The sequence below is a fragment of the Citrobacter sp. KH_055_1 genome, assembly GCF_057838705.1.
In genome coordinates, this window is sequence record NZ_CM174473.1 from 3099436 (window position 1) to 3214778 (window position 115343).

Genomic DNA, 115343 nt, shown 5'->3' on the forward strand with positions numbered 1-115343 from the left:
GCATTGGCCGGCGGTGACCTGGAGCAGGCACTGATTTGGACCGAATGGACAATGGAGTTTAACGCATCGGTCTTTAGCGCCGAACGCGCCAACTACTACCGTTGCCTGCAAACGCTGCTGCTGTTGTCGCAGGAAGACGATCGCCAGCCGCTGCAGTATCTGAACGCTTTTGTCCGTATGTACGGTGCCGATGCGGTTGAAGCGGCGAGTGCGGCATTAAGCGGAGAAGCGCCGTTTTATGGCCTCCAGTCCGTCGATAGCGATCTGCAGGCTTTCCCGGCGCATCAGTCTCTGCTGAAAGCCTATGAAAAACTGCAGCGTGCAAAAGCAGCATACTGGTCAAAATAATGGCAATTAGCCTGCTCTGAGTAGGCTTCAACAATTGACTACGCTATATTACGGGGCGCATTTTGTGCCCCGTTTTTTTTATTTTTGCTTAATCAAAAATAAATGTAAAAACAAGGTTAAAAATTAGTAGTTGATATTAAAAAAAATAGCTTGATAGTGTTGCATTTTATCTCAATTACTCCATTTTAATTAACCGCTCAACGGGAGGCGAAAGGAAAAAATTCAACTCACTTTATAATTTTTAAAATTTATTTTTACTATAATAATCAAAAAGTTACTCCGTAATCGCATAAAAACCATGCGTCTTGCGGGCCTATAAGCCAGGCGAGATATGATCTATATCAAATTCTCATCTATAATGCTTTGTTAGTATCTCGTCGCCGACTTAATAAAGAGAGAGTTAGTGTGAAAGCTGACAACCCTTTTGATCTTATACTTCCTGCTGCTATGGCCAAAGTTGCCGAAGAAGCAGGCGTCTATAAAGCAACGAAACATCCGCTTAAGACGTTCTATCTGGCAATTACTGCCGGTGTGTTCATTTCAATTGCCTTTGTTTTCTATATCACCGCCACGACCGGTACTGGAACAATGCCTTTCGGTATGGCCAAGTTGATCGGTGGTATCTGCTTTTCCCTGGGACTGATTCTTTGTGTTGTCTGCGGCGCTGACCTCTTTACTTCAACCGTACTGATTGTTGTCGCTAAGGCCAGTGGACGTATTACCTGGGGCCAACTGGCAAAAAACTGGCTCAACGTTTATGTTGGCAACCTGGTAGGTTGCTTGCTCTTTGTGCTACTGATGTGGCTTTCCGGCGAATATATGACCGCTAACGGCGCATGGGGGCTAAATGTCCTGCAAACCGCCGATCACAAAGTGCATCACACCTTTGTTGAAGCCGTCAGCCTCGGTATTCTGGCAAACCTGATGGTGTGCCTGGCCGTATGGATGAGCTACTCAGGCCGTAGCCTGATGGACAAAGCGTTTATCATGGTATTGCCGGTCGCAATGTTTGTTGCCAGCGGTTTTGAGCACAGTATCGCAAACATGTTTATGATCCCTATGGGTATCGTAATACGCGATTTCGCCACACCGGAATTCTGGACCGCTGTCGGTTCTTCTCCGGAGAATTTTTCACACCTGACCGTGATGAATTTCATCACCGATAACCTGATTCCGGTTACGATCGGTAACATTATCGGCGGCGGTTTGTTAGTCGGGTTGACATACTGGGTCATTTACCTACGTGGTAACGATCATCACTAATTTGTTGATGCCCATTACACGTAGTAAATAAAAAATCCACTTAAGAAGGTAGGTGTTACATGTCCGAGCTTAATGAAAAGTTAGCCACAGCCTGGGAAGGTTTTACCAAAGGTGATTGGCAGAATGAAGTAAACGTCCGTGACTTCATTCAGAAAAACTACACTCCGTATGAGGGTGACGAGTCCTTCCTGGCTGGCGCAACTGACGCGACCACCAAGCTGTGGGACAGCGTGATGGAAGGCGTTAAACAGGAAAACCGTACTCACGCGCCTGTTGACTTTGACACCTCCGTTGCTTCTACCATCACTTCTCACGATGCTGGCTACATCAACAAGCAGCTTGAGAAAATCGTTGGTCTGCAGACTGAAGCTCCACTGAAACGTGCGATCATTCCGTTTGGCGGCATCAAAATGGTTGAAGGTTCCTGCAAAGCGTACAATCGCGAACTGGACCCGATGCTGAAAAAAATCTTCACCGAATACCGCAAAACCCACAACCAGGGCGTATTCGATGTTTATACCAAAGACATTCTGAACTGCCGTAAATCCGGTATTCTGACTGGTCTGCCAGATGCGTATGGCCGTGGCCGTATCATCGGTGACTACCGTCGCATTGCGCTGTACGGTATCGACTACCTGATGAAAGACAAGTACGCTCAGTTCGTCTCTCTGCAGTCCGATCTGGAAAATGGCGTAAACCTGGAAGCAACTATCCGTCTGCGTGAAGAAATTGCTGAACAGCACCGCGCACTGGGTCAGATCAAAGAAATGGCGGCTAAATATGGCTGCGATATCTCTGGTCCGGCTACCAACGCTCAGGAAGCTATCCAGTGGACCTACTTCGGCTACCTGGCCGCTGTTAAGTCTCAGAACGGTGCAGCAATGTCCTTCGGTCGTGTATCCACCTTCCTGGATGCATACATCGAACGTGATATCAAAGCAGGCAAAATCACCGAACAAGACGCTCAGGAAATGATTGACCACCTGGTCATGAAACTGCGTATGGTTCGTTTCCTGCGTACGCCTGAATATGATGAACTGTTCTCCGGTGACCCGATTTGGGCAACTGAATCAATCGGCGGTATGGGCGTTGACGGCCGTACTCTGGTTACCAAAAACAGCTTCCGCTTCCTGAACACCCTGTACACCATGGGTCCTTCTCCGGAGCCGAACATCACCGTTCTGTGGTCTGAAAAACTGCCTCTGAACTTCAAGAAATTCGCCGCTAAAGTGTCTATCGATACCTCTTCTCTGCAGTATGAGAACGATGACCTGATGCGTCCGGACTTCAACAACGACGATTACGCTATCGCTTGCTGCGTAAGCCCGATGGTTGTTGGTAAACAAATGCAGTTCTTCGGTGCGCGTGCAAACCTGGCGAAAACCATGCTGTACGCAATCAACGGCGGCGTTGATGAAAAACTGAAAATCCAGGTTGGTCCGAAATCTGAACCAATCAAAAGTGACGTTCTGAACTTCGACGAAGTGATGGAACGTATGGATCACTTTATGGATTGGCTGGCTAAACAGTACGTCACCGCACTGAACGTCATCCACTACATGCACGACAAGTACAGCTACGAAGCCGCTCTGATGGCGCTGCACGACCGTGACGTTGTTCGCACCATGGCGTGTGGTATCGCAGGTCTGTCCGTTGCTGCTGACTCCCTGTCTGCAATCAAATATGCGAAAGTTAAACCGATTCGTGACGAAGACGGTCTGGCTATCGACTTCGAAATCGAAGGCGAATACCCGCAGTTTGGTAACAACGACTCTCGCGTTGATGACATGGCGGTTGACCTGGTAGAACGTTTCATGAAGAAAATTCAGAAACTGACTACTTACCGTAACGCTATCCCGACTCAGTCTGTTCTGACCATCACCTCTAACGTTGTGTATGGTAAGAAAACCGGTAACACCCCAGATGGTCGTCGTGCTGGCGCACCGTTCGGACCGGGTGCTAACCCAATGCACGGCCGTGACCAGAAAGGTGCTGTTGCCTCTCTGACCTCCGTTGCTAAACTGCCGTTTGCTTACGCTAAAGATGGTATCTCTTATACCTTCTCTATCGTTCCGAACGCACTGGGTAAAGACGACGAAGTTCGTAAGACCAACCTGGCAGGCCTGATGGACGGTTATTTCCATCACGAAGCGTCCATCGAAGGTGGTCAGCACCTGAACGTGAACGTCATGAACCGTGAAATGCTGCTGGACGCGATGGAACATCCTGAGAAATATCCTCAGCTGACCATCCGTGTATCGGGTTATGCAGTACGTTTTAACTCCCTGACTAAAGAACAGCAGCAGGATGTTATTACTCGTACTTTCACTCAGACCATGTAATTGGTTTTGACTGAAATCACGCGTTAAATGTCGTACAATAAAGGCTCCACGTAAGTGGGGCCTTTTTAGCAACTAAGTCTCTTTCGTCAGCTATCTATACTTATGGATGACTGCCAAAACAGACTCGACACAGTTAATAACTGTGCACTCACTCTGGCCCCGGATGGGCCACATCTGGAGATACACCGCAATGTCAGTTATTGGTCGCATTCACTCCTTTGAATCCTGTGGCACCGTAGACGGCCCGGGCATCCGCTTTATTACCTTCTTCCAGGGCTGCCTGATGCGCTGCCTGTATTGCCATAACCGTGATACGTGGGACACGCACGGTGGTAAAGAAGTCACCGTCGAAGAATTGATGAAAGAAGTGGTGACCTATCGCCACTTTATGAACGCCTCCGGTGGCGGCGTAACGGCATCCGGTGGTGAGGCTATTCTGCAGGCCGAATTCGTTCGTGACTGGTTCCGCGCCTGTAGAAAAGAAGGTATTCATACCTGTCTCGACACCAACGGTTTTGTCCGCCGCTACGATCCGGTGATTGATGAACTGCTGGAAGTCACCGATCTGGTGATGCTCGACCTCAAACAGATGAACGACGAAATTCACCAGAACCTGGTCGGTGTGTCTAACCATCGTACACTGGAGTTCGCACGCTATCTGTCTAACAAAGACATCAAGGTGTGGATCCGCTACGTCGTCGTACCAGGCTGGTCTGACGATGACGACTCAGCACACCGTCTGGGCGAGTTTACACGTGATATGGGCAACGTCGAAAAAATCGAATTACTGCCTTACCATGAGTTGGGTAAACACAAATGGGTGGCGATGGGCGAAGAATATAAGCTGGATGGCGTTAAGCCACCGAAGAAAGAAACCATGGATCGCGTGAAAGGTATCCTGGAACAGTATGGTCATAAAGTGATGTATTGAGTTTACATCCTTGTAAAACGGCTGCCTAACATGGTGGCCGTTTTGTTATCTGCACTTACCTCTTCGGCAAACGGGTCACAACACAGGAAAGGACGTCATGCGGTTATTCATCTCAGGAGTGTTACTGTTGTCTGCCCAGGCCGCGAATGCCGCCAGCAACTGCGATATTAATGCCATCATCCAGCACGCCTGGCCGGATGCCAGGACAACGTCGCAAGGCACCATCACTCAAGATAACCGGGTCATTACCACCCACAGTGATTCACCCAAAAGCGCGATTTGCCGCATCTGGCCAGCGCACCCTGAGCTGACGCTGGCCGCTGTACCATTAATGACACAGCAGTATAGCGATTACGATAACGTCGGCGATATGGAGCTTCTGGTGCTCGATTCCACCACACTCGACGTAAAACAACGATTACGCCTGCCAGAGAGAATGAGCGACGATGCCATTCGCATCACCGGCCTGGCACTTGATACCGCTCGCTGGAAGGTTACGCCTGAACAGACCGCATTCGGCTTGCGTATCTCCCGCACCGGCAGTTCTCGGGTCAATCCATTTAGTGAAACGGCACTTTCGCTGTATGTCATCGACAATAATCAGCTCCGGCCAATACTAAACGGTATCGTGCTGGAAAATAGCAGCGGAGAATGGGATGGCAACTGCGAGGGAACCTTCAGCGACAGTAAACGCAGCCTGGCGCTGGATACCGGTTCGCAGAATGGGTATGTTGATATTCGGGTAACCGAGAAAAGCGTGGCATCCACGAGCTATGTTGATGCCAATGAGCAATGCGCAGCGAAAGATAAACCGGGTAAAGCCAACTGGTTACTGCGCTATGACGGTCACCAATATACCATTCCCGACGAACTTGCCCCGCTGTCCTGAGCCGCCAGAAGGAGATAGCCTGGCTATCTCCTTCTTATTATCGCTCGTTTAACTCTTCCTTCTCGCCAGCAGCGGGAAAATTAAGCCCAATCCGACCAGTACAAACGGTGTCACAATGTTCAGCGTCAGCTGGAAAGTCCACTCCGGGGTAAAGGCTTCCATTTTTGGAAAAATCCCGGTAACGCAAGCAAATGCCGTGAAGGCAAAACACCATCCTCCGACGGTTAATGCCAGCGTTTTGTTGCGAATAAAGACATATTCTGACTTATATTTCTGCGCCAGCCGAATAACGGCAATAAATGCCACGAACACCCATAAATAACGCAATGGCATAACAACTGAGTTGAGATTCAGCAACCATTTATACAAATTATTCATGTCACCAATACCCAGCGTCGGCAACATAATCAGAATCGCGACTAATACTAACGTTAATATATAACCGTTCACCGGTGTGCCGGACGCATTCGTACGGCACAAACGCGCAGGAATATATCGACTGTCCGCATCACCCAGCAGGACTTTAAGCGGCGCATCGATAGAAAACACCAACGCAGCAATCTGCCCCAGCGTGTTGGCAACCGCATAAATGACCATCAGCGTGTTACCCATCCCGTAATACTCGCCCAGTTTCTGGAAAGCATAATATTGACCATTGGTCATTAAATCATCGGGAATATGCCGGGAGTCAAACATCATCCCCATTGCCAGCGAGCCGAGAATTGCACATACCGCCACCATAATCGCCAGAATCAACATCCCTTTCGGGAATTCTTTGCCTGGATTGCGAGTCTGGTTAACGTAAGGTGAAATTTTTTCCGCGCCACCCACCGCGAAGACCAGCATCGAAATCGTCGTGATATAGGTAAAATCAATATGCGGAATGAACGATTCCCAGGTGATGTTGGTGGTAGCAATCTCAACATCCGTAATTGCCGGCGCGGTTACCGCCATCACGACATACAGAATCGACATCACAAACATCGCAATTCCCGCCACGGAACCCACAATTTTCAGTGACTTCATCCCACGGGATGCAACCCACATGAAGAAGACAAACAGCGCCAGCGTCAGCCCCTGTAACGCCACGACGGTGTATTCTTTAATGAGTGACCCATCCCCCTTCAGCGCCCAGCCCAGGGCAATCAGGATAGCTTGCGGTTTCTGCGCCAGGTAAGGAATATGCACTACCCAGTAAGTCCATGCGGCAAGGTAAGCCAGCCCCGGCCCCATGGTGTGTTTAATCCAGGTACTGACGCCACCTTTCCCCTCTTTAAACGTGGAGCCAAGCTGCCCGACGATCAGTGCGTAAGGGATAAAATAGAGCGCAAAAATAAAAATCCAGGAGGAGACAACGACTAATCCCTGATTAGCATAGTTGTTTACAACGTTGCCAAACCCCCAAACGGTAATAAACGACATCAAGGCGATGTTGTACCATCGCAACTGTTTTTCCTGTGCACCGGCCATACGCGATCCTTCGTGGGGTTATTTTAAATATCAATAAATGAGGCGAGGGATTATGCGCGGTAAAATGAACGGGCGGAAATGGCAGAATGTAAAACTATAACCTTCTGCACAGTTTATTTTTCAGCAAAGATGAGGGGGAATTAAATACGGTGGATTCTCACCAAACATACATAATTTGTATGAATGGAAACCCACCGTAATCGTTAAATAGCTTCAGATATGTGCCACGGAATTGGGCTTGTGTCCTGTTTTACGCAGCAGCATCAGTAAATAAATAAACGACACGCTGGCGATCATGATAAACAACAGGCTATCTGAGAAGTTCTGCATCAGCATCGCGGTAAATGACGGCCCCAGCAGGCTCCCCACGGTATAGCTTAATAACAATGCCTGGTTCATGGCAACCAGTTGATGATGTTCCACTTTTTCGCAGGCCCAGGCCATTGCCACTGGATAGAGCGTAAAACCGGCCGCACCTAACATGAACAACGCAGGGGCCATTGCCGCCTGATTCAGCATCGCAATGCTACCGAGGATCACCACAAAGACCTGAACGCGTAAAACCAGCAGGCGACCTAATTTATCCGCCAGACGACCAATCGGCCATTGTCCCAGAATACCAGCGCTGACCATCACCGCCATCCAGAAACCAATGCTGGCGTTACTGGCCCCCTGATGATTAAGGTACAGCGGCATCAAGCCATACAACGAGCCCAGCACAATACCGGAGATAATGCAGCCATTCACGCCCAGTCGCGCCTGACGAAGTCTCAACATCGATGCTATCGGCGTCGAATGTTGTTCCTCGCTTTGCTGATTCATAATGCGGGTAAAGAGCAGTGGTAATACGCCTGCCAGAATCGTGCCAGTGACCCACGGCAAAACGCTCATGAGATCTGTCGAGACTTTACTGACTAACAGCTGCCCTAAAAACGTTCCCACGTAATAGACCATCATATAGGCAGCCAGTAAGCGTCCGCGGTTGCGAGAGGTCCCGCTGCACATCAGCGCGCTTTCCACCACCACCCAAATCATGGCACAGCCGACACCGGCGATAAAACGCCAGGTCATCCAGCTCCAGAATCCCACCATCACACCCAGCCCAATACACCCCACGGCGAAGATAAACGAGGCAATGTAATAGCTGCGGTTGAAGCCAAGATGTCTGATTAAATACCCGGTCAGCAACGTCCCCACCAGATTACCGGTGAAATAAGACGAACTGACCACACCCACCTGCCAGGTCGGGAGATTTTCATGGGCGAGCCAAAGCGGGACGAGCGTGTTTAACACGGCGATCGCCAGGGTCAGCAGCAGTAGCCCGCACAGCAATAGCATAACGGGTCGGGTATAGGTAGACATGAATAAAAACCGTGAGGAAGTTCAAATTTCATGCGCATCATGCCACTGCCAAAAACATTGTCAATCGGCGCAATCAGGGGCCTGAGGCGCTTTCATGACGATCGATTCGTATTACTGATTCTTAATATGAATGGATAAAAAAGAGGAAAACACATCTGTTTGTTTTAATTGATCTAAAACAAAATTATCGCGTTTCGTTCAGTCGAAATATTTCATGGATGTATCGCATTTTTTATTTGCCGAATGGCGCCGTTAGTTGCGCCATTCGGCATTCTTTAGATCAGCTGGCAACCGCCATGCCCACGGTCATATGCAGACCGTAGAACACACCGCGCCCGATCAGCTCACCGACAAGCAGCAAAATAAACGCCACTGACAGTAACGGTACGGCCGGTTGGTAGCCTTTAACCTGCGGCACAACCCAGCAGCACAGCGCCAAAGCCAGTGCCGCAATACGCCACGCCATCAGCGAGCCGTAGTCCGGTACCAATGCAGATGCCTGCTGAACAGAACTGTGAATAGTCGCCAGTTCAGCGCCCTGCATCACCGCCATGATAGCACTCACCACCAGCGCAAATATGGAAATCGCCGGCAGCAGGCGCATTGCCCAGCCGTCTACTCCAGCCACGCGCAGCAGCAGATAACCTAACAGCGGCCCACCCAAAAACAGCGTCAGGAAGAAGCCCAGCGGCGTCCAGAGGCTGTACCAGGTTGGGATCGTATCAATGGTGTTATACACCCGCACCATCATCCAAACGAAAACCACGCCCAGTACCATAGTGACGATTAGCCACAGAGTACGTAACGCAGACGACATTTTTTTCAATGTCGCCATCAGCCAGCCGATACCGCCCACCGCGAAGAACAGCGAACCGCTGGCAATTTCGTTACTCAGTGCAGAGGCTCCGATACGGTTAAGGGAGTTAAAAGCACGCATCGGCGATCCCAGGTGCAGCATGGAGGCAATAAAGCCGATGCCCATTAACACCCACAGGCCCAACATACAGGCAACGACGCGCTGCTGTGCGTCGGGACGTAATCCCCCTTTCATCAATGCCAGCGCCAGAACAATAAAACCGCCAACCACGCACTGCCCGAAGACCGTGAAGATCATCAGCGGCCACTCATGCCATCCACTTCCCATCTTACACCTCCTTCGGATTAGCCAGATAACCCGTGGTATCCCCGGTCGGGCGGCTATTGGCATTAGGTTTGATTACAATGCTAGGTTTGGTGAAATGTGCGCCCGGTAGTGGCGCAACCGCCGCCAGCTCACCGTGTTTTTTGCGCAGTTCATCAATCGGACCAAAATCCAGCGCGCGCAATGGACAAGATTCGACGCAAATCGGCTTTTTGCCCTCGGCCACACGGTCGTGGCAGCCATCACACTTGGTCATATGCCCTTTGGCCGCATTGTACTGTGGCGCGCCGTAAGGACAGGCCATATGGCAATAACGACAGCCAATGCACACATCCTCATCGACGACCACAAAACCGTCTTCACGCTTGTGCATCGCGCCACTCGGACATACCTTGGTACACGCCGGGTCTTCACAATGGTTACACGCAATAGACAGGTAATAGGCAAAGACGTTCTGGTGCCAAACGCCGTTGTCTTCTTGCCAGTCGCCACCGGCATATTCGTAAATACGGCGGAAGCTGACATCCGGGGTTAAATCTTTGTAGTCTTTGCAGGCCAGTTCGCAGGTTTTGCAACCGGTGCAACGGCTGGAATCAATAAAAAATCCATACTGGGTTGTCATCGGTTACTCCTTACACCTTTTCAACCTGAACAAGGTTCGTATGTGACGGGTTCCCCTTCGCGAGCGGAGAAGGACGCTGGGTCGTCAGCACGTTGATGCAGCCGCCCTGATCCACACGTTTCATATCCGGGTCATACCAGGCTCCCTCACCTAGCGCTACCACGCCCGGCATCATACGCGGCGTCACTTTCGCCTCGATATGCACCTCGCCACGCTCGTTAAAGATGCGTACCTTGTCGCCGTTGCTAATACCGCGTCGTTGCGCATCCAACGGGTTGATCCACATTTCCTGGCGGCAGGACGCTTTCAGTACATCCACGTTGCCATAGGTCGAGTGAACGCGAGATTTGTAGTGGAAGCCCGTCAACTGCAGCGGGAATTTATCCGCCAGCGGATCGCTTAAACTTTCAAAGCCCGGGGCGTAAACTGGCAATGGATCGATCACATCGTCTTCAGGCAATTCCCAGGTGGCCGCAATGTCTGCCAGCGCCTGAGAATAAATTTCAATTTTGCCCGATGGCGTTGTGAGCGGGTTGGCTTGAGGATCCTCACGGAACGCTTTGTACGCCACATGATGTCCTTCTGGATCGCGCTGTTTAAAGATTCCCTGCTTGCGGAACTCTTCAAACGTAGGCAGTTCAGGTATCGCTTTGCGCGACTGTTCATACAAATGACGCATCCACTCTTCCTGAGTACGGCCTTCCGTAAACTGCTGCTCAACGCCAAGGCGCTTCGCCAGTTCGCTGGTCATTTGGTAGATGGTCTTGCATTCAAAGCGAGGTTTGATGGCCTGATCGGTGAAAATCACATACGACATATTCCCGCAGGAGGCATCCAGCGCGAAGTCCATTTGTTCAGACGCTGTGCAGTCTGGCAGCAAAATATCCGCGTATTTCGCCGAGGACGTCATGTGGCAATCAATGACGACAATCATCTCGCACTTCTTATCATCCTGCAGGATTTCATGCGTGCGGTTGATATCAGAGTGCTGGTTAATCAGACAGTTACCAGCATAGTTCCAGATCATCTTAATGGGCACATCAAGCTTATCTTTACCGCGAACACCGTCACGCAGTGCCGTCATTTCCGGGCCGCGCTCAATGGCGTCCGTCCACATAAACATCGAGATACTGGTTTCAACCGGGTTTTCCAGCGTCGGCATACGTTCAAACGGCAGATCATAAGAGCCTTCACGCGCACCGCTGTTGCCACCATTAATACCGACGTTACCGGTCAGGATAGCCAGCATAGAAATAGCACGGGTGGCAATTTCACCATTGGCGTGACGCTGTGGTCCCCAACCCTGACTGATGTAGGCAGGTTTGGCGCTGCCAATTTCACGTGCCAGCTTAACGATGCGTTCCGCAGGAATACCGGTTATCTGCGCGGCCCATTCCGGGGTCTTCGCGATACCGTCTTTACCCTGACCTAAAATGTAAGCCTTATAGTGGCCATTCTTTGGTGCGCTCGCCGGGAGAGTTTTCTCGTCATACCCCACGCAGTATTTATCGAGGAACGGTTGATCAACCATATTTTCGGTAATCAACACGTACGCCAGGCCATTGACCAGTGCCGCATCGGTGCCCGGACGAATCGGGATCCATTCATCTTCACGACCCGCACCGGTGTCCGTGTAGCGCGGATCGATAATAATCATTCGCGCATTGGATTTCTGCCGTGCCTGTTCAAGGTAATACGTCACCCCGCCACCGCTCATGCGGGTTTCACCAGGGTTATTACCAAACAGAACAACCAGTTTACTGTTTTCGATATCAGACGGACTGTTACCGTCCGCCCAGCCGCCGTAGGTATAGTTCAAACCAGCCGCGATTTGTGCAGAAGAGTAATCCCCGTAGTGGTTCAGATAACCACCACAGCAGTTCATCAGACGAGCGACCAGCGTTTTACCCGGTGGCCATGAGCGTGTCATGGTTCCGCCCAGCGTACCGGTGCCGTAGTTCAGGTAGATAGACTCGTTGCCGTAGTCTTTGATCAGGCGCTGCATGTTGGTGGCGATGATGTCATAGGCCTCATCCCAACTGATGCGCTCAAACTTACCTTCACCGCGCTTACCCACGCGCTTCATTGGGTATTTCAGCCGATCCGGATTATAGACACGACGGCGCATAGAGCGGCCGCGCAGGCAGGCTCTAACCTGGTGCAGGCCGTCATAATTGTCATCGCCGGTGTTGTCGGTTTCAACATATTTGATTTCACCGTCCACCACGTGCATACGCAGCGGACAGCGGCTACCGCAGTTCACCGTACAGGCGCTCCAGATCACTTTCTCATTGATCTGCGCCGGATTAATGGCTTCTGCAGCATTGGCAATACGGGTAAATGGCAGGGTAAACGCGCTGCTGGCCATCGCCAGCCCGCCTATCGCCGTCGTTTTGACCAAACCGCGACGACTCACCTCAGCTGCCAGCACGGCATCGGGGATCTTAGTTTTCATAGTGGCTCACTCTGCTGCTCACAATAAATAAACAAACGCTGTATAGATACTTATATATCGATATTATCGTTATACAGACTGATAAATAGTGAATTTGCGTAAAGACAGAGATAAATACTGACTTTCATTCGAAGGTAGTATTACCACTAATGGGGTAAGGGTTATTGTTCGACGTCAAGCAGGCATAAAAAAAGCGCCCGCAGGCGCTTTTTTAGCAGGGAAAGCTAACTTATCCGATGTATTCCAGGCCATTCATATACGGACGAAGTACTTCCGGAACCTGAATGCGGCCATCGGCCTGCTGGTAGTTTTCCATTACGGCAACCAGCGTACGACCAACCGCCAGACCAGAGCCGTTCAGCGTATGCACCAAACGGGTCTTCTTGTCGGACTTGCTGCGGCAACGTGCCTGCATGCGACGCGCCTGGAAATCCCACACGTTGGAGCAGGAAGAGATTTCACGGTAGGTATTTTGCGCCGGGATCCACACTTCCAGATCGTAGGTCTTGCATGCGCCGAAGCCCATGTCACCAGTACACAGAATGATCTTACGGTACGGCAGACCCAGCAACTGAAGGACTTTCTCGGCATGACCGGTCATTTCTTCCAGCGCGTCCATCGAATCTTCAGGACGAACGATCTGCACCATCTCAACTTTATCGAACTGGTGCATACGGATCAGACCACGGGTGTCACGACCATAAGAGCCCGCTTCTGAACGGAAGCATGGGGTATGCGCAGTCATTTTGATTGGCAGCGCATCTTCGTCAATGATCTCATCGCGCACCAGGTTGGTCAGCGGAACTTCTGCCGTTGGGATCAGCGCATAGTTGCTGCTGTCGGCTTCTTCGTCCAGCGGACGGGTATGGAACAGATCGCCGGCAAATTTCGGCAACTGACCCGTACCGTACAGCGTGTCATGGTTAACCAGATACGGAACGTAGTTTTCACTGTAGCCATGCTGTTCAGTATGCAGATCCAGCATGAACTGGGACAGCGCACGGTGCATACGCGCAATCTGCCCTTTCATGACCACGAAACGCGAGCCGGTCAGCTTAACAGCGGCGGCAAAATCGAGCCCCGCGTGCATTTCGCCCAGCGTAACGTGATCGCGAACGTCAAAATCAAACTCACGCGGCGTGCCCCAGCGGCTGACTTCGATGTTGTCATTTTCATCTTTACCGACCGGGACTTCGTCCGCTGGCAGGTTAGGAATGGTCAGCGCAATATCGCGAATCTCAGCCTGCAAGGTATCAAGTTCAGCTTTCGCGGCATCCAGCTCTTCGCCCAGTTTGTTCACTTCCAGACGTAAAGACTCGATATCTTCCCCGCGCGCTTTTGCCTGGCCAATGGATTTCGATCGAGAGTTACGCTCTGCCTGCAGATTTTCAGTTTGTACCTGCAGAACTTTACGACGCTCTTCAAGAGCGCGCAGCTTATCTACGTCCAGCTTAAAGCCCCGGCTTGCCAGTTTTTCAGCGACTGCGTCTGGCTCATTACGCAGCAGATTGGGATCGAGCATGCTTATCCTGTGCTTATCGAATTAAAATGGGAGAAAGTGACCACAGCCTGCAGTCACAGGGATACATTGCCAACATTACCGCAACGATCGCGCTAACGGTAGCGTTTTATAGGGCTATTTTGATCCTGTCCGGCAAGCCAGGCGAGCTTTTCGCCAATCTTACCCTCAAGACCTCTGTTTGTCGGGCGATAATAGCGTGTTTGTGCCAGTTCCTGCGGGAAGTACTCTTCGCCGGCAGCATACGCATTCGGCTCGTCGTGCGCGTAGCGATATTCCTGGCCGTAGCCCATTTCTTTCATTAACTTCGTCGGCGCATTACGCAGATGCACGGGTACGTCGTAATCCGGACGATCGCGTGCATCTGCCAACGCCGCTTTATAGGCGGTATACACCGCGTTACTCTTCGGCGCGCAGGCCAAATAAACAATCGCCTGGGCAATCGCCCGCTCACCTTCCGCAGGTCCAACGCGAGTGAAACAATCCCATGCCGAAATCGCCACCTGCATGGCTCGGGGATCGGCATTACCCACGTCTTCAGAAGCGATCGCCAGACAGCGGCGTGCAACATACAGCGGATCGCCCCCTGCAGTAATGATGCGTGCGTACCAGTAGAGGGCCGCATCCGGCGCGCTTCCGCGTACTGATTTATGTAATGCCGAGATAAGATCGTAAAAACGATCGCCTTTATTATCAAAGCGTGCGCTACGCTCTCCGGCAATCTCTGTCAGCAATGTGGGTTGTAAAACGCGTTTTCCGCTGGCGTCGACTACCGCCATATCGGCCATCATTTCCAGCGTATTTAGTGCCCGACGCGCATCGCCATTCACCAGCTCGGCAATGGCCCGACGGGTTTCATTCGGCAGAACAATATCCTGGCCGCCGTAGCCTCGCGCTTTGTCCGCCATCGCCTGATCCAGTACCTGCTCGATATCGTCGGTAGTGAGCGATTTAAGCAGATAGACGCGCGCACGCGACAGTAATGCCGAGTTCAGTTCAAACGAGGGGTTTTCAGTCGTGGCGCCTATAAACGTAATGGTGCCATCTTCAATATGCGGGAGAAAGGCGTCCTGCTGACTTTTATTAAAGCGGTGGACTTCATCCACAAACAATATAGTGCGCCGACCGGCGTTACGATTCTGACGCGCACGTTCAATCGCTTCACGAATTTCTTTCACACCCGAGGTGACGGCCGAAATGCGTTCAACGTCTGCGTTCGCGTAGCGGGCGATCACTTCAGCAAGAGTCGTTTTACCTGTGCCAGGAGGGCCCCATAAGATCATGGAGTGCAGGTGCCCGGCCTCGATGGCGCGTGGCAAGGGCTTACCTGCAGCCAGCAAATGCTGCTGGCCGATATACTGCGCTAAATTTTCTGGCCGCATACGCGCGGCCAGCGGCTGAAAGGTATTATCAGAAAAATCGAGCGACAGATTACCCACTCACACGCCTCTACTTACGTTGATCGTCTACCGTGACACCCTGCGGAGGGGTAAAGGTGAATTTGGATGGTTCGATTGCGCCATTCTGCTGAGATTTCAGCTGATAGCTACTGCGCTGATCGTCCTGCTCGACGGCGCTAAACTGATGGATAGTGCCGTCGCGTCCCACATTGATGGTGAACTGCTTCAGATTGCCGCTGCTGGTTTTCGGAGTCAACACGAAGTCATCACCGTTTTGCTTGATGTTGTACTGCTGCCAGTCGCTGGACTGGTTGCGCGCAATCAGCATAAACGGCGTATTACCCGTGGCATCTTTCAGCCAGGTTGCCGTGGCCTGTTCGACAAACGGATTAAAGAACCACAGCGTTTTACCGTCGGAGACCAGAATGCTTTCATCAGGCTGTGTCATATGCCAGTTAAACAGGTTCGGACGTTTAACCCACAGGTCGCCCTGACCTTCCTGTACCGCTGCGCCGCTACCATCGGTCACCTTCTGAGTAAAGCTGGCATGGAAGCTACTGACTTTATCCAGACGACTTTTCAGGTCACTGGCGGCGTCAGCCCAGACGCTGCTCACCACAAAGCTCGACAGTAATGCACAGGTGATTGCGATCTTTTTCATCGTTATTCCTCAAAATTCGTCACTCCCGACGGGGAGATCCCTCTGCTATCCATTCCAGGCCAAAAATCAGCATGAGGAAAGTAGAAAATACTGAATTACTTAACTTTGCAATCAATCGAAGGGCGGCGGCGCCAGCACTTCACGATTACCATTATGCCCTTGCTCACTGACAATCCCCTGCGCTTCCATCTGCTCGATGATACGTGCCGCGCGGTTGTAACCGATGCGGAACTGACGCTGGACGCCGGAGATGGAGGCTTTGCGTTTTTGGGTAACAAAATTCACCGCCTGATCAAACAGCGGATCCAGTTCTTCCCCATTGTCAAAACCACCGCCGCCGCCTTCGCTTTCGCTATCAGAAGTGATGCCCTCAACGTATTGCGGACGGCCGCGCGCTTTCCAGTCTTGAACAACGGCATGAACTTCTTCATCACGCACAAAAGCACCGTGAACACGCACCGGAATTGTCGAGTTTGGTGCGGAATAAAGCATATCCCCCATCCCTAACAGTGATTCAGCACCTGACTGATCAAGGATGGTACGCGAATCAATTTTACTCGACACGGTAAAGGCAATACGGGTCGGGATGTTGGCTTTGATAAGCCCGGTAATCACATCAACCGACGGACGCTGGGTCGCCAGCACCAGGTGGATCCCCGCCGCACGCGCTTTTTGCGCCAAACGAGCGATCAGTTCTTCCACTTTTTTACCGACGGTCATCATCAGGTCAGCAAATTCATCGACCAGGACAACGATATAAGGCTCTTTTTTCAGCACCGGATGGGTAACATCCATGCTATCGCCCGGTTTCCAGTACGGGTCCGGGATCGGGCGCCCCATACGATCCGCTTCTGCGATCTTCTCGTTGTAACCCGCCAGATTACGCACGCCCAGCGCTGACATCAGTTTGTAGCGGCGTTCCATTTCATTGACGCTCCAGCGCAACGCGTTGGCAGCATCCTTCATATCTGTAACCACTTCCGTCAACAGATGCGGAATGCCCTCATAAACCGACAACTCGAGCATTTTTGGGTCGATCATAATGAATCGCACATCTTCCGGCTGCGCCTTATACAGCATGCTGAGGATCATAGCATTGACCCCAACAGACTTACCGGAACCCGTGGTACCCGCCACCAGCAGATGCGGCATCTTCGCCAAATCAGCCGTAACCGGTTCGCCGGCAATATCTTTACCGAGCACTACGGTCAGCGGAGAAGGATTATCACGGAATTTCGCGTTATCCAGCACTTCGCGCAGGTAGACGGTCTGACGTTTTTTGTTCGGTAATTCCAACCCAACATACGGTTTACCTGGAATAACCTCCACCACACGAACCGCAGCGGTCGACAGTGAACGCGCCAGGTCTCGGGAGAGGTTAGAAATCCGTGCAGCCTTAACACCCGGAGCCAAATTCAGTTCAAAACGGGTTATCACCGGGCCCGGTGAATAGTTCACCACATCAGCCTTAATACGGAAATCTGCTAAGCGCGCTTCCACCAGTCGCGCCATTTGCTCCAGCGCGAAGGTGTCCACCGGTTCAACTTCACTCGGTGGCGGGGTGAGCAGATCCAGCGATGGCAGCAGCGTGGTTGGACGCTGAACAGGACGACTGTCGCCATTGCGCATCAATAATGGATGGATCAGGCTATCCTGCGGCTGCGGTGTAACAGGCTGTGACGGTTGCTGATAATGCTGCTGCGGTGCAACAGGCTGTGGCGGCTGCTGATAATGCTGCTGCGGCGCAACAGGCTGTGGCGCCTGCTGATAATGCTGCTGCGGTGCAACAGGTTGTGGCGGCTGCTGATAATGCTGCTGCGGCACAGGCTCCGGTTCAGGCATAACGCTTGGGGTAAACAGCGGCTCATGCGGGCCATCATCCACCAGTGCTTTCATCGGCGAGAAAGCAAAGTCATCTAACGAGAACGGATTAGCGCCCGCAGGCTGTTCGCCGGAATAGCGCTGCTGCTGGGAAGAGGCAAACTGACGGGCCAACTCCGCTTCTGCTGCAGACTCTTCGTCCTCAATCTGATGCGTATTGTCCTGATACTCTTCACCATAACGATGCTGCTGCGACTGGGCGAACTGACGCGCCAGCTCATCCTGTTGCATCGCTTCAATTTCATCGTCGGTATAATCCGTATCAAGCTGCTCTTCTCGCGCTTTCTCTTCGGCCATTCGTTGCGACGGTAGTTTGATACCATATGAAGCCAGCTCACGACGCGTTGGCACACGGACGCGATTTGGACGCGGCAACTGCGGACCAATGCCTTCTTTCACCTGTGGACGCGGCGCACCGCTACCCGCCAGACTAAACACAGGTGCAGCAACAGCAGCGGCCCCAGCGCCCATTGCGGCGTTTTTCACTCCGGCAGCCAGCGGCGCGACGGCCGCGACGGATTCAACCGGCGGTATAGATGCGGCAGTTGGCATTGATGGCATTGACGGTTTAATTCGCTCAGGTTCCTGCAGTGGTTCAGGAATGGGCTGATACCAGGCCGCGAGCTGTTCACGCTCACGCGCGCGCTTTTCTTCCACCTCTTCAAAGTAATAGAGTGGCGGACGCGCCGGTTTCGTCTCTTCCACAACCGGTTCAGGCTCGACAACCGGCGGTTGCTCAACAACAGGCTCCTGCACGAAAGCAGGCGGCTGTTGATACGCAGGCTGCTGGAATGTGGATTCCTGCTGGTAAGCCGGCTGCGGGTGATAAACAGGATCCGGTGAAGGAACCGGCTGCTGTACCGGCTGTTGCTGCCAGCTTTGTTCTGGAACAGGCGGCTGCCACTGCGGCTGCATTTGCGGCTGCGGAGCTACCGGCTGTTGGTATTGAGGTTCGACAACGGGCGGCACAGCATATTGCGGCTGAGGCTCAACCGGTGCGGGCTGCTGCCACGGCTCATAAGGCTGTGCCGTCGGTTGAGTATATTGTGCAGGCTGCGGATAACCTTCGTAGGCAGGAGTCACAACCGGCTCAGCCACCTGTGGCGCTGGCGCAGGTTGCCATGCAGCAGTCGGTGCAGGCTGAACAGGAACGCCACCGGAAACCAGCGGAGCTTGCATTAAAGGATCGGCTGGCGCACTCCAGGCCTGCGCGGTCGCCGTGGCTGCTGCGGCGGCTGTCACAGGCTCAGTCACCGAGTGACCACTTAGCAGCGGGTCGAACTCATCATATTCAGGCAGCGTCGCGCGATTACCCGAGAACAGAACATCATTCGGATCGGCGGCAACACCACGGGCGCTGTATTCAATTTCATCTTCGTCGTCCATCCGTTTACCGGAGAACAGCGCAGCATCGGTATGACGACCAAGCGGATTGGTAAACTTCTCGGCCAGCCGCTTACGACGTGCTAATGCCCCACGAAGAATACGCGCCCGGCGTGATTCATGCGGTTTTCCTTCGGCGATGTCGACGGACTCTTCATCGTCTTCATATTCTTCGTCATCGACCCAGGTATCGTCACGACGAGTGCGGTTACTGGCAAAGGTCAGGATATTGAGTAACCAGCCGCCCAGTTTTTCCGCAATGCTCACCCATGACCAACCGGTAAACAACGTCAGACCTGCCGCCCAGATGCACAATAGTGTGAGTGTTCCCCCGCTGCTATGCAGCAGAGGTTGTAGCGTGGTACTGAGCAGACTGCCAATCACGCCGCCAGACGCGAAATACCAGATATCATCGGCATTGATTGCCGCCAGTCCGCAAGAGGTGAGAATGAGCGCCAGAACGCCAATGATGCGCAGCGATACGGCGAAATAGTCAACGTACTCGTCACTGGCCTGATGTCGCCAGGTAAACCAACAGCCCCCAACAATGATCACAGGTAGGGTGTAGGCCATGATGCCAAAAATAAAGAACAGCGTGTCCGCCAACCATGCTCCGGGTATTCCCCCAAGATTGTGGATAGGCTCGTGCCACGCGGTTTGCGACCAGCTGGGATCCGAAGGGTTAAAGCTGAGTAAGGCAGCCATCAACCAGACGGCAAAAAGGGCAATAAGGATCAGTAGCGCTTCCAGAAGTCGGCGCCCGCTGCTTAACTTCGTCAATGTGACGTCTTTGTCTTCAGTGTATTCCTGGCTCAAAAACGGCTCTCCAGGTTTCAGGCTTTTCCTGCCCGATGCTAAAACGGACAACAGCACCGGGTTGCCCCGGCACTGTTGCTGTATGGATTAACAGGAGTGTAATCAAACTACGTCGATTTTGCACCTGTTCCGTGTTAGCGCGTCTTAATTACCAGACGATTGCTCTGTTTAACTTCTTCCATTACCACGTAAGTACGTGTGTCATTCACGCCAGGCAGACGCAGCAGGGTTTCCCCCAATAGCTTGCGGTATGCTGACATATCCGGTACGCGTGTTTTCAGCAGGTAGTCGAAATCACCGGAAACCAAATGACACTCTTGAATTTCTTCAAGTTTTTGCACTGCAGTGTTGAACTGCTCAAAGACATCCGGTGCGCCACGATTCAGAGTAATCTCAACAAAAACCAGAAGTGATGCATCCAGATAATGCGGGTTTAACAGCGCCGTATAGCCCTGAATAAATCCCTGTCTTTCTAACCGACGCACACGCTCAAGGCAGGGCGTTGGTGAAAGTCCCACTCGTTTAGAAAGCTCGACGTTAGAAATACGCCCATCCTTTTGCAGCTCATTAAGAATGTTACGATCGATACGGTCGAGATCTTTGCCAGGGCGCTTCTTACTATCTACCATTATTATTGTCTCTCTGTATTCCTTCCCTACTCCTGCCTGACCCTTCTAACATCACTGTTCAGAGTCGCTACCCATCACAATACCCGAAACCCAGAGGGATTTACGGTGTGAAATGTCTGGGTTTATGGTGAGAAGACCGTTGCCTGTCGGCGGCTATCGACATCACGAATGGCATCTGTCCACACCATGCGTAGATTTCGCTAACTCGGTAAACATGGTATCTGGATGCATGATTATGCAGCACACACACGACACAGTTTTTTTCTTCCTTGAATGTTTTCGCAAAACAGCAGGGGATTGTCAAAGCAAAACATCGATTTTTAGTACAACATGCCAGTTATTCATTGGGAGTGATGGAAAATCGTCATTTTATCGCCTTATAACTGGCCGATTTTAAGTAGAAATCGTTATGTCCCGTCATACTTCATGTTACCTGTGCGTTGGTTGACGTCCTTGCCGCCTGTCTGGCCGATCATCGGCTCCCGCTATTGCACAAATTGTTAACAAAATTGCCATGCTCTTTTTTTACGCCTGCAAATTCCCTACAATCCAGTTCATTGCCTGCCAACAACTATGGGGATCTCATGGGCACGACCAAACACAGTAAACTTCTTATTCTGGGTTCAGGCCCTGCCGGGTATACCGCTGCGGTCTATGCTGCACGCGCAAACCTGCAACCGGTACTGATTACCGGTATGGAAAAAGGGGGTCAGTTGACCACGACGACGGAAGTCGAAAACTGGCCTGGCGACCCGCACGATCTTACGGGCCCACTGCTGATGGAACGTATGCATGAGCATGCGACAAAATTTGAGACGGAAATCATTTTTGATCACATCAGCAAGGTTGATCTGCAGAACCGTCCGTTTCGTCTGACCGGCGACAGCGGCGAGTACACCTGCGATGCGTTGATTATCGCCACCGGCGCTTCCGCTCGCTACCTTGGCTTACCGTCTGAAGAAGCGTTTAAAGGTCGCGGTGTTTCTGCCTGTGCGACCTGTGACGGATTCTTCTATCGCAACCAGAAGGTGGCGGTTATCGGCGGTGGCAACACGGCTGTAGAAGAAGCGTTGTATCTGGCGAATATTGCCTCTGAAGTGCATTTGATTCACCGTCGCGACAGCTTCCGTGCAGAAAAAATCCTTATCAAGCGCCTGATGGATAAAGTCGAAAACGGCAACATCGTGCTGCACACGCACCGCACGCTGGAAGAAGTGACCGGCGATCAAATGGGCGTCACCGGACTGCGTCTGCGTGATACCCAAAACACCGATAACGTCGAGTCTCTGGACGTTGCAGGACTGTTTGTCGCCATTGGTCACAGCCCGAACACCGCGATTTTTGAAGGCCAGCTTGAGCTGGAAAACGGCTACATCAAGGTTCAGTCCGGCATTCACGGTAATGCGACGCAAACCAGCATTCCAGGCGTGTTCGCGGCCGGTGACGTGATGGACCATATTTATCGCCAGGCGATTACCTCTGCAGGTACGGGTTGTATGGCAGCCCTTGATGCAGAGCGTTATCTCGACGGTCTGGCTGACGCCTGCAAATAAGTTTTACAAATCAGTAACAAAAGTAAAAAAGGCGACTATCAGTCGCCTTTATTTTTGCCCCGTTGTAACATTGTCCTGCCTAAAAATTCCTATAACTCACCTGCTAAGCGAGCAATGAATAAAACCCGTCAAAAAGAGCTAACACGCTGGTTAAAACAGCAAAGTGTCATTTCCCAGCGTTGGCTGAATATTTCACGCCTGTTAGGCTTCGTCAGCGGCCTGTTAATTGTCGCTCAGGCCTGGCTCCTGGCACGCATTCTTGATCACATGATCATGGATAATATTCCCCGCGAAGCCCTTCTGCTCCCTTTCATCGTATTAGTGCTGATTTTCATCCTGCGTGCATGGGTGGTCTGGCTACGTGAGCGGGTCGGTTTTCACGCGGGACAGCACATTCGTTTTGAAATTCGCCGTCAGGTTCTGGACCGTCTGCAACAGGCAGGCCCCGCGTGGATCCAGGGTAAACCAGCCGGAAGTTGGGCCACGCTGGTGCTTGAGCAGATTGACGATATGCATGATTACTACGCGCGTTATCTGCCGCAAATGGCGCTTGCCGTCTGCGTCCCCATTTTGATTGTCGCGGCCATTTTCCCGTCTAACTGGATAGCCGCCCTTATTCTGCTTGGCACTGCACCGCTAATCCCCATGTTTATGGCAATGGTCGGTATGGGCGCTGCTGATGCTAACCGACGTAACTTTCAGGCGCTAGCCCGACTCAGCGGTCATTTCCTCGACCGCTTGCGTGGTATGGAAACGTTAAGAATATTTGGTCGCGGCGAAGCGGAAACAGAAAGCATTCGTGCGGCATCACAAGATTTTCGCCAGCGCACCATGGAAGTTCTGCGCCTCGCGTTCCTCTCCTCCGGCGTACTGGAATTTTTCACCTCGCTGTCCATCGCGCTGGTGGCGGTTTACTTTGGCTTCTCGTACCTCGGTGAACTCAACTTCGGCCACTATGGCGTTGGTGTTACCTTAGCCTCTGGATTCCTGGCACTGATTCTTGCGCCTGAGTTTTTCCAGCCCTTACGCGATCTGGGCACGTTTTATCATGCCAAAGCCCAGGCCGTCGGTGCCGCAGACAGCCTGAAAACGTTCATGGAAACGCCGCTGGCGCATCCTGAACGTGGCGACATTGAGCTGGCCGTAAAAGAGCCGGTTTCGATTACCGCAGAAGATCTGGTTATCACCTCCCCGGAAGGTAAAGTGCTTGCTGGTCCACTTAACTTCTCGCTGCCAGCCGGTCAGCGCGCGGTACTGGTGGGACGTAGCGGCTCCGGTAAGAGCTCGCTGCTGAATGCCCTTTCTGGTTTTCTCTCGTATCAGGGTTCGCTGAGAATTAATGGTTTTGAGCTTCGCTCCCTGGCCCCTGACTCCTGGCGAAAACAGCTGTCGTGGGTAGGACAGAACCCACAGCTTCCTGCCCCAACGTTGCGCGATAATGTGCTGCTGGCACGTCCAGATGCCAGTGAGCAACAGCTTCAGGCCGCGCTCGACAGCGCCTGGGTAAGTGAGTTTTTACCCCTGCTGCCTCAGGGCGTGGATACCCCGGTCGGCGATCAGGCCGCCCGGCTTTCCGTCGGGCAAGCGCAGCGCGTTGCCGTCGCCCGAGCCTTGCTCAATCCGTGTCAGCTAATGCTACTGGACGAACCCGCCGCTAGCCTCGATGCGCACAGCGAGCAGCGCGTCATGCAGGCGCTGAATGCAGCATCACGCCGCCAGACCACGCTGATGGTCACGCACCAGCTTGAAGACCTTGCCGAGTGGGATGCCATTTGGGTCATGCAGGACGGACAGATCGTCGAGCAAGGCACTTATGCTCAACTGAGCGCAGCCAACGGGGCTTTTGCAACACTGCTGGCTCACCGTCAGGAGGACATCTAAATGCGCGCTTTGCTACCTTATCTGACGCTGTATAAACGTCATAAATGGATGTTAACGCTGGGAATTATTCTGGCGATCATCACGCTATTAGCCAGTATCGGCTTGCTGACACTTTCCGGTTGGTTCCTCTCCGCTTCCGCGGTGGTTGGCGTCACCGGGATTTACAGTTTTAACTATATGCTCCCCGCTGCCGGCGTGCGCGGTGCGGCGATCACCCGTACCGCAGGTCGTTATTTCGAGCGACTGGTCAGTCACGACGCGACATTCCGCGTGTTGCAGCACCTGCGTATTTATACATTTAGTAAGCTGCTGCCACTCTCTCCGGCGGGTCTGGCCCGTTATGGCCAGGGTGAACTGCTTAACCGCATCGTTGCGGATGTCGATACGCTTGATCACCTTTATCTGCGCGTCATCTCTCCGCTGGTTGGGGCATTTGTCGTGATTATGGTGGTGACGCTGGGTCTGAGCGTTCTCGATCTCACGCTGGCCATCACCCTCGGTGGCATCATGCTGCTGACCTTGTTTATTTTGCCTCCGCTGTTTTATCAGGCCGGAAAACGCACCGGGCAAAACCTGACGCACCTGCGCGGGCAATATCGCCAACAGCTGACATCCTGGCTGCAGGGCCAGGCCGAGCTGACCATTTTTGGCGCAAGTGTTCGCTATCGAGCACAAATGGAAGCCACAGAGTTACAATGGCACGAAGCTCAGCGTCGCCAGTCCGAATTAACGGCGCTGTCTCAGGCCCTAATGCTGCTGATTGGCGCGCTGGCCGTCATCGTGATGCTCTGGATGGCCTCGGGCGGCGTGGGAGGCAATACCCAGCCAGGTGCGCTGATTGCGCTGTTTGTGTTCTGCGCACTGGCCGCATTTGAAGCCCTGACCCCGGTAACGGGTGCATTTCAGCACCTCGGTCAAGTGATCGCCTCTGCCCTGCGCATCACAGAACTGACGGAACAAAAACCGGAAGTCACTTTCCCCGACGCAGGATCGACGGTTTCTGGGCCGATTACCCTCACGCTGCGCGACGTTTGTTTCAGCTACCCGGGCCAGGCGCAAAATGCGCTGGATACCCTCTCCCTGCAAGCAAAACCCGGCGAGCATGTTGCGATTCTCGGCCGCACCGGCTGTGGAAAGTCCACCCTGCTACAACTGCTGACCCGCGCCTGGAACCCGCAACACGGTGAAATTTTGTTTAACGACCGTCCGATTTCAACTCTGAGTGAGTCAACGCTGCGTCAAAGCATCAGCGTCGTGCCGCAACGTGTGCACCTGTTTAGCGCCACATTACGCGACAACCTGCTGCTGGCCGCGCCGCAGGCCAGTGATGACGCATTATCCGAAATACTGTGCCGCGTTGGTCTGGAAAAACTGCTGGAAGATGATGGCCTCAACGCCTGGTTAGGTGAAGGTGGTCGTCAGCTTTCCGGCGGCGAACTCCGCCGTCTGGCAATCGCTCGCGCGGTACTCCACGATGCCCCTCTGATGCTGCTGGATGAACCTACCGAAGGACTGGACGCTACCACCGAAAGCCAAATGCTTGAACTGATTAGTGATGTCATGCGAGATAAAACGGTTTTGATGGTGACGCATCGCCTGCGCGGGCTATCGCGTTTTAATCAAATAATAGTGATGGACAACGGACACATTATTGAGCAAGGTAATCACGCAGATCTGTTAGCCAGGCAGGGGCGTTATTACCAGTTTAAGCAACGTCTGTAAGCTATTATTGAACGATCGACTCGCGTAGTGGAGTTTCGCTGTCATGCGCCTGGTGCAACTGTCCCGCAATTCTATCGCCTTCCCGTCACCGGAAGGCGCGTTACGCGAACCTAACGGTTTGTTAGCACTGGGTGGCGATCTGAGCCCTGCCCGTCTGCTTATGGCGTACCAGCGCGGTATTTTTCCGTGGTTTTCTCCTGGCGACCCAATTCTTTGGTGGTCGCCCGATCCGCGCGCCATTTTGTGGCCTGAGACATTTCATCTTAGCCGTAGCATGAAGCGTTTTCATAAACACTCACCTTATCGTGTCACGTTAAATTACGCCTTTGGTCAGGTGATTGAAGGTTGTGCCAATGACCGCGAAGAAGGGACCTGGATAACGCGTGATATTGTTGACGCTTACCACCGCCTGCATGAATTGGGGCACGCGCATTCCATTGAAGTGTGGCGGCACAATGAATTAGTCGGCGGTATGTACGGCGTTTCGCAAGGCACGCTCTTCTGCGGTGAATCAATGTTCAGTCGTCAGGAAAATGCCTCGAAAACCGCGTTGCTTGTTTTTTGCGCTGAATTTAGCCAGCAGGGTGGGAAGTTAATTGACTGTCAGGTGTTAAATGGACATACAGCGTCGCTGGGCGCCGTCGAAACGCCGCGTCGGGAGTACCTTGAACACTTGAGCAGACTGCGCCAGCAGCGGTTACCCAGCCATTTTTGGGTACCGCGGACGTTATTTTTACCTCAGGAGTGAATGTTTTCGGCACATTTTTTGTCGGGGTGTTATAATTGCGTCGCAGAGTTGGTTTAGCCCATTACCCCGCCGCCGTTAAGGAACAGTTCGCGTCAGGCAACGCCTATCGTTTATCTCATCGTTCCCTTACACGTTGCGCTTTAAGTGCGGCTTTGCCGTGTGTGGATAGAGTAATGCGCCAAACTTGATTTGCTGTATTTTAATCGCGCAAATCTTTACTTATTAAAAGAACTTCGGCATTATCTTGCCGGTTCAAATTACGGTAGTGATACCCCAGAGGATTAGATGGCCAAAGAAGACAATATTGAAATGCAGGGTACCGTTCTCGATACGTTACCTAATACCATGTTCCGCGTAGAGTTAGAAAACGGTCACGTGGTTACTGCACACATCTCCGGTAAAATGCGTAAAAACTATATCCGCATCCTGACGGGAGACAAAGTGACTGTTGAACTGACCCCGTACGACCTGAGCAAAGGCCGCATTGTCTTCCGTAGTCGCTGATTTTTTTCACGCCAGACTGGCGTCCAGATAATAAAAGGTCGGTATATCCGGCCTTTTTTGTGGGCCAAATTTGAGGCTTTAGTCCTCAATCATGCGTGCATATTCTTCCGTCAGGAAATCCACTAATGCGCGCACCGAGGGCAATAACCCCCTACGCGATGGAAAGACCGCGTGAATAATCTCCCGCCTCGGTTCCCAGCCATCCAGCACTGCCACCAGATCCCCTGCGGCTAATTGATCCTTGACCATTAACTGCGGGAGTTGTACCACGCCTACCCCGGCAACCGCGGCCTCGCGCAGCGCCAGCATATCTGTGGTGATCATACGCGGCGTAAAATGCACTTCCGCGCGGGCACCCTGTGGGCCAAACAACTCCCAACGATGAACATGTTTCCCCGCCGCCAGACTCAGCCCGGGCCAACGGGTCAGCTCTGCCGGGGCGTGTAATGTCCCCATCTGCTCAACCAATCGCGGACTGGCATACAGCCGGTGCCCCCTGTCAGCAAGCACCCGCATGACCAAATCACTGTCTTCAAGAGGACGAGGTCGGACGCGAATCGCCACATCCAGACCTTCTCCGACAACGTCGACGCGGCGATTCGTGGCTTCAAGCTGTACTGCGACATCCGGATAACGCGCCATGAACCGGGCCAGCATGGGGCCGATATGGACATGCAACAGCGTCACCGGGCACGTCAGTTTAACAATGCCACGTGGCTCAACCTGCAACGCCGCAATGGCATCCTGTGCCGCCTGCGCCTCCACCAACATCGCCTTACAGTGTTCGTAAAAGGTCTGTCCGACCTCCGTGACATTAAACTGCCGGGTTGTTCGCTGAATCAAACGCACCCCCAGTCTCTCCTCCAGTTGCGCAATACGCCGACTGAGTTTGGATTTGGGCTCATCAAGCGCACGGCCTGCCGCTGCGAATCCTCCCTCTTCGACAACATGCACAAACCATGCGAAATCATTGAGATCCAGCTTCGTCATCTTATTGTCCTATGAATGAGACGGTGAGGACTATTTTAGCCACTACTCAGCTCGCTGTCATGGATATAAGCTTATTCACATCAAGATAACGTCACTGAGGAGATACATATGAAACACGTAACAGGCGTCTATACCGCACCTCGCCCACACTGGGTTGGCGATGGATTTCCAGTTCGCTCGATGTTCTCTTACCAGTCTCATGCTGAGCAGCTCAGTCCGTTCCTGCTGCTGGATTACGCGGGTCCGCATACCTTTACACCGGGTAATGAAAAGCGCGGCGTCGGTGAGCACCCGCACCGTGGTTTTGAAACAGTGACCATTGTTTACAGCGGTGAAGTTGAACATCGCGACTCAACCGGGCGCGGCGGCATTATCGGTCCAGGCGATGTGCAGTGGATGACAGCAGGGGCCGGGATTTTACACGAAGAATTTCATTCGCCGGAATTTACCCGTAAGGGCGGCGAGCTGGAAATGGTCCAGCTGTGGGTCAACCTGCCAGCCAAAGACAAAATGACCGTGCCGGGTTATCAGGGCATCAGCAGCGACGTTATTCCCACCGTCGACCTGCCAGATGACGCAGGTACCGTGCGCGTGATTGCGGGCAGCTATCAGGACACGAAAGGCCCCGCGCATACCTTCTCACCGTTAAATGTGTGGGACATGCGCCTGCAAAGTAATCGCCCGGTCACGCTATCCCAACCGGAAGGATGGAGCACTGCGCTGGTGGTGCTGAAAGGCACGATCACCATCAACGGTGCCACCTCCGCGGGTGAGGCGCAGCTGGTGGTATTAAGCCAGCAGGGTAAAACCCTACATATCGAGGCCAGTAGCGACGCCAGCGTGCTGCTGCTGTCAGGCGAACCGTTAAATGAACCCATTGTCGGTTACGGTCCATTTGTGATGAACACAAAACAAGAGATCGCCGAAGCCGTACGCGATTTCAACTCCGGCCGTTTTGGCCAAATCTAAAGCGAAGGAGAATACGATGTCCAGTCCTGCAAATTTTAATGGTTCACGCCCGGTTATCGACGTAGATGATGCCGTGATGCTGCTTATCGATCACCAGAGCGGTCTTTTTCAGACCGTCGGTGATATGCCAATGCCCGAACTGCGTGCCCGTGCCGCTGCGCTGGCAAAAATAGCCACCCTGGCGAAGATGCCGGTGATCACCACAGCCTCCGTTCCACAGGGACCCAACGGCCCGTTGATTCCGGAAATCCACGCCAATGCGCCCCATGCTCAGTACGTGGCGCGCAAAGGCGAGATCAACGCCTGGGATAACGAAGACTTTGTTAAAGCCGTCAAAGCAACAGGTCGTAAAACGCTGATTATCGCCGGTACCATTACCAGCGTTTGCATGGCTTTCCCGGCCATCAGCGCGGTAGCGGAAGGGTATAAAGTGTTTGCCGTCATTGACGCTTCCGGCACTTACAGCAAGATGGCGCAGGAAATCACGTTGGCGCGAGTGGTACAGGCAGGCGTGGTGCCAATGGATACCGCAGCCGTTGCGTCTGAAATACAGCGGACCTGGAACCGGGAAGATGCCGCTGAATGGGCGGAAGTGTATACCAAAATTTTCCCGGCCTATCAGCTGCTGATCGAAAGCTACAGCAAGGCTCAGGAAGTCGTCACCAACGGTGAAAAACTGGACTCTCAGCGCTAATCATGTTCTCTGCGCCTGTCCGGGCGCAGAATATGTCTATTGCGTAACCAAACGAGAGTGAAGACGTAAATTCTGCTTGACCGTTTTAGCGCAACTCCCTATAGTATCGCCCCGTTGCCCCCCAAGCGGTCAGGCAGCAATACAATACGGTGAGGTGTCCGAGTGGCTGAAGGAGCACGCCTGGAAAGTGTGTATACGGCAACGTATCGAGGGTTCGAACCCCTCTCTCACCGCCACATTTGAGAAAGAGCTCGTACGCAAGTACGGGCTTTTTTTTCGTCTATTGCATTTACCAAATGCGGCCAACAACCCGCATCCATCCTTAGACCTGACAAGCGAAGCGTCATCAGGCATTCCCTGCGAAGAAAAGAAACTATTGTCGGCTGAGCAGCGTCAATACTTCATAGTGCGCGGTGTGCGGGAACATATCGAAAAGTTGAACCCGTTCTATGCGATAGCCTGGCAGCTCGCCAATATCCTTCGCCATGCTTTGCGCATTACAGCTGGAGTAGATGATAAACGGCGGTGCCATGTGGGAAAGATAATCACACAGGGGTTTACCAATGCCCCGACGCGGAGGGTTCACCAGCACCAGATCCGGAACGTCTTCCTGTGCCGTCGCGAATTGGGTCGAATCGAGCGCTTGAAAGTGCAGATTCTGTAACCCCAACGTCTGCGCAGATTGTTTCGCACAGGCGATCGCCTCTGGTGCGATCTCGATACCCGTCAGTTTCATCTGCGGCGTAGCGCAATGCAGGCCAAAACCGCCAACACCGCAAAACAGATCCCACATATGGTTGACCGAAAGCTGGCGCACCCAATCGCGAGCCGTGCCATACAAACGCTCAGCCACTACCGGGTTGGTTTGAAAGAAACTCTGCGGGCGGATCCACAGCGGTACATCATTAAAACGTTCAGCCAGCGCCTGCTGCTCCGTCAGGAAGATTTCTGTCTCCCCTTCCATAATCGCCATATGCACTGGTTGGATATTGACCGTTATCACCTTTAACTGCGGTAACTGCGCCTGCAGCCACGGCAACGCCGCGCGCAATTGGCTCAGCTTGGCCTCTGAGCGTAAGACAAAACGCAGCATCATACCGCCGTCAAACTGGCTTTCCGTTAACAGCACATATTTCAGTTCGCCCCGCTTACGCGCTACGTTGTAAGGCGTCAACCCGGCACGGGCGATAAAGGGTTTTAGTGCGGCAAATACCGGCGCAAATGAGGCAGGATAAAGCGGACAGTCGCACAAATCTTCAGGTGTACCGTCACGATGCAGCATGCCCAACAGCGGTTTTTCCACGCTACCGCTCACCACCATTTTGGCTTTATTACGAAAAGCGCTCTCCGGGCCAACGACGGGCGCGCACCACTCCCCGACCGAATAGTCGGCAAGAAGAGTCTGGAGATCGGCCATTTTTGCACGGAGTTGATCGCCAACGGGCTGTGTTATCCACTGACAGGAACGACAGCGATCGGCGTCATAAAGAGCGCACTGCATAAGAAAACCTTCAAATTAACCGGGGCGAAGATTATACACATTATTGCAGACGGAAGAACCGTCGACTGGATGCCGGAACAAACAGCAACAACAGCACCAGCATATCCGGTAATTTCTGCATCACCAGCGTGCGAAAAATTTCACGCTTCGATTCACCCGCAATACTGAACAGCTCGGGATAACCATAACCTAACGATGCCGCCCACAAATAACCGGAGGCCACCACCTGGGTAAACAGATAAATCCAGCGCGCCCAGTTACGTCCTTTGACCAATGAAAAGGCACAGTAAATTTCGATAAACACCAGTATCAGACTGCTTAAAAACACCAGCGTTAAATTCCAGGTCTGCACGCTACGCTGGATAAATGCCATTGTCCCGCTCACACCCAACGTATTGAAAATCATCAACAGATCGAGGCCGCGGATCATAATAATAGCGAGCGCCGCCACCTGCACTAAAGCAGGAACGTTTAAGCGAGCATGTGATGTGGATGATTTCTTAAAAAATCCCAACGCGTCGTCTTCCGTGAAAACGGTGCAGCGCCACATGCTGCACCGAGTAGAGGTTGGCAGATTTTAGTTTTTTCAGCCGCGTCTTGCACGCTGGATATCGCGCAACCGCTGCTTTTCTGTCCGGGCCATCAGGTACCACGCGATAAATCCGATAATTCCTACCACGCCAAGAATCAGCGTCGCCAGCGCGTTAATTTCTGGATTAACCCCCATACGTACGCTGGAGAACACCAGCATCGGCAACGTCGTCGCCCCAGGACCGGAAACAAAGCTGGCGATCACCAGATCGTCAAGCGACAGGGTGAAAGCCAACAGCCAGCCGGAAATCACCGCCGGCATAATCATCGGCAGCGTGATGACAAAGAAGACCTTCAGCGGCGTGGCGCCAAGATCCATCGCCGCTTCTTCGATGGAGTGATCCAGTTCGCGCAAACGCGAGGAGATAACGACCGCCACATACGCCGTACAGAAAGTGACGTGCGCCAGCCAGATGGTTAACATCCCGCGATCTGCCGGCCAGCCAATAGCATGCGCCATGGCAACAAACAGCAACAACAGCGACAGGCCGGTGATGACATCCGGCATAACCAGCGGCGCTGTTATCATAAAGGCAAAGCCATTAGAACCCCGGAAACGACCAAAGCGCACCAGCACCACCGCAGCAATCGTGCCGAGGATCGACGCCATCGTCGCCGCACAAGCAGCAATGGTCAAACTCATCCCGACAGCGCTTATCATGGCAGTATCGTGGAGCAATTCACCGTACCAGCGCGTTGACCACCCTGCCCAGACCGTCACCAGTTTGGAGCTGTTAAACGAATAGATAACCAGCATCAGCATCGGCGCGTACAGGAAAGTGAACCCGACGACCAGGATAAAAATACGCCACGGTGAGCGAACGACGGGTAAATTATTCATCCATGTTCCCCCACACTTTTTTGCTGATATTTATGGAACCACATGATCGGCACAATCAATAACAGCAGCATAATAATGGCCACAGCCGACGCCACCGGCCAGTCACGGTTATTGAAAAACTCCTGCCACAACACACGGCCAATCATAATGCTGTCCGGCCCGCCCAGCAGTTCAGGGATCACAAACTCCCCGACCGCCGGGATAAACACCAGCATTGAGCCTGCGATGATCCCGCCTTTGGTCAACGGCACGATCACGCTAAAGAACGTTTTCAGCGGTCGGGCCCCAAGATCCAGCGCCGCTTCCACCAGCGAATAGTCGATACGTGTCAACGCGGTGTAGATCGGCAGTACCATAAACGGCAAATATGCATAAACAATCCCGATATAGACCGCCAGATTGGTGTGCAGGATCGTCAGCGGCTGATCGATAATTCCCAGCCACATCAGAAAATTATTCAGGATCCCGTTATTTTTCAGGATCCCCATCCAGGCATACACGCGAATCAAAAACGAGGTCCAGGAAGGCAGGATCACCAGCAACAGCAGAATATTCCGCGTTGACGGTTTGCTGTGTGCCACAGCCCATGCCAGTGGATATCCCAGTAGCAAACAGCAGATCGTCGAAATCCCCGCCACCTGCAACGACTGCAGGTAAGCATCAACATACAGCGGGTCAGCCGTCAGTTGTAGGAAGTTGCCAACATTAAGCGTGATGGAGAGCTGGTCGTCTGCCCATGAGATGAGGTCAGAATACGGGGGGATCGCCCGCGCCATCTCAGAAAAAGAGATCTTAAAAACGATTAAAAATGGCAGCAAAAACAGCAGAATCAGCCAGATATACGGCAGCGCAATCACCACCTTGCGCCCATGCCTCATCTGCATCCGCGACATAAACAGCGTGAAACGGCTCGCGTTGTCCACGCGCGCCGGAGGTTCAAGTGTACGCATTTTCACTCCTTAAACCGTCAACACTACGCAACTGTCCGCATCCCAACACAAACGCACCTCATCGCCCCAGGTCGGTAGCCCCTTACGGTAGCGATGTTCGTTTTGTAGCTGAGCACTCAACATCTGGCCGCTTTTTAAACGTACGTGGTACACCGACAAATCACCGAGATAGGCAATGTGAACCACTTCCCCCACCGCAAAGTTATAGCCATCCGCCGGTGGAGTCTCACAGAGCATAATTTTTTCCGGACGCAGCGCGACGTACACCGGGACGTTATCAACGATGGAGGCATCAGCATCGACTTTCAGCGGATGGACCAGCCCCGGAGAGTCAATGATCAGGCCGTCTTCCTGACGCGCTTTCAGTAGCCCCTCGAACACGTTTACCGAGCCAATAAATTCCGCGCTATAGCGGGTGGTCGGGTGCTCGTAAATCTCTTCAGGTTCGCCGATTTGCACGAACTTGCCGCGATTCATGATCGCAATACGCCCCGCCATCGTCATGGCTTCTTCCTGATCGTGCGTTACCATCACACAGGTCGCACCCACACGTTCGAGGATATCGACCACTTCCAGTTGCATGCGGTCACGTAGCTTTTTATCCAGCGCCCCCATCGGTTCGTCCAGCAGCAGCAGTTTAGGACGTTTTGCCAGGCTGCGCGCCAGCGCCACACGCTGTCGCTGACCGCCGGAAAGCTGATGCGGTTTGCGTTTGGCAAATTCCTGCATATGCACCAGGCCCAGCATCTCGTTGACCCGGCTGGTAATTTCAGCTTTCGGCAACTTGTCCTGCTTCAGGCCAAAGGCAATGTTCTGCTCCACCGTCATATGTGGGAACAGCGCGTAGGACTGAAACATCATATTAATCGGGCGCAGATACGGCGGGACGTGTGCTAAATCGACACCATCGAGCATAATTTGCCCGGTGGTCGGCAGTTCAAAGCCCGCCAGCATGCGCAGCAGAGTTGATTTGCCGCAGCCGGAGGCCCCTAGCAGGGCAAATATTTCGCCTTTGTAGATAGTCAGGCTGACGTCATCGACGGCGTGCTGGCCATCGAAAGACTTGGTCAGATTACGAATTTCAAGCAGCGGGGTTAGCGCTTTGCGGGTCTTCGCCTGTGGGCGGGGGGTCGCATCATTCACGTGAGTGCTCTCCGGCATAAAACAAAGAAACAGTGCAAATAACGCACCAGCATGGTGCGTATTGCCGGGTTATGAGTGTTCAGGGTTCGGGTGTCCCGGCGGACTTACGCGCCGCCGGGTCATCTCCCTGACGCGGGTTATTTCCCGCTTTTCACCTTGGTCCAGGCACGAGTACGGACACGATCGATCTTCGGATCCTGTACTTTCAGAGTGAACAACTTAGCTCGCACATCGGCCGGCGGGTAAATCCCCGGATTGTCACGAACTTCAGGGCTGACCAACGCCGTCGCCTCTTTGTTCGCGTTGGCGTAGAACACGTGGTCGGAAATATGGGCAATCACATCCGGACGCAGCAGATAGTTGAGGAACTGATACGCTTCGTCTTTATTTTTAGCATCCGCAGGCATGGCGAAAACATCGAAGAACGCCATCGCCCCTTCTTTTGGAATTGAGAAGGAAATATTGACGCCATTTTTCGCTTCTTTCGCGCGATTAGCGGCCTGCCATACGTCCCCTGCCCAACCAATTGCCACGCAGCTATCACCGTTTGCCAGATCGTTAATGTATTGAGAAGAGTGGAAATAACGAATATTCGGACGCAGCTTCAACAGCAGATCGGTTGCCGGTCCGGTGTAATCGTCCGCTTTGGTACTGTTGGGGTCTTTACCCAAGTAATTCAGCACGGTGGCAAACACTTCTTCGGGGGCATCAAGGAACGAGACGCCGCAGCTTTTGAGTTTTTCCAAATTTTCCGGCTTCAGGATCAGATCCCAACTGTCGACCGGCGCATCCGCGCCCAGCACCGCCTTCACTTTATCCACGTTGTAGCCAATACCGGTGGTTGCCCACATATACGGCATCGCAAACTTGTTGTCTGGATCGTGTTTCGCCACCAGCTTCAGCAATTCGGGATCGAGGTTTTTCCAGTCTGGCAGTTTACTTTTGTCCAGCGGTTGGAAAACACCCGCAGTAAGCTGACGCTCAAGGAAGCTGGCGGAAGGAACGACAAGGTCAAAGCCAGTGCTACCCGCCATGAGCTTACCTTCCAGTACTTCATTGGAGTCGAACACATCATAAACCACTTTAATGCCGGTCTCTTTTTCAAAATTAGCCACCGTGTCGGGGGCGATATAATCAGACCAGTTATAAATATGCAGCGTTTTTTGTTCAGCAGCGAGCGTGCCGGCAGAGAGGGATATCAGAGCACCCGCAACCAGGCCTGATAACCATTTTTTATTTAAGGCGGTCATAATCTCTTTCCTTCTGAAAGTTCGTTAACAAACGAACAAAAAATTCACACTCTATGATATGCAAGAAACGTGCATATTCTTTCATTCAGCACAAATAAGAAAAGAGGCTTCCCCTGTGCCGCTATGGCTCGCTAGTAATCGCGGAATCATTCAACATGCATTGCGGTCGCATGCAGCCCATAAAGGGTTCATTGAAGGATGACGTTTATAAGCCTCGCCAGAATAACTTTAGCCAGGATTCGAGGATATAGCCCAGTTAAAAAAACGTCTTTTATCAATTTTTTATGCAGGATTTATCTATGACATAAGGCAGAAGGCGTGGAAGTTAGGTGAATAATTCTTTAATAAAAGGTTAAATGCAGAATAAAAATAGGGTAATACGCAACCGCTCTGGCAGCGGCTGCGCTTTTGGCATCATTGCTCAGGAAATATTAATGGAGGAAATGGGTCTCAGTACCGCTGTTTTGCACATCTTCTTCAGCGTTAAATAACAGTTGATGCGCCCCGGCTTCAAGGATCACCATGGATATCTGCTCTTCGCTCTGGCGAACAAAACATTCGAACTGCTCAAACGTGACGCCCGGCACAACGTATAAAGACTGGCAAACCACCAGCTTTGGCAGATTATCATCCTGCATGTCCAGAAAGGCTTTCACCGTCAGCGAACTGGCATTAATGGATGACAGATCGGCGGCCAACGGCAGCAACGCCGATGGCCTGACTTCCGCCATCGCAGAGAACAGAATGACGTTATCCACCAAATCAATTTTCGCATCAAAGATGCCGTCAAAGTTTTGCATATGAGGTAAATGCAGCGCCTGACAGGTATCGCATTCAAAAAAACTCATGCCCAGGTCGTCGAGCCATTGACGCAACGTATCCAGAGTGGGAACGACCAGTGATGTCATAATAATGTGCGACCTCTTTCGATGAAAAAATTACCGGCACAGCTTACGCAAAAAGACCGCGTCATACCACGATCGCCATCGATATTGCGTTCAGCCGCCGATTTTAAGACAAAATTCCGGAGTTGCATGACGTTCGATCCACTTGATCATCCGTCCGGCAATATCAACCCCCGTGGTTTTCTCCACGCCTTCAAGCCCCGGAGAAGCGTTAACTTCCATGACCAGCGGCCCGCGGTCTGCGCGCAAAATATCAACGCCAGCCACATCCAGGCCCATGGTTCGGGCAGCTTTTATCGCGATATCCCTTTCACGCGTCGTAATATTGGCAATACTGGCCACGCCACCGCGATGGAGATTAGAACGAAAATCGCCCTCTTTAGCCCGACGCTCAATAGCGGCCACCACCTCGTCCCCTACGACAAAACAGCGAATATCCCGCCCTTTGGCCTCTTTAATATATTCCTGCACCAGAATATGTGCGTTCAGTCCTCGAAATGCATCCACGACGCTCTCCGCGGCCTGACGCGTTTCGGCCAGCACCACACCGATACCCTGCGTGCCTTCTACCAGCTTCACCACCAACGGTGCGCCGCCGACCATATCAATCATGTCGCTGGTATCGTCCGGTGAGTGCGCGATTCCGGTAATCGGGAGATCGATTCCCTGACGTGCCAGCAGTTGCAATGAGCGCAGCTTATCGCGCGCACGGGTGATCGCCACTGACTCATTCAACGGATAACTCCCTAACATCTCGAACTGGCGCAACGCCGCCGTACCGTAAAAGGTAATCGCCGAGCCGATTCGTGGGATGACCGCATCAAAATGAGGGAGCTGGCGGCCCTTGTAATGAATCGAAGACGCCGCCGGACTAATGTTCATATAACAGGAAAGGGGATCGATAATTTCAACCAGGTGACCGCGCTGCATCGCCGCTTCACGCAGGCGCTTACAAGAATAGAGCGTTCCGTCCCGGGACAAAATGGCAATTTTCACCCTGCACCTCTCTGAAAGACCTGCTGAAAGCCGGCGTATCATACACCGGGTTAAAATCTTTAGCGCGTAGCCCATCCCTGTTTGTGCAAATATTCCAGAATAAAGGGGCGATTTTCTTTGATGATGGTGCGGCGAATATGATCGCTCCAGGTATCACGACGCGTGTTGCTGCCACGGGTCAGATAATACTGCGCAAGCTGTTCATCATAGTGAGCCAGGGCGTCCTTATCGAGCGGCTGGTATTGATTTTCATGCACCACAATGGCCGCAGGCAGCCGTGGCTTGATATCGGGATTATCTGCAGGCCAACCGAGACACAGACCAAACAGCGGCAGAACATGCTGCGGCAGTTTCAGTAACTCAGTTACCGATGCGATATTGTTGCGCAGTCCGCCAATATATACACCACCAAGCCCCAGCGACTCTGCAGCCGTCAGCGCATTTTGCGCCATCATCGCCGTGTCAACCACGCCCAGCAGCAGTTGTTCTGCCAGTCCCAGCTGTGCGTCAGGGCAAATCTGTAAATGACGGTTAAAATCGGCGCAGAACACCCAGAATTCGGCAGCCTTCGCCACGTGCGGCTGCCCACCCGACAACGTCACCAGCGACTCTCGCAGGGCCTTATCCGTCACCCGAATAATCGTGCTGCACTGTAAAAAACTGGAGCTCGAGGTGCCTTGCGCGGCAGCTATAATCGCCTCGCGCTGCGCATCCGAAATCGACGCCTCGGTGAAATGGCGAATAGAACGGTGGCTGCGAAGTAAATCAATGGTTGGAGTCATCTCTTTTTTCTCTGGCTGAACGGGAAGATACGCTGGATGTTCGCGACATCAGCTGCGGCGCCAACAGTTGCGCAATGCGCCACATTAAAAACACAGCGGCGGGAAGCATCAACAAAACCCCCAGAAAAATCATCACCACACAGGCCAATGGACTGTTAAGCGGCGCGGGTAAGGTGAGGAAATCGTTAAGCGACAATAGCGCCAGCGCTAACGACACCATACCGATCGTTTCCAGAATCAATATGCTTTTAGGTAACACACCCACAGTGCGCATACGTGGCCTCCCGGCGAAGTGGCTCGTAGTATAAAACGTTCCGAGTTCTCATGTTTAACAGATATAGCGTAGATGTATCAAAGCAACAGGCCGAACCTACTTTCCATCCGACATAAATCGCGGCATCATACAGTCATTCGCCATCTGGCCTGATAAGTTCGAGGAGAGTGAGATGTTTGCTGTTATTTTTGGTCGCCCAGGGTGCCCGTATTGCGTGCGCGCAAAAGAATTGGCAGAAAAATTAAGCAATGAGCATGAAGATTTTAACTTCCGCTACATTGATATTCATGCTGAAGGGATCTCAAAAGCCGATCTGGAAAAGACGGTTGGTAAGCCGGTAGAGACCGTACCGCAGATTTTTGTCGATCAGAAACACATCGGCGGCTGCACGGATTTCGAAGCATGGGCAAAAGAGAATGTGAATCTGTTCGCCTGATTGCCGTCTCTACGCCCTCCACTGGAGGGCGTAATCAGTGTTTTTTCCGCTGCTGATGCTGATTAAATAGGCTACTGATAAACAGAAAACACAATGCGCCAAGCGCGCACCAGAACACCGCACTAAACAACCATGCAAGCTCTTGCCACAGCGAACGCGTAGGCATAAACACAAATCGCATCAATAACAAACAACACGGTGCCGCCAGCATTGCACCGAGAAGAGGTCTAAGCACCTCACGACGATGGGAAAAAAAGCTGGCCGCTGCTCCTGGCAATATAAAAAACAACAACCCAACCTCAGGATGCCCAGCCGCCTTAAATGCTCCTTTCACGTTCAGCGTCAATGAAAGACACACCACAATAAAAAGCACAAAGCAGCAGATCGCACCCGCCCAACCTTGCCTATGTTTCAATCGTTCCTCCTGACACTCTCTATCGAACACTCTTTTCGCCCAAAGGCGTCCAGTCAGATAAAGTCGTTCGGCATTCCATGCCAAAAACGCACTCACACGATTCTTATAGCCGTTGAAACGTAATGAGATTAAACTAGCCGCATATATCGTCATGCTGCTTTATTTGGGGCTGTGTACGATGCTGTCGCCCCTTAATTTCTGGCAAAAACATTAGCGTAAATTGCCATTTCTTTCAATAGCTTACTAGTAAACAAGAAGTTAGTCTCCGTGAATATAAACGTCGCAGATTTGTTAAATGGGAATTACATCCTGTTATTATTTGTGGTCCTGGCGCTGGGGCTGTGTCTGGGGAAATTACGCCTGGGTACAGTCCAACTCGGTAATTCCATTGGCGTTTTAGTAGTCTCCCTATTATTAGGCCAGCAGCACTTTAGTATTAACACTGATGCTTTAAATCTCGGCTTTATGCTGTTTATTTTTTGCGTCGGCGTCGAAGCTGGTCCCAACTTTTTTTCGATTTTTTTTCGCGATGGGAAAAATTACCTAATGCTTGCTCTGGTCATGGTCGGCAGCGCAATGCTGATCGCCCTGGGACTGGGTAGGCTATTTGGCTGGGACATCGGCCTGACTGCTGGCATGCTGGCAGGTTCAATGACCTCCACGCCGGTGCTGGTCGGCGCAGGTGACACATTGCGCCATTCAGGGATGACAGGAACACAGCTGTCAACGGCTCTTGATAACCTGAGCCTCGGTTACGCACTGACTTATCTGATCGGACTGGTCAGCCTGATTGTCGGCGCACGCTACCTGCCAAAACTGCAGCATCAGGATTTGCAAACCAGCGCCCAACAAATCGCCCGTGAACGTGGCCTCGACACCGACGCCAACCGTAAGGTCTATCTGCCTGTGATCCGCGCCTATCGTGTCGGTCCGGAACTGGTTGCCTGGGCTGATGGTAAAAATCTGCGTGAGCTGGGTATCTATCGCCAGACCGGTTGTTATATCGAGCGTATCCGTCGCAACGGCATTCTGGCTAACCCGGACGGCGACGCCGTACTGCAGATGGGCGATGAAATTGCCTTAGTGGGCTACCCGGATGCACATGCCCGCCTCGACCCCAGTTTCCGTAACGGCAAAGAAGTGTTCGATCGCGACCTGCTCGATATGCGCATCGTCACCGAAGAGATTGTGGTGAAAAACCACAATGCCGTCGGTCGTCGTCTGGCGCAGTTAAAACTGACCGATCACGGCTGCTTCCTTAACCGCGTGATCCGTAGCCAGATTGAAATGCCGATTGATGACAACGTCGTGCTCAATAAAGGTGATGTGTTGCAGGTCAGCGGCGATGCCCGCCGCGTAAAGACCATTGCAGACCGTATCGGCTTTATTTCAATACACAGCCAGGTCACCGACCTGCTGGCCTTCTGCGCTTTCTTTATCATCGGCCTGATGATTGGGATGATCACCTTCCAGTTCAGTAATTTCAGCTTTGGCATCGGAAACGCAGCTGGCCTGCTGTTTGCCGGTATTATGCTTGGCTTCCTGCGCGCCAACCACCCGACGTTTGGCTACATCCCACAGGGTGCGCTGAACATGGTGAAAGAGTTTGGCCTGATGGTCTTTATGGCGGGCGTCGGCTTAAGCGCAGGCAGCGGTATTGGCAACGGCCTCGGTGCAGTCGGCGGACAAATGCTGGTTGCGGGCCTGATTGTCAGCCTGGTGCCGGTGGTTATCTGTTTCCTGTTCGGCGCTTACGTATTGCGCATGAACCGCGCCCTGCTGTTTGGCGCCATGATGGGCGCACGAACCTGTGCACCGGCGATGGAAATCATCAGCGACACCGCGCGCAGCAACATCCCTGCTTTAGGTTATGCAGGCACCTATGCTATTGCCAACGTCTTGCTGACGCTGGCGGGGACACTGATCGTCATCGTCTGGCCTGGCCTCGGTTAAAATTTACCCTTTTATGAAATTTTTTTGCAGATAAGCAGAACTTTTCTTCAAAGTGTCAGTCATAACTATTGCCACTGCTTTTCTTTGATGTCCCCAATTTGTGGAGCCCATCAACCCCGCCGTTTTGGTTCAAGGTTGATGGGTTTTTTGTTGCCTGAAATTCGCCTCCCCTACCTATTCCGTCGACCCATTTGCATCATGCTGGTTATGGCACATACTTTTACACAGTGCTTTTGGTGATGGGGTGCGCAATGTTACTTGCAGGCAGAGTTGCGGTGATCTTCGGGGGCAGCGGTGCAATAGGGTGTGCGGTTGCGCAGGTGATGGCACGCGAAGGGGCACATGTGTTCCTGGGTGCACGCAACCAGCAAAAGCTCGACCAGGCAGCGGGCCGCATTCGCGCATCGGGCGGCACAGCCGACACCTTTACCATCGATGTGCTCGACGAGCAGCCGACAACTGAGCAGGTTATGCACCTTGCCCAGAAAACCGGGGGGATTGACGTGGTGGTCAATGCCACCGGCTTTATGCACGATCAGGGTAAACGTATTGACGAATTATCCCTGGCGGAGTTTATGAGTGGTTTCACCCCTTTCCTCACGGCGCAGTTTAACATCTCAAAAGCCGTCACGCCACATATGGGCGGCGAGCGTGCGGGAGCCATCATCACCATTGTAGCCCCGGCGGCGTCCATGGCGATGCCCGGGCACCTGGGCCATATTGTTGGGTGTGCGGGAATCGAGGCGTTTATTAAAGCGCTCGCCAGCGAGCTTGGCCCACGGAATATCCGCGTCCTCGGCGTGCGGTCGCATGCCATTGTTGATGCAGTGCAGTCGGGATCGTATACCGGGGAAATATTCGCCGCAAAAGCGCAGTCAATGGGGTTAACCGTCGAGCAATGGCTTGGTGGAGCCGCACAAAGTACGATGCTTAAGCGTCTGCCAACGCTGGCACAAATCGCCGAGGTCACAACATTTCTGGCATCAAACCACGCCAGTGCGATGACCGCGACGGTAGTAAATGTCACCGGGGGCGCAACCGTCAGTTGATAAGCTGTGTCAGTACTACGACAGCCCGGCGATGCGCTCAACCATCACCAGGATATCGTCTCGCTGCAGCGGTTTTTTATCGGTCACAAAATGCAGCGTCATGCCTTCAATAAAGGCATCCAGCGCACGGGCCGTGGCGGGGTCAAACCACTGCTCTAAGGTTTGTTGACTGCGTTGCATCCAGTTTTGCATCACCGTTTTCAACGCCGGTTTACGGCTGGCGAAAGCGTACAACTGGTACATAATCTCCATGTTATCCGGTGTGGTGACCTGCGAACTGTAAATCATCTCGGTAATGGCATGACAGGCCTGTGGCGCATCCATCACGTCCATAAAAAATGCCTGATATTGCCGCGACATAGTTTCGGTAAAATGACCGAATGCCTCCATCAGAAGCTCATCGATTCCCGAAAAATAATAGGTCATTGAACCCAACGGCACCTGCGCAATCGTTGCAATCTTACGATGCGTAACTGCATGAATACCATAAGTTATTACTGCGTCCAGCGTAGCCTGAACTATTTTTTCCCGCCGTTGTGGATCGTTCGCGCGTCGCACCGCATTTCCTCTTCTTGCATTTGTGTACAAATGTACACAACCTTGCTAATGTTGTCTCCTTTCCTCATTTCTTTGGCTCGAATTCATGACTGGCATCTCATCACGCAAAGCCTTAAGACGCCGAACCTGGGCGCTGTTTATGTTTTTCTTTTTACCAGGATTATTAATGGCTTCCTGGGCAACGCGTACCCCAGCCATCAGAGATATCCTCTCCGTTTCTACCGCTGAAATGGGGGCAGTATTATTTGGACTCTCTATTGGTTCGATGAGTGGCATTCTTTGTTCGGCCTGGCTAGTGAAACGATTTGGCACGCGGAAAGTGATCCGCACCACCATGTCATGTGCGGTTGTTGGTATGGCGATCCTTAGCGTGGCGCTATGGCTACATTCCGCCTGGCTATTTGCGTTTGGGCTGGGGGTTTTTGGTGCCAGCTTTGGTGCCGCAGAGGTTGCCATTAACGTCGAAGGTGCAGCGGTTGAGCGTGAGATGAACAAAACCGTGCTGCCGATGATGCATGGTTTTTATAGCCTCGGCACCCTGGCAGGCGCAGGCGTCGGGATGGTGCTCACCGCCTTTAGCGTTCCCGCCAATTCGCATATTCTGCTGGCGGCGCTGGTGGCCATTGCGCCAATATTTATCGCCATCAAAGCAATTCCTGACGGCACCGGTAAAAATGCCGCTGATGGTTCTCACTCAGCCGAAAAAGGGCTGCCCTTTTACCGCGATATCCAGCTGTTGCTCATCGGCGTCGTGGTGCTGGCGATGGCGTTTGCCGAAGGTTCCGCCAACGACTGGCTTCCATTACTGATGGTTGATGGGCACGGATTTAGCCCGACCTCCGGCTCGCTGATTTATGCCGGCTTTACGCTGGGCATGACCGTTGGGCGGTTTACCGGCGGCTGGTTTATCGATCGCTACAGCCGCGTTGCGGTCGTGCGTGCCAGTGCGTTAATGGGCGCGCTGGGTATTAGCCTGATTATCTTTGTCGACAGTTCGTGGGTCGCAGGTGTGTCCGTTATCCTGTGGGGACTCGGTGCGTCGCTGGGCTTCCCGTTGACTATTTCAGCCGCCAGCGATACCGGCCCCGATGCACCAACCCGCGTGAGCGTTGTAGCAACCACCGGTTATCTGGCCTTTCTGGTCGGGCCGCCGCTGCTGGGCTATCTGGGTGAACACTATGGCCTGCGCAGCGCCATGCTGGTGGTGCTGGCGCTGGTGCTGGTTGCGGCCATCGTCGCGAAGGCTGTCGCCAAACCAGACGTTAAAAATACCCCTGTGACGGAGAACAGCTAATGGCTATTAAGTTAATTGCAGTCGACATGGACGGCACCTTTTTAAGTGACCAAAAGACCTACAACCGTGAACGGTTTATGGCGCAGTACCGTCAGATGCAAGCTCAGGGGATCCGCTTTGTGGTCGCCAGCGGTAACCAGTACTACCAACTGATCTCTTTTTTCCCCGAGCTGGCCGAGGAAATCTCTTTTGTGGCGGAAAACGGCGGTTGGGTCGTTAGCGAAGGGGAAGATGTGTTTAACGGCGAGCTGGCTAAAGACGATTTTCAGACCATCGTGGATCATCTGCTAACGCGCACCGACATTGACATTATTGCCTGCGGAAAAAACAGCGCCTACACCCTGAAGCACTACAGCGACGAGCTAAAATCCGTCGCCGCCATGTACTACCACCGCCTCGAATTTGTTGATAATTTCAACAACATCAACGATGTATTTTTCAAATTCGGGCTGAATATCTCTGAAAAACAGATCCCGCAGGTTCAGTCTGCACTGCATGACGCGATTGGCGACATTATGGTTCCAGTGCATACCGGCTACGGCAGCATCGATTTAATTATCCCTGGCGTACATAAAGCAAACGGTCTGCGTCTGCTGCAACAGCGCTGGAATATTCGCGATGAGGAAGTCGTGGCGTTTGGTGATGGCGGTAATGATATTGAGATGCTGCGTCAGGCGGGATTCAGTTTTGCGATGGCTAATGCCAACGATACCGTGGCCCGTGCGGCAAAATATCGTGCGGGGTCGAATAACGAAGAAGGCGTACTGGATATTATCGACCGGGTGCTAAAAAACGACACACCGTTTACGCAATAACATCTCAGCACAGACGGCAACAAAAGAATGGCATGATCTCTTCATAATCCGCGTCACATTAACCCGCTGGATAAATATCTCCAGTGAATATTTTCAGGTGATCTGATGATGAAGAAAAGTGTACTAATAGCGGCAATATTGCTGGGGTTTGCGGGAACTGCACTGGCGCAAAGCGTCACCGTTGATGTACCAAGCGGTTATAAAGTTGTCGTGGTTCCTTCTTCCGTGAGCGTTCCCCAGGCGGTCAGCGTGGCCACTGCGCCACAAACGGTTTATGTTGCTCCTGCACCCGTTTATCGTGCACATCCTTATGCACGGCATGTCGCCAGCGTAGGCGAAGGGATGGTTATTGAGCATCAGATTGACGATCACCACTAAGTTCGCGTAAAGCCCGGGCAGCCGTCAACGCCTCATCGATTTTCAGCCGGACCAGGGTGTCGCTTCAGCTCTCTGGCTTTCAGCTATATCCGTTTTGCTGTTCAGAGATATTCAAGTAAAAGCGCAGGTAGACAGGTGTGGGCTGGTCCGGCTGAAAATTGCCGACGTGTTTCCGTAAGGCCGGGAGAGCCAGCATGGATGCTGGCTCAGGGCGCGTTTTGCAGGGACGCTACCTCGCGCCCGGCCCGATAGCCCCGAGGAATAAGCGGAGGGGATTGCGAAGCAACAATTTTCCTGCCGGGAGCCGGGATTGTAAAGGGCGTGGCGAAGAACGCCCTTTACACGTTCACAGGAATCAGTGCCTCAGAGAAACGATGAACATGAGGTGAACGGAACCCTTTCTCTGAGAGAGCATATTCATCCCCCCCGCCGCCAACACATGTTGATGCTTTCTGATACCGAGACGTTAACTGAACGGTATTACGGATAGCCGGGCTTTATCCTTCCCGTGAATCCCCTACCCGCTTATCTTTCAGGAAAATAAACATCAGCGCCAGCCACAGTATCCCGCTGGCCAGATTAAACAGGCTAAACAGGCCGTTACCGCCGAGTAAATAAGCATGTTTGCTCAGCTCAATACCAACGGTAAAAATCAGCATCTGCAGCATGCCCATCGCGGCGGAAACCGTCCCTTTACTCATGTCGCTGGCAAACAGCGTCAGGCGTACCAGCCCGGCATTCGCCACGCCAATCCCAAACGCATAAACACTCAGCCCTGCCGTCATCCACAAATAGGCATGGGAAGAAACCACCGTGGCCGCCGCGGCAATAATCAGCCCCACGGCGATCGGCCAGCCACCCATAATAATCAGCGACCGTACCGTGCGTCGTGCGGTCAGGCGCGCCAGCACGAGGTTACCGGCGATCAGCGCACCAAAAATCGGCACCTGTAGCAGACCATATTCATAGCTGCTCAGCTGTTCACCGCTAATAATGATAATCGGGGATTGAGCGATCCACGCCAGCAACGGCAGACTGACAAAGCCCAACGCCAGGGCACCGGCGACAAAACGCACGTTCTTCAGCACCAGCTTGTAGTCTTTGCCCAGCTCTTTAATCGACAGCGTTTCACCCAGTCGGGTCGCGGTTTCAGGCATCGCGCGCTGCAGGCCAACAAAGGCGATGGCGGCCAGTACCGCAAACAGCACAAACATCCCTTCCCACGGCAGCACGTGCACCCAGGCTGCGCCGACCAGCGGGCCCAGCAACGGGGCAATCAGCGCCACGTTCGCCATCAGGGCGGTAATTTTAATGCATACCGCCTCTTCAAAGGATTCCTGAATCGCGGCATAGCCCACCGCGCCAATAAAGCACAGGCTAATGCCCTGCAAAAAGCGCAGGAAAGTGAATTGTTCAATGTTCTGCGCAAACAGCGTCGCAAGGCAGGTAACAATGAACCACACCACACCGGTTAACATCACCGGCCGACGACCAATACGATCCGACAGCGGTCCTAATAGCCACTGCAAAAACATGCCGCCTGCCAGGTACGCAGTCATGGAGGTGGGAACCCAGTCTAATCCAGCCTGATATTGCTCCACCACCGCCAACATACCGGGCTGGATCATATCGTTGCCGATATACGTAGAGAATTCGTAAAGCACCAGACAGAGAGGGAAAAGTAATGCCTGACGCCCCAGTCGGGCGCCTGAAGATAAACGGTTGTGCATGCAGTCTCTTAACCAATGAAAAAACGCGCAAAGTGTAATAAATGCGCCGGACTGGTGATAGTGAATTATGTGATTTGGCCGCAAAATGCGCACATTTTTACACTCAGTTTCACAATGCACTTTTGCTTTAAGGTTAATTTAAGTTGAACCCGTTATCATGCTCTATAGACGTCATTAATTATCTTAAAAATAGTCATTTAGCTGACAAATAAGACAACACCGCTTTTTATCCCGCTAAAGCGAACTTATGCTCTGCCTGATGGGACTCTTTTAACTACTGTCGTGAATCTGGATGTTATGCTGGAAAATCTGAACAACTCGCTATTTTACCTGATCAACGCCACGCCGGACTCTGCGCAATGGGCGATCGCGTTTGCCATCTTTATTGCTAAAGATCTGATCAGCATCGTGCCGTTGTTAGCTGTAATCCTGTGGCTTTGGGGCCCGCGCGACCACGTGACGACTCAGCGCAAACTGGTGATCAAAATGGCGCTGGCAATAATTGTAAGCCTGGTCATTTCATGGCTGATAGGACATCTGTTCCCGCACGATCGCCCGTTTGTTAACCACATCGGCTACAACTTCTTGCACCATGCACCTGATGACTCTTTCCCAAGCGATCACGGCACCGTTATTTTCACCTTTGCACTGGCCTTTATATTCTGGCATCGCCTGTGGTCTGGCGCCCTGTTTATGGCGATTGCCGTGGCGATCGCCTGGTCACGAGTGTACCTCGGCGTACACTGGCCGCTGGATATGCTGGGTGGGTTCCTGGCAGCGTTAATCGGCTGCCTGAGCGCCCAGATGATCTGGCAACGGTTCGGCACCTCGCTGTATTCCGCGTTGCAGGCCTGCTATCGCACCTGCTTCGCACTGCCGATCCGTAGAGGCTGGGTGCGTGACTAATCCACGGTAAAAAGAGTAGTATTAAGCGCGCGATATGAAACGCTTATTCTACTCACCAGAGGAACTATGGAAACACGACGCGACGAGCGTATTGGTCAATTGCTGCAGGCGCTGAAACGCAGCGATAAATTACACCTTAAAGAAGCCGCGACGCTACTTGGCGTATCTGAGATGACCATCCGTCGCGACCTGAATAATAACGATGCCCCGGTCGTGTTGCTGGGGGGATATATTGTTCTGGAACCCCGTAGCGCCAGCCATTACTTAATCAGCGACCAAAAGTCCCGGCTGGTGGATGAGAAACGTCGCGCGGCCCAACAAGCTGCGAGCCTCGTTCAAGCGCATCAGACGATCTTTTTTGACTGCGGCACCACCACGCCGTGGATCATTGAAGCTATTGATAACGATCTGCCTTTCACCGCGATTTGCTACTCGCTGAATACCTTTCTGGTACTCCAGGAAAAACCGCTGTGTCGCGTCATCCTATGTGGCGGTGAATTCCACGCCAGCAACGCTATTTTCAAACCACTCGATTTCCAGGAAACGCTGAACAACCTGTGCCCGGATATCGCGTTTTATTCTGCGGCTGGCGTACACATTGACAAAGGTGCAACCTGTTTTAACCTGGAAGAACTACCGGTGAAGCATTGGGCGATGTCGATGGCGCAGTATCATGTACTGGTGGTGGATCACAGCAAGTTTGGTAAGGTGCGTCCCGCTCGGATGGGTAATCTGAAACGCTTTGATAGCATCATTAGCGATACCCGTCCTGACGATGAGTTTGTTGATTACGCAAAAGCGCAGCACATTAAACTGGTGTACTGAAATGACATTGCCGGACGCACAAACGCTGTCCGGCAATAACGGTGATTAAGAGAACCAGCCACCAAACCACTGGTGGAATTTCATCATCACAAAGTCCCACATCCGGCTAAAGAAACCGCCCTCTTCAACGGCCTCCATCACCATCAGCGGACGCTGTTCAATGGATTTCCCGTTCAGCTGGAAGTCGATCGTCCCGACAACCTGGCCTTTCTTCAGTGGCGCGGTTAATTGCGGTTCGGTCAGTGTAAAGCTGGCTTTCAGATTTTTAAGCTGACCGCGCGGAATAGTCACCGAACCGGCTTCGCCTGCGCCCAGGTTAACTTCACTCTTATCGCCGAACCAGACGCGCTGGGTCACAAAGGTGGCATCCGGTTTAATCGGCGTGACCGTTTCAAAGAAGCGGAAGCCCCACGTCAGCAGCTTCTCTGACTCATTGAATCGAATACGGTCGGTTTTCGCTCCCAGCACTACCGAGATCAGGCGCATATCGCCCTGGGTGGCGGAAGCCACCAGGTTATAACCCGCGCCCGTCGTGGTGCCCGTTTTCATCCCGTCCACGTTCAGGTTGGTGCTCCACAGCAGGCGGTTGCGGTTCGGTTGGCGAATTTTATTAAAGGTAAACTCTTTTTCTTTATGAATGGCGTACTCTTCCGGCACATCGTGGATGAGTGCTTTACCGAGCAAGGCCATGTCGCGCGCGGTACTGAACTGCCCCGGCGCATCCAAACCATGCACCGTCTGGAAGGTGGTATTCGTCAGTCCCAGCTTTTGCGCATAGCCGTTCATCAAACCAATAAAGGATTCCTGGCTGCCAGCCACGTAATCTGCCAGCGCGATACATGCATCATTACCCGACTGAATAATAATGCCTTTGTTCAGATCGGAGACCGCTACCTGATCGCCGGGTTTCAGGAACATCACTGAAGACCCACGCAGAGCCGGGTTGCCCGTCGCCCAGGCATCTTTTCCTACGGTAACCATGTCGTTCAGGTTAATTTTCCCGGCCTTCAGCGCCTGGCCAACCACATAGCTGGTCATGATCTTGGTCAGACTGGCTGGATCCAATTTCTCATCAGCATTGCCCTCCGCCAGCACCTTGCCGCTGGCGTAATCCATTAAGATCCACGCGCGCGCATCCACGCTCGGCGGCGCGGTGGGTTGCTCTACCGCCTGTGCGGTCGGTGCCAAAAGGAATAACAGCGCTGAACCTGCGGCGAAACTGCGAAGGGAAGAGAAGTATTGCGTCATAAATGCCACCCGAGTATCCATTCCAAAAAACCACGTCATAACACACCATGTTTACACAAACTGCATCGGCCAAACCCGCGCAGAAGCGGCCTGATGGATGACGTGTAAAATAAGTGCGGTGAGTAATAACGCACTAACGAGCTTAAAGAAACCGTAAGTTGGTAAAGTTTTTAAAGTTTATGCAATAACACTGCGCTGCGCCGCTTTCATCACGATTTTTTTACGTGTTGTTGCGTAAATATTAGGTTTACCCCACCATGTAACGGGTTTAATACCGAATGCAGCCATCAAGCTGCTCAATGATTACGCGGGGTTACTATGATTACACTGTGGGGTCGCAATAACTCGACCAACGTGAAAAAAGTGTTGTGGACGCTCGAAGAACTGGAACTGCCGTATAACCAAATACTGGCGGGCGGGCAGCACGGTATCAACCGAGATGCTGACTACCTGGCGATGAATCCAAACGGTCTGGTCCCCCTGCTACGCGATGATGAAACCGACGTTTTACTGTGGGAATCCAATACCATCGTCCGCTATCTGGCCGCCCAATACGGGCAAAAACGGCTGTGGATCGATGCCCCGGCAAAACGTGCAGAAGGCGAAAAATGGATGGACTGGGCTAACCAGACGCTAAGCCCTGCTCATCGGGTCATCTTATTTGGTCTGGTCAGAACACCGGCAGAACAACGCGACCAGGCGGCCATTGACGCAGGCGCGAAGGTTTGCGACAACCTGTTTGCCATGCTCGACAACGCGCTGGCCGACCAACAGTGGTTCTCCGGGGACGAGTTTGGTACCGGCGATATCGCCATCGCCCCGTTTATCTACAACCTGTTTAACGTTGGCCTGAGCTGGACCGAACGTCCTCACCTTGAGCGTTGGTACCAGCAGCTTACCGAACGTCCAGCGTTCCAAAAAGCGGTGATGATCCCGGTCAGCTGATGCTGCAGCGCTGCGGCTACCGGGGGCTCACCTTCAGTAGTTGCCCGTCGGACTCGTCGGTTAACACATACAAATAACCGTCTGGTCCGACACGCACATCGCGGATCCGCTGTCCTCTTTCGCGTAAAATACGCCCGTCCTCAGTAACCTGATTCCCGTTAACGCTTAAAACGATCACATCCTGGTCTTTTAACGCGCCAATAAACACCTTCTGCCGCCACTGCGCAAAGGTATCGCTATTGTAAAAAGCCATCCCGCTGACCGCCGGCGACTTTTCCCAGTAGAAAACAGGCTGTTCCGTACCCTCAACAATTCCACCTTTAGCCTCAGGTATTTTTAAACCGCTGTAGTTCATCCCCCAGGTCGCTAACGGCCAGCCGTAGTTTTTGCCTTTCTCGGGGATATTAATTTCGTCGCCACCGCGCGGGCCATGTTCGTTGAGCCACAGCGTGTCACTCCAGGGATTCATCGCCATCCCCTGTGGATTACGGATGCCATAGGACCAAATCTCAGGTCGAGCACCGGCCTGGTTCACAAATGGATTATCCGGCGGAATGCTGCCCTCATCGGTCAGTCGCACCACCTTACCCTGCAGCTTGTCCAGATCCTGAGCGGTAGCGCGCTGGTTATTTTCACCCAGACCAATAAACAGGTGGCCTTTACCGTCAAACACCATGCGGCCACCAAAATGGTTGCCGGTTGAAAGTTTTGGCATCTGGCGAAAAACCGTCTGGAACGCCTGCAGATGTTTGAGATCGTCGCTCAGTCGTCCATAACCGACTGCCGTACCGGCCTTACCCTCATGGTCGGCTTCAGCAAAGCTGAGCCAAACCCGCCGGGAACGTTCAAAATCCGGGGCGAGCACCACATCGAGTAACCCCCCCTGACCGTGCGCCCAAACCTTTGGTACCCCGGTTAGCGGATCGGAAAGTCCTTCCCCCGCCTGCCATAGTCGCAACTGTCCACCCCGCAGCGTGAGTAATATGCCGCGGTTGTCAGGTAAAAAGGCCAAGGACCAGGGGTGATCAAGTTTGGTTTGCAGCACCTCAACCTTCAGCGCAGACGGTTCAGCACTGGTGTGAGGGGCAAACAGTAACAGTGGGGCCGCACAGAGAAAGAGTCGCCGCATAACACCTCCTTAATGGCTCTGCATAAAGCGTAGCCAGCAAGGGGCAATTTCCCGCAACTTTTACACAATCTTAACGAAAAGGGGGAGCGCCCTCCCCCGGATTCAGACATGTTCCAGCGTTGAGTACATTTGTAAACACTGGATACTCAGCGTCAGCGTTGTCAGGCAGTTTTCCAGTTTCTCTGCGTTAACGGCGATAAAGGTCGGACAATCGTGATGTCCGCTCATCAGACAAACAGCCGCGGCGGCTAACGCGCCTTCAGCACGGCGCAGGGCATTCCACTCTTCCTGGTCAAGATGCATACCGTGGAGCTGTGATTGGTCATCATGCAGTTCGCGATTCAGTGCAAAAAAATTATCACGCAGACGATCGCTCTCACTCACTGACATATAGCCTTTCGCTTTCCTCAACAACAGATAAGCGGCGAGATCGATACGGGCGTTTATCAACTTGTTGAGAAGATCGGTTCTCAGTCTGTCAACGACCATACTTTGTTCCTCCTCTTTCCAACCATGGTGCAACTTAATAGTATGGTCGTTTTTTGAACAAATTGATGTTCCACGTCAATAAACCCTAATTGATTAACATTATTTACAATGTTACAACGCACAGAGAAACCGTCTGTTTCTGACGTAGCGATAATTTTTTGCTATACCTGATGGGGTTACTGTCGCGACACGGATGATGAGGGGTCTATGTCAAAAGCAAATGATGCCGAGAAGATACGCACGCTATCAAAGATAGACCTGAATCTGCTCACCATTTTCTGTTTAATTTATAGCGTAGGGAGCATTACCCGCGTCGCCGATATGCTGAATATTTCTCCCTCGGCTGTCAGTCAGTCGTTAAAAAAACTGCGCGAACTGATGGGAGATAATCTTTTTGTTCGCAGCGGCAATGCGTTATTACCGACCGTCTATTCCGACGAGCTTTACGACAATGCAATCCCGATTATTGATAAACTGTCGCTGCTAATGCCACATACTTCCCCGGCATCCAGAAAAAGGCTCACGCTGTATACGGAATCGTTTATTTCACCGATCGTTATTCCCGACGTCACGGAAAAAATAATCAGCAATAATGCGGATATCAGTCTCCTGCATCTTACCGCTGATTTAAATGAGCAGAGTATTATCGAACTGCTCACGATGCGGCAGGCTGATGTTGTTTTTTCTACCTTTTCCGTGGAATCAGGCAGTATTTCCTGTCACAAAATATGTGATATGCGGCTGGTACTGGCAGCGTCACAAAATAATACGTTGTATGGTCATTCGATCAGTGAGGAAATGTTCAGAAGTGCCAATCTGGTGGGCTACAACACTAAAAACGAGAAAATAATTTATCACCGCAGCATCGTGGATAAAAAATTCAGAACCGGGGATCGCTGCCTGCTAACCTCTTCTTTTACCGCGATCCTCACGATTGTCGCGAATACCCAATGTTTAGGGGTGATCCCGGAAAAAGTCTTCGCCACGCATGCGCCACTTTATGGCCTGAAAAAAATCAATACGCCGTTCCCGTTACCGCAATTCAGTATTTTTGCCTCATCGCGCAAAGAAACCAATACCCATAAGCTCCTGGCGCCAATTCTCGCCGATTTACAAGCATCCTCCCTGTTCTGAAAACCAGGGAGAACACCCGTTGTGATTAAGGGTTAGACATGGATCCGGGTAATACGCCAAATATTATCGGCGTATTCCTGTACCGTTCTGTCCGACGAGAAGTACCCCATATTGGCAATATTATGCAGCGTTTTCGTCGTCCACTCACGGGGAGTACGATACAACTCATCCACAGAGTCCTGGCAATCAACATAGCGGCGATAATCCGCTAACACCTGATAATGGTCACCAAAGTTGATCAATGAATCGAGGATGTTGCGATACCGCCCAGGATCCTGTGGACTAAACAGGCCGGTGCCAATTTGCGTCAGTGCCTGATGCAGTTCGGCATCATTCTCAAAAATCGTTCTTGGGTTATAGCCGTCACGTCGTAAGGCGTCGACTTCCTGCGCCGTATTACCAAAGATAAAGATGTTATCTTCGCCGACATATTCCTGCATTTCAATATTCGCCCCGTCCAGCGTGCCAATGGTCAACGCACCATTTAAGCCAAACTTCATATTGCTGGTACCGGAAGCCTCGGTCCCTGCCAGTGAAATTTGCTCGGAAAGGTCAGCCGCCGGAATAATTAGCTGCGCCAGGCTGACGCTGTAATCCGGGATAAACACCACCTTCAGCTTGCCGCCGATTTGTGGATCGTTATTCACCCGCTGTGCCACGTCATTTATTAAGCGAATAATCTGTTTCGCCATGTGGTACGACGAAGCAGCCTTACCGGCAAAGATATTCACACGAGGAACCCAGTTTTCCTCCGGTGCAGCTTTAATACGGTTGTAGCGTGTAATCACGTGGAGCACGTTCAATAATTGACGCTTGTACTCGTGAATACGCTTCACCTGTACATCAAACAGGGCCGCAGGATCCACCACCACCCCGTACTGGGTGGCAATATGGTGCGCCAGCCGCTGTTTATTTTTGTGCTTCGCGCGATGCACCGCGTCGTTCACGCTTGGATAATCAATATACTGTTTCAGATCAGCAAGCTGCATCAGGTTAGTGCGCCAGTTCTGACCGATATTCTCATCCAGTACTTTTGCCAGCGGCGGGTTCGCCAATGCCAGCCAGCGACGGGCCGTCACGCCATTCGTGACATTAGTAAACCGCATCGGGAAGATACGCGCAAAATCAGCAAACAGTGATTCCGTCATCAATTTTGAATGTAATGCCGACACGCCGTTCACTTTATGACTGACCACGACGGCCAGCCAGGCCATCCGCACCACCCGGCCATGCGATTCATCAATTAACGAGACCCGTTTAAGCAGCTCACTGTCATCATGATATTTATCCGCCACGGATTTCAGGAAGCGATCGTTAATTTCAAAAATAATTTGCAAATGGCGCGGCAGGATCCGGCTCAGCATCTCTACCGGCCATGTTTCCAGCGCTTCACTCATCAAAGTGTGGTTGGTATAGGAGAAAATCTGACAAGTCACGTCAAACGCATCATCCCATGCAAATTGATGATTGTCGATTAACAGACGCATCAATTCCGGGATCGCCAGAACCGGGTGGGTATCATTAAGGTGAATCGCGATTTTATCAGCCAGATTATGATAAGTTTTGTGCAGTTGATAATGCCGGCTCAATATGTCCTGAATGGTCGCTGAGGCCAAAAAATAAGCCTGGCGTAGGCGCAGCTCGCGCCCGGCGTCGGTGGAGTCATCCGGGTACAGCACCCGCGAGATCTTTTCAAAATGGTATTTGTTTTCCACTTCAACGGTAAAATCATCATTCAGATTTACTTTGCCTGAATTGACTTCACTATTAACCTGCACATTCCACAAGCGCAATGTATTGGTGCTGTCGGTGTTATAACCTGGGACAATCTGGTCATGCGCTACGGCCAGAATATCCTCGGTCTCAATCCAGCGGACTTTGCTGCCTTCCTGCTGAACACGACCGCCAAAGCGCACTTTATAGTGGGTATTATGACGCTTAAATTCCCACGGATTTCCGTATTCTAGCCAATAGTCCAGCGACTCCTTCTGCACCCCATTAACGATATTTTGTTTGAACATACCGTAGTTGTAACGGATACCGTAACCGCATCCCGGTAAACCCAACGTGGCCAGCGAGTCAAGGAAACAGGCCGCCAGACGTCCGAGACCACCATTGCCAAGCCCTGGATCGTTTTCTTCGTCAATCAGCTCTTCCAGATCCAGCCCCATGGCCTCGAGCGCGCTGTTCACTTCGTCATAAATCCCCAGAGACAGCAGCGCATTCGACAATGTACGCCCAATCAGAAACTCCATCGACAGGTAATAAACCTGACGGGCATCCTGAGAGAATTGCGCCCGGTTTGAACGATGCCAGCGTTCAACCATGCGATCGCGCACGGCATATAGCGTAGCGTTTAACCATTCACGTTTAGTGGCAATGGCCGGATCTTTACCAATGGTAAATAAGAGTTTATTGGCAATATCATCCCTGAGTTTATCAACATCAATTTCGGCGGCTGTAGGAAGTGGGGAAATATACATATCAGCGTGACCTCGTAGAATCGGACAGGGGCAGAAAAATAAAATAAAAATAAAGCACAAATAAATTTATGAGCGTTGATTCTTTTGCGGACTCACTTCATGACGAGTAATAGAATGAAGTTCATTCATTAATAAGCGCCAGCTTAAACCAGTGGCGAGCGAAATATAATATAAGCTCACACCATTAGCATAAAGGGTTCTCGCCATTTTAAGTTTTGACTGCAAAGCAATATCTTTCAAATTTAACCTCATGAATAACGCTCGACATATTAAATTTAGAAGACTTCTTCTCTATAGCCAAGAAGTGACACTTAAAGCCGGAATTAGACTCTCTAAATACCTTGCTCCTGCCGATAAGCCAATTACCGGTACTCCCCATTTAGAGCGTCCGGCTTATGAACATCAAAGATAGATGTCACGCGATGGCATCTGTATAATCCCCCGATTACGAGCAATGTACAGTATAAGAAAATGGCAAAAATTGGTTTTATTTCACTAGGTTGTCCGAAAAACCTCGTTGATTCTGAGCGCATCCTGACTGAACTTCGTACCGAAGGTTATGACGTGGTGCCGAATTACGACGACGCGGATATGGTTATCGTTAACACCTGCGGCTTTATCGACAGCGCGGTACAAGAATCACTGGAAGTGATTGGCGAAGCGCTGAACGAGAACGGCAAGGTGATTGTCACCGGCTGTCTGGGCGCGAAAGTCGATCAGATCCGTGAAGTTCACCCGAAGGTGCTGGAAATCACCGGACCGCACAGTTACGAGCAGGTTCTGGAACACGTTCACCATTACGTGCCAAAACCAAAACATAACCCGTTCCAGAGCCTGGTTCCTGAGCAGGGCGTCAAGCTGACGCCGCGTCATTACGCCTATCTGAAGATCTCTGAAGGGTGCAATCACCGCTGCACGTTCTGCATCATTCCGTCGATGCGCGGCGATTTGGTCAGCCGTCCCATCGGCGAGGTACTCAGCGAAGCCAAGCGCCTGGTTGATGCGGGCGTCAAAGAGATTCTGGTTATCTCCCAGGATACCTCCGCTTACGGCGTGGATGTGAAGCACCGCACCGGCTTCCATAACGGTGAGCCAGTGAAAACCAGCATGGTTGATCTGTGCGAGCAGCTGTCGAAACTGGGTATCTGGACTCGTCTGCATTACGTCTATCCGTACCCGCACGTCGATGATGTCATCCCGCTGATGGCGGAAGGCAAAATCCTGCCGTATCTGGACATCCCGCTGCAGCATGCCAGCCCGCGTATTCTTAAGCTGATGAAGCGCCCAGGTTCGGTAGACCGCCAGTTAGCGCGTATTAAGCAGTGGCGTGAAATCTGCCCTGAACTGACCCTGCGTTCAACGTTTATCGTCGGCTTCCCGGGTGAAACCGAAGAAGACTTCCAGATGCTGCTCGATTTCCTGAAAGAAGCACGTCTGGATCGCGTCGGCTGCTTTAAATACAGCCCGGTAGAAGGTGCGGGGGCCAATGCGCTGCCGGATCAAATCCCGGAAGAGGTGAAAGAAGAACGCTGGAACCGCTTTATGCAATTGCAGCAGCAGATCTCTGCTGAACGCTTGCAGGAGAAAGTCGGCCGCGAAATTCTGGTCATCGTCGATGAAGTTGACGAAGAAGGCGCGATTGGTCGCAGCATGGCAGACGCCCCGGAAATCGACGGCGCGGTGTATATGAATGGCGAAACCAACGTGAAGCCTGGCGATATCATCCGCGTGAAAGTCGAAAACGCAGACGAATACGATCTGTGGGGCAGCCGCGTTTAACTCATCGTCACCCAACAGTAGGCCGGATAAGGCATTTACGCCGTCATCCGGCCTACTGTTTATCCTTTAATCTTCGGGTCCAGCGCGTCGCGCAGGCCATCACCCAATAAGTTAAACGCCAGCACCGTCAGGAATATTGCCACCGCCGGGAATATCGCCACGTGTGGAGCAATCACCATATCCGCCCGCGCTTCGTTGAGCATCGCGCCCCACTCCGGCGTCGGTGGCTGAGCACCCAATCCCAGGAACGACAAACTCGCGGCGGAGATGATCGACGTCCCGATGCGCATGGTAAAAAAGACCACGATCGACGAGACCGTCCCCGGCAAAATATGGTTGAAGATAATGGTCGTATCGCTGGCGCCAATGCTGCGCGCCGACTCAATAAATGTCTGCTGTTTGAGCACCAACGTATTCCCACGCACCAGTCGCGCAAAGGCTGGAATGGAGAAGATAGCGACGGCAATTATCACGTTAGCAATGCCGCTGCCGAGCACCGCCACCACCGCTATCGCCAGCAGAATACCCGGAAAAGCGAATAGCACATCGCAGATACGCATAATCAACCGATCCCACCAGCCTTCGTAATAACCTGCCAGCAGACCCAACACCGTACCTATGGCCGCGCCAATAAATACGGCAAACACCCCTGCCGCCAGCGAAATTTGCGCGCCAACCAGCACGCGGCTAAAAATATCCCGCCCCAGCGAATCGACGCCAAACCAGTGCAACATCGACGGCCCATCATTGAGGCGGTCATAGTCGAAGTAATTCTCGGCATCAAACGGCGTCAACCAACGGGCAAATATCGCCACCAGGATCAAGGCCAGCACGAATAACCCGGCGATCATCGCCACACGCTGGCGACGAAAACGCCGCCAGAACTCGTGCCACGGCGTGCGGATCTGTTCAGGCTTAACGAGCGGCATTGCATTTAAAATCGCCTGTCGGCGCCAGTTAAAAAATCGCATCCTTACTTGTACCTGATAGCCGGATTAATGGCGGCATAGAGCACATCCACCACTAAGTTAATAAGAATAAACTCCAGAGAAAATAACAGCACCTCGGCCTGAATCACCGGGTAGTCTCGCATTTCAACCGAGTCCACCAACAATCGTCCGAGCCCTGGCCAGTTAAAGACTTTCTCAACCACAATGGAGCCACCAAGCAAAAAGCCAAACTGCAGCCCCATCATCGTGACGACCGGGATCATCGCGTTACGCAAACCGTGTTTTAACACCACCCAGGTTTCACTCACCCCTTTTGCCCGCGCGGTGCGCATGTAATCTTCGCTGAGCACATCGACAAACGAGGCGCGGGTAAAACGCGCCAATACCGCTGCCACCGCCGCGCCCAGCGTGATAGAGGGCAGGATATAATGCTGCCAGGAATCCGCGCCCACGGTGGGTAACCAGCCGAGCTCCACGGAAAAAATCTGCATTAACAGCATGCCGAGGGCAAACGCCGGGAAGGAGATCCCAGTGACCGCAAGGGTCATACTCAACCTGTCCGGCCAGCGATTTCGCCATACGGCGGCGATGATCCCTGCCGTCATGCCAAACAAGACCGCCCACGTCATGCTGGCAATCGTCAACCAGAATGAAGGCATAAAGCGGCTGGCAATCTCTTCAGCAACCGGACGACGCGACACCATCGAGGTGCCAAAGTCACCTTGCAACACGTTCGTCATGTAATGCCAGAACTGAATATGCAGAGGCTGGTCCAGACCCAACTGCTGGCGCACCAGCTCAATCACCTCAGCGTCGGCCTCCGGTCCGGCAATCAACCGGGCCGGATCGCCAGGCAGCAAATGAACAAATAAAAACACCAGCACCGCGACGATAAGTAGCGTTGGAATCAACCCCAGCAGGCGCTTGAAAACATAATTAAGCATCAGACTCCCTTCGGCGGCCCCCGCTGTTCAGGGGCCGAATGAATAGCTTATTGCAAATCCGCATCATCAAAACTAAATCCGGTGTCCGGCATAATCCAGAATCCGGTCAACTTGGTACTGTGTGCAGAGATCAGTTTCTCCACCACCAGCGGGATCCACGGCGACTCTTTCCAGATGATATCCTGTGCATCTTTGTACAATCGCGCTTTTTCGCTCGGATCGTTCGTTTGCAGCGCCGCGGCTAAATCGCTGTCCACCTGCTTGTTACTGTAAAACGCCGTATTAAACAACGTTGGCGGCCAGTTTTGCGAAGCAAACAGCGGTGATAATGCCCAGTCAGCTTCGCCCGTCGACGCCGACCAGCCGGTGTAGAACATCCGTACCCCGCTCTCTTTCTGCGCCTTACCTTCAACTTCTGCCGCCCGCTGTCCGGCATCCATCGCCGTCACCTGCGCCTTCACGCCGACCTGCGCTAACTGCTGCTGGGTAAATTGCAGCACTTTCTGCGCGGTGCTGTGATTATGCGATGACCACAGCGTGGTGGTAAAGCCGTTGGGATACCCCGCCTCTTTCAGCAACTCACGGGCTTTCGCCGGATCGTAAGGCCACGGCGTATAGCTTTGCGCGTAGGCTATCGCGGGCGGCAGCACGCCGGTCGCCGGTGTGGCGTAACCGGCAAATGCCACTTTTACCAACGCCTGGCGGTTAATGGCATAGTTCAGCGCCTCACGCACCTTCGGATTATCAAACGGTTTTTGCGTCACGTTCATGCTGATATAACGCTGCATGATCGACGGACTGGCAACCAGTTCCAGGTTTTTGTTCTTCGCCAGTAATGCGGCCTGCTCGTAAGGGATCGGGAAGGCAAATTGTGCCTCGCCGGTCTGCAACATCGCCGCACGGGTGTTATTGTCGGTCACCGGACGCCAGGTAATCGTATCAAGCTTCGGCAGGCCCTGCTGCCAGTAACCAGCGAACTTTTTCACCTTCACAAAATCGGTCTGATTCCAGGTTTCAAGCTGATAAGGCCCGGTACCCACCGGATGGAAGCCGATATCTTTACCGTATTTCTTCAGCGCCGCCGGCGATATCATTGCCGTTGCCGGGTGCGCCAGGATATTAATAAACGCCGAGAACGGCTGTTTCAGCGTGATCTTCACCGTCGTCGCATCAACGGCCTCGGTGTTAGCGATATTTTTATACAGGTTATAGCGTTTAAGATGATTTTCCGGATTGCTGGCTCGCTCAAGGTTAGCTTTCACCGCCTCTGCATTGAAATCGGTGCCATCCTGAAACTTCACCCCCTGCCGCAGTTTGACGGTATAGGTTAAGCCGTCATCGGAAACGGTATAGCTTTCTGCCAGCACATTTTTCAGCTTCATCTCTTTATCAAGACCGAAAAGCCCCTGATAGAACGACTTCGCCACCGCCTGCGACAGCGTGTCATTCGCGTCATAGGGGTCGAGCGTAGTAAAATTAGATCCTACCGCCACCACCACGTCTTTAGCCGACCAGGCAGGGGACGCAGCCAGTGCAGAGGCAACCCCCAGCGCAACCAGCCATTTACGAGCAACAATTTGTCTCATGTTATTCTCCTGAACCCTGCCTGTTATAGACGCGAAAGCGCATTTTCCACCTGCGGACGCGCAACATAATGCCCTGGCCCCACTAACTGGAGTGACACCGGGGAAATCTCTTCTCCGCGTTTGCGGATATTGCTGGGGATATCATCCGACAGCAGCACCCGCTGCGGCCGCTGATGAGAGGGATCGGCAACCGGAACCGCCGCCATTAATTTGCGGGTATACGGATGCTGCGGATTTTCAAACACCGCCCGACGGGGACCAATCTCGACAATCTGCCCCAGGTACATCACCGCCACACGGTGGCTGATACGTTCGACCACCGCCATATCGTGAGAAATAAACAGGTAGGCGATGCCCATTTCCCGCTGGAGATCGAGCAACAAATTAATAATCTGCCCACGAATCGAGACATCCAGCGCCGAAACTGATTCATCGGCAATGATCACTTTTGGATTGAGCGCCAGCGCCCGGGCAATACAGATACGCTGACGTTGGCCACCGGAAAACTCGTGCGGATAGCGCCAGGCGTGTTCAGGGAGTAGCCCCACCCGCTCCAGCAGCCAGGCGACCCGTTTTGCCGCGGCGTCCCCTTGCAGTAGACCGTGCACCCGCAGCGGCTCGAGAATGGAATAGCCTACCGTCTGACGCGGGTCGAGCGACGCATAGGGATCCTGGAAAATAAACTGAATATCCCGACGGAGCGGCTGAAGCTTGCTGCTGGCCAGCGTGTCTATCCGCTGACCGTTAAAGGTGATCTCCCCGTGCTGAGACTCCACGAGTCGCAACAACGCCCGTCCGGTAGTAGATTTACCACAGCCGGACTCCCCGACCAGCGAGAGCGTTTCGCCTGGCCACAGATCAAAACTGACGTTTTCCACCGCATGCACCTCGCGGGTCACGCGATTGAGAATGCCGCTGCGCAGCGGGAAACGCGTCACCAGATTACGCACCTGCAGGATCGGCTCGCCCGCCACCACCGTGTCCTGTTCAGTCTGCGGTTCACGGTGGTCAGGGTCCTGCAGCGAAATCAACGGGAAACGGCGCGGCAGTTCATGTCCGCTCATGGCCCCGAGCTGCGGCACGGCAGCCAGCAGCGCTTTGGTATAGGGATGTTGCGGGGCGTGAAAAATCTGTTCCACGCTGCCCGTTTCTACAGCTTCACCCTGATACATCACCAGGACGCGGTCGGCAATATCGGCAACCACGCCCATATCGTGGGTGATAAAAATCACCCCCATGGCCATGTCCTGCTGTAATACTTTAATCAGCTGCAGGATCTGCGCCTGAATGGTGACATCCAGCGCGGTGGTCGGCTCATCGGCAATCAATACCGCCGGACGGCACGACAGCGCCATCGCAATCATGACCCGCTGGCGCATACCGCCAGAAAGCTGATGCGGAAAGCGCGATAAAATGGCCCTCGACTCCGGTATCCGCACCTGGTCGAGCATCCGTTTGGCCTCTTCCATCGCCGCCTCACGGCTAGCCCCCTGATGCAAACGAATCGACTCGGCTATCTGCTCGCCGACGGTGAACACCGGATTGAGCGACGTCATCGGCTCCTGGAAGATCATCGCGATATCCGCCCCGCGCACATGGCGCATCTGCGACGCGCTCTGTTCGCCCAGTTCAATCACCTGCCGGTTGCGTCGCCGAAGCAACATCTCATCGCAGCTCACCTCTCCGCCCGCCTGTTCAATCAGGCGCATCAGTGACAGCGCGGTGACCGACTTTCCTGAACCGGACTCGCCAACAATCGCCAGCGTTTCCCCACGCTTGAGGCGAAATGACAAATTGCGTACCGCACTGACCCGCTTCTGCTCCTGCGCAAACGCAATGTTCAGATTGCTAACCGCCAGTACATCGTTGGCGTCAAGCTCATCACTGTGTGGCAACGGTATCTCCTTTTTCCCGGTAAATACCGGTGGTTGGCGTATCGCCAGCGTATCCCCAGGCACGGTACATGCCTTCACTGTTAAACGGTAAGGCCACGTTACCTTCATGATCGACGGCAATAAGCCCGCCGCTACCGCCGAGCGCCGGTAATTTTTCCATGACTACGCGTTCGCAGGCCTCTGACAAGCTCAGCCCGCCATAATCCATCAGCGCGGCAATGTCATATGCTGCCAGCGCGCGTATAAACACTTCCCCGGTTCCGGTACACGAGACCGCCACGCTGGCATTATTGGCATAACAACCGGCACCTACTAACGGGCTATCCCCGACGCGCCCCGGCAGTTTGTTGGTCATGCCACCGGTCGAGGTCGCCGCCGCCAGATTACCGTACTTATCCAGCGCCACCGCGCCAACGGTGCCCATTTTGCTGCCCTCATCCAGCGGCGTACCGCCGTGATCGAGCACCGTTTCCCCCGCTGTACGTGCGGCCAGTAGCTGAGCATACCGCTCTGGCGTCGAGAAAATATCCGCACTCACGCGATCCATGCCCTGCGCATGGGCAAAATTCTCTGCCCCTTTGCCTATCATCATAACGTGCGGGCTTTTTTCCAGCACCAGACGGGCCGCGAGGATCGGGTTACGCAGGTGGCTGACGCCAGCGACGGCGCCTGCCTGCAGCGTATTTCCGTCCATCACGCAGGCATCCAGCTCATGGGTTTCATCACGGGTAAATACAGCGCCAATTCCGGCATTAAACAGAGGACACTCTTCCAGTAAGCGTACGGCTTCAGTCACCACATCCAGCGCGGTTTGGCCCGCCTCCAGCATTCGTTGCCCTACTTCAACGATATCTGACAATGCCTGTATATAACGCAATTCCTGCTCCTGACTCAGCTGCGCGCGGGTGATTGCGCCAGCGCCGCCGTGAATTGCAATGACTGCTTTGCCCATTTTTATCGTCCATTTAGGTGGCAGGAAACGTGGTTATAAATAGCAGAATTTCGGTGAGTTATTGATTCGATTTTCGAATATAGAAAGATGCAGACGTCATGTAAAGATAAAGGCCTGCACCTAAGACTGAGGTGGCATACTGTCTGCGTCTGTTTTCTGACATAATGATCGGATTCGATTTTGCCTCGCAGGAGTCTTCTCATGGAATTTACCGCCGGACTGATGCCGCTCGAAACGGCACTTTCACAAATGCTGTCGTCGATTACCCCACTCACCGCCGTTGAAACACTGCCGCTGGTGGAATGCTTTGGTCGCGTGCTGGCAACCGACGTCGTCTCACCGATTGATGTGCCGGGATTCGATAACTCGGCAATGGACGGTTACGCGGTGCGTTTAGCGGATTTGCAATCCGGTCTGCCGCTTGCTGTCGCAGGTAAAGCCTTTGCCGGTCAGCCTTTTCATGGGGAATGGCCTGCGGGAACCTGCATCCGCATTATGACCGGCGCACCGGTGCCCGCCGGCTGCGAAGCCGTGGTGATGCAGGAACAAACAGAACAAACTGATGATGGTATTCGTTTCACCGCAGAAGTTCGCGCCGGACAAAATATTCGTCTACGCGGAGAAGATATTGCTCACGGCGCGGTGGTGTTTGCCGCAGGGACGCGTCTGACAACCGCTGAGCTCCCTGTGCTAGCCTCGCTCGGCATTGCCGATGTGCAGGTTGTGCGTAAAGTGCGCGTGGCGCTATTTTCTACCGGTGATGAGCTACAGCTGCCAGGCCAACCGCTGGGTGACGGTCAGATTTATGACACCAACCGCCTGGCCGTACACCTGATGCTGCAACAGCTGGGCTGTGAGGTCATCAACTTAGGTATTATCCGCGACGATCCTCACGCCCTGCGCGCGGCGTTTATCGAAGCCGACAGTCAGGCCGATGTGGTGATAAGCTCCGGCGGTGTATCGGTCGGGGAAGCGGACTACACCAAAACCATTCTCGAAGAACTCGGCGAAATTGCCTTCTGGAAACTGGCGATTAAGCCGGGTAAACCGTTCGCGTTCGGTAAATTGAGCAACAGCTGGTTTTGTGGCCTGCCGGGCAACCCGGTCTCTGCGGCCCTCACCTTCTATCAGCTGGTGCAACCGCTGCTGGCAAAACTGAGCGGCAACACCGCCAGCGGATTACCCCCACGCCAGCGCGTACGGACCGCATCACGCCTGAAGAAAACGCCTGGCCGTCTGGATTTCCAGCGCGGCGTATTGCAGCGTACAGCTGATGGCGAACTGGAGGTCACTACCACCGGTCATCAGGGCTCGCATATTTTTAGCTCCTTTAGCCTTGGCAACTGCTTTATCGTTCTTGAACGCGATCGCGGCAACGTTGAAGCCGGAGAGTGGGTAGACGTCGAGCCATTTAACGCGCTGTTTGGAGGCCTGTAATGGCAGAACTCAGCGACCAGGAGATGCTGCGTTATAACCGGCAAATCATCCTGCGCGGCTTCGACTTTGACGGTCAGGAAGCGTTAAAAGAAGCGCGGGTGCTGGTCGTAGGACTCGGAGGACTTGGTTGCGCCGCAACCCAGTATCTGGCGGGCGCAGGCATCGGGCATTTAACCCTGCTCGACTTTGATACCGTGTCGGTTTCCAATCTTCAGCGCCAGACGTTGCATAGCGACGCGACCGTCGGGCAGCCAAAAGTGGAATCGGCACGCGATGCGCTGGCGCGTATTAATCCACATATCACCCTCACACCGGTGAATGCGCTGCTTGACGATGCTGCGATGCATGCGTTGGTTGTAGAGCATGACCTGGTGCTGGATTGCACCGATAACGTCGCCGTGCGCAATCAGCTGAACGCCGCCTGCTTTACGGCAAAAGTGCCACTGGTGTCCGGCGCGGCCATTCGTATGGAAGGACAAATCACCGTCTTTACGTATCAGGAAGGTGAAGCCTGCTACCGCTGTTTGAGCCGCCTGTTCGGTGAAAACGCCTTAACCTGCGTGGAGGCCGGTGTGATGTCACCGCTGATTGGCGTAATCGGGTCGCTGCAAGCGATGGAAGCCATCAAGTTACTGGCAAACTTCGGTAAACCGGCAAGCGGTAAAATCGTGATGTACGATGCGATGACCTGCCAGTTCCGGGAGATGAAGCTGATGCGCAACCCGGGGTGTGAGGTTTGTAGTCGGTAAAAAAGTCGGGTGGCAGCTTCGCCTTACCCGACCTACAACGGCTCGAACGTAGGCCGGGTAAGCGTTAGCGCCACCCGGCAACAGCATCAGATCGACGTACGTCCAAATGCGCTCTGCCAGTCGTGCGCAAATTTCGCCATGGCGGCATCCACGGCCGGGGAGCTAATTAGCTGCTGCGCCACATCCAGCGGCAGCGTAATGGCTTCACAGCCAGCTAACAGGCAGTCCAGCGCCTGACGCGGGGTTTTAAAACTGGCAGCCAGTACTTTGGCGTGCGGCGCGTGCATTTTCAGTAAGTTCTGTAAATCAACCACCGTCTGAATACCATCCCCGCCCTGCGCATCCACGCGGTTAACATACGGCGCAATGTATTCGGCCCCTGCCAGCGCAGCTAACAGCCCCTGTGCTGCACTGTAAACCGCGGTGCCCAGCGTTGGGATCCCCTCTTTCTTCAGCAGCTTAATCGCCGCCAGCCCTTCTGCGGTCACCGGTACCTTCACCACGATATCGGGAATCATTGCCCGCAGTTTATGCGCGTCGCTGACCATGCCCTCAGCGGTCGTTGCCATCACCTGAGCAAACAAACGCCCCTGCCCGCCAGTCGCGTCATGCAATTCCGGGAGTAATACCTCCAGCGCCTTTTTACCTGCCGCCACAATACTCGGGTTTGTGGTGACACCTGCCAGCGGAAAAATACGCGCCAGGGTTTTCACCGCATCCACATCAGACGTATCTAAATAGAGTTCCATAACCGTTCCTCAAAACTGATCGTTAGCATGAATCAACGGTAGCACGACGAAACCGCGCGGTTAGTTGACTCACGTCAATATAACTTTCATTCGAAAGTAATTTAATCTTTATACGAAAGAAGAGAGGCCGCTTATGATTTTCAATATCCAGCGCTATTCCACCCACGATGGTCCCGGTATCCGCACGGTAGTCTTCCTTAAGGGATGCTCTCTGGGTTGTCGCTGGTGCCAGAACCCAGAGAGTCGTGCCCGTACGCAGGATCTGCTGTATGACGCGCGTCTGTGTCTGGAGGGCTGTGACCTGTGTGTTCAGGCTGCGCCTGATGTCATTCAGCGCGCCCTCAACGGCCTGCTTATTCATCGTGAAAAATTGACCGATAAGTCGCTCTCCGCACTGACCCACTGCTGCCCGACCCAGGCGCTTACCGTCTGTGGTGAAGTAAAAAGCGTAGAAGAGATAATGTCCACCGTGCTGCGCGATAAACCCTTCTACGATCGCAGCGGTGGTGGGGTAACGCTCTCCGGCGGTGAGCCATTTATGCAGCCGGAGCTGGCTGCGGCGTTGTTCAAAGCCAGCCATGAGGCGGGTATTCATACTGCAGTCGAAACCTGCCTGCACGTACCGTGGAAGTACATTGAACCTTCATTAGCGTACATCGATCTGTTTCTTGCCGATTTAAAACACATCGCCGATGTGCCGTTTAAGCAGTGGACTGACGGCAACGCCGCTCGCGTGCTGGAGAATCTGAAAAAACTGGCCGCTGCCGGAAAAAAAATGATTATTCGCGTGCCGCTGATTCAGGGCTTCAATGCCAACGAAGAAGCCATTAAAGCCATTACCGATTTTGCCGCCGATGAACTTCACGTCGGTGAGATTCATTTTTTGCCCTACCACACCTTGGGCATCAACAAATACCACTTACTCAGCCAACCCTACAACGCCCCGGACAAACCGCTGGATGCGCCTGCACTGCTCGAATTTGCCCAGCAGTATGCCAGCCATAAAGGTTTAACCGCGACCCTACGAGGATAACCGCCATGACCACACTGAAACTGGATACACTCAGCGACCGCATTAACGCACACAAAACAGCCCTGATCCACATTGTGAAGCCGCCGGTGTGTACCGAGCGCGCCCAGCACTATACCGAGATGTATCAACAGCATCTGGACAAACCGATCCCGGTACGCCGCGCGCTGGCGCTGGCGCATCATCTGGCGGAACGGACTATCTGGATCAAACATGACGAGTTGATTATCGGTAATCAGGCAAGCGAAGTCCGCGCCGCACCAATATTCCCGGAATACACCGTATCGTGGATTGAAAAAGAGATCGACGATTTGGCCGACCGGCCAGGAGCTGGCTTTGCGGTCAGCGAAGAGAACAAGCGCGTACTGCATGAAATCTGCCCGTGGTGGCGCGGTCAGACCGTACAGGATCGCTGCTACGGCATGTTTACCGACGAACAAAAAGGCCTGCTGGAAACCGGCATCATCAAAGCCGAAGGCAACATGACTTCCGGCGATGCGCACCTGGCGGTGAACTTCCCGCTACTGCTGGAAAAAGGCCTTGATGGTCTGCGTCATAAAGTCGACGAGCGTCGCTCGCGCATTAACCTGACCTGCCTGGACGATCTCCATGGCGATCAGTTCCTGAAAGCCATTGATATCGTACTGGATGCCGTCAGCCTGCATATCGAACGTTTCGCCAGCCTGGCACGTAAAATGGCAGCAACTGAAACCCGTGAAAGTCGTCGCGATGAGCTGCTGGCAATGGCAGAAAACTGCGATGTCATCGCCCACGAACCGCCAAAAACCTTCTGGCAGGCACTGCAACTGTGCTATTTCATCCAGCTTATCCTGCAAATCGAATCGAACGGTCACTCGGTGTCGTTTGGCCGCATGGACCAGTATCTCTACCCGTTCTATCGTCGCGACGTGGAGCTGAACCAGACGCTGGACCGCGAGCACGCCATTGAGCTGCTGCACAGCTGCTGGTTGAAGCTGCTGGAAGTGAACAAAATCCGCTCCGGCTCCCACTCGAAGGCATCCGCGGGCAGCCCGCTGTATCAAAACGTCACTATCGGTGGTCAGAATCTGGTCAACGGCCAGCCAATGGACGCGGTCAATCCGCTCTCCTATGCCATTCTGGAATCCTGCGGTCGTCTGCGTTCAACCCAGCCGAATCTCAGCGTGCGTTATCACGCCGGGATGAGTAACGATTTCCTTGATGCCTGCGTGCAGGTCATTCGCTGCGGCTTTGGCATGCCGGCGTTTAACAACGATGAAATTGTTATCCCGGAATTCATTAAGCTGGGTATTGAGCCGCAGGATGCCTACGACTACGCAGCCATTGGCTGCATCGAAACCGCCGTGGGCGGGAAATGGGGTTACCGCTGCACCGGCATGAGCTTTATTAACTTTGCCCGTGTGATGCTGGCCGCGCTGGAAGGTGGTCGCGATGCCACCAGCGGTAAGGTGTTCCTGCCGCAGGAAAAGGCGCTCTCTGCGGGTAACTTCCACAACTTCGACGAGGTGATGACCGCCTGGGATACGCAGATCCGCTACTACACGCGTAAATCCATCGAGATTGAGTATGTGGTTGATACCATGCTGGAAGAAAACGTCCACGACATCCTGTGCTCTGCGCTGGTGGATGATTGCATTGAGCGGGCGAAGAGCATTAAACAGGGCGGCGCAAAATATGACTGGGTATCCGGTTTGCAGGTCGGGATTGCTAACCTTGGCAACAGTCTGGCTGCCGTGAAAAAGCTGGTCTTCGATCAGGGTGTTATCGGTCAGCAGCAGCTGGCGGCAGCCCTGGCAGATGACTTTGCAGGCCTCACGCATGAACAATTACGCCAGCGTCTGATCAACGGCGCACCGAAGTACGGTAACGATGATGACAGCGTCGACACCCTGCTGGCCCGCGCTTACCAGACCTATATTGACGAACTGAAGCAATATCATAATCCGCGTTACGGTCGCGGTCCGATCGGCGGTAACTATTACGCCGGAACCTCCTCCATCTCGGCAAACGTACCGTTTGGCGCGGCAACAATGGCAACGCCGGATGGCCGTAAAGCGCATACCCCACTGGCAGAAGGCGCCAGCCCGGCCTCCGGTACCGACCATCTCGGCCCAACGGCGGTGATTGGCTCAGTGGGCAAGTTGCCGACCGGCGCGATCCTCGGCGGGGTGCTGTTAAACCAGAAGCTGAATCCGGCTACACTGGAAAATGAGTCCGATAAGCAGAAGTTAATGATCCTGCTGCGTACCTTCTTTGAAGAGCACAAAGGCTGGCATATTCAGTACAACATCGTCTCTCGTGAAACGCTGCTGGAAGCGAAAAAACACCCAGATCAGTACCGTGACCTGGTGGTGCGTGTAGCTGGCTACTCCGCCTTCTTCACTGCCCTGTCTCCGGATGCACAGGACGATATCATCGCCCGAACAGAGCATATGCTGTAATTTCCCGTAGGCCGGATAAGACGTTTTCGCGTCGCCATCCGGCAGCGATACCGCTTCAATGCCGGATGGCGCTGACGCTTATCCGGCCTACAACTGTGCTGTAATAGACGACGGGGAAACTTTCATTCGAAATTAAATTTGTGCTACAGGTCACATTGTTATTAGAATGTTTCTGGTTGCAGTGAAAGCCAGGAGCATATATGACCATCAACGTTATCGTCACCGACATGGACGGCACTTTTCTCGACGATGCCAAGCAGTACGATCGCCAGCGATTTATGGCGCAGTATCAGCAATTGAAAAAACGAGATATTGAATTTGTCGTGGCCAGCGGCAACCAGTATTACCAGTTGATCTCCTTTTTCCCTGAACTCAAAGACGAAATCTCTTTTGTCGCAGAGAACGGCGCGCTGGTGTATGAACACGGCAAACAACTTTTTCATGGTGAACTTACCCGCCACGAATCCCGTATTGTCATCGGCGAGTTATTGAAGGATAAGCAGCTGAATTTTGTCGCCTGCGGACTGCAAAGCGCCTACATCAGCGAAAATGCCCCGGAGGCGTTTGTGGCGCTGATGTCAAAACACTACCATCGCCTGAAACCGGTTAAGGACTTTCAGGACATCGATGATGTGCTGTTCAAGTTCTCACTGAATTTACCTGATGGGCAAATCCCGTTGGTTATTGACCATTTGCATACAGCCCTCGACGGTATCATGAAGCCGGTGACCAGCGGGTTTGGCTTTATCGATCTGATAATCCCAGGTTTACATAAAGCCAACGGTATCAGCCGCCTGCTTAAACGCTGGAACCTGTCACCGCAGAATGTAGTTGCCATTGGTGATAGCGGCAACGATGCGGAAATGCTGAAAATGGCACACTATTCCTTTGCCATGGCTAATGCCGCCGACAGCATTAAAGCAATTGCCCGCTACCAGACCGATGACAACAATCATCAGGGCGCACTGAACGTGATTCAGGCCGTACTCGACAACACCTCACCGTTTAACGGCTGACATAAACCCGGAGTCCGTACTCCGGGTTTTACATCCCCATCAGAAATCCTCCAGCTCAGCGCGAGCGTGGGCAGAAACAATGTATTGCCCGATAAGCGTCAGCAGCGCTTGCGCATCCAGCTTAACCTTTCCATTTTCCTGCTGGAGTAACACATCGCCGGCCACCACGATTGCAACCGCATGTTTTCGCGGGTTAAAGCGAATAACCTGCATAAACCGTTTGGTGGTGAGATTCGGTTGATAATCATCGTCCATGAAGAATTCAATCGTCATCGAGCTGGAAATAATCGTCAGGTTATAGTCGGCAATATTTTTTAGCGGTAGCGGCTGAGGCAACCACGGGCTGGCGATCGCGTCCTGCGTCAGCACCAGCAGCGGCTGTCGCGTTCGTCGTAAGGTGATAATGCCCAACAGCCCAAAGGTAATTCCGCCGAAAGGAATCAACACGCACCAAGGGCTGACCGTTTTGAACAGCAGCAAAGCCCCACCGCCCAACAGCATTACCAGGCCCGCAATTATCATATACCATGCCACTTTCGCACTCACCCACAGCGCCACCGAGCCTGTTACCAGCCCGGCTTCGGCTTCAAGTGTCTGGCGATAGACCTTACGTTGCGCGGTGATTTTTGTCGACAGGGTGCGTGAAAGCGATAGGCTCAACACATCCGCATCGGCGAATAGACCACCGAAAAAAGCGTTATCACCTGCGGCAACCGGGCGTAAAGCCCGCGCCAGAAGTTCACTATCGAGCGGTACTGTCAGTGCCGCAATACGTTCACGCGTCGTCGGATGGCTATCCATTGGATGCGCTATTTCATTATCGAGACTGTTCTGCAGCGCAAACGGTCCGATTTTCTGTAACGCGACAAGCAGATCGACAAGCCAGTTGGTGCTGGTCACACGCCCATGCAAAAGCTCCCCCAGAAATCGGGAAACCGGAACATCCAGCACCGATATCCGCAGTAACGCCGACGCGAACGCCGCTGGAGATGAGACTTTTGCACCCATATTATCCGCCGCATATTCACGGATCCTGGCCCAGTCACTGACCGCTTCATGGAAGGTCTGCAAAAACCATAGCCCCATATCCAGCGACGGGCGCAGTACGATGCGGTCAAGCCATGAAAACCCCTGTGAGCTGTTCGCCATCTGTTCAAGACTGTTTTGCATCCCGGCATACAGAGGAACAAAACGCAGGCTGTATTGCGTATCCTCGCCGGTAAAATGTCCCAGCTCATGGCCAATCACCGCTGCCGCTTCCGCGTCATCCAGCAATGCCATATAGGTTAGCGGCAAGTAGAGCGTATTCCCCGTGAGTCGTTTGCCCTCTTCAATTTGTACGGTATTGGCGGTGACAAAGAAGCCGTCAAAAAATCCGACCACGATATTGTCAGGCACCGTCAACTCTGCACGCCGGGTGACGTCACGTATCCATTGCCAGAGCGCCGGGTTATTCGCGACGGTGACATTCACCCCGTAAATCTCAGTATCGTCAGGTTGAAAGAGAGCGAAACAGCGTCTGATGGAAGTCAGACTTTTTAATAGCATCCAGAGGATCGCGCCGACGGCGACCAGGATTACCGCCGCCAATTTGAACCCACCCGCCCCGCCAAAATGCGACATCAGCCAGGTAACTTCCGATAACGCCAGACAAATCACCGCCAGTCCGCAGGTCATAATTTCAGCGGCCATCATAAAAGGCAACAGGCGACGGCAACGCGTAAATGTGCGAATCAAGATGCTTTGGGAATGGCGCGAAGCGCGGGCGCTGGTTGTACATAGCCCCACTGCCGCCCCCACAACAAGCAAAGCCGTACCGCCAAGCGCTATCGCCAACATCGCTAGCGTCTGTCGGAGCAGCCCCTCAGCATCGCCTTCGAGAACATCGGCTACCCGCCAGTACTGCCATAGCGCATAACTAAGAATGCAGACTGGAACGGTGAAGAGATGAAGCGTGCCTTTTCTTTCCATTGAAAAATATCCTTTCATCAACCGGCACCGCCCTCTTAGTGCTGGCCTTTAGCGGGCAAAATCTCCCAGAGCAAAGAAGTATAGATAGTCCCACTTGTTACCGGTTAACGTTTTTATCCACCAGCCCCCATTTTATCGATAGGTCAGCCCAACGCTCACTTACCCATCCGCGCGCCTTACTGATTTTTAAACTTGCATTAACTTACTTTTAACTTATATTATCATTTGCAAGTTAAATTAGTTTCGAATGAAAGCTTATGCGAGGTGGTTATGGCTCTTACTTTTACCAGCGACACGTTGCCTGCCGATCACAAAGCGGCAATCCGTCAGATGAAGCGGGAACTGCGGGCGCAGCTTGGCGACGTCCAGCAGATCTTCAGCCAGCTTAGCGAGACCATTGCCACCCGCGTGGCGGAGATCAACGCGCTTAAAGCACAGAGTGACGCTGTCTGGCCGGTACTGCCATACGCCGATATTCAGGCGGGCACCGTCACCGCTGTGCAGCGAGAACAGATTAAACGTCGTGGATGTGCGGTCATTAAGGGTCATTTCCCCCGCGAGCAGGCGCTGGGTTGGGATCGCTCAATGCTCGATTATCTCGACCGCAACCGCTTTGACGAGGTCTACAAAGGACCGGGGGACAATTTTTTCGGCACCCTGAGTGCATCGCGTCCTGAAATCTTTCCGATCTACTGGTCACAGGCACAAATGCAGGCCCGCCAGAGTGAAGAGATGGCTAACGCACAGTCGTTTCTTAATCGCCTGTGGACTTTTGAAAGCGAAGGTAAGCAGTGGTTTAACCCGGACGTCAGCGTGATCTATCCTGACCGTATTCGTCGCCGCCCGCCGGGAACCACCTCCAAAGGGCTCGGCGCACATACAGATTCCGGCGCACTGGAGCGCTGGTTGCTTCCGGCATATCAGCGCGTTTTTGCTTCTGTTTTTAACGGTAATCTGGCCGATTACGATCCGTGGCAGGCGGCGCATCGCACTGACGTCGAAGAGTATACGGTCGATAACACCACCAAATGTTCGGTGTTTCGCACCTTCCAGGGCTGGACAGCGCTTTCCGATATGTTACCGGGCCAGGGGTTGCTACATGTGGTTCCCATTCCTGAAGCGATGGCTTATGTGCTGTTACGCCCACTGCTGGATGATGTTCCGGAAGATGAACTGTGCGGCGTCGCGCCAGGAAGAGTGCTGCCGGTTTCAGCGCAATGGCATCCCTTACTCATCGAGGCGTTAACCAGCATTCCGCAACTGGAAGCCGGCGATTCCGTATGGTGGCATTGTGATGTGATCCACGCCGTTGCGCCGGTGGTGAACCAACAAGGCTGGGGCAACGTGATGTATATTCCCGCCGCACCAATGTGCGAAAAAAATCTCGCCTATGCCCACAAGGTGAAGGCCGCGCTGGAGAAAGGTGCCTCGCCGGGGGATTTCCCGCGTGAAGACTATGAAACAAACTGGGAAGGACGCTTTACGCTGGAGGATTTGAATATCCACGGTAAGCGCGCGCTGGGGATGGAATAATCCTTCCCCTTTCAACGCCTTTAAAACAGTCCGGTTTTCTTCATTACGTGATAAAAACCGGATATTTTTTTATTCTACTGATACTGCAACCAGTTTCCATTTATCATTTTCTTTGAGCATAGTAACGTTAATCTCGCCGGATTCTCCATTTTTAAACACAACGCTTCCAGACAAAGAACCAACATCATTTTCTACGTTGAAACTATCAAAACTGTATTCGCTAATATCATCAAAATGAATAGACTCGGTTACAAGCTTAAAATCCTCACTGTCCATTTGTCTTTGCAGAGAAGAAGAGCTTGCCTGATAAGCCTGAACATATTGTCCATCACGGAGCAAGTCTATCTCTGATCGCGCAGCATCCTTCAATTCACCCATCGAAGAAAAGAGGAAAGTACCCAAGCCAATAAAAATAATCAGTGCGGCAATCACCGCTCCCGCAATAACAAATTTTCTTTTTTTCTTGTCTGCTAACAGACCACGAACCTGCCATCCCGCATCACGAGCCATATCAAAAATAGGGTCCGTAATTTCCGTTGATGCAAATTTATAGCTGTCAATTTTACCGAAGCTACCGTCTTCTTTTTTACCCCAGGATCCCCCAGCAGAAAACTCAAGACGTTTCCCGATTTGGACAGATTTGCTCAATCTGAACCCACCCAAATCTGCATCCCACTCAACATCGGTAGTTTTTTCCCGATAGCTAATCTGATTTTTACTTTCATTGAAAAACAGTCTTAGCTCATATTGTTTTTGCAATCCGTATTGACTGAAATAATCTTTCCACTCAGCATCTACGATATTCCAGGATGCAACGATATCATCGCCATCTTCACATAAAATGAAAGGATGCTCGTTGTTGTTGTTTAAACTCAGTAATTTTAATTTAAGATTGGCTAAAGAAAGCGGTTCCATCTGACTCATTTCCTTACCTTGTGTAGGTAGTTATGGAAAGTATCTTAGCCACAATTGTGGCTAAGATTAATCAGCAGAACTTTTTTTCAGAAAAGTGCGGGGATGGAATTATAAGTAAGTGACCGGGGTGAACAGGTGCAGCCAACACACCTGTAACACGAAAGACGACGGAATAATTATTCGACGCCTTTGCTACGCAGATAGTCTTCGTAGTTACCGGTGAAGTCGATTACGCGTTCCGGCGTAATCTCAATCACGCGGGTGGCCAGCGAGCTGACGAATTCGCGGTCGTGAGAAACAAAGATCAGCGTGCCCTGATACATTTCCAGCGCCATGTTCAGCGATTCGATAGATTCCATATCCAGGTGGTTGGTAGGTTCATCCATCACCAGAATATTCGGTTTCTGCATCATCAGCTTACCAAACAGCATGCGCCCTTTTTCACCACCGGACAGCACTTTAGCAGGCTTTTTGATATCGTCTTGGCTGAACAGCAGACGGCCAAGGAAGCTGCGAACAACCTGCTCGTCATCGCCTTCTTGTTTCCACTGGCTCATCCATTCGAAAACGGTCATATCGTTTTCGAACTCATATTCGTGATCCTGCGCGTAGTAGCCGATTTGCGCATTCTCAGACCACTTAACGGTACCATTATCCGGCGCCATGTCGCCGACCAGCACTTTCAGCATGGTCGATTTACCCACGCCATTAGCCCCGATGATGGCAACCTTCTCGCCCACTTCCAACAGCAGATTGAAGTTTTTAAACAGCGGGCCGTTATCAAAACCTTTGGTCAGTGCTTCGACTTCCAGCGCGTTACGGAACAGTTTCTTATCCTGTTCGAAACGGATGAACGGGTTCTGACGGCTGGATGCTTTCACTTCGTCGAGCTTGATTTTATCAATCTGACGCGCACGAGAAGTCGCCTGACGAGATTTCGAGGCGTTGGCGCTAAAGCGGCTGACGAAGGATTGCAGATCGGCAATTTGCGCTTTTTTCTTGGCGTTATCGGCCAACAGACGCTCACGTGCCTGGGTTGCTGCCGTCATGTATTCATCATAGTTACCCGGATAAACACGCAGCTCACCGTAGTCCAGATCCGCCATATGCGTACAGACCATGTTCAGGAAGTGACGGTCGTGCGAAATGATGATCATGGTGCTGTCACGCTCGTTCAGCGTCTGCTCCAGCCAACGAATGGTATCAATGTCCAGGTTGTTGGTCGGTTCATCGAGCAGCAGGATGTCCGGGTTAGAGAACAGCGCCTGCGCCAGCAGCACACGCAGCTTCCAGCCTGGTGCCACTTCGCTCATCGGACCGTAATGTTGTTCTACCGGAATACCGACGCCCAGCAGCAGTTCACCGGCGCGGGACTCCGCCGAATAGCCGTCCATCTCGCCGTATTTAACTTCAAGATCGGCAACTTTGTAGCCGTCTTCTTCGCTCATTTCCGGCAGCGCATAGATACGGTCACGTTCCTGTTTCACTTCCCACAGTTCAGCGTGACCCATAATAACGGTGTCCAGAACGGTGAACTCTTCAAAAGCGAACTGATCCTGACGCAGCTTACCAATGCGTTCGTTCGGATCGAGGGAAACGTTACCCAGCGTCGGTTCGAGGTCGCCGCCGAGAATTTTCATAAAAGTGGATTTACCGCTACCGTTGGCGCCAATCAGGCCGTAACGGTTGCCGCCGCCAAATTTGACGGAAATATTTTCAAACAGCGGCTTACTGCCGAACTGCATGGTGACGTTGCTGGAAACTAACACTGGCGTATCCTGAAAGAAGAAATATGTGACGAACCGCTTATTATGCCATAAGTCTGGAATAAGATCGCGCCTCTCGTGCGTGAGGGTTAAAGTGAAAGCAAAGGGAAAAAAATGTGATTTAGTACACATCCGAATTCCTTGTTGCTCCGAATGCACATATAATGCGTGCCCAACACTACATAAATCTCAACCCACTAGCCTGCTTGGCTTCAGAATCTCGCAAAAATGAATATGAAATTGACAACGCTTTTCGCGGCGGCGCTCGCAGTAGTTGGTTTTTGTAACACTGCCTCAGCCGTCACGTACCCGCTGCCTACCGATGGTAGCCGTTTGATTGGCCAGAACCAGGTCATCACCATTCCTGAAGGCAACACCCAACCGCTGGAGTACTATGCGGCTGAATACCAGATGGGTCTGTCCAACATGCTGGAAGCCAACCCGGGCGTGGATACCTTCCTGCCGAAGGGCGGCACCGTGCTGAACATTCCTCAGCAGCTGATCCTGCCGGATACCGTGCATGAAGGTATTGTTATCAACAGCGCTGAAATGCGTCTGTACTACTACCCGAAAGGCACCAACACCGTGATCGTTTTACCGATTGGTATCGGCCAGTTAGGTAAAGACACGCCGGTTAACTGGACCACCAAAGTTGAACGTAAGAAAGCCGGTCCGACCTGGACGCCAACCGCCAAGATGCACGCAGAATACCGCGCTGCGGGCGAACCGCTGCCAGCCGTTGTTCCGGCCGGTCCGGATAACCCGATGGGTCTGTACGCACTGTATATCGGTCGCCTGTATGCCATCCACGGGACCAACGCGAACTTCGGTGTTGGCTTACGCGTCAGCCACGGCTGCGTGCGTCTGCGTAATGAAGATATCAAGTTCCTGTTTGAAAACGTTCCAGTCGGCACGCGCGTCCAGTTTATCGATGAACCGGTAAAAGCGACGACCGAGCCAGACGGCAGTCGCTACATTGAGGTGCATAACCCACTGTCTACTACCGAAGAACAGTTCGAAGGCGGGGAAATCGTACCGATTACGTTGACCAAGAGCATTAAGAGCATCACCGCTCAGCCGGATGTCGACCAAGCCGTCGTTGAGCAGGCAGTCCAGAACCGTTCTGGTATGCCGGTTCGTCTGAACTAAGCATCAAAAAATGCCGGATGCCGGCTGTCGCCTTATCGGGCCTACAGATTAAGTAGGCCCGATAAGCGCTAGCGCCATCCGGCATAATCCTCACATCATCTGCAGCAAACCATATCCCACCAGCGCCGCCCAGATCAGCATCGGCACAGAATACCAATGAAAACGCCACCAGATACGTCGATCGTTTGCCATACGTAAGGCAATAAGGTTCGCCAGCGATCCCGGTAACAGTCCAAAACCACCAATATTGACCGCCCAAGCCAGCAATACCGTTGGCGGGACGTAGTTCAGCAGCAAAATAGTGCTGGGCACATTACTGATAAATTGCGACAGGCCGATTGCCGTCAACCATAGACCGGGTTGCGAAAGCGTACCAACGTGGCCCGAAATGCCCCCGAGTACAGGTAACTGTGTCAACAGATGCACATCGATAAACATCGCCATAAACACCAGCAGCAGCGTCCAGTCCACACTTAAGATCACACGGCGAGCCAGCACCATAAAGCCCGCAGCGACAATCCCTAGCCCCCAAAGCTCAAGCTTGAGTTCCAGCGCCGTTAAAAAGACCAGATACAATGCCAGGCAACTCCACACCAGTCGGGGTTGCCAGTCAGGTGCAGACGTGCCGGTATGATAGTGCAACGTTTTACGCGGAAAACTAAACCAGCACAGCGCCACCAGCGTTAGCATCATCGCACCGGCGAGCGGCGCCATTTGCCAGGTAAACGCGGTAAATGACAGCCCGGATCGCCCCCACATCAGGATGTTCTGCGGATTACCGATCGGCGTCAGCAGCGATCCAGCGTTGACCGCCAGTGCCTCAAAAATAATCAGACGATTCACCGGGATCGCGCACAGTTTTTTCAGGGTGATGGTGAGCGGAACCACAATAAACAGGGCAACATCGTTAGTCAGAAACGTCGACAGTAACGCCGCCGCCAGCACCATAAATATCGCCAGCTGACGTTCTGTTTTAAAGCGGCGGGTCATCTTGCGGCCTAGCACATCAAAATAACCGCTTAGCTCCACACCTTTGGTCAGAAGCATCAGCCCTGCGAGCGTAATAATCGTGTGCCAGTCAATGGCCCCCGGCCAGTTCCGGGGCGCAAACGGCGCGAACAGACTCAGTACACACCCGGTAATAATGAGTAGCTGGAAAAAACGATCGCGCTGCAATGCGCGTAATAAAGGAAAACTCATTCAGAGTCGGTGCCTTGCTGTTGGGTAAACCGGCTAAACGCCTCCAGCGTTTCCTTGCTCACGTGGTGTTCCATCCCTTCCGCATCGCGGCGGGCGATTTCCGGGCTGATGCCTAACATTAGCAAGAAATTTTCGACGATCTGATGACGCTCGCGACTCTCCTGCGCCAACTTCTCGCCTTCTGCGGTTAAGAACACCCCACGCCATGGGATCATTTCAATCAACCCCACAGAAGCAAGACGCTTGAGCATCTTAGCAACGGTGGGCTGGGAAACGCCAAGCCGGGCGGCCATATCCACCTGACGCGCTTCTCCCACCTCAATAATGAGATCGGAAATCAGCTCCACGTAATCATCGATCAGTTCACGTCGGTGTGCCTCCCTGACCTGACGAAACCCTTCAACATGTTCCTCAACATTCACCAATTGCGTCACTTTTTTTGTTGTTGGCATACCTGCGCGACGACTCATTCTGCTTCCTCGTTCCTGTGACGCGTTAACAGCATCTGATTAGAGAGCGGCCATTGTAAACCAGAGTTGCTTGGGCACAAAAATTTAACGTTTTAGCAATAGCTATATAATATAGCCTGTGCTATATCTGTATATAATAAAGACATCCCTCAAGGACTGATGGGAATGTGAAGTCAGGAGGTTCATATGAATGAATTCAAGAGGTGTATGCGCGTGTTTAGTCACTCTCCCTTTAAAGTACGGTTAATGCTGATCGCGATGCTGTGCGACATGATCAACGGCAAACCGGAGCAGGATAAACCTTCCGGAAAATAATGCGGCGTCGCGGTACGCCGCTTCTTTTTCCTGCCGTCTCCTCGATACGGTGGTCAGTTTTTCTCCCAATAACCCTTCTTTTTGTCCGTTTTGCCATCCCCTTCGCAAAACATTTTCTTTGTAGTAGTTGACCTTCTCCCGTACACACTCTATCTTTTCGCAGCCCTGCGTATATTGCGGCTCGCAGATGCGGACCTCATCCCTCTTCTCGCTCTCTCAGGCAGGCAATGACCCTTTGCGCCAGGGTAAGCACATGGCGTTTTTGCAACAGTGGCATATGAATTTAACCCTCAAAGATTCGCTTATTGCTCGTAGCCGGGTGCTAAGCCCGTGGACTGGCTTTTATTTCTTACAGTCTCTGCTGATCAACCTCGCACTGGGCTATCCGCTTAGCCTGCTTTATAGCGTCGCCTTTACCTGCATACTGCTGCTGTTGTGGCAATATGCACCGCGCACGCAAAAAACGCTGATCGGCATTTGTTCACTGATTGCAGCAATGTATTTTCCATTTGGTCAGGCTTACGGCTCGCCCAACTTCAATACCCTGCTGGCGCTGCACTCGACCAACATGGAAGAGTCCACCGAAATCCTGACCATCTTCCCTTGGTACAACTACCTGGTTGGCGTGTTTATCTTTGCCCTCGGCGTGCTCGCTGTACGGCGTAAAAAAGTCGCGACGCAACGCCGCTGGAATAAATTCGACAGTCTGTGTTTGCTGGTCAGCATCGTGGCGTTTTTTGTGACGCCGGTGCAAAACCTCGCCTGGGGCGGCGTCTTCAAACTAAAAGATACCGGCTATCCGGTGTTTCGCTTTGCCAAGGACGTTATCGTCAATAATTACGAGGTTCTTGATGAACAAGACCGCATGGCGAAGCTGGCGAGCGTTAAAGACACCTGGACTGTGACGGCGGTGAAACCTAAGTACCACACCTATGTCGTGGTGATTGGTGAAAGCGCCCGTCGTGATGCGCTAGGCGCGTTTGGCGGCCACTGGGACAACACACCGTTTGCCAGCAGCGTTAACGGCTATATTTTTGCAGATTACATCGCGGCCAGCGGATCAACGCAGAAATCACTTGGCTTAACGCTGAATCGGGTGGTCGATGATAAGCCGCAGTTCCAGGATAACTTTGTCACCCTCGCCAACCGCGCCGGATTCCAGACGTGGTGGTTCTCTAACCAGGGACAGATCGGTGAATACGATACGGCAATCGCCAGTATCGCCAAACGCGCTGACGAAGTTCATTTCCTGAAAAACGGTGACTTCGAAGCCGATAAGAACACCCGCGATGAAGCGCTGTTGAAGATGACTGCTCAGGTGTTAGAAACGGAGCGAACTCAACCCCAGCTCATCGTGCTGCACTTGATGGGTTCGCATCCGCAGGCCTGCGATCGTACCCAGGGAAAATACGAGACCTTCGTTCAGTCGAGAGAGACATCGTGTTATCTGTACACCATGAAGCAGACCGACGACCTGCTGCGCCAGCTCTACGATCAGCTGCGTAACAGCGGCGACAGCTTCTCGATGGTTTACTTCTCCGATCATGGGCTCGCCTTTAAAGAACGCGGTAAAGAAGTGCAGTATTTGGCACACGACGATCAGTTCCAGCAGAATTTCCAGGTGCCGTTTATGGTGATATCCAGCGACGATAAAGCACACCGAGTGATTAAAGCCCGTCGTTCCGCGAATGACTTCCTGAGCTTTTTCTCGCAGTGGACCGGGATCAGCGCGAAAGAAATTACCAACCGCTACCGCTTTATCTCGGAGAAAAAAGCCGGACCGGTGTATATCACCAACTTTAAATTACAGAAGGTGGACTACAACCATCTTGGTACCGATATCTTCGAGACCAAATCACGCTAACCGTGCAAATCACAGACAAAAAAAATCCGCCCCTAGAGGCGGATTTTTCATATCACCGAAGTGATTAGAAGCGGTAACCCACGCCAGCAATCCAGGTGCCAACGTCCACGCTACGAATACGGCTCTGCTCGTAAGAGAAGTCCAGAGCAACGTTTTCGATCGGGTTGAACTGCAGGCCCGCACCGTAAGAGAAACCGTAGTCGCTGGTGCTGTGGTTGTCAGCAGGAGATGCTGCGTTCTGGAATTTACCGTAGCCAACACCAACAACGCCGTAGATGCTTGCCCAGTCGTTCAGACGGTAAGCAGGACCTGCAGTGATGCCGTAGTATTGGGTTTTGTTGTAGTCGCCAGAAGCATCGGTACGATCTTTTTCAGTGTAAGTGAAAGAACCGATTACGCCCAGCGGGTTGTTGTCCTGCTCGTAGCGATACTTCAGGTTAAAACCGTTCATTTTGTTCGCAGCGCCCTGAGCATCGCTCTGAGCATAACCACCGGTCACGGTAGAAGTAGACGCAACAGCGGAACCTGCGGAGAAAGCCAGAACAGCGGCCAGTGCTGAAAGACATGCAATTTTTTTCATAACCACCTCAAATGTGCTTCAAGTAAATCTTAAGTTTTAAATATACCAAAAATTGATGGGAAACTCTTTGCGATTAGCGATGTCTAACGGGGGTTTTCATGTAACAGAACATTTCAAACACCCACTATCTCTTTCAATTAACATCACTTTTATAACGAATAATGCCATTATTGCGCGCACAATACGGCACATTCATCCGGAAAATTCCTAATCACGCAGATTATTAATCCATCACTTTCAGGCCATTGTACGGATCTGTGCAGTTTTTTTTTCAACGAATACTCAACCACCTGCGTGTATTTCCAGTACACTCGCTCTTTTACTTAAATTGACAGGAGAAAGGATGCTGGGGTCGTCACGTAAAACGCCAGTCTGGTTACCTATTTTGGTTCTGCTGATTGCAATGTCCTCTATACAAAGCGGAGCATCACTGGCGAAGTCGCTATTCCCTGTTGTCGGCGCACCAGGCGTTACCGCGCTACGTCTGGCACTGGGAACGCTAATCCTCATCGCATTCTTTAAACCCTGGCGGTTACGCTTTGCCAAAGAGCAGCGTCTTCCTCTGCTGTTTTATGGTCTGTCGCTGGGTGGGATGAACTATCTCTTCTACCTGTCGATTCAGACCGTCCCGCTCGGTATTGCCGTGGCGCTGGAGTTCACCGGACCGCTGGCAGTCGCGCTGTTCTCTTCCCGACGCCCAGTGGATTTCATTTGGGTCGCACTGGCCGTACTCGGGCTCTGGTTCCTGCTGCCGTTGGGTCAGGACGTGTCGCACGTCGACTTAACCGGAGCCGCATTGGCGCTGGGCGCAGGTGCCTGCTGGGCAGTCTATATTCTTACCGGCCAGCGTGCTGGTGAAGAGCATGGCCCGGCAACCGTGGCGGTAGGGTCGCTGATTGCAGCGATCATTTTCGTGCCGCTGGGCGCGATTCAGGCCGGAGATGCGCTGTGGCACTGGTCGATTCTGCCATTGGGCTTAGCGGTCGCCGTCCTCTCTACGGCGCTGCCCTATTCGCTGGAAATGATCGCCTTAACGCGCCTGCCTACGCGCACTTTTGGCACGCTGATGAGCATGGAGCCTGCGCTGGCGGCTGTTTCGGGCATGATCTTCCTCGGAGAAACGCTGACGATGGTACAAATGCTGGCGCTGGGAGCCATTATTGCCGCGTCAATGGGCTCTACGCTTACCATCCGTAAAGAGCCGCAAATTAAGCAACTTGACGTGAATTAACCTGCCGTTATTCTGCATGGTTTGCATAATCATGCAGAATAGCCTTTTGTTTATCTCAGTGATTATTATTCTTATAGCGCCATTGTTTCTCAATTCCTATTTCCTACGAATATAAACATCCAGAAAAAATAGCTGACAACAGATTACAATTGCACTTATGCATATGATCCAATTGAATATTTATATTTCCCATCCTGTTCACTATTAAAGTGATAGGTAAGGCCAGAAAATTAAAACTAATTTTAGGTCTATACTTACTCTTGTTGAATGACCTGGAACATAGATATCAAGAGGATATGAGATTATGAGTACCGCAAAACTGGTAAAAGCAAAAGCATCCCCCCTTCTTTATACCCGTAACGATGTATCCGACAGTGATAAGAAAGCGACTGTGGAGCTGTTGAATCAGCAGGTGATCCAGTTCATCGACCTGTCACTCATCACCAAACAAGCGCACTGGAACATGCGCGGCGCTAATTTTATTGCCGTACATGAAATGCTGGATGGCTTTCGTACCGCGTTAACCGACCACCTCGACACCATGGCCGAGCGCGCCGTGCAGTTAGGTGGCGTAGCGCTGGGGACAACGCAGGTTATTAACAGCAAAACGTCGCTGAAAAGTTACCCGCTGGATATTCACAGCGTGCAGGATCACTTAAAAGAGCTGGCTGAACGCTATGCCGTGGTCGCTAACAGCGTGCGTAAAGCTATTAGTGAAGCCAAAGATGAAGATACCGCCGATATTTTCACCGCTGCGTCGCGCGATCTCGACAAATTCTTGTGGTTTATCGAAGCCAACATCGAATAACGGTCATGATAAGAAATTCCTATATAACCCTCGCCCCGGCGGGGGTTTTGCACTTTTTTAGTGCATAACATTGATCGATTATCACTGTAAAGTAAAATATTTGTAATAATCACCTCACACAATCGTTAACGAAAGATTGTTTTATCAACAATTTTTACGCTAAATAGTCATATCGTTTGTGCCGCCCCCTTCACGCACCAAATGAGTGCCCCGAAACGGTGCAGGCTGCCCACTTTGCCCTACTTATTGTGCAGCAAAACGTAACACCTTCTTGTTAAAACAATAAGTTGCAAAATTGGCACGATTATTTCATTAAGACATATGTTCTCGCAGGGGATCGCCCCGTGGATATAAAAGGAAATCCTATGAAGTCTGTATTAAAAGTTTCACTGGCTGCACTTACCCTGGCTTTTGCGGTGTCTTCTCATGCCGCGGATAAGAAACTCGTTGTCGCAACTGACACCGCTTTTGTTCCGTTTGAATTCAAGCAGGGTGACAAATACGTCGGTTTTGATGTGGATCTGTGGGCTGCCGTGGCCAAAGAGCTGAAGCTGGATTATGAACTGAAACCGATGGATTTCAGCGGCATCATCCCTGCGCTGCAAACCAAAAATATCGATTTGGCGCTGGCAGGTATCACCATCACCGAAGAACGTAAAAAAGCGATCGACTTCTCTGACGGCTACTACAAAAGCGGCCTGTTAGTGATGGTTAAAGCCAACAATAACGACGTGAAAAGCGTGAAAGATCTGGATGGCAAAGTGGTTGCGGTTAAAGGCGGAACCGGTTCTGTCGATTACGCGAAAGCAAACATCAAAACCAAAGATCTGCGTCAGTTCCCGAACATCGATAACGCGTATATGGAACTGGGCACTAACCGCGCAGATGCCGTCCTGCACGACACACCAAACATTCTTTACTTCATCAAAACTGCGGGCAACGGCCAGTTCAAAGCCGTAGGCGATTCTCTGGAAGCCCAACAGTACGGTATTGCCTTCCCGAAAGGCAGCGACGAACTGCGTGAGAAAGTGAACGGCGCGCTGAAAACGCTGAAAGAGAACGGCACATACAACGAAATCTACAAAAAATGGTTCGGTACTGAACCTAAATAATAACTCGCGATGTTGCCCGGTAGCGCGAAGCTTACCGGGCCTACACCAGCAGATTTGAGACCTGTAGGCCGGATAAGCCTGGCGCATCCGGCAAAACAGGCATTTGAATATTTACACCACGGTAACAGGAACGACATATGCAGTTTGACTGGAGTGCCATTTGGCCCGCCATTCCGCTCTTGATTGAAGGCGCCAAAATGACCCTGTGGATTTCGGTCCTCGGTCTGGCTGGCGGCCTGGTAATCGGGCTGGCAGCAGGTTTTGCACGTACCTTCGGCGGTTGGATAGCCAACCACGTTGCGCTGGTATTTATCGAAGTCATCCGCGGCACCCCCATTGTTGTGCAGGTGATGTTTATTTACTTCGCCCTGCCGATGGCGTTTAACGACTTACGCATTGATCCTTTCAGCGCCGCCGTCGTCACCATCATGATTAACTCCGGTGCCTACATCGCGGAAATCACCCGTGGCGCAGTGCTCTCAATTCATAAAGGTTTCAGCGAAGCCGGGCTGGCGCTGGGTCTCTCACGCACAGAGACTATTCGTCACGTCATTTTACCGCTCGCGCTGCGTCGTATGCTGCCACCGCTGGGTAACCAGTGGATCATCAGCATTAAAGATACCTCACTGTTTATTGTCATTGGCGTCGCTGAACTGACCCGTCAGGGTCAGGAAATCATTGCCGGTAACTTCCGCGCACTGGAAATCTGGAGCGCCGTTGCGGTGTTCTATCTGATTATTACGCTGGTGCTGAGCTTCGTTCTGCGTCGTCTGGAAAGAAGGATGAAAATCCTGTGATTGAATTTAAAAACGTCTCTAAGCATTTTGGTCCTACCCAGGTGCTGCATAACATCGATCTGAATATTGGTCAGGGCGAAGTCGTGGTGATTATCGGGCCTTCCGGCTCCGGTAAGTCGACCCTGCTGCGCTGCATTAACAAGCTGGAAGAGATAACCTCCGGCGAACTGATTGTCGATGGTCTGAAGGTCAACGATCCGAAGGTCGACGAGCGGTTAATACGCCAGGAAGCCGGGATGGTATTCCAGCAGTTCTATCTGTTCCCACACCTGACCGCGCTGGAGAATGTCATGTTTGGGCCGCTGCGCGTGCGCGGGGCGAAGAAAGATCAGGCTGAGAAACAGGCCAAAGAGTTACTGGCTAAAGTGGGCCTCGCCGAGCGTGCGCATCACTACCCTTCTGAGCTTTCAGGCGGCCAGCAACAGCGTGTGGCGATCGCCCGTGCGCTGGCGGTGAAGCCAAAAATGATGCTGTTTGATGAGCCGACCTCAGCCCTTGACCCGGAACTGCGTCACGAAGTGCTGAAAGTCATGCAGGATCTGGCGGAAGAAGGTATGACGATGGTGATTGTGACCCACGAAATCGGCTTTGCCGAAAAAGTGGCCTCACGCCTGATCTTCATTGATAAGGGCCGTATTGCCGAAGACGGTAATCCGCAAACCTTGATTGAAAATCCGCCCAGCCAGCGTCTGCAGGAATTTTTACAGCACGTTTCCTGATGCTGACACCTCCCTTCTCCCCGAAGGGAGGTTCTCCCCCAGAATGTTCTGATTTCATGACCCTCCCGTCCGGGCATCTATACTTATCCTTTTGTGTTTGTTTCTCATGGGAGGAGTCATGCGGTGGATCTTATTCATCTGTTTTTTTCTACTGAGCGTCCCCGTTCAGGCGGTCACGATACCCGGCGTAACGTCCACCACCTCCGCCAGCCCGCCAGCGGAGCCCGCTGCTGAACCTGACGTTGAGCAAAAAAAAGCCGCCTACGGTGCCCTGGCAGACGTGCTGGAGAATAATGCCTCACGCCAGGAGTTGATAGGTCAACTGCGTAAAGTAGCGGCAACGCCGCCTCCTGAACCGGTCCCCACTATCGTACCTCCCACGCTGACGGAAGAAAAAACGGTACTCGAGAACGTGACCGATGTCAGTCGCCACTACGGGGAAGCTCTCTCCAGCCGATTCGCCCAGCTTTATCGCAATATCACCGACGCTCCGCACAAAACTTTTAATCCGCAATCGTTCACCAATGCCCTGACTCACTTTTTTATGCTGGCGGTATCCGTGTTCGGATTTTACTGGCTGGTACGCTTATGTGCGTTGCCGCTGTATCGCAAAATGGGGCAATGGGCGCGGCAAAAAAATCGTGACCGCAGTAACTGGCTACAGCTTCCCGCCATGATTATTGGCGCGTTCATCATCGATTTATTGCTGCTGGCCCTGACGCTGTTTGTTGGGCAGATCTTAAGCGATCGCATGAACGCCGGCAGCCGCCCCATCGCTTTCCAGCAAAGTTTGTTTCTTAATGCCTTCGCGTTGATTGAGTTCTTTAAGGCCATTTTACGCCTGATATTTTGCCCGACGGTGGCCGAGTTGCGTCCGTTCAACATTCAGACTGCAAGCGCACGCTACTGGAATCGTCGCCTGAGCTCACTCAGCAGCCTGATTGGCTACGGGCTGATCGTAGTGGTGCCCATCGTCTCGAATCAGGTCAATGTACAGGTTGGCGCCATGGCTAACGTCATCATCATGCTGTGCATTACGCTGTGGGCGCTGTATCTGATCTTCAGGAACAAGAAAGAGATCACCGAGCATTTGCAGAGTCTGGCAGAAAGGTCGCTGGCTTTTTTCAGCCTGTTTATCCGCGCCTTTGCGCTGGTTTGGCACTGGCTGGCTAGCGCCTATTTCATCGTGCTGTTTTTCTTCTCGCTGTTTGATCCGGGCAACAGCCTGAAGTTTATGATGGGAGCAACGCTGCGCAGCCTGGTGATTATCGGCATCGCCGCCTTTATTTCTGGCATGTTTTCCCGCTGGATAGCCAAAACCATTACGCTTTCACCACACACCCAGCGCAGTTATCCGGAATTGCAAAAACGCCTGAATGGTTGGCTGTCGACGGCGTTAAGCATCGCGCGGATCCTGACGGTCTGTGTCGCCATCATGTTGCTGCTCAACGCCTGGGGGCTGTTCGACTTCTGGAACTGGCTGCATTACGGCGCGGGAGAAAAAACGGTGGATATTCTGATCCGTATCGCGCTGATTTTATTCTTCTCCGCTATCGGCTGGACCCTGCTCGCCAGCCTGATTGAAAACCGCCTGACCTCGGATATCCACGGCCGGCCCCTGCCCAGCGCACGTACCCGTACACTGTTGACACTGTTTCGCAACGCGCTGGCGGTGATTATCAGCACCATCACTATCATGATCGTGTTGTCGGAAATTGGGGTCAATATTGCCCCGTTACTGGCAGGCGCGGGCGCGCTGGGGCTGGCTATCTCCTTCGGCTCGCAGACGCTGGTAAAAGATATTATTACCGGGATCTTTATCCAGTTTGAAAATGGCATGAACACCGGTGATTTGGTCACCATCGGTCCGCTAACCGGCACGGTTGAACGCATGTCGATTCGCTCAGTCGGTGTGCGCCAGGACACCGGGGCGTACCATATTATCCCGTGGTCATCGATAACCACCTTCGCCAACTTTGTACGGGGTATTGGATCGGTCGTCGCCAATTACGACGTGGACCGCCATGAGGATGCCGATAAAGCCAATCAGGCGTTGAAGGATGCCGTTACGGCGGTGATGGAACGAGAAGATATTCGCGGATTCATTATTGGCGAGCCGTCATTCGCGGGCATTGTCGGGTTAACCAATACGGCGTTTACGCTGCGGGTGTCGTTCACCACCTTACCGCTGAAGCAGTGGGCGGTACGCTTTGCGCTCGACAGTCAGGTGAAAAAATACTTTGATTTGGCCAACGTGCGCGCGCCGGTACAGACCTACCAGGTTTTGCCCGCACCGGTGAATGGCCCCACGGCAGCAGCCGATCCGCTGCCGCCGACAGAACCGACGATTTAGCGCTGACGCGCCATAAAACGGCGACGCTGATCGTTATCCATAAAGGTCCAGGCAATAAAGCGGCTGTGCTTTTGCCCCTGGGCCATTTCTTTTTTGACCACTTTCACCGCACCCACATCCGTCAGGGCGTGGTACAGCGGTGGCAGATTTTCACCGCGTGAAACCAGCGTGGTGAACCACATCACCTGGCGACCAAAGGCCTGGCTTTCGGCGATCATTTTTTTGATAAACGCCACTTCGCCACCTTCACACCAGAGCTCCTCCTGTTTCCCACCAAAGTTCAGCGCATCGTCTTTGTCCTGTCCCAGGTTACGACGTTTACGCTCACTTCCGGCGCGGGCAGAAGCCGCTGAATCATGGAACGGCGGATTGCACAGTGTCGCTTCGAACTGTTCATTCTTATGAATAATTCCGTTGAAGATAGACGACAAATCTTTCTGACGGCGCAGGCGAATAGCACGGGTTAACCCCGGATTACCGTTAACGATCGCCAGTGCGCTGCTCAATGCTTCCTGGCTGGTCTCACTGCCGGTAAACCGCCAACCATATTCGTGCACGCCAATCAGCGGATAGATACAGTTTGCCCCAACGCCGACGTCCAGCACGCTCGCATTCGCCGGGATAGTTCCCGTCGTTTCGCCCAATAGATCGGCCAGATGATGAATGTAATCCGCCCGACCCGGTACCGGTGGGCACAGGTAACCTTGCGGAATATCCCAATTAGCCACCGCATAGTAATGCGCCAGCAGGGCTTTATTCAGCGCCTTCACAGCCAATGGGTTAGCAAAATCAACGCTCTGCTCGCCGCCTGGCGTAATGGTGAGGAATTGCGTCAATTCGGGCGTAACCTGGCATAACGTGGCAAGATCGTAACGGCCATTGTGGCGGTTGCGTGGGTGTAATCCCGGTTTCTGGGGGGGCATAACATTCTCCTATTAACAGCGGCGTAAGATACCCGCATAACGCCACGCGGTAAACACGCATGGCACGGAAAATCGATAATTTGTGCTGGATTTCCACAAAACAAATCGTTCAAAAAACACTCAGTTGTCCATCAATTTTTTGCGGTAAACGTCCGGCAATGACGTCCTAAACTTATCAGGCACTACCCGTTGTTTCTCAGAGGATATCATTATGAAGAAATGCCTCACACTCCTTGCCGCTACCGTACTCACCGGCATGACATTTGCGTCTTTTGCTGCACCACCTAACACCAGTCCTGCCACCGGCCCGCTACAGGCTTCCGGAACCGTGTCGGCTACCGGCGCGTCAAGCCTGACCGATCTTGAAGACAAGCTGGCGGAAAAAGCGAAAGAGCAAGGCGCAAAAGGCTTTGTGGTTAATGCTGCTGGCGGTAAAAATCAGATGTACGGTACCGCAACTATCTACAAGTAATCTCCCTCAGCCTAACTGCATTCGTCCTGAATGCAGTTTTCTTTTTTGTTCTCCGTACTCCCTGCACAATTTGTAACCATCATGTTGGAATTTTAAATCCAATGTAAATAAATGTATTTATTTTTGAATTAATGAATGCTAAAAAGTCGCACTGATTAATAATGCTTATCAAAATCATTATCAATTACGCATTTCATTACGGCGAGACCTGCAGGCGTAACATCCAAAGAGATGTCCCTTCGCACGAGTGAAACCTTCTACTCAAAAAATAATAAGCTACTCATTAACATGGATAAAAATCGCAACCTGCCGTCCAGTAGTTTCCATTCACTCACCTTTTTTGCCGGTCTGTGCATCGGCCTGTCTCCGGTCGCTCAAGCAGTCGCTGCAGGTGATCAGGATAAGAAACAAGAAGATACGCTGGTCGTAGAAGCCGCCAAACCGTCGCTGTACGCCCCCACCCACTCTGCCGATCCGAAATTCTCCCGTCCTGTTGCTGATACAACGCGCACCATGACGGTGATTTCTGAGCAGGTCATTAAGGATCAAGGGGCAACAAATCTGACCGATGCGCTAAAGAACGTGCCGGGCGTAGGCGCATTTTTCGCCGGTGAAAACGGCAACTCCACCACCGGTGACGCGATTTATATGCGTGGGGCCGATACCTCGAACAGCATTTACATCGACGGCGTTCGCGATATTGGCAGCGTGACGCGCGATACCTTCAATACCGAACAAGTTGAAGTGATTAAAGGTCCTTCCGGTACCGATTATGGCCGCAGCGCGCCGACCGGCTCTATCAACATGATCAGCAAGCAACCGCGCACTGACTCAGGCATTGATGCCTCTGCCAGCGTCGGCAGCGCCTGGTTCCGCCGCGGTACGCTGGACATCAATCAGGCCATTGGCGAGACCACCGCCGCACGATTAAACCTGATGGGCGAAAAGACGCACGATGCCGGACGCGATAACGTTAAAAATGAACGTTACGGCGTGGCCCCGTCCATCGCCTTTGGTTTAGGCACCGAAAATCGTCTGTATCTGAACTACTTGCACGTCACCCAGCACAACACGCCGGACGGCGGTGTTCCCACCATCGGCCTGCCGGGGTACTCTGCACCTTCTGCGGGGACTTCTGCCCTGAATCATTCAGGGAAAGTGGATACGCATAATTTCTATGGCACCGATTCGGATTACGACGACTCGACGACCGATACCGCGACGATGCGTTTTGAGCATGATCTGAGCGACAGCACCACCGTGCGCAATACCACGCGCTGGTCACGCGTCAAACAAGATTACCTGATGACGGCGGTGATGGGCGGCGCGTCAAATATCACGCAGCCAACCAGCAGCGTAGACACCTGGACCTGGTCGCGTCTGGCCAATACCAAAGATGTCAGCAACAAAATCCTCACCAACCAGACCAACCTGACCTCAAAATTTTATACCGGTGCCATTGGCCATGACATCAGCACCGGCGTAGAGTTTACGCGTGAAACGCAGACCAACTACGGCGTAGTGCCGATCTCGCCACCGCCGGTGAATATTTACCATCCCAACAGCAACGTCAGCGTGGGTGGATTAAACCGTAACGGTGCCAACGCCAACGGCCAGACCGACACCTTCGGCATTTATGCATTCGACACCTTGCAAATTACCCGTGAGTTTGAGCTGAACGGCGGCATTCGTCTCGATAACTACCGCACCGAGTATGACAGCGCCACGGCATGCGGTGCATCCGGGCGCGGTGCTGTCGCTTGCCCGGCAGGCGTAGCCAAAGGATCGCCGGTCACCACCGTCGATACCGCTAAGTCTGGTAATCTGGTGAACTGGAAAGCGGGCGCGCTTTATCATCTGACAGATAACGGCAACATTTACATTAACTATGCGGTCTCTCAGCAACCGCCGGGTGGCAGCAATTTTGCCCTCGCCCAGAGCGGTACCGGCAACAGCGCCAACCGTACTGATTTTAAACCGCAAAAAGCAAAGACCAGCGAAATTGGCACCAAATGGGAAGTACTGGATAAGCGCCTGCTGTTAACCGCCGCGATTTTCCGCACCGACATTGAGAACGAGGTCGAGCAGAACGATGACGGTACCTGGTCCCAGTATGGGGAGAAACGCGTTGAAGGGTACGAACTGTCGGTTGCCGGCAACATTACCCCGGCATGGCAGGTGATTGGCGGATATACCCAGCAGCGCGCCACGGTCCATAACGGTAAAGACGTCGCTCAGGATGGTTCATCCTCCCTGCCGTATACACCGGAACATGCATTCACCCTGTGGAGTCAGTATCAGGCAACGGATGATATCTCCGTTGGCGCAGGCGCACGCTACGTGGGCAGTATGCATCGCGGCGCGGACGGCGCGGTGGGCACGCCATCCTTTACTGAAAGCTACTGGGTCGCGGATGCCAAACTGGGATATCGCGTAAACCGCAACCTCGATTTCCAGCTTAACGTCTATAACCTGTTTGACACCGATTATGTCTCCTCGATCAACAAGAGCGGATACCGTTACCATCCGGGTGAGCCGAGAACCTTCCTGCTCACCGCCAATATGCATTTCTGATGTATCACGTGGGGCGCAAGCCCCACTTTCAGGAGAAACACTGATGATGTACCACATTCCTGGCGTCTTATCGCCGCAGGACGTTGCCTGGTTTCGCGAACAGTTGGATTCAGCCGAGTGGATAGATGGCCGTGCTACCACAGGCGTTCAGGGTGCTCAGGTCAAAAATAACCAGCAGGTTGATACGCAGAGCGAGCGCTATGCTGCGTTACATAAAGAGGTGCTGGCCGCCGTGAACAGCAGCGCGCTGTTCTTTGCTGCAGCATTGCCAAAAACAATCTCCGCGCCGTTGTTCAATCGTTATCAGAACGCAGAGACCTACGGCTTTCACGTTGATGGCGCGGTGCGTAGCCACCCGGAAAGCGGCTGGATGCGTACCGACCTTTCCGCCACATTATTCTTAAGTGACCCCGACAGCTATGAGGGGGGAGAGTTGCGGGTCAATGACACTTACGGTCAGCATGCGGTCAAACTTCCGGCTGGCGACCTGGTGCTTTACCCTTCCAGCAGTCTGCATTGCGTTACACCGGTGACGCGCGGCGTTCGTATAGCGTCGTTTATGTGGATCCAGTCGATGATCCGCGACGATAAAAAACGCGCCATGCTCTTTGAATTGGATAAGAACATCCAGTCCCTGAAGGCACGCCACGGTGAAAGCGCCGAGATCCCATCGCTGCTCAATCTCTACCATAATCTGCTACGCGAATGGTCTGAAATCTGACGGTACGCTTGTGCGTTCGTTTACCATCCATATCATTCACTATAATTATTATACAAACTGAATGTACGGAGGGGCTATGGCATCCGGATGGGCAAATGACGACGCGGTGAACGAACAGATCAACAATACTATTGAAGATGCTGTTGCTCGCGTCCGTGGTGAGTTACCCACGGGTGAAAGTCTGTATGAATGCGAAGAATGTGGCAATCCTATCCCTCAGGCCCGGCGCGAGGCGGTACCTGGGGTACGTTTATGCATCGCCTGTCAGCAGGATAAAGATTCACATAACACCTCATACTCAGGATATAATCGCAGAGGATCGAAAGACAGCCAGCTACGTTGACCCTTCTTTACCAAAAGTTTCAGCGCATACGATTTCCTTTACGAGCACGGTTTTTTGCAATGAGTGTAGCAAAATGTGCCGTTGTCGCTGGCTCTGTAAATCGCAATGACAAGAACTGTAAATCCGCCTTCCGAATTTATTAATATTCAATAAGTTATTTGTCATTCAATTTTTTTGATTGATGTCGTCAATTCTATTCGATTTTCTCTCACCTAAAAAAACGTGATACTTCTCACATCGACAAAACAACGTCTACCGAACAAAACACTGACTAACAGAATAACCTGCGAGAGATTAATCATGAAAAATATCAAATATGCTGTTGCTGCCATCGCCCTGTCTACCCTGTCATTTGGCGCTTTCGCTGCCGAGCCTGTTACTTCCACTCAGGCACAGAGCATGAATAAAGTGGGCGTGGTATCTGCTGATGGCGCAAGCACGCTGGATGGCCTGGAAGCCAAACTGGCTGAAAAAGCTGCCGCTGCAGGTGCAAGTGGCTACAGCATTACGTCCGCTGTCGGCAAAGACAAAATGAGCGGCACTGCGGTTATCTACAAATAACCGACGAATTACCTGCAAGACCCAATGCTCCAACCCTCATTGACCCTGTTTGTTACCCTTTGTTTGCCCGTCCACTGGACGGGCTTTTTTTTGCTTACTGTTCCAACCGATGACGGAATTCTTGCAACACCGTCTCCGGCATCCCCACGAACTGCGCCGCCTCACAAATTGCCTGCCAGCTTCCTACATCCAGAGGGATGCCCTGAGCCAGTCGCGCCTCACGCGTATTCACTTCCCACTCCCCCGGTAGCAGAACCGGGGCGTCCTCGCCATGCGGCGACACTTTGACCCATTTCGCAAATGCGGCGACCTGATGGTCACAATCCGGCGCGCCAAATAATTCCGGGTTTAGAATGATCGTCGTCATGCAGTTAATGATGGCGTCAGCGCTGTCCTGCAAACTGTCTTCGTGCGTAGTTTTCCCCCCGGAAAGCGCACCACCCAGAATTTCGCACATTGCCGCCAGCGCATAGCCTTTATGCTGAGCGAAGGTAAGCAGCGAGCCCAGCGGAGACACCTGCATCACGGCGGGATCGGTAGTCGGAATGCCATCAGCATCAATCAGACATCCTGGTGCCACTGGCTCACCCTTATGCCACGCAACGCGCGTTTTGCCAAAAGCAATGGCGCTGGTCGCATAGTCCAGCAGCAGGGGGAAATCATTCTTACGCGGAAACACGGCGCAGAAAGGGTTAGTGCCAAACCGGCTGTCACGCCCCTGAAAAGGCGCAACCATCGGGATGCCGACCACATTCACAAAGTGAACGGAGACAAAGCCTGCGGCTGCACATTGCTCTGCCCAATAGCCAATGCGTCCGATGTGATGGGAATTGTGTAGCGCCACCGCGGCAATACCGAACTGACGGGCTTTCTCGATTCCCAGCGTGATAGCTTCATGTGCCGCAACCTGACCAAACGCACTGTCACCGTCAAGCGTTACCACCGCCCCTGCGTCTTTCACCACTTTCGCGTGGCGGTTTAGCTGCAAATGTCCCTGCGAAAAGGAACGAACATAGCTTGGGATCATGCCAATGCCGTGAGAATCGTGCCCGGCAAGGTTCGCGGCAATCAGATGATCGGCAACTAAGCGCGCTTCCTGCTCTTCGCTGCCCATCTGACGAAAAACGGCCTGAATAAAGGCGTGCAGCGTAGGCGCATGAAAGCGGTGTCCACTGTTCATGGTTATCTCCTGTTATGTTGCGTGTTTGTTGTGTTTCTTATTTTTCAACAAACTATGCTGCGCCACGACGCTCAGGAGGTCAATAAACGTGCAGAAATTTCACATTGCAGAAATAGCAGGAATAGCAGAAAGGCGGGAACGGGCGGACCTGTAAATCAGGCCCGCCGGGGAGATGAGTACATCAGAAGCACTGGTCGACGCGGGTAAATCCTTCAGCCAGCGTAGCGACTTCGCCGGTTGCCACCAGGCAGCAGGCCATCTGAATCCTCAACGAGGCCGGTACCGGCTCACTTCCGGCCAGACAACGCTCTATCCAGCGCGCGGTGGTTTCCGGATCTTTTGCCACCGGCAGCGGCACTGGCTCGTCAGGCATCTCGCTCTGGCGGTCCTGCAGCACTCGAACACCAGAATGGTCTATCAGGCTGATCTGCGGGCAACGCTGTGGGTTGGCGTACACCTCCCCTTCCGTGCCGTGCATTAGCAGGCCGCGCCCGCCGATATCACCAAAGAATTTCGCTACCCGCGACACGTACTCCGGGTGCGAAACGCTGGCAAGACGCAGTGCGGCATCTTCAGCAAACGGCGTGGCTAATTTCGCGAGCGTATGCGCACTGTTGCGTACGCCCATCCGCCAGCGCATCGCCAGCTGTTTCTCCAGCGGCGGGCACAGCGCACTCACTGGGATAAACACCGGCTCATGTCCCTCAAGTTTCGCCTGCGCCTGTCCGGCATGCAGGGTAGGTGCAATCCCCATCAGGTCAAAAATGGTTTCCGTCAGCACGCGGGTTGGATCTTCGCTCACCCCGTGCACCACGACCGGGAAACCCAGCTTATGCAGCAAAATAGCCAGCAGCGGCGTCAGGTTAGCCTGCTTGCGCGCACCGTTGTAGCTGGGAATGACGATAGGCATCGGTTTGGCAACGGGCGGCGTCAGGCGAAGGGTATGGTTTTGCATCGCCTCATAAAAGCCCAGCATTTCTGCCTCACCTTCCCCTTTAATACGCAGCGCAATCAGTACGCCGCCCATCTCAAGGTCAGGTACGTCGCCGTTTAACATGTGGGTGTACAGTCCGCGAGCGGTATCCTGGTCCAGGTCACGCGCGTGATTTTTACCTCGCCCAATCTCTTTGATGATTTTGCGGTAATCCATCGATAACTCCTTGCCTGTTGCTCACATCGTTAACGCCGACGGCGGCGTGTGGGTTTCGCTTTTTCTTTTGGTTTTACTATAACGTCTGGCACACCAGGTTGCTCTATCGGAAATATGGGTAACGCATTCAGTAAACGCTGACCATAGTTTTTGGTCAATAAACGCTTATCGTAAATCACCACTTCGCCCCAGCAACCGTGACTACGAATGAGTCGCCCAACCTGCTGAATCAAATTGAACGATGCCGCAGGTAAACTCTGCACCTCAAAGGGATAGCGATTCAGGCTTTTCAGCCATTCGCCCTCAGTCACCACCACCGGGCTGTCGATGGGCGGAAACGCAATTTTGTGAATATGAACCTGAGTCAACAGGTCGCCTTTCAAATCGAGGCCTTCGGCAAAAGACTGCAGCCCAACCAGCACGCTACGCTCACCGTTTTGTACCCGCTTGCGGTGCAGTTCCACCAGTCGGTAGCGCGGCTGATCGCCCTGCACCAGCAACAGCAGACGCAGATCGGTTACGTGCTCAAGAAAACGCTGCATTGCCCGACCGCTGGCAAAGAGCACCAGCATGCCCTGATGTTTTTTACTTTCCACCTGTTCGCGGAAATAAGCCGCCATTTCGGCAATATGCTGCTCTTCGTTCTCCATCAACGGTTCGTAACGCATCTGCGGAATGACAATTTTGCCTTGCTCGACATGATTAAACGGCGAGTCCAGCGCGACAAAACGGTCCCCTGCTTTTTCTTTCAGGCCGCTCATCTCCTGCAGGCGCGAGAAACTGTTGAGCGAGCGTAAGGTGGCAGAGGTGACGATAATATGCGGCACGCTGCGCCACAGCAGGCGTTCAAGCTGATCGCTGACGCGGATCCCCACGCAGTGAAACCAGACATGCATCTGTCCGTCACGCACGTCACGCGTCACCCATTTGGTCACCGGCGCGCCTGATGACTGCGCCAGCGAAGCCAGCCGCCACAGTTTACTTTGCGCTTCAAACATACCCAGCGCCCGGTTCATCTGCAAAATAACCCGATGCAGACGAACGATATCGTGGCTGCCGGTTTTTTCGCTGAGATCGTTGAGGAACAGTTCCGCCAGACCGCGTAGCATCTCGGTGAGCTTCGCCAGACGCTGACAAATCTCCATCACTTCCGCAGGCAGCTCACCCATTGCAAAGCGGTGTTCAGCTTCCTGCGTGGCGGGCAGGTACAGATTGAGGATGTTGTTTAGTGAGGCGATCAGCTCATACAGCTCTTCACAGTGGGCGTTCAGGCGCTCTGGATTAGCCAGCGGCGGCGTGGTTTTCGGGCGAAACTGCTCCAGGCAGGTCGCCACGAGTTTGCTGAATAAATCCAGCTGCAGCCGATACCAGGGCGCGGTAATCTCGGCGCTCATTTCCAGCGCATCGCGCGCGACGTCCGGCAGATGGTGGCCTTCATCAAGCACCAGCAGCAAATTTTTCGGTTCCGGTAACACCGCTTCGCTCTCCATGGCCGCCATCACTAACGCGTGGTTTGCCACCACCACTTCGGCTTCCTGGATCTCACGGCGGGCAACAAAAAATGGGCATTCACGGTAGTAATGACAGTTACGGTTCAGGCAGCTAGCTTTATCAGTGCTCAGACGCTGCCAGAGCCCGTCATCAATGGCGATATCGGTGTGATCGCGCAACCCATCCCATTTGTAAGTGTCGAGGTCGCCTTTGAGCCTGGCGCAACGTTTTTGTTCTTCCTGGTTGTTGGGCGTCAGATCATCATCGAGAAACGCCAGCAAATCCTGCTGATTAGGTTCGGTACTGGCCAAGGCCGCTAAATTACGCGGGCAGACATAGCGCCCTCGCCCAAACGCGGCGGTAAATCGCAGATCAGGGATAATTTTGCGCAGCAGCGGCAGGTCTTTACTGTAGATCTGATCCTGCAACGCGACGTTGGCGGTACTGACCACCAGCGTCTTTTGTTCTTCACGGGCAATGGCAATCCCCGGAATTAAATAGGACAGCGTTTTCCCGACGCCGGTCGGCGCTTCGATAGCCAGATGTCGCCCGTCTTCCCCAGCCAGCGTTTTCGCGACATCAGCAATCATCTGCCGCTGCGGTGCACGGGGGATAAAGTCGGGGATCTGTTCCTGAAGCGCCTTATACCAGGCGGCAATTTGCGCTTTCAACGCTGCGGTTAATGCCATGAGAAAACCTGAAATACTGTATAAACAGCCACTATTGTGGCACTTTCTGATACGCGTCGCAAAAAAAAAGCCCGGCTATTCGGCCGGGCTCGCAATTACTGTGCAGAAGACGGTCTGCGAGGACGACGCGGTGGACGCGGTTTGTCGCCTGCCGGTTTGCCTTCACTGTTACGCGGTTTCGCTTTTGGCGCACCGCCATCCTGGCGACGCGGCTGCTGACCACGGCCTGCTCCACCTTGCCCACGACCACCGCCGCCGCCACGCTGCTGGCGTCCGTTCTGGATTGGCTCTGCTTTAATCGACGGGTCCGGCGCGTAGCCATCAACCGCAATACGCGGGATCTCTTTTTTCAGCAGTTTTTCGATGTCATGCAGCAGCTTATGCTCATCAACACACACCAGAGACAGCGCTTCGCCGGTAGCCGCAGCACGACCGGTACGTCCGATGCGGTGAACATAGTCTTCCGGGACGTTTGGCAGCTCATAGTTCACCACGTGCGGCAGCTCTTCAATGTCGAGCCCGCGAGCCGCGATGTCGGTCGCCACCAGCACGCGAATATCACCGGATTTAAAATCGGCCAGCGCACGCGTACGCGCACCCTGAGATTTATTACCGTGGATCGCCGCGCTGCGAATACCGTCTTTATTCAGCTGTTCTGCCAGGTGGTTGGCACCATGTTTGGTACGGGTAAAGACCAGCACCTGCTGCCAGTTACCCTGGCCAATCATCTGTGACAGCAATTCACGTTTACGTTTTTTATCCACAAAGTGAACGAGCTGGCTGACCTGCTCAGACGCGGTATTACGACGCGCAACTTCAATTTCCAGCGGGTTATGCAGCAGTTTTTCTGCCAGCGACTTAATGTCGTCAGAAAACGTTGCGGAGAACAGCAGGTTTTGACGTTTAGCGGGCAGTTTAGCCAGTACGCGACGAATATCATGGATAAAGCCCATATCCAGCATACGGTCCGCTTCATCCAGTACCAGGATCTCAACCTGATCCAGTTTCACCGCGTTTTGATGTTCCAGATCGAGCAAACGGCCCGGCGTTGCCACCAGCACATCTACGCCACTGCGCAGTTTCATCATCTGCGGGTTAATGCTTACGCCGCCGAAAACCACCAGCGAGCGGACGTTCAGATACTTGCTGTAATCGCGGACGTTTTCGCCAATTTGTGCCGCCAGCTCGCGGGTTGGCGTCAGGATCAGCGCACGCACCGGACGACGGCTTTTGCCATGCGGCTGATGGGTAATGAGGTGTTGTAACAGCGGCAGGGTAAAACCTGCCGTTTTCCCCGTGCCGGTCTGGGCGCTGGCCATCAGATCACGGCCTTCCAGCACGGCGGGGATTGCCTGCTGCTGAATAGGGGTAGGTTCACGGTAACCCTGCTCGGCAACGGCGCGCAAGATTTCAGGATCTAAACCAAGGGAATCAAAAGACATAACTACTCCGAACCGCCCTGACCGTTACCGGTGTCGTTTTCAGGACGATACTCGCAAAAGAGATGACAAAAACCACAATGTCATGAAGGGGCGGAGTGTAGCAGTTTTTGTGATGTACCGCATAAATTATCCCGCCAGCCGCGAAAAACAAAATAAACCACCAGACTAGACAAGTGCAGAAATCAGTCATAATCTTAATCAATCGATTGATTAATAATTTAGGCATGCCATGAATACATCCACCATGACAACTAAAGGTGAACAGGCAAAGAACCAGCTGATTGCCGCCGCGCTCGCACAATTTGGTGAGTACGGACTGCATGCCACTACGCGCGATATTGCCGCTCAGGCCGGACAAAACATCGCCGCAATTACCTACTATTTTGGTTCAAAAGAGGATTTATATCTCGCCTGCGCCCAGTGGATCGCGGATTTTATCGGTTCACAGTTTCGCCCTCATGCTGAAGAAGCCGAGCGTCTGTTTACCCAACCCGAGCCGGATCGGGCCGCCATGCGCGAACTGATCCTGCGTGCCTGCAAAAACATGATCATGCTGTTAACCCAGGATGACACGGTTAACCTGAGCAAATTTATTTCGCGCGAACAGCTCTCCCCCACTGCAGCCTATCAGTTGGTGCATGACCAGGTGATCAACCCGCTGCATAGCCACCTGACCCGCTTAATTGCCGCTTATACGGGTCGCGATGCCAATGACACCCAAATGATCCTGCATACCCACGCCATATTGGGTGAAGTGCTGGCCTTCCGTTTGGGTAAAGAAACTATTCTGTTGCGCACGGGTTGGTCACAATTTGATGCGGATAAAACCGCGCTAATTGAACACACGATCACCTGTCACATCGATCTTATTCTGCAAGGTTTAACGCAAAGGAGTCTGGAGTCATGAAAAAACCTGTCGTTCTCGGGCTGGTTATCGCGGCCCTCGTTGCCGTGATTGCTGGTGGAACGTGGTGGTATCAAAGCCAACAAGATAACGGCCTGACCCTGTACGGCAACGTCGATATCCGCAGCGTCAATTTAAGTTTTCGCGTAGGCGGCAGGCTGGCCTCGCTGGCGGTTGACGAAGGTGATGCGATTACTGCCGGTCAGGTACTGGGCGAACTGGACCACGCCCCCTACGAAAACGCGCTGATGCAGGCGAAGGCTAACGTTGCCGCCGCGCAGGCGCAGTACGACCTGATGCTGGCCGGGTATCGTGAAGAAGAAATCGCACAAACCGCGGCGGCCGTGAAGCAGGCCCAGGCAGCGTATGACTACGCGCAGAACTTTTATAATCGCCAGCTCGGATTATGGAAAAGCCGCACTATCTCAGCCAACGATCTGGAAAACGCCCGTTCTTCACGCGACCAGGCGCTGGCAACGCTGAAATCCGCTCAGGATAAACTCAGTCAATACCGCAGCGGTAATCGTCCGCAGGATATCGCCCAGGCGAAAGCGACGCTCGAACAGGCTCAGGCGCAGCTGGCGCAGGCTGAACTCGATTTGCATGACACCACGCTGACTTCCCCGTCTGACGGCACACTGCTTACCCGTGCGGTCGAGCCCGGCAGTATGCTGAACGCGGGCGGCACGGTGCTGACGCTGTCGCTTACCCGGCCGGTGTGGGTCCGCGCCTATGTGGACGAACGCAATCTGAGCCAGGCGCAGCCAGGACGTGAAATTCTGCTTTATACCGATGGCCGCCCGGACAAACCGTACCACGGCAAAATCGGCTTTGTGTCGCCAACAGCAGAATTTACGCCGAAAACGGTAGAGACCCCGGACCTGCGTACCGACCTGGTCTACCGCCTGCGTATTGTCGTGACCGATGCCGACGACGCGCTGCGTCAGGGAATGCCGGTGACGGTGAAGTTCGGTGACGAGGCGCGGCATGAATGACGCAGTCATTACCCTCAACGGGCTGGTTAAGCGCTTTGCCGGGATGGAAAAACCGGCGGTCGCCCCGCTCGACTGCACGATTCACGCAGGTTATGTCACCGGTCTGGTAGGTCCCGACGGCGCAGGGAAAACCACGCTGATGCGGATGCTGGCGGGCCTGTTGAAGCCGGATGGCGGCAGCGCGACGGTGATTGGCTTTGACCCCATCATCAACGACAGCGCCCTGCATGCGGTGCTGGGCTATATGCCACAGAAATTCGGCCTGTATGAAGATTTGACCGTCATGGAGAACCTCAATCTCTATGCCGATTTACGCAGCGTTACCGGTGAAGCGCGTGAGAAAACCTTTGCCCGTCTGCTGGAGTTTACCTCGCTGGGGCCGTTTACCGGACGTCTGGCGGGGAAACTCTCCGGCGGCATGAAGCAGAAACTGGGTCTTGCCTGTACGCTGGTCGGCGAACCCAAAGTGCTGCTGCTGGATGAGCCCGGCGTGGGCGTAGACCCAATATCCCGCCGCGAATTGTGGCAAATGGTGCATGAACTGGCCGGGGATGGCATGTTGATCCTCTGGAGCACCTCGTATCTGGACGAGGCCGAGCAGTGCCGCGATGTGCTGCTGATGAACGAAGGTGAATTGCTCTATCAAGGCGATCCGACTCAGCTGACGCAAACCATGGCCGGGCGCAGTTTTTTAATGAGCAGCCCGCAGGAAAATAACCGCAAACTGCTACAACGCGCGCTCAAGTTACCGCAGGTCAGCGACGGCATGATTCAGGGGAAATCCGTGCGCCTGATTCTGAAAAAAGCGGCCACGGCGGACGATATTCGCAAAGCTGAAGGCATGCCGGAAATCACCATCACCAGTACAGCGCCGCGCTTTGAAGATGCGTTTATCGATTTACTCGGCGGCGCGGGAACCTCTGAATCGCCGCTGGGCGCTATCCTGCACACCGTAGAAGGTACCGCCGGTGAAACGGTGATTGAAGCCAAAGCGCTGACCAAAAAATTCGGTGATTTTGCCGCCACCGACCATGTGGATTTTGCCGTCCAACGCGGTGAGATTTTTGGCCTGTTAGGCCCCAACGGGGCGGGTAAATCGACCACGTTTAAAATGATGTGCGGCCTGCTGGTTCCCACCTCAGGTAAAGCGCTGGTGCTGGACATGGACCTGAAGGTCAGTTCCGGAAAAGCACGCCAGCATCTGGGTTATATGGCGCAGAAATTCTCCCTGTACGGTAACCTGACGGTGGAGCAGAATCTGCGCTTTTTCTCCGGCGTCTACGGCCTGCGCGGACGCGCACAGAAAGAAAAAATCGATCGTATGAGCGAGGCGTTCGGCCTGAAGACCATCGCCTCTCATGCCACCGACGAACTGCCGCTAGGCTTTAAGCAGCGTCTGGCGCTGGCCTGTTCGCTGATGCATGAACCCGACATCCTGTTCCTCGATGAACCGACCTCCGGGGTTGATCCCCTCACCCGTCGCGAGTTCTGGCTGCATATCAACAGCATGGTAGAAAAAGGTGTGACGGTGATGGTCACGACCCACTTTATGGACGAGGCGGAATATTGCGACCGTATCGGGCTGGTGTACCGCGGTAAGCTAATCGCCAGCGGCACGCCGGACGACCTGAAAGCGCAGGCGGCCGATAACGACACGCCGGACCCGACTATGGAGCAGGCGTTTATCACGCTTATCAATGACTGGGATAAGGAGCACGCACATGAGTAATCACGCGCTTTCATGGCGACGCGTGCGCGCGCTGTGCATTAAAGAAACGCGGCAGATCGTGCGCGATCCCAGTAGCTGGCTGATTGCCGTGGTGATCCCATTACTGTTGCTGTTTATCTTCGGCTACGGGATTAACCTCGACTCCAGCAAGCTGCGGGTGGGGATTTTGCTCGAGCAACAGAGCGAAGAGGCGCTGGATTTTACCCATACCATGACCGGCTCGCCGTATATTGACGCCACCATCAGCGACAACCGCCAGGAGTTAGTTGAGAAAATGCAGGCCGGGCGTATTCGCGGACTGGTGGTGATCCCGGTGGATTTTGCCCAGCAGATGGCGCGGCCAAACGATATTGCGCCCATTCAGGTGATCACCGATGGCAGCGAACCTAACACCGCCAACTTTGTGCAAGGCTATGTGGAAGGCATCTGGCAGATTTGGCAAAAGCAGCGGGCCGAAGACCGCGGCGAATCGTTTGAACCGCTGATCGACGTGCAGACCCGCTACTGGTTCAACCCGGCGGCGATCAGCCAGCATTTTATTATTCCAGGAGCGGTGACCATTATTATGACGGTCATCGGCGCGATCCTGACCTCATTAGTGGTCGCACGTGAATGGGAGCGCGGTACCATGGAAGCGCTGCTGTCGACCGAAGTCACCCGCGTCGAATTGCTGCTGTGTAAACTGATCCCCTATTATTTTCTCGGCATGCTGGCGATGCTGCTGTGTATGCTGGTGTCGGTGTTTATTCTTGGCGTGCCCTATCGCGGTTCTCTGCTGATCCTGTTTTTTATCACCAGCCTGTTTCTGCTCAGTACGCTTGGCATGGGATTACTGATCTCCACCATCACCCGCAACCAGTTTAATGCCGCGCAGGTGGCGCTCAACGCCGCTTTCCTGCCATCTATTATGCTGTCGGGCTTTATCTTCCAGATAGACAGCATGCCCGCCATTATTCGCGCGGTGACGTATATCATTCCCGCACGTTATTTCGTCAGCACCCTGCAAAGCCTGTTTCTGGCGGGAAATATTCCGGTAGTGTTGATCATCAACGTGCTGTTTTTAATCGCTTCGGCGGTGATGTTTATTGGTCTGACGTGGCTTAAAACCAAACGTCGGCTGGATTGAGGGGACGGCCATGTTTCATCGTTTATGGACATTAATTCGCAAAGAGCTGCAGTCGCTGTTACGCGAGCCGCAGACACGGGCGATCCTGATTTTACCGGTGCTGATTCAGGTGATCCTGTTTCCGTTTGCAGCCACGTTAGAAGTGACCAACGCCACTATCGCCATCTATAACGAAGACAACGGCAAGCATTCAGTGGAATTAACACAGCGCTTTGCCCGCGCCAGCGCCTTTACCCATATCCTGCTGCTGAAAAGCCCGCAGGAGATCCAACCGACCATCGACACGCAAAAAGCCCTGTTGCTGGTGCGCTTCCCGGCCGACTTTTCGCGTAATCTGGATACCTTCCAACAAGCACCTATGCAGCTGATCCTTGACGGGCGCAACTCAAACAGCGCGCAGATCGCAGCGAATTATCTGCAACAGATCGTTAAGGAATACCAGCAAGAGTTGATGGACGGCAAAGCGAAGCCGAACAACAGCGAACTGGTGGTGCGTAACTGGTATAACCCGAATCTGGATTACAAATGGTTCGTCGTTCCGTCGCTGATCGCCATGATCACCACCATCGGTGTGATGATCGTCACCTCGCTGTCGGTAGCCCGCGAACGTGAGCAGGGCACGCTGGATCAGTTGCTGGTCTCTCCGCTCACCACCTGGCAAATTTTCATTGGCAAAGCGGTGCCTGCGCTGATCGTGGCTACCTTTCAGGCTACTATCGTGCTGGCTATTGGCATCTGGGCCTATCACATTCCGTTTGCCGGTTCGCTGGGCTTGTTTTACTTCACGATGGTGATTTACGGGTTGTCGTTGGTGGGCTTTGGTCTGCTGATTTCATCGCTGTGTTCAACCCAGCAGCAGGCGTTTATCGGCGTGTTCGTCTTTATGATGCCGGCAATTTTACTGTCAGGGTACGTTTCTCCGGTCGAAAACATGCCGGTCTGGCTGCAGAATCTGACGTGGATAAACCCAATCCGTCACTTTACGGACATCACGAAACAGATTTACCTGAAGGATGCGAGCCTGAAGATTGTCTGGGGAAGTTTGTGGCCACTGTTGGTGATAGCGGCCACGACCGGATCAGCGGCGTATGCGATGTTTAGACGCAAAGTGATGTAGTTTTTTGTCTTTCGCCAGCAGCGAAATCACTGCGGGTCCGGCAAGGATCGCCAGTCCCGCTAACGCCAGTAAGACGTTGTTTTGCAGCACGCGGGACAGCAGCCACAGTACGATCATCGCCGCACCGAAATACCACGTGGTGGTCAGCTCTTCCAGTACGTCGGCGACATCACGCCAGCGCTGTTCATGATGACGCTGCAGCGCCAGCATTAATAAAACCGTGACGCCATAAACGACGCATAATCCCAGGCCGACGCGCACCAGCGTGCCGCTCATCCAGCCCATTACCAGCAATGCCACTACCAGTAAATGCAACACAATCTGCCAGCAACTAAGACCTGTTGCGACACGAACACGTTGTTGCCACCTCATGGCTTTTCTCCTGAAGGATCTTTAACTAATTGTTCAGAGTACCGGACTTTACGGAAAATTCCGTAACACCGCATCCTTTTGTGACGCCGACTACACTATTTAAAGGAAAAATGACGCCGACAGGAGAATCATGAGCGGACAAACAGTTCGATTTTCATTCAATGTGCTCACAATTAATACTCACAAAGGTTTTACCGCCTTTAATAAGCGATTTATTTTGCCTGAGCTACGCGATGCCGTCAGAACGGTCGGTGCGGACATTGTGTGCCTGCAGGAAGTGATGGGTGCGCACGAGGTTCACCCTCTGCACGTGGAGAACTGGCCAGATACCACGCACTATGAATTTCTCGCAGATACCATGTGGAGCGACTTCGCCTACGGACGCAATGCCGTGTATCCGCAGGGGCATCACGGTAACGCGGTGCTGTCGCGCTATCCCATTGAACATTATGAGAATCGTGATGTATCCGTCGGCAGCAGTGAAAAGCGCGGTGTGCTTTACTGCCGCATCGTGCCGCCGATGCTCCCTCACCCCATCCATGTGATGTGTGTACATCTTGGTTTGCGTGAAGCCCACCGCCAGGCGCAATTGACCATGCTGGCGGATTGGGTCAATGCCCTGCCTGAAACCGAACCCGTGGTGGTGGCCGGGGATTTCAACGACTGGCGGCAAAAGGCCAATCATCCTTTGAAAACGCAGGCCGGTCTTGACGAGATTTTTACCCGCGCCCACGGACGCCCGGCGCGTACCTTTCCGGTACGTTTGCCGCTGCTGCGTCTCGACAGGATCTATGTGAAAAACGCCAATGCCAGTATTCCGACGGCGCTGGCGCTACGTCACTGGCGACATTTGTCCGACCATGCCCCCCTGAGCGCGGAGATTCATTTATGAAATATGGCTGGCGTGAAGGCAATCAAATTCAGCTGCTGGAAAACGGCGACCAGTACTACCCTGCCGTGTTTAAGGCCATTGAACAGGCGCAGCAAAAAATCATCCTTGAGACTTTTATCTGGTTTGAAGATGCGGTCGGGAAACAATTGCATGCGGCACTGCTCGGTGCGGCACAGCGTGGTGTCAAAGCCGAAGTGCTGCTCGACGGCTACGGGTCACCGGATCTCAGCGAGGAGTTTGTCAGCGAACTCACCACCGCGGGCGTGGTTTTCCGCTATTACGACCCACGCCCGCGGTTGTTCGGCATGCGGACCAACCTTTTTCGCCGCATGCACCGCAAAATTGTGGTGATTGACGACCGTGTCGCTTTCGTCGGCGGGATTAACTATTCCGCCGAGCATATGTCCGATTACGGCCCGGAGGCCAAGCAGGACTACGCCGTGCGTATTGAAGGTCCCATCGTGGCAGACATCCTGACCTTCGTGCTGGAAAACCTGCCGGGGCAAAGCGCCGTGCGCCGCTGGTGGCGACGTCATCATCGGGCAATCGAAAATCGCCAGCCCGGCGAGGCGCAGGCGCTGTTTGTCTGGCGCGATAACGAAGAACATCGTGATGATATTGAACGCCATTATTTGAAAATGCTCACCCAGGCCAAACGCGAAGTGATCATTGCCAACGCCTATTTCTTTCCCGGCTATCGCCTGTTGCATGCGCTGCGCAAAGCGGCGCGACGCGGCGTGCGGGTCAAACTGATAGTGCAGGGTGAACCGGATATGCCGATTGTGAAAGTCGGCGCTCGCCTGCTGTACAACTATCTGGTGAAAGGCGGCGTCCAGGTGTATGAATACCGTCGCAGACCCCTGCACGGCAAAGTCGCGCTAATGGACGATCACTGGGCGACGGTAGGCTCCAGCAACCTCGACCCGCTCAGCCTGTCGCTGAATCTGGAGGCCAACATCATTATCCATGATCGCGCATTTAACCAGGTCCTGCGGGACAATCTGCATCCCATTATTACCGAGGATTGCCAGCAGGTAGATGAATCGATGTTGCCCAGACGCACCTGGTGGAACCTGACCAAGAGCGTGCTGGCGTTCCACTTTTTACGCCACTTTCCGGCGCTGGTCGGCTGGCTACCGGCGCACACGCCGCACCTTACCGAAGTCGCGCCTCCCGCGCAGCCGACTCTGGAAACGCAAGACCGCATTCAGGCTGAAGATGCAGGAGGGAAACCCTGATGGCGAAAGCATCTCCCCGCTGGCGGTTAGCAAAAAAGATCCTCACCTGGCTGTTTTTTATCGCGGTGATCGTACTGCTGGTGGTGTATGCCAGCAAGGTCAACTGGGAAGAGGTCTGGTCGGTTATCCGGGATTACAACCGCCTCGCCCTGCTCAGCGCCATTGGTCTGGTCATCGTCAGCTATCTGCTGTACGGCTGTTATGACCTGCTCGGACGCTATTATTGCGGACACAAGCTGGCAAAACGTCAGGTGATGCTGGTGTCGTTTATCTGCTACGCCTTCAACCTGACGTTAAGCACCTGGGTGGGCGGCATTGGCATGCGCTATCGACTCTATTCCCGCCTCGGATTACCGGGCAGCACGATCACGCGCATTTTCTCACTCAGCATTACCACCAACTGGCTGGGCTATATTCTGCTCGGCGGGTTTATTTTTACCTTCGGCGTCGTTCAACTGCCCGCACACTGGTATATCGACGAGGCCACACTGCGCATTCTGGGTATCGTACTGCTGCTGATTATTGTCATTTATCTGTGGTGTTGCGCCTTCGCTAAACATCGGCATATCACGATTAAAGGGCAAAAACTGGTGCTGCCATCGTGGAAATTCGCGCTGGCGCAGATGGCCATATCCGGAGCAAACTGGATGGTGATGGGAGCGATTATCTGGCTGTTATTAGGCCAGGATATCCATTATTTCTTCGTGCTGGGCGTGCTGCTGGTCAGCAGTATCGCCGGGGTTATCGTACATATTCCGGCGGGTATCGGCGTGCTGGAAGCGGTATTCATGGCACTGTTGGCGGGCGAAAATACCTCGCAAGGCACGATCATCGCCGCCCTGCTCGCGTATCGCGTACTGTATTATTTTATCCCGCTGCTGCTGGCGTTGATGTGCTATTTGTTGCTGGAGAGTCGGGCGAAAAAACTGCGGGCAAAAAACGAGAAGGCGATGGCGAAATAACCGTGAAGGTTATTGCCGGATGCGGCGTAACGCCTTATCCGGCCTACTTTCGACGCAACACGGTAGGCCGGATTAGCGCAGCGCCATCCGGCAGCAAAAATTAACGACGATTGCCGAAAATACGCAGCAGCATCAGGAACAGGTTGATAAAGTCCAGATACAGCGTTAACGCCCCAAGGATCGCGTATTTACGCAGGTTAGAACTGTCGCGCAGATCGATTTGCTCGCCGATGTTTTTCAGCTTCTGCGTGTCATAAGCGGTCAGGCCGACAAACACAATCACCCCAATGTAGGTCACCGCCCACATCAGCGCTTCGCTCTTCAGCCAGAAGTTAACCAGCGAAGCCAGCACGATGCCGATCAACGCCATAAACAGCATGTTGCCAAAACCACTGAGATCGCGCTTGGTGGTGTACCCGTACAGGCTCATGATACCGAACATCCCGCCAGTGACCACAAACGTGCTGGCGATAGACGAGTAGGTATAGACGATAAAGATGCTCGACAGCGTCAGCCCGGTTAATGCCGAATAGAGCATAAACAGCGTGGTGGCCATACCGGCGCTGAGCCTCTGCACCATGCCGGAAAGGACAAACACCAGCGCCAGTTGGGCGATGATCAGCCCAAAGAAAGTGATTTTGCTGGAAAAGACAAACGTCATCACCGCCGGCGTGTTCGCCGCATACCAGGCAATAAACGCCGTCAGTAACAACCCGCAGGTCATCCAGCCGTAGACTTGCGCCATATAGGTTTGCAGACCGGAACGGGCCTGCACAATAGAATCGGTTCGTGGGAATCGGTCCATGACAATCTCCTGAATTAGTATGTACCTAAACCAATTGTACTCTACCAGCGTTTTGCTGCTTGCTTATCGCTGTCGCGGGCATCAACCCAACGGTCGCCTTCCGGCGTGGCCTCGCGTTTCCAGAACGGCGCGCGGGTCTTAAGATAATCCATAATAAACTGTCCGGCGTCAAAGGCACTGCTGCGATGCGCGCTGGTCACGCCAACGAAGACTATCTCATCTCCCGGCCACAGCTCACCAATACGGTGGATAACCGTCACGCGGCCCAGCGGCCAGCGTTCACGCGCCTCATCGACGATTTCCGCCAGCGCTTTTTCGGTCATGCCCGGGTAATGTTCCAGCGTCAATGCCTGCACGCTGTCCCCGAGATTGTGATTACGCACTTTACCGGTAAACGTGACCACCGCGCCGTCTTCATCGCGCTCTGCCAGCCAGGGATATTCTTCCCCAACGCTAAACGGCGCAGGCCCAACAACAATTCGCGTTTCAGCCATCTCAGCCTCCGGTTACCGGTGGGAAGAAGGCCACTTCATCACCTGCGTTGAGGGGATGGTCGAAGCTCACCAGCGTTTGGTTGACGGCCGCCAGCAGCTTGCCATCTTCTAAAGCCAGCGCCCAACGATCGCTTTGCGCAGCCAGATGCTGGCGCAAGGCTTCCACCGTGGGAAAATCTGCCGCGACCTCTAACGTATCTGCGTTCACCAGTTCTCGCACCTGGGCAAAGAAAAGCACCTTAATCATCTGCATCCACCTTAAAATCACCCGACTTGCCGCCGCTTTTCGCCAGCAGACGTACCGGACCAATCACCATATCCTTTTGAACCGCTTTGCACATGTCGTAGATGGTCAGCGCCGCCACCGATGCTGCGGTTAACGCTTCCATTTCGACGCCGGTTTTCCCGGTCAGTCGGCACAGCGATTCAATGCGCACACGGTTGTGTTCCGGCTCGGCGCGCAGATTAACTTCAACCTTGCTGAGCATCAGCGGGTGACATAGCGGGATAAGATCCCAGGTACGCTTGGCGGCCTGGATACCGGCAATACGTGCGGTCGCGAAAACATCGCCTTTATGGTGGCTGCCGTCGATAATCATCGCCAGGGTTTCGCTACGCATAGTGACGAAGGCTTCGGCGCGCGCTTCACGTACGGTTTCGGCTTTGGCGGAAACATCCACCATGTGCGCTTCGCCAGCGGCGTTAATATGAGTCAGTTGCGACATACTTATTTCTTCAAATGGGGGTGGAAGTTACACGGACGCGTACGGGCATCGAGCTGCGGCGCAATGATATTTTCCCAGGCAGTGCGACACGCTTTGGTCGACCCCGGCATGGCAAAAATCAGCGTTTTATTGGCCACACCGGCAATCGCGCGTGATTGCAACGTCGCGGTGCCAATCTCTTCAAAGGAGAGCATGCGGAACACTTCGCCAAACCCTTCGACTTCACGGTCGAACAGCGGCAGCAGCGCTTCTGGTGCCTGGTCGCCTTCGGTCAAACCGGTACCGCCAGTAATCAGCACCACTTGCACATCGTCACTGGCAATCCAGGCGGAAACCTGGGCGCGGATGGCATAGCGGTTCTCTTTAACAATCGCCTTGTCTACAATCTGATGACCCGCCTCCAGCGCACTGTCGCGCAGATAATGGCCGGAGGTATCGTCCTCTTCGCCACGACGGCTGGAAACAGTAAGAATAGCAATGCGTGTCGGGATAAATTCAGCGCTTACCTGACTCATGAAAAACTCCTTTTAGCGATCAGCCGCCAATGTAAGATAAGTTTTGCGTAATACCGGTATTGTTCTGATGCAGGAAGTGGGTCTGCTTTTTCTCCAGCAACGCGCTTGAGATACGTTCTTCCAGCGCAGACTGCTGAGCGTCATCTTCCAGCAAATCACGCAGGCTGACCCCGCCTTCACCGAATAAGCACAGATGCAGTTTGCCGACAGAAGAGACGCGCAGACGGTTGCAGGTGGCGCAGAAGTCTTTCTCATACGGCATGATCAGACCGATTTCACCCGCATAATCGGGATGACAGAAAACCTGCGCCGGACCGTCGCTGCGCTGGCGTAGCTGATGGATCCAGCCGCGACGCAGCAGTTCATCGCGCAGTACCTGGCCGGAGATATGGTGTTTACGGAAGAGAGAACTGCCTTCG

The 115343-nt window shown here is 53.0% G+C and carries 103 protein-coding genes and 1 tRNA gene (2 of these 104 only partly in view); 52 read left to right on the forward strand and 52 right to left on the reverse strand.

The window, feature by feature from the left end:
* The 5 genes from ycaO to AC3ITF_RS14745 form a co-directional block, all read left to right on the forward strand.
* A protein-coding gene (ycaO, locus tag AC3ITF_RS14725; RefSeq protein WP_115258945.1) for a 30S ribosomal protein S12 methylthiotransferase accessory factor YcaO crosses the window boundary here: on the forward strand, positions 1 to 348 show its 3' end. The gene continues 1413 nt to the left of window position 1, outside the view; 348 of the gene's 1761 nt are visible here — the last part of the coding sequence; its start codon lies beyond the left edge, outside the window; the stop codon is at positions 346 to 348.
* 405 nt (positions 349 to 753) lie between these two features.
* Positions 754 to 1611, forward strand: a complete 858-nt coding sequence (gene focA, locus AC3ITF_RS14730) for a formate transporter FocA (RefSeq protein ID WP_135322512.1) — start codon at positions 754 to 756, stop codon at positions 1609 to 1611.
* Between the two features lie 59 nt (positions 1612 to 1670).
* Positions 1671 to 3953 carry a formate C-acetyltransferase gene (gene pflB, locus AC3ITF_RS14735; RefSeq protein WP_096757685.1) on the forward strand — a complete coding sequence of 761 codons (2283 nt, stop codon included), beginning with the start codon at positions 1671 to 1673 and terminating at the stop codon, positions 3951 to 3953.
* A gap of 190 nt (positions 3954 to 4143) precedes the next feature.
* On the forward strand, positions 4144 to 4884 hold the full coding sequence (gene pflA, locus AC3ITF_RS14740) for a pyruvate formate lyase 1-activating protein (protein WP_096757686.1): 741 nt from the start codon (positions 4144 to 4146) through the stop codon (positions 4882 to 4884).
* 97 nt (positions 4885 to 4981) lie between these two features.
* Entirely contained in the window at positions 4982 to 5773 is a 792-nt protein-coding gene (locus AC3ITF_RS14745; protein ID WP_164496606.1) for a PA3715 family protein, read from the forward strand.
* 48 nt (positions 5774 to 5821) lie between these two features.
* Here AC3ITF_RS14745 and AC3ITF_RS14750 read toward each other — a convergent pair whose 3' ends face one another.
* From AC3ITF_RS14750 to lrp, 10 genes are all read right to left on the reverse strand, one after another.
* Positions 5822 to 7243 carry an APC family permease gene (locus AC3ITF_RS14750; protein WP_096757687.1) on the reverse strand — a complete coding sequence of 474 codons (1422 nt, stop codon included), beginning with the start codon at positions 7241 to 7243 and terminating at the stop codon, positions 5822 to 5824.
* A 213-nt stretch (positions 7244 to 7456) separates the two neighbouring features.
* Positions 7457 to 8605 carry an MFS transporter gene (locus tag AC3ITF_RS14755; RefSeq protein ID WP_096757688.1) on the reverse strand — a complete coding sequence of 383 codons (1149 nt, stop codon included), beginning with the start codon at positions 8603 to 8605 and terminating at the stop codon, positions 7457 to 7459.
* Between the two features lie 280 nt (positions 8606 to 8885).
* Positions 8886 to 9749 carry a dimethyl sulfoxide reductase anchor subunit family protein gene (locus AC3ITF_RS14760; RefSeq protein WP_489175794.1) on the reverse strand — a complete coding sequence of 288 codons (864 nt, stop codon included), beginning with the start codon at positions 9747 to 9749 and terminating at the stop codon, positions 8886 to 8888.
* Between the two features lies 1 nt (position 9750).
* Positions 9751 to 10368, reverse strand: a complete 618-nt coding sequence (dmsB, locus tag AC3ITF_RS14765) for a dimethylsulfoxide reductase iron-sulfur subunit DmsB (protein ID WP_096757690.1) — start codon at positions 10366 to 10368, stop codon at positions 9751 to 9753.
* A 10-nt stretch (positions 10369 to 10378) separates the two neighbouring features.
* Positions 10379 to 12823, reverse strand: a complete 2445-nt coding sequence (dmsA, locus tag AC3ITF_RS14770; protein WP_117341707.1) for a dimethylsulfoxide reductase subunit A — start codon at positions 12821 to 12823, stop codon at positions 10379 to 10381.
* A gap of 229 nt (positions 12824 to 13052) precedes the next feature.
* Entirely contained in the window at positions 13053 to 14345 is a 1293-nt protein-coding gene (gene serS, locus AC3ITF_RS14775) for a serine--tRNA ligase (protein ID WP_096757692.1), read from the reverse strand.
* 92 nt (positions 14346 to 14437) lie between these two features.
* The gene (gene rarA / locus AC3ITF_RS14780; protein WP_489175795.1) at positions 14438 to 15781 is read right to left on the reverse strand and encodes a replication-associated recombination protein RarA; all 1344 of its coding nucleotides are present in this window, start codon (positions 15779 to 15781) and stop codon (positions 14438 to 14440) included.
* Positions 15782 to 15791: 10 nt separating this feature from the next.
* A complete protein-coding gene (lolA, locus tag AC3ITF_RS14785; RefSeq protein WP_096757694.1) occupies positions 15792 to 16403 on the reverse strand; it encodes an outer membrane lipoprotein periplasmic chaperone LolA in 612 nt (203 codons plus the stop codon).
* Between the two features lie 111 nt (positions 16404 to 16514).
* A complete protein-coding gene (locus AC3ITF_RS14790) occupies positions 16515 to 20483 on the reverse strand; it encodes a DNA translocase FtsK (RefSeq protein WP_489175796.1) in 3969 nt (1322 codons plus the stop codon).
* 134 nt (positions 20484 to 20617) lie between these two features.
* Entirely contained in the window at positions 20618 to 21112 is a 495-nt protein-coding gene (gene lrp, locus AC3ITF_RS14795; protein ID WP_000228473.1) for a leucine-responsive transcriptional regulator Lrp, read from the reverse strand.
* A gap of 584 nt (positions 21113 to 21696) precedes the next feature.
* Here lrp and trxB point away from each other — a divergent pair.
* The 5 genes from trxB to infA all read left to right on the forward strand — a co-directional run bounded on the left by trxB (position 21697) and on the right by infA (position 27520).
* Positions 21697 to 22665: a thioredoxin-disulfide reductase gene (gene trxB, locus AC3ITF_RS14800; RefSeq protein ID WP_096757696.1), complete on the forward strand. Its 969-nt coding sequence runs from the start codon at positions 21697 to 21699 to the stop codon at positions 22663 to 22665.
* Between the two features lie 114 nt (positions 22666 to 22779).
* Positions 22780 to 24546 (forward strand): heme ABC transporter permease/ATP-binding protein CydD, encoded by a 1767-nt coding sequence (cydD, locus tag AC3ITF_RS14805; RefSeq protein WP_096757697.1) that lies wholly within the window; start codon positions 22780 to 22782, stop codon positions 24544 to 24546.
* Positions 24547 to 26268 carry a heme ABC transporter ATP-binding protein/permease CydC gene (gene cydC, locus AC3ITF_RS14810; protein WP_489175797.1) on the forward strand — a complete coding sequence of 574 codons (1722 nt, stop codon included), beginning with the start codon at positions 24547 to 24549 and terminating at the stop codon, positions 26266 to 26268. It begins immediately after the preceding gene.
* A 43-nt stretch (positions 26269 to 26311) separates the two neighbouring features.
* Positions 26312 to 27016 carry a leucyl/phenylalanyl-tRNA--protein transferase gene (gene aat, locus AC3ITF_RS14815; RefSeq protein WP_096757699.1) on the forward strand — a complete coding sequence of 235 codons (705 nt, stop codon included), beginning with the start codon at positions 26312 to 26314 and terminating at the stop codon, positions 27014 to 27016.
* Positions 27017 to 27301: 285 nt separating this feature from the next.
* The gene (gene infA / locus AC3ITF_RS14820) at positions 27302 to 27520 is read left to right on the forward strand and encodes a translation initiation factor IF-1 (RefSeq protein ID WP_002211347.1); all 219 of its coding nucleotides are present in this window, start codon (positions 27302 to 27304) and stop codon (positions 27518 to 27520) included.
* 78 nt (positions 27521 to 27598) lie between these two features.
* Here the strand turns inward: infA and AC3ITF_RS14825 are convergent, their stop codons facing one another.
* On the reverse strand, positions 27599 to 28510 hold the full coding sequence (locus AC3ITF_RS14825; protein ID WP_181219293.1) for a LysR family transcriptional regulator: 912 nt from the start codon (positions 28508 to 28510) through the stop codon (positions 27599 to 27601).
* A 108-nt stretch (positions 28511 to 28618) separates the two neighbouring features.
* On the opposite strand from AC3ITF_RS14825, the gene AC3ITF_RS14830 reads away from it, so the two are divergent.
* From AC3ITF_RS14830 to AC3ITF_RS14840, 3 genes are all read left to right on the forward strand, one after another.
* Positions 28619 to 29479, forward strand: a complete 861-nt coding sequence (locus tag AC3ITF_RS14830) for a pirin family protein (protein WP_137400353.1) — start codon at positions 28619 to 28621, stop codon at positions 29477 to 29479.
* Positions 29480 to 29495: 16 nt separating this feature from the next.
* Positions 29496 to 30173: an isochorismatase family protein gene (locus AC3ITF_RS14835; RefSeq protein WP_096757702.1), complete on the forward strand. Its 678-nt coding sequence runs from the start codon at positions 29496 to 29498 to the stop codon at positions 30171 to 30173.
* A gap of 148 nt (positions 30174 to 30321) precedes the next feature.
* A tRNA-Ser gene (locus AC3ITF_RS14840) sits at positions 30322 to 30409 on the forward strand.
* Positions 30410 to 30546: 137 nt separating this feature from the next.
* Here the strand turns inward: AC3ITF_RS14840 and rlmC are convergent.
* The 10 genes from rlmC to AC3ITF_RS14890 all read right to left on the reverse strand — a co-directional run bounded on the left by rlmC (position 30547) and on the right by AC3ITF_RS14890 (position 39406).
* Positions 30547 to 31674, reverse strand: coding sequence for a 23S rRNA (uracil(747)-C(5))-methyltransferase RlmC (rlmC, locus tag AC3ITF_RS14845; RefSeq protein ID WP_489175798.1), 1128 nt, complete (start codon positions 31672 to 31674; stop codon positions 30547 to 30549).
* Positions 31675 to 31714: 40 nt separating this feature from the next.
* Positions 31715 to 32224, reverse strand: coding sequence for a YbjO family protein (locus tag AC3ITF_RS14850; protein ID WP_096757704.1), 510 nt, complete (start codon positions 32222 to 32224; stop codon positions 31715 to 31717).
* A 36-nt stretch (positions 32225 to 32260) separates the two neighbouring features.
* Positions 32261 to 33106 carry a putrescine ABC transporter permease PotI gene (gene potI / locus AC3ITF_RS14855; protein WP_137362362.1) on the reverse strand — a complete coding sequence of 282 codons (846 nt, stop codon included), beginning with the start codon at positions 33104 to 33106 and terminating at the stop codon, positions 32261 to 32263.
* Positions 33103 to 34056 carry a putrescine ABC transporter permease PotH gene (gene potH / locus AC3ITF_RS14860; protein ID WP_146717111.1) on the reverse strand — a complete coding sequence of 318 codons (954 nt, stop codon included), beginning with the start codon at positions 34054 to 34056 and terminating at the stop codon, positions 33103 to 33105. The genes potI and potH overlap by 4 nt, the downstream gene beginning before the upstream one ends.
* A 9-nt stretch (positions 34057 to 34065) precedes the next feature.
* Entirely contained in the window at positions 34066 to 35199 is a 1134-nt protein-coding gene (gene potG, locus AC3ITF_RS14865; protein WP_096757707.1) for a putrescine ABC transporter ATP-binding subunit PotG, read from the reverse strand.
* A 137-nt stretch (positions 35200 to 35336) separates the two neighbouring features.
* A complete protein-coding gene (gene potF, locus AC3ITF_RS14870; protein WP_096757708.1) occupies positions 35337 to 36449 on the reverse strand; it encodes a spermidine/putrescine ABC transporter substrate-binding protein PotF in 1113 nt (370 codons plus the stop codon).
* A gap of 431 nt (positions 36450 to 36880) precedes the next feature.
* A complete protein-coding gene (locus tag AC3ITF_RS14875; protein WP_096757709.1) occupies positions 36881 to 37357 on the reverse strand; it encodes a type III secretion system chaperone family protein in 477 nt (158 codons plus the stop codon).
* A 90-nt stretch (positions 37358 to 37447) separates the two neighbouring features.
* Positions 37448 to 38350 carry a 30S ribosomal protein S6--L-glutamate ligase gene (rimK, locus tag AC3ITF_RS14880; RefSeq protein WP_117341700.1) on the reverse strand — a complete coding sequence of 301 codons (903 nt, stop codon included), beginning with the start codon at positions 38348 to 38350 and terminating at the stop codon, positions 37448 to 37450.
* A gap of 59 nt (positions 38351 to 38409) precedes the next feature.
* On the reverse strand, positions 38410 to 39132 hold the full coding sequence (gene nfsA, locus AC3ITF_RS14885) for a nitroreductase NfsA (RefSeq protein WP_115258961.1): 723 nt from the start codon (positions 39130 to 39132) through the stop codon (positions 38410 to 38412).
* A complete protein-coding gene (locus tag AC3ITF_RS14890) occupies positions 39116 to 39406 on the reverse strand; it encodes a DUF1418 family protein (protein WP_489175799.1) in 291 nt (96 codons plus the stop codon). Before AC3ITF_RS14890 ends, nfsA begins: the two co-directional genes overlap by 17 nt.
* A 172-nt stretch (positions 39407 to 39578) precedes the next feature.
* Between AC3ITF_RS14890 and AC3ITF_RS14895 the strand changes: the two genes are divergently transcribed.
* Complete coding sequence (locus AC3ITF_RS14895; RefSeq protein WP_096757713.1) at positions 39579 to 39842, forward strand: GrxA family glutaredoxin; 264 nt, start codon at positions 39579 to 39581, stop codon at positions 39840 to 39842.
* A 34-nt stretch (positions 39843 to 39876) separates the two neighbouring features.
* On the opposite strand, the gene AC3ITF_RS14900 is transcribed toward AC3ITF_RS14895, so the two are convergent.
* Positions 39877 to 40257, reverse strand: coding sequence for an inner membrane protein YbjM (locus AC3ITF_RS14900; protein WP_096759440.1), 381 nt, complete (start codon positions 40255 to 40257; stop codon positions 39877 to 39879).
* Positions 40258 to 40524: 267 nt separating this feature from the next.
* Here AC3ITF_RS14900 and AC3ITF_RS14905 point away from each other — a divergent pair, with 267 nt between their 5' ends.
* Both AC3ITF_RS14905 and AC3ITF_RS14910 read left to right on the forward strand, forming a co-directional pair.
* A complete protein-coding gene (locus AC3ITF_RS14905) occupies positions 40525 to 42210 on the forward strand; it encodes an aspartate:alanine antiporter (RefSeq protein ID WP_115258963.1) in 1686 nt (561 codons plus the stop codon).
* Positions 42211 to 42461: 251 nt separating this feature from the next.
* Entirely contained in the window at positions 42462 to 43259 is a 798-nt protein-coding gene (locus AC3ITF_RS14910) for an SDR family NAD(P)-dependent oxidoreductase (protein ID WP_181539878.1), read from the forward strand.
* Between the two features lie 15 nt (positions 43260 to 43274).
* On the opposite strand, the gene AC3ITF_RS14915 is transcribed toward AC3ITF_RS14910, so the two are convergent.
* The gene (locus AC3ITF_RS14915; RefSeq protein WP_115258965.1) at positions 43275 to 43817 is read right to left on the reverse strand and encodes a TetR/AcrR family transcriptional regulator; all 543 of its coding nucleotides are present in this window, start codon (positions 43815 to 43817) and stop codon (positions 43275 to 43277) included.
* Between the two features lie 85 nt (positions 43818 to 43902).
* On the opposite strand from AC3ITF_RS14915, the gene AC3ITF_RS14920 reads away from it, so the two are divergent.
* The 3 genes from AC3ITF_RS14920 to AC3ITF_RS14930 all read left to right on the forward strand — a co-directional run bounded on the left by AC3ITF_RS14920 (position 43903) and on the right by AC3ITF_RS14930 (position 46304).
* Complete coding sequence (locus AC3ITF_RS14920) at positions 43903 to 45111, forward strand: MFS transporter (RefSeq protein ID WP_489175800.1); 1209 nt, start codon at positions 43903 to 43905, stop codon at positions 45109 to 45111.
* Positions 45111 to 45926, forward strand: a complete 816-nt coding sequence (locus AC3ITF_RS14925; protein ID WP_489175801.1) for a Cof-type HAD-IIB family hydrolase — start codon at positions 45111 to 45113, stop codon at positions 45924 to 45926. Before AC3ITF_RS14920 ends, AC3ITF_RS14925 begins: the two co-directional genes overlap by 1 nt.
* Positions 45927 to 46034: 108 nt before the next feature.
* Positions 46035 to 46304: a hypothetical protein gene (locus AC3ITF_RS14930; protein ID WP_370317147.1), complete on the forward strand. Its 270-nt coding sequence runs from the start codon at positions 46035 to 46037 to the stop codon at positions 46302 to 46304.
* A 497-nt stretch (positions 46305 to 46801) separates the two neighbouring features.
* Here the strand turns inward: AC3ITF_RS14930 and AC3ITF_RS14935 are convergent, their stop codons facing one another.
* Positions 46802 to 48034: an MFS transporter gene (locus tag AC3ITF_RS14935; protein ID WP_096757721.1), complete on the reverse strand. Its 1233-nt coding sequence runs from the start codon at positions 48032 to 48034 to the stop codon at positions 46802 to 46804.
* A gap of 297 nt (positions 48035 to 48331) precedes the next feature.
* Here AC3ITF_RS14935 and ybjG point away from each other — a divergent pair, with 297 nt between their 5' ends.
* Together ybjG and deoR are read left to right on the forward strand one after the other, a co-directional pair.
* On the forward strand, positions 48332 to 48940 hold the full coding sequence (gene ybjG / locus AC3ITF_RS14940; RefSeq protein WP_181517383.1) for an undecaprenyl-diphosphate phosphatase: 609 nt from the start codon (positions 48332 to 48334) through the stop codon (positions 48938 to 48940).
* A gap of 66 nt (positions 48941 to 49006) precedes the next feature.
* Positions 49007 to 49765 (forward strand): DNA-binding transcriptional repressor DeoR, encoded by a 759-nt coding sequence (gene deoR, locus AC3ITF_RS14945; protein WP_115258969.1) that lies wholly within the window; start codon positions 49007 to 49009, stop codon positions 49763 to 49765.
* 45 nt (positions 49766 to 49810) lie between these two features.
* Here deoR and dacC read toward each other — a convergent pair whose 3' ends face one another.
* Entirely contained in the window at positions 49811 to 51013 is a 1203-nt protein-coding gene (gene dacC, locus AC3ITF_RS14950) for a serine-type D-Ala-D-Ala carboxypeptidase (protein ID WP_115259972.1), read from the reverse strand.
* 318 nt (positions 51014 to 51331) lie between these two features.
* Here dacC and AC3ITF_RS14955 point away from each other — a divergent pair, with 318 nt between their 5' ends.
* On the forward strand, positions 51332 to 51958 hold the full coding sequence (locus AC3ITF_RS14955) for a glutathione S-transferase family protein (RefSeq protein WP_117341693.1): 627 nt from the start codon (positions 51332 to 51334) through the stop codon (positions 51956 to 51958).
* A gap of 16 nt (positions 51959 to 51974) precedes the next feature.
* Here AC3ITF_RS14955 and AC3ITF_RS14960 read toward each other — a convergent pair whose 3' ends face one another.
* Positions 51975 to 53087 carry a PQQ-dependent sugar dehydrogenase gene (locus tag AC3ITF_RS14960; RefSeq protein ID WP_115258970.1) on the reverse strand — a complete coding sequence of 371 codons (1113 nt, stop codon included), beginning with the start codon at positions 53085 to 53087 and terminating at the stop codon, positions 51975 to 51977.
* Between the two features lie 102 nt (positions 53088 to 53189).
* On the reverse strand, positions 53190 to 53576 hold the full coding sequence (gene bssR, locus AC3ITF_RS14965) for a biofilm formation regulator BssR (protein ID WP_096757726.1): 387 nt from the start codon (positions 53574 to 53576) through the stop codon (positions 53190 to 53192).
* Positions 53577 to 53783: 207 nt separating this feature from the next.
* Between bssR and AC3ITF_RS14970 the strand changes: the two genes are divergently transcribed.
* On the forward strand, positions 53784 to 54710 hold the full coding sequence (locus tag AC3ITF_RS14970; protein ID WP_115258971.1) for a LysR family transcriptional regulator: 927 nt from the start codon (positions 53784 to 53786) through the stop codon (positions 54708 to 54710).
* 32 nt (positions 54711 to 54742) lie between these two features.
* Here AC3ITF_RS14970 and glgP read toward each other — a convergent pair whose 3' ends face one another.
* Positions 54743 to 57193: a glycogen phosphorylase gene (gene glgP, locus AC3ITF_RS14975; RefSeq protein ID WP_489175802.1), complete on the reverse strand. Its 2451-nt coding sequence runs from the start codon at positions 57191 to 57193 to the stop codon at positions 54743 to 54745.
* Positions 57194 to 57664: 471 nt separating this feature from the next.
* Here glgP and rimO point away from each other — a divergent pair, with 471 nt between their 5' ends.
* Positions 57665 to 58972 (forward strand): 30S ribosomal protein S12 methylthiotransferase RimO, encoded by a 1308-nt coding sequence (gene rimO, locus AC3ITF_RS14980; protein ID WP_115258973.1) that lies wholly within the window; start codon positions 57665 to 57667, stop codon positions 58970 to 58972.
* Positions 58973 to 59031: 59 nt separating this feature from the next.
* Here the strand turns inward: rimO and gsiD are convergent, their stop codons facing one another.
* Genes gsiD through iaaA form a run of 5 tightly spaced genes read right to left on the reverse strand, consistent with a single transcriptional unit; the run spans position 59032 to position 65299 of the window.
* The gene (gsiD, locus tag AC3ITF_RS14985; protein ID WP_096757731.1) at positions 59032 to 59943 is read right to left on the reverse strand and encodes a glutathione ABC transporter permease GsiD; all 912 of its coding nucleotides are present in this window, start codon (positions 59941 to 59943) and stop codon (positions 59032 to 59034) included.
* Positions 59944 to 59945: 2 nt separating this feature from the next.
* Positions 59946 to 60866 (reverse strand): glutathione ABC transporter permease GsiC, encoded by a 921-nt coding sequence (gsiC, locus tag AC3ITF_RS14990; protein ID WP_096757732.1) that lies wholly within the window; start codon positions 60864 to 60866, stop codon positions 59946 to 59948.
* Between the two features lie 47 nt (positions 60867 to 60913).
* Positions 60914 to 62452, reverse strand: coding sequence for a glutathione ABC transporter substrate-binding protein GsiB (gene gsiB / locus AC3ITF_RS14995; RefSeq protein ID WP_096757733.1), 1539 nt, complete (start codon positions 62450 to 62452; stop codon positions 60914 to 60916).
* A 23-nt stretch (positions 62453 to 62475) separates the two neighbouring features.
* Positions 62476 to 64347, reverse strand: coding sequence for a glutathione ABC transporter ATP-binding protein GsiA (gene gsiA / locus AC3ITF_RS15000; protein WP_115258974.1), 1872 nt, complete (start codon positions 64345 to 64347; stop codon positions 62476 to 62478).
* On the reverse strand, positions 64334 to 65299 hold the full coding sequence (iaaA, locus tag AC3ITF_RS15005) for a beta-aspartyl-peptidase (protein ID WP_489175803.1): 966 nt from the start codon (positions 65297 to 65299) through the stop codon (positions 64334 to 64336). The genes gsiA and iaaA overlap by 14 nt, the downstream gene beginning before the upstream one ends.
* A 201-nt stretch (positions 65300 to 65500) precedes the next feature.
* Between iaaA and moeA the strand changes: the two genes are divergently transcribed.
* Both moeA and moeB read left to right on the forward strand, forming a co-directional pair.
* Positions 65501 to 66736: a molybdopterin molybdotransferase MoeA gene (moeA, locus tag AC3ITF_RS15010; RefSeq protein WP_137400341.1), complete on the forward strand. Its 1236-nt coding sequence runs from the start codon at positions 65501 to 65503 to the stop codon at positions 66734 to 66736.
* Positions 66736 to 67485 (forward strand): molybdopterin-synthase adenylyltransferase MoeB, encoded by a 750-nt coding sequence (moeB, locus tag AC3ITF_RS15015; RefSeq protein WP_096757738.1) that lies wholly within the window; start codon positions 66736 to 66738, stop codon positions 67483 to 67485. The genes moeA and moeB overlap by 1 nt, the downstream gene beginning before the upstream one ends.
* A gap of 86 nt (positions 67486 to 67571) precedes the next feature.
* Here moeB and fsa read toward each other — a convergent pair whose 3' ends face one another.
* Positions 67572 to 68234, reverse strand: a complete 663-nt coding sequence (gene fsa, locus AC3ITF_RS15020; RefSeq protein WP_096757739.1) for a fructose-6-phosphate aldolase — start codon at positions 68232 to 68234, stop codon at positions 67572 to 67574.
* A 133-nt stretch (positions 68235 to 68367) separates the two neighbouring features.
* On the opposite strand from fsa, the gene AC3ITF_RS15025 reads away from it, so the two are divergent.
* The 3 genes from AC3ITF_RS15025 to AC3ITF_RS15035 all read left to right on the forward strand — a co-directional run bounded on the left by AC3ITF_RS15025 (position 68368) and on the right by AC3ITF_RS15035 (position 72721).
* On the forward strand, positions 68368 to 69267 hold the full coding sequence (locus AC3ITF_RS15025; RefSeq protein WP_182270123.1) for a glycyl-radical enzyme activating protein: 900 nt from the start codon (positions 68368 to 68370) through the stop codon (positions 69265 to 69267).
* A gap of 5 nt (positions 69268 to 69272) precedes the next feature.
* Positions 69273 to 71705, forward strand: coding sequence for a formate C-acetyltransferase/glycerol dehydratase family glycyl radical enzyme (locus AC3ITF_RS15030; protein ID WP_115258980.1), 2433 nt, complete (start codon positions 69273 to 69275; stop codon positions 71703 to 71705).
* A gap of 200 nt (positions 71706 to 71905) precedes the next feature.
* Positions 71906 to 72721, forward strand: coding sequence for a Cof-type HAD-IIB family hydrolase (locus tag AC3ITF_RS15035; RefSeq protein WP_117341682.1), 816 nt, complete (start codon positions 71906 to 71908; stop codon positions 72719 to 72721).
* 39 nt (positions 72722 to 72760) lie between these two features.
* Here the strand turns inward: AC3ITF_RS15035 and AC3ITF_RS15040 are convergent, their stop codons facing one another.
* Positions 72761 to 74692, reverse strand: a complete 1932-nt coding sequence (locus AC3ITF_RS15040; RefSeq protein WP_489175804.1) for a M48 family metalloprotease — start codon at positions 74690 to 74692, stop codon at positions 72761 to 72763.
* A gap of 270 nt (positions 74693 to 74962) precedes the next feature.
* On the opposite strand from AC3ITF_RS15040, the gene AC3ITF_RS15045 reads away from it, so the two are divergent.
* Positions 74963 to 76225, forward strand: coding sequence for a DUF1479 domain-containing protein (locus tag AC3ITF_RS15045; protein WP_489175805.1), 1263 nt, complete (start codon positions 74963 to 74965; stop codon positions 76223 to 76225).
* A gap of 69 nt (positions 76226 to 76294) precedes the next feature.
* On the opposite strand, the gene AC3ITF_RS15050 is transcribed toward AC3ITF_RS15045, so the two are convergent.
* Entirely contained in the window at positions 76295 to 77149 is an 855-nt protein-coding gene (locus tag AC3ITF_RS15050) for a hypothetical protein (RefSeq protein WP_246864796.1), read from the reverse strand.
* Positions 77150 to 77316: 167 nt separating this feature from the next.
* Positions 77317 to 78909, reverse strand: coding sequence for an ABC-F family ATPase (locus AC3ITF_RS15055; protein ID WP_135912347.1), 1593 nt, complete (start codon positions 78907 to 78909; stop codon positions 77317 to 77319).
* Positions 78910 to 79134: 225 nt separating this feature from the next.
* Here AC3ITF_RS15055 and ldtB point away from each other — a divergent pair, with 225 nt between their 5' ends.
* Positions 79135 to 80055: a L,D-transpeptidase gene (gene ldtB / locus AC3ITF_RS15060; protein ID WP_115258985.1), complete on the forward strand. Its 921-nt coding sequence runs from the start codon at positions 79135 to 79137 to the stop codon at positions 80053 to 80055.
* Between the two features lie 90 nt (positions 80056 to 80145).
* Here the strand turns inward: ldtB and AC3ITF_RS15065 are convergent, their stop codons facing one another.
* Entirely contained in the window at positions 80146 to 81255 is a 1110-nt protein-coding gene (locus AC3ITF_RS15065) for an anion transporter (RefSeq protein WP_181517388.1), read from the reverse strand.
* The gene (gene mntR, locus AC3ITF_RS15070; RefSeq protein ID WP_096757747.1) at positions 81252 to 81725 is read right to left on the reverse strand and encodes a manganese-binding transcriptional regulator MntR; all 474 of its coding nucleotides are present in this window, start codon (positions 81723 to 81725) and stop codon (positions 81252 to 81254) included. Before mntR ends, AC3ITF_RS15065 begins: the two co-directional genes overlap by 4 nt.
* A gap of 186 nt (positions 81726 to 81911) precedes the next feature.
* Between mntR and mntS the strand changes: the two genes are divergently transcribed.
* Together mntS and AC3ITF_RS15080 are read left to right on the forward strand one after the other, a co-directional pair.
* Entirely contained in the window at positions 81912 to 82040 is a 129-nt protein-coding gene (mntS, locus tag AC3ITF_RS15075) for a manganase accumulation protein MntS (protein WP_096757748.1), read from the forward strand.
* Between the two features lie 277 nt (positions 82041 to 82317).
* Complete coding sequence (locus AC3ITF_RS15080) at positions 82318 to 83904, forward strand: phosphoethanolamine transferase (protein WP_115258987.1); 1587 nt, start codon at positions 82318 to 82320, stop codon at positions 83902 to 83904.
* Positions 83905 to 83968: 64 nt separating this feature from the next.
* On the opposite strand, the gene ompX is transcribed toward AC3ITF_RS15080, so the two are convergent.
* A complete protein-coding gene (gene ompX, locus AC3ITF_RS15085) occupies positions 83969 to 84484 on the reverse strand; it encodes an outer membrane protein OmpX (RefSeq protein ID WP_096757749.1) in 516 nt (171 codons plus the stop codon).
* 343 nt (positions 84485 to 84827) lie between these two features.
* Between ompX and rhtA the strand changes: the two genes are divergently transcribed.
* The 6 genes from rhtA (at position 84828) to ybiO (ending at position 91504) form a co-directional block, all read left to right on the forward strand.
* Positions 84828 to 85715, forward strand: a complete 888-nt coding sequence (gene rhtA / locus AC3ITF_RS15090) for a threonine/homoserine exporter RhtA (RefSeq protein WP_096757750.1) — start codon at positions 84828 to 84830, stop codon at positions 85713 to 85715.
* 304 nt (positions 85716 to 86019) lie between these two features.
* On the forward strand, positions 86020 to 86523 hold the full coding sequence (gene dps / locus AC3ITF_RS15095; protein WP_117341677.1) for a DNA starvation/stationary phase protection protein Dps: 504 nt from the start codon (positions 86020 to 86022) through the stop codon (positions 86521 to 86523).
* A gap of 365 nt (positions 86524 to 86888) precedes the next feature.
* Positions 86889 to 87635, forward strand: coding sequence for a glutamine ABC transporter substrate-binding protein GlnH (gene glnH, locus AC3ITF_RS15100; RefSeq protein WP_096757752.1), 747 nt, complete (start codon positions 86889 to 86891; stop codon positions 87633 to 87635).
* A gap of 137 nt (positions 87636 to 87772) precedes the next feature.
* Entirely contained in the window at positions 87773 to 88432 is a 660-nt protein-coding gene (gene glnP / locus AC3ITF_RS15105) for a glutamine ABC transporter permease GlnP (protein WP_096757753.1), read from the forward strand.
* Positions 88429 to 89151, forward strand: coding sequence for a glutamine ABC transporter ATP-binding protein GlnQ (glnQ, locus tag AC3ITF_RS15110; protein ID WP_115258988.1), 723 nt, complete (start codon positions 88429 to 88431; stop codon positions 89149 to 89151). Before glnP ends, glnQ begins: the two co-directional genes overlap by 4 nt.
* 118 nt (positions 89152 to 89269) lie before the next feature.
* Entirely contained in the window at positions 89270 to 91504 is a 2235-nt protein-coding gene (gene ybiO / locus AC3ITF_RS15115) for a mechanosensitive channel protein (RefSeq protein ID WP_489175806.1), read from the forward strand.
* Here ybiO and rlmF read toward each other — a convergent pair.
* Entirely contained in the window at positions 91501 to 92427 is a 927-nt protein-coding gene (gene rlmF, locus AC3ITF_RS15120; protein WP_096757756.1) for a 23S rRNA (adenine(1618)-N(6))-methyltransferase RlmF, read from the reverse strand. The two genes, ybiO and rlmF, sit on opposite strands and share 4 nt — an antisense overlap.
* A gap of 211 nt (positions 92428 to 92638) precedes the next feature.
* On the opposite strand from rlmF, the gene mcbA reads away from it, so the two are divergent.
* The 5 genes from mcbA to ybiJ all read left to right on the forward strand — a co-directional run bounded on the left by mcbA (position 92639) and on the right by ybiJ (position 97098).
* The gene (gene mcbA, locus AC3ITF_RS15125; RefSeq protein WP_096757757.1) at positions 92639 to 92899 is read left to right on the forward strand and encodes a DUF1471 family periplasmic protein McbA; all 261 of its coding nucleotides are present in this window, start codon (positions 92639 to 92641) and stop codon (positions 92897 to 92899) included.
* Between the two features lie 288 nt (positions 92900 to 93187).
* Positions 93188 to 95473 (forward strand): catecholate siderophore receptor Fiu, encoded by a 2286-nt coding sequence (locus AC3ITF_RS15130; protein ID WP_181618972.1) that lies wholly within the window; start codon positions 93188 to 93190, stop codon positions 95471 to 95473.
* A 43-nt stretch (positions 95474 to 95516) separates the two neighbouring features.
* Positions 95517 to 96194: a PKHD-type hydroxylase YbiX gene (gene ybiX / locus AC3ITF_RS15135; RefSeq protein ID WP_135912352.1), complete on the forward strand. Its 678-nt coding sequence runs from the start codon at positions 95517 to 95519 to the stop codon at positions 96192 to 96194.
* 76 nt (positions 96195 to 96270) lie between these two features.
* A complete protein-coding gene (locus AC3ITF_RS15140) occupies positions 96271 to 96537 on the forward strand; it encodes a DksA/TraR family C4-type zinc finger protein (protein WP_153880151.1) in 267 nt (88 codons plus the stop codon).
* 300 nt (positions 96538 to 96837) lie between these two features.
* Complete coding sequence (gene ybiJ, locus AC3ITF_RS15145; protein ID WP_096757760.1) at positions 96838 to 97098, forward strand: DUF1471 family protein YbiJ; 261 nt, start codon at positions 96838 to 96840, stop codon at positions 97096 to 97098.
* Positions 97099 to 97192: 94 nt separating this feature from the next.
* On the opposite strand, the gene AC3ITF_RS15150 is transcribed toward ybiJ, so the two are convergent.
* The 4 genes from AC3ITF_RS15150 to rhlE form a co-directional block, all read right to left on the reverse strand.
* Positions 97193 to 98278, reverse strand: a complete 1086-nt coding sequence (locus AC3ITF_RS15150; RefSeq protein WP_489175807.1) for a malate/lactate/ureidoglycolate dehydrogenase — start codon at positions 98276 to 98278, stop codon at positions 97193 to 97195.
* A gap of 181 nt (positions 98279 to 98459) precedes the next feature.
* Positions 98460 to 99428, reverse strand: a complete 969-nt coding sequence (gene ybiB, locus AC3ITF_RS15155; protein WP_117341672.1) for a DNA-binding protein YbiB — start codon at positions 99426 to 99428, stop codon at positions 98460 to 98462.
* A gap of 29 nt (positions 99429 to 99457) precedes the next feature.
* Positions 99458 to 101608 carry an ATP-dependent DNA helicase DinG gene (gene dinG, locus AC3ITF_RS15160; protein WP_096757763.1) on the reverse strand — a complete coding sequence of 717 codons (2151 nt, stop codon included), beginning with the start codon at positions 101606 to 101608 and terminating at the stop codon, positions 99458 to 99460.
* A gap of 95 nt (positions 101609 to 101703) precedes the next feature.
* Positions 101704 to 103050 (reverse strand): ATP-dependent RNA helicase RhlE, encoded by a 1347-nt coding sequence (gene rhlE, locus AC3ITF_RS15165; protein WP_096757764.1) that lies wholly within the window; start codon positions 103048 to 103050, stop codon positions 101704 to 101706.
* Between the two features lie 229 nt (positions 103051 to 103279).
* Between rhlE and cecR the strand changes: the two genes are divergently transcribed.
* From cecR to AC3ITF_RS15190, 5 genes are read left to right on the forward strand one after another with little or no spacing between them, the layout of a single operon-like run.
* A complete protein-coding gene (gene cecR / locus AC3ITF_RS15170; protein WP_115258996.1) occupies positions 103280 to 103957 on the forward strand; it encodes a transcriptional regulator CecR in 678 nt (225 codons plus the stop codon).
* The gene (gene hlyD / locus AC3ITF_RS15175; protein ID WP_096757766.1) at positions 103954 to 104949 is read left to right on the forward strand and encodes a secretion protein HlyD; all 996 of its coding nucleotides are present in this window, start codon (positions 103954 to 103956) and stop codon (positions 104947 to 104949) included. The genes cecR and hlyD overlap by 4 nt, the downstream gene beginning before the upstream one ends.
* Positions 104942 to 106678, forward strand: coding sequence for an ATP-binding cassette domain-containing protein (locus tag AC3ITF_RS15180; RefSeq protein WP_181219254.1), 1737 nt, complete (start codon positions 104942 to 104944; stop codon positions 106676 to 106678). The genes hlyD and AC3ITF_RS15180 overlap by 8 nt, the downstream gene beginning before the upstream one ends.
* Positions 106671 to 107804, forward strand: coding sequence for an ABC transporter permease (locus tag AC3ITF_RS15185; RefSeq protein WP_115258998.1), 1134 nt, complete (start codon positions 106671 to 106673; stop codon positions 107802 to 107804). Before AC3ITF_RS15180 ends, AC3ITF_RS15185 begins: the two co-directional genes overlap by 8 nt.
* A gap of 10 nt (positions 107805 to 107814) precedes the next feature.
* Positions 107815 to 108921, forward strand: coding sequence for an ABC transporter permease (locus AC3ITF_RS15190; RefSeq protein WP_096757769.1), 1107 nt, complete (start codon positions 107815 to 107817; stop codon positions 108919 to 108921).
* On the opposite strand, the gene AC3ITF_RS15195 is transcribed toward AC3ITF_RS15190, so the two are convergent.
* Positions 108883 to 109293 carry a YbhQ family protein gene (locus tag AC3ITF_RS15195; RefSeq protein WP_115258999.1) on the reverse strand — a complete coding sequence of 137 codons (411 nt, stop codon included), beginning with the start codon at positions 109291 to 109293 and terminating at the stop codon, positions 108883 to 108885. The genes AC3ITF_RS15190 and AC3ITF_RS15195 overlap by 39 nt on opposite strands.
* Positions 109294 to 109423: 130 nt before the next feature.
* Between AC3ITF_RS15195 and AC3ITF_RS15200 the strand changes: the two genes are divergently transcribed.
* From AC3ITF_RS15200 to AC3ITF_RS15210, 3 genes are read left to right on the forward strand one after another with little or no spacing between them, the layout of a single operon-like run.
* On the forward strand, positions 109424 to 110185 hold the full coding sequence (locus AC3ITF_RS15200; protein WP_115259000.1) for an endonuclease/exonuclease/phosphatase family protein: 762 nt from the start codon (positions 109424 to 109426) through the stop codon (positions 110183 to 110185).
* Complete coding sequence (gene clsB, locus AC3ITF_RS15205) at positions 110182 to 111423, forward strand: cardiolipin synthase ClsB (RefSeq protein ID WP_096757772.1); 1242 nt, start codon at positions 110182 to 110184, stop codon at positions 111421 to 111423. Before AC3ITF_RS15200 ends, clsB begins: the two co-directional genes overlap by 4 nt.
* Positions 111423 to 112385 (forward strand): lysylphosphatidylglycerol synthase domain-containing protein, encoded by a 963-nt coding sequence (locus tag AC3ITF_RS15210; RefSeq protein ID WP_096757773.1) that lies wholly within the window; start codon positions 111423 to 111425, stop codon positions 112383 to 112385. The genes clsB and AC3ITF_RS15210 overlap by 1 nt, the downstream gene beginning before the upstream one ends.
* A gap of 100 nt (positions 112386 to 112485) precedes the next feature.
* Here AC3ITF_RS15210 and AC3ITF_RS15215 read toward each other — a convergent pair whose 3' ends face one another.
* The 6 genes in view from AC3ITF_RS15215 to moaA are tightly spaced (at most 41 nt apart) and all read right to left on the reverse strand, a layout consistent with a single transcriptional unit that may run on beyond the window.
* A complete protein-coding gene (locus tag AC3ITF_RS15215; RefSeq protein WP_096757774.1) occupies positions 112486 to 113190 on the reverse strand; it encodes a Bax inhibitor-1/YccA family protein in 705 nt (234 codons plus the stop codon).
* 41 nt (positions 113191 to 113231) lie between these two features.
* Positions 113232 to 113684, reverse strand: a complete 453-nt coding sequence (moaE, locus tag AC3ITF_RS15220) for a molybdopterin synthase catalytic subunit MoaE (RefSeq protein WP_115259002.1) — start codon at positions 113682 to 113684, stop codon at positions 113232 to 113234.
* A 1-nt stretch (position 113685) separates the two neighbouring features.
* The gene (moaD, locus tag AC3ITF_RS15225) at positions 113686 to 113931 is read right to left on the reverse strand and encodes a molybdopterin synthase sulfur carrier subunit (RefSeq protein WP_096757776.1); all 246 of its coding nucleotides are present in this window, start codon (positions 113929 to 113931) and stop codon (positions 113686 to 113688) included.
* Complete coding sequence (moaC, locus tag AC3ITF_RS15230; RefSeq protein WP_096757777.1) at positions 113924 to 114409, reverse strand: cyclic pyranopterin monophosphate synthase MoaC; 486 nt, start codon at positions 114407 to 114409, stop codon at positions 113924 to 113926. The genes moaD and moaC overlap by 8 nt, the downstream gene beginning before the upstream one ends.
* A 2-nt stretch (positions 114410 to 114411) precedes the next feature.
* The gene (moaB, locus tag AC3ITF_RS15235) at positions 114412 to 114924 is read right to left on the reverse strand and encodes a molybdenum cofactor biosynthesis protein B (RefSeq protein ID WP_096757778.1); all 513 of its coding nucleotides are present in this window, start codon (positions 114922 to 114924) and stop codon (positions 114412 to 114414) included.
* Positions 114925 to 114943: 19 nt separating this feature from the next.
* A protein-coding gene (moaA, locus tag AC3ITF_RS15240) for a GTP 3',8-cyclase MoaA (protein ID WP_096757779.1) crosses the window boundary here: on the reverse strand, positions 114944 to 115343 show its final stretch. The gene runs 590 nt beyond the window's last position; 400 of the gene's 990 nt are visible here — the last part of the coding sequence; its start codon lies off the right edge, out of view; its stop codon occupies positions 114944 to 114946.

Coding starts and splice junctions, on each gene's coding strand:
- AC3ITF_RS15200 (WP_115259000.1), top strand. CDS start 109,424: ATGAGCGGACAAACAGTTCGATTTTCATTCAATGTGCTCACAATTAAT.
- AC3ITF_RS15140 (WP_153880151.1), top strand. CDS start 96,271: ATGGCATCCGGATGGGCAAATGACGACGCGGTGAACGAACAGATCAAC.
- hlyD (WP_096757766.1), top strand. CDS start 103,954: ATGAAAAAACCTGTCGTTCTCGGGCTGGTTATCGCGGCCCTCGTTGCC.
- AC3ITF_RS14890 (WP_489175799.1), bottom strand. CDS start 39,406: ATGCGCACTGTGGGTGTGTTACCTAAAAGCATATTGATTCTGGAAACG.
- moaB (WP_096757778.1), bottom strand. CDS start 114,924: ATGAGTCAGGTAAGCGCTGAATTTATCCCGACACGCATTGCTATTCTT.
- moaD (WP_096757776.1), bottom strand. CDS start 113,931: ATGATTAAGGTGCTTTTCTTTGCCCAGGTGCGAGAACTGGTGAACGCA.
- AC3ITF_RS15030 (WP_115258980.1), top strand. CDS start 69,273: ATGACCACACTGAAACTGGATACACTCAGCGACCGCATTAACGCACAC.
- infA (WP_002211347.1), top strand. CDS start 27,302: ATGGCCAAAGAAGACAATATTGAAATGCAGGGTACCGTTCTCGATACG.
- ybiJ (WP_096757760.1), top strand. CDS start 96,838: ATGAAAAATATCAAATATGCTGTTGCTGCCATCGCCCTGTCTACCCTG.
- iaaA (WP_489175803.1), bottom strand. CDS start 65,299: ATGGGCAAAGCAGTCATTGCAATTCACGGCGGCGCTGGCGCAATCACC.
- AC3ITF_RS14750 (WP_096757687.1), bottom strand. CDS start 7,243: ATGGCCGGTGCACAGGAAAAACAGTTGCGATGGTACAACATCGCCTTG.
- potH (WP_146717111.1), bottom strand. CDS start 34,056: ATGCGTACACTTGAACCTCCGGCGCGCGTGGACAACGCGAGCCGTTTC.
- AC3ITF_RS15190 (WP_096757769.1), top strand. CDS start 107,815: ATGTTTCATCGTTTATGGACATTAATTCGCAAAGAGCTGCAGTCGCTG.
- AC3ITF_RS14935 (WP_096757721.1), bottom strand. CDS start 48,034: ATGCACAACCGTTTATCTTCAGGCGCCCGACTGGGGCGTCAGGCATTA.
- moeA (WP_137400341.1), top strand. CDS start 65,501: ATGGAATTTACCGCCGGACTGATGCCGCTCGAAACGGCACTTTCACAA.
- moeB (WP_096757738.1), top strand. CDS start 66,736: ATGGCAGAACTCAGCGACCAGGAGATGCTGCGTTATAACCGGCAAATC.
- cydC (WP_489175797.1), top strand. CDS start 24,547: ATGCGCGCTTTGCTACCTTATCTGACGCTGTATAAACGTCATAAATGG.
- gsiD (WP_096757731.1), bottom strand. CDS start 59,943: ATGCGATTTTTTAACTGGCGCCGACAGGCGATTTTAAATGCAATGCCG.
- clsB (WP_096757772.1), top strand. CDS start 110,182: ATGAAATATGGCTGGCGTGAAGGCAATCAAATTCAGCTGCTGGAAAAC.
- AC3ITF_RS14925 (WP_489175801.1), top strand. CDS start 45,111: ATGGCTATTAAGTTAATTGCAGTCGACATGGACGGCACCTTTTTAAGT.
- ybjG (WP_181517383.1), top strand. CDS start 48,332: ATGCTGGAAAATCTGAACAACTCGCTATTTTACCTGATCAACGCCACG.
- bssR (WP_096757726.1), bottom strand. CDS start 53,576: ATGGTCGTTGACAGACTGAGAACCGATCTTCTCAACAAGTTGATAAAC.
- AC3ITF_RS15080 (WP_115258987.1), top strand. CDS start 82,318: ATGAATTTAACCCTCAAAGATTCGCTTATTGCTCGTAGCCGGGTGCTA.
- AC3ITF_RS14745 (WP_164496606.1), top strand. CDS start 4,982: ATGCGGTTATTCATCTCAGGAGTGTTACTGTTGTCTGCCCAGGCCGCG.
- potF (WP_096757708.1), bottom strand. CDS start 36,449: ATGACCGCCTTAAATAAAAAATGGTTATCAGGCCTGGTTGCGGGTGCT.
- AC3ITF_RS15040 (WP_489175804.1), bottom strand. CDS start 74,692: ATGGAAAGAAAAGGCACGCTTCATCTCTTCACCGTTCCAGTCTGCATT.
- mntR (WP_096757747.1), bottom strand. CDS start 81,725: ATGAGTCGTCGCGCAGGTATGCCAACAACAAAAAAAGTGACGCAATTG.
- AC3ITF_RS14835 (WP_096757702.1), top strand. CDS start 29,496: ATGTCCAGTCCTGCAAATTTTAATGGTTCACGCCCGGTTATCGACGTA.
- AC3ITF_RS14825 (WP_181219293.1), bottom strand. CDS start 28,510: ATGACGAAGCTGGATCTCAATGATTTCGCATGGTTTGTGCATGTTGTC.
- rhtA (WP_096757750.1), top strand. CDS start 84,828: ATGCTGGGGTCGTCACGTAAAACGCCAGTCTGGTTACCTATTTTGGTT.
- lrp (WP_000228473.1), bottom strand. CDS start 21,112: ATGGTAGATAGTAAGAAGCGCCCTGGCAAAGATCTCGACCGTATCGAT.
- glgP (WP_489175802.1), bottom strand. CDS start 57,193: ATGTATATTTCCCCACTTCCTACAGCCGCCGAAATTGATGTTGATAAA.
- ybiX (WP_135912352.1), top strand. CDS start 95,517: ATGATGTACCACATTCCTGGCGTCTTATCGCCGCAGGACGTTGCCTGG.
- AC3ITF_RS14920 (WP_489175800.1), top strand. CDS start 43,903: ATGACTGGCATCTCATCACGCAAAGCCTTAAGACGCCGAACCTGGGCG.
- dinG (WP_096757763.1), bottom strand. CDS start 101,608: ATGGCATTAACCGCAGCGTTGAAAGCGCAAATTGCCGCCTGGTATAAG.
- glnH (WP_096757752.1), top strand. CDS start 86,889: ATGAAGTCTGTATTAAAAGTTTCACTGGCTGCACTTACCCTGGCTTTT.
- AC3ITF_RS14875 (WP_096757709.1), bottom strand. CDS start 37,357: ATGACATCACTGGTCGTTCCCACTCTGGATACGTTGCGTCAATGGCTC.
- mntS (WP_096757748.1), top strand. CDS start 81,912: ATGAATGAATTCAAGAGGTGTATGCGCGTGTTTAGTCACTCTCCCTTT.
- rlmF (WP_096757756.1), bottom strand. CDS start 92,427: ATGCCCCCCCAGAAACCGGGATTACACCCACGCAACCGCCACAATGGC.
- AC3ITF_RS14760 (WP_489175794.1), bottom strand. CDS start 9,749: ATGGGAAGTGGATGGCATGAGTGGCCGCTGATGATCTTCACGGTCTTC.
- AC3ITF_RS15065 (WP_181517388.1), bottom strand. CDS start 81,255: ATGAGTTTTCCTTTATTACGCGCATTGCAGCGCGATCGTTTTTTCCAG.
- gsiB (WP_096757733.1), bottom strand. CDS start 62,452: ATGAGACAAATTGTTGCTCGTAAATGGCTGGTTGCGCTGGGGGTTGCC.
- ldtB (WP_115258985.1), top strand. CDS start 79,135: ATGAATATGAAATTGACAACGCTTTTCGCGGCGGCGCTCGCAGTAGTT.
- aat (WP_096757699.1), top strand. CDS start 26,312: ATGCGCCTGGTGCAACTGTCCCGCAATTCTATCGCCTTCCCGTCACCG.
- AC3ITF_RS14910 (WP_181539878.1), top strand. CDS start 42,462: ATGTTACTTGCAGGCAGAGTTGCGGTGATCTTCGGGGGCAGCGGTGCA.
- fsa (WP_096757739.1), bottom strand. CDS start 68,234: ATGGAACTCTATTTAGATACGTCTGATGTGGATGCGGTGAAAACCCTG.
- AC3ITF_RS15180 (WP_181219254.1), top strand. CDS start 104,942: ATGAATGACGCAGTCATTACCCTCAACGGGCTGGTTAAGCGCTTTGCC.
- ybiB (WP_117341672.1), bottom strand. CDS start 99,428: ATGGATTACCGCAAAATCATCAAAGAGATTGGGCGAGGTAAAAATCAC.
- AC3ITF_RS14930 (WP_370317147.1), top strand. CDS start 46,035: ATGAAGAAAAGTGTACTAATAGCGGCAATATTGCTGGGGTTTGCGGGA.
- AC3ITF_RS14850 (WP_096757704.1), bottom strand. CDS start 32,224: ATGTGGCGCTGCACCGTTTTCACGGAAGACGACGCGTTGGGATTTTTT.
- gsiC (WP_096757732.1), bottom strand. CDS start 60,866: ATGCTTAATTATGTTTTCAAGCGCCTGCTGGGGTTGATTCCAACGCTA.
- rimO (WP_115258973.1), top strand. CDS start 57,665: ATGGCAAAAATTGGTTTTATTTCACTAGGTTGTCCGAAAAACCTCGTT.
- AC3ITF_RS15215 (WP_096757774.1), bottom strand. CDS start 113,190: ATGGACCGATTCCCACGAACCGATTCTATTGTGCAGGCCCGTTCCGGT.
- AC3ITF_RS14960 (WP_115258970.1), bottom strand. CDS start 53,087: ATGCGGCGACTCTTTCTCTGTGCGGCCCCACTGTTACTGTTTGCCCCT.
- nfsA (WP_115258961.1), bottom strand. CDS start 39,132: ATGACTCCAACCATTGATTTACTTCGCAGCCACCGTTCTATTCGCCAT.
- AC3ITF_RS15185 (WP_115258998.1), top strand. CDS start 106,671: ATGAGTAATCACGCGCTTTCATGGCGACGCGTGCGCGCGCTGTGCATT.
- AC3ITF_RS14755 (WP_096757688.1), bottom strand. CDS start 8,605: ATGTCTACCTATACCCGACCCGTTATGCTATTGCTGTGCGGGCTACTG.
- AC3ITF_RS15025 (WP_182270123.1), top strand. CDS start 68,368: ATGATTTTCAATATCCAGCGCTATTCCACCCACGATGGTCCCGGTATC.
- moaC (WP_096757777.1), bottom strand. CDS start 114,409: ATGTCGCAACTGACTCATATTAACGCCGCTGGCGAAGCGCACATGGTG.
- AC3ITF_RS15035 (WP_117341682.1), top strand. CDS start 71,906: ATGACCATCAACGTTATCGTCACCGACATGGACGGCACTTTTCTCGAC.
- pflB (WP_096757685.1), top strand. CDS start 1,671: ATGTCCGAGCTTAATGAAAAGTTAGCCACAGCCTGGGAAGGTTTTACC.
- dps (WP_117341677.1), top strand. CDS start 86,020: ATGAGTACCGCAAAACTGGTAAAAGCAAAAGCATCCCCCCTTCTTTAT.
- lolA (WP_096757694.1), bottom strand. CDS start 16,403: ATGAAAAAGATCGCAATCACCTGTGCATTACTGTCGAGCTTTGTGGTG.
- cydD (WP_096757697.1), top strand. CDS start 22,780: ATGAATAAAACCCGTCAAAAAGAGCTAACACGCTGGTTAAAACAGCAA.
- mcbA (WP_096757757.1), top strand. CDS start 92,639: ATGAAGAAATGCCTCACACTCCTTGCCGCTACCGTACTCACCGGCATG.
- rhlE (WP_096757764.1), bottom strand. CDS start 103,050: ATGTCTTTTGATTCCCTTGGTTTAGATCCTGAAATCTTGCGCGCCGTT.
- AC3ITF_RS15130 (WP_181618972.1), top strand. CDS start 93,188: ATGGATAAAAATCGCAACCTGCCGTCCAGTAGTTTCCATTCACTCACC.
- pflA (WP_096757686.1), top strand. CDS start 4,144: ATGTCAGTTATTGGTCGCATTCACTCCTTTGAATCCTGTGGCACCGTA.
- AC3ITF_RS14830 (WP_137400353.1), top strand. CDS start 28,619: ATGAAACACGTAACAGGCGTCTATACCGCACCTCGCCCACACTGGGTT.
- ompX (WP_096757749.1), bottom strand. CDS start 84,484: ATGAAAAAAATTGCATGTCTTTCAGCACTGGCCGCTGTTCTGGCTTTC.
- ybiO (WP_489175806.1), top strand. CDS start 89,270: ATGCGGTGGATCTTATTCATCTGTTTTTTTCTACTGAGCGTCCCCGTT.
- AC3ITF_RS14955 (WP_117341693.1), top strand. CDS start 51,332: ATGATTACACTGTGGGGTCGCAATAACTCGACCAACGTGAAAAAAGTG.
- trxB (WP_096757696.1), top strand. CDS start 21,697: ATGGGCACGACCAAACACAGTAAACTTCTTATTCTGGGTTCAGGCCCT.
- dmsA (WP_117341707.1), bottom strand. CDS start 12,823: ATGAAAACTAAGATCCCCGATGCCGTGCTGGCAGCTGAGGTGAGTCGT.
- deoR (WP_115258969.1), top strand. CDS start 49,007: ATGGAAACACGACGCGACGAGCGTATTGGTCAATTGCTGCAGGCGCTG.
- potI (WP_137362362.1), bottom strand. CDS start 33,106: ATGAATAATTTACCCGTCGTTCGCTCACCGTGGCGTATTTTTATCCTG.
- dmsB (WP_096757690.1), bottom strand. CDS start 10,368: ATGACAACCCAGTATGGATTTTTTATTGATTCCAGCCGTTGCACCGGT.
- AC3ITF_RS15050 (WP_246864796.1), bottom strand. CDS start 77,149: ATGAGTCAGATGGAACCGCTTTCTTTAGCCAATCTTAAATTAAAATTA.
- dacC (WP_115259972.1), bottom strand. CDS start 51,013: ATGACGCAATACTTCTCTTCCCTTCGCAGTTTCGCCGCAGGTTCAGCG.
- AC3ITF_RS14895 (WP_096757713.1), top strand. CDS start 39,579: ATGTTTGCTGTTATTTTTGGTCGCCCAGGGTGCCCGTATTGCGTGCGC.
- cecR (WP_115258996.1), top strand. CDS start 103,280: ATGAATACATCCACCATGACAACTAAAGGTGAACAGGCAAAGAACCAG.
- AC3ITF_RS14970 (WP_115258971.1), top strand. CDS start 53,784: ATGTCAAAAGCAAATGATGCCGAGAAGATACGCACGCTATCAAAGATA.
- AC3ITF_RS15150 (WP_489175807.1), bottom strand. CDS start 98,278: ATGAACAGTGGACACCGCTTTCATGCGCCTACGCTGCACGCCTTTATT.
- rlmC (WP_489175798.1), bottom strand. CDS start 31,674: ATGCAGTGCGCTCTTTATGACGCCGATCGCTGTCGTTCCTGTCAGTGG.
- serS (WP_096757692.1), bottom strand. CDS start 14,345: ATGCTCGATCCCAATCTGCTGCGTAATGAGCCAGACGCAGTCGCTGAA.
- AC3ITF_RS15210 (WP_096757773.1), top strand. CDS start 111,423: ATGGCGAAAGCATCTCCCCGCTGGCGGTTAGCAAAAAAGATCCTCACC.
- AC3ITF_RS15045 (WP_489175805.1), top strand. CDS start 74,963: ATGGCTCTTACTTTTACCAGCGACACGTTGCCTGCCGATCACAAAGCG.
- moaE (WP_115259002.1), bottom strand. CDS start 113,684: ATGGCTGAAACGCGAATTGTTGTTGGGCCTGCGCCGTTTAGCGTTGGG.
- AC3ITF_RS15195 (WP_115258999.1), bottom strand. CDS start 109,293: ATGAGGTGGCAACAACGTGTTCGTGTCGCAACAGGTCTTAGTTGCTGG.
- glnP (WP_096757753.1), top strand. CDS start 87,773: ATGCAGTTTGACTGGAGTGCCATTTGGCCCGCCATTCCGCTCTTGATT.